Origin of the sequence: Providencia lanzhouensis (assembly GCF_050469745.1) — a bacterium.
Lineage (GTDB): Bacteria > Pseudomonadota > Gammaproteobacteria > Enterobacterales > Enterobacteriaceae > Providencia > Providencia lanzhouensis.
On the sequence record NZ_CP174123.1, the window covers coordinates 3,805,273 to 3,920,615 of the forward strand.

The window sequence follows — 115,343 nt, forward strand, 5'->3', positions numbered from 1 at the left end:
CGAGATTATTGGCGAGTGCGCCAATGCCATTGAAGCCATCGGTTTGATCCACAAAAAAAAGCCTGATGTGGTGTTTTTAGATATTCAAATGCCCCGGGTGACGGGATTAGAAATGGTGCGTATGCTCGATCCTGAAGAGCGCCCACACATTGTTTTTCTGACAGCATTTAATGAATTTGCGATCCAAGCTTTCGAAGAGCATGCTTTCGACTATCTACTTAAACCCCTTGAACCTGAAAGATTGGCAAAAACTTTAGCCCGTTTACGCCAAAATAAACAGAAACAGAATCTCGAGCTTCTCGATAACAATGAACCGCTCAAGTTTATTCCTTGTACCGGACACAGCCGAATTTATCTAATGAAATTAGACGATGTGCAATATGTTACTTCTCGCATGAGCGGCGTGTATGTAATGAGTACCCAAGGACAAGAAGGCTTTACCGAATTAACCTTGCGCATATTAGAAATGCGTACGTCGTTAGTCCGTTGCCATCGTCAATATTTAGTAAATATGACCCAGCTCAGCGAGATTCTATTTGGGGATAATGGACAAGCCGAATTGGTGCTATGCTCAGGTGAGCATATTCCCGTTAGCCGCCGCTATTTAAAACCCTTAAAAGAGGCGCTTGGGCTAATTTAACGAGTGACTCAGGAGAAAAGGTTATGGCTGATTTTTACCTGCAAATTCGCACCAATTCGATGACATTAAAAAATCTCGATAGCCATGAAGAACACAGTGCAACGGGTGAGTTTTCAGCCCAAAGAATGGTTATCGGGGATTTTTTTAAAGCCGAGTTTGTACTGTATCAGTTGGTCTGCGATATGGGTCTGAAAGTCCGTCGCCCTTTTGCGTCGAAACATCGTATTTTGGTTCAAGCCCTCGAAATTATTGAAGGGGGCGTGAATATGGTGGAAGAGCGCCTATTTACCGAAATTGTTTACGGGGCATTTAATCAGCGTGTGAAAAAAGTGGTAGTAAGCCGAGCACCGCTACCTATGCCTCAGCGAGAAGCGAAAGCCTTATTAACTGCATAAAAAAACCCGCATTTTAAAATGCGGGTTTTTTGTATTTATCTCAGCCACATTAACGTGGCTGGATAGCGCTATTATGCGTTGTGGCTGCTGCTACGACGACGTGGCGCTGCATTAGTGCCATCTTGGCGAGGTGCAGAATTACCACGGTCACGGTTGCCACCATCACGGTTTCCACCACGACGGTTGCCGCTGAAGCCTTCGCGATCACCACCGCTACGACGACCATCACGATCGCCACCACGGTCATTACGACGACCTGCACCGAAACCACCTTCGCTGCCGCCTTCACGACGTGGACCACCACGACGTTCGCCACCGCCACGACGCTCAAATGGTTGAGCATCACCGATCAGTTGCATTTGCATTGGTTTGTTCAGAACACGCGCACGGCTTAAGTGAGTTAACACTTCGCTTGGCATACCTTTTGGTAACTCGATAGTTGAGTGAGTGCCAAACAGTTTGATGTTACCAATGTAGCGGCTGCTGATGTCTGCTTCGTTCGCAATCGCACCAACGATATGACGAACTTCAACACCATCATCACGACCCACTTCGATACGGTACATTTCCATATCGCCAACATCACGACGCTCACGACGAGCACCACGATCGCCGCGCTCTGCACGGTCAAAACCGTTGCCGTTACTGTTGCGGTCGTTACGGTCACGACGGTCGCCACGACGATCATCACGGTCGTTGAATTCACGACGCGGACGACGCGGTGCATCTGGTGGCAGGATCAGAGCGCGTTCGCCTTGAGCCATTTTCAGTAATGCCGCTGCTAAGGTTTCCATATCTACATCTTCAGATGGAGACATTTTCGCTAACAGTGAACGGTACTGATCTAAGTCGCTGCTTTCTAATTGCTGTTGGATTTGTTCAGCAAATTTCGCCTGACGACGTTGGCTTAATACGTCAGCATCTGGCAATTCCACTTCAGGAATAGTCAGTTTCATTGTACGTTCAACGTTGCGCAGTAAACGACGCTCACGGTTCTCAACGAACAGTAATGCGCGACCCGCACGACCCGCACGACCGGTACGACCGATACGGTGAACGTAAGATTCTGCATCCATTGGGATGTCGTAGTTAACAACTAAGCTGATACGCTCAACATCCAGACCACGTGCTGCAACGTCAGTTGCGATCAGGATATCTAAACGACCATCTTTTAAGCGCTCTAATGTTTGCTCACGCAGTGCTTGGTTCATGTCACCATTCAGTGCCGCACTGTTATAGCCATTACGCTCCAGCGCTTCTGCAACTTCTAAGGTTGCGTTTTTGGTACGAACGAAAATAATCGCCGCATCGAAATCTTCAGCTTCTAAGAAACGCACCAGCGCTTCATTTTTACGCATGCCGTAAACAGTCCAGTAGCTTTGAGCGATATCTGGACGTGTAGTAATGCTCGACTGAATGCGGATCTCTTTAGGATCTTTCATAAAGCGACGAGTAATACGACGGATTGGTTCTGGCATTGTTGCCGAGAACAGCGCAGTTTGGTGTTCTGCTGGAATCTGGCTCATGATGTTTTCAACATCATCGATGAAGCCCATACGCAGCATTTCATCAGCTTCGTCTAATACTAAGCCTTTCAGTTTAGAAAGATCTAAAGTACCGCGCTTCAGGTGGTCTAACAAACGACCTGGAGTACCAACAACCACTTGTGGTCCTTGGCGTAATGCACGAAGTTGAACGTCATAACGTTGACCGCCATATAAGGCAACCACGTTGACGCGGTTCATGTGTTTAGAGAAATCGCTCAGTGCTTCAGCAACTTGCACCGCTAACTCACGTGTCGGTGCCAGTACTAAAATTTGTGGAGCTTTTAAATCTGGATCGATGTTATGCAGTAATGGCAAACCAAATGCAGCGGTTTTACCACTACCGGTTTGTGCCATACCTAATACATCATTACCATCCAATAACAATGGAATACATTGTTGCTGGATTGGAGATGGTTTTTCGTATCCCAGGTCGCTTAGTGCGTTCAAAATAGATGCTGATAAACCTAGATCAGCAAAAGACATATCGGTCTCAGTCGTCATGTAAAGGTGCCTCATACTTAGTGGCGGCCAGTTTACATAACGGAGCGAAAATCATTTCGGTCATTATCATTTAAAATGTGAACTGGCTCAAATTGTGTTATTAAACGAACAAATAAACCCTCACCCGGGGGGATGATGGCTTAAAAATGAATAGAGAAATGTTCGTCAGCTATTGCTGGCCCGATTCTAATAGGTCGTCTTGTTCTTGGCCTAACAGCGCCAATTCCAACAATGCGTAGCGGTGCTCAACAAAGCTGTGTGCGTTGTTAGCTACCGTCAGTTTGAATAACGCAGTTGCGCTATCCTTATCCCCCAGACTTAGGTAATGCTTACCTAAATAGAAGTTAGTTTCACTGAGATGCTCAGCGAGCGAAGTGTTATCCGTAGATGTCTCTTTCAAACGCTCCATCAATGTCGTTTCATTGATATTGCCAAGATAGAATTCTACGATATTCCAGCCCCATTGCCCTTTCTCCGCTTGGTTGTAGCGGGCAGCAAGATTGTCTTGTGCCATACGCGGGTCTATGTCTTTTTCTACGAGATAAAGCCACAGAGTACGAAAAGGATCATTTGGATCTATCTGATAATACGCCAGCAGATCATCCTGCGCTAATTTGTATCGTCCACCGTAATATAATGCGATGCCACGATTCATTCGCGCGAAATTGTAAGTTGGATCAAGCTCTAAAACAGAATCAAACGCTTCATAGGCGGCATCATAGTTGCCAGCCTGCGTAAAATATATTCCTAAAAAGTTAAAGATTTCAGGAATATCCGGACGGATTGACAACGCAGTTGAAAAATCATTACGTGCCAGCGCCCTTAAACCGAGACTATCATACAGTACTCCGCGCTCATATAAAAGCTGCGCGTACTCATCATCGGTTAAAGATCGGCTCGCAAGGATTTGTTCCATACGAGCCAAAATCACTTCTTGTTGTAATGAAGGCTGCAATGGAACTGCAAAAACCTCGTTTTTACGCCAATCTTTATTACTACATCCAATAATAATAAAAAAGATGAACGCGGATAGCACACGGACTAAGGTGCGGCTATCGATAAAACGAAAGTTAATACAGTTCTGCATACTACGCCCTTACATTACCACTAGTCAGCAAATTTAGGCTGATAGCGCCTAAGTTTATCAGGCGCTACACTTTCGGTCAGCTTATTCTGCTGATTCCTGCTGTGCTGGAGCTTCTTCGCCAGCAACAGCTTCTTTCATGCTCAGGCGAATACGGCCTTGACGGTCGATTTCTAACACCTTAACAGGAACTTCTTGACCCATTTGCAGGTAGTCAGTCACTTTCTCTACACGCTTGTCAGCGATTTGTGAAATGTGAACCAGACCTTCCTTACCGCCACCGATAGCAACGAATGCACCGAAGTCAACGATACGAGTCACTTTACCTTGGTAGATACGACCCACTTCAACTTCTGCAGTGATGTCTTCGATGCGACGAATTGCTTCTTTCGCTTTCAGGCCATCAGTTGCTGCGATTTTCACAGTACCGTCATCTTCGATCTCGATAGTTGTGCCTGTTTCTTCCGTTAATGCACGGATAACAGAACCACCTTTACCGATGACATCTTTGATCTTGTCTGGGTTGATACGGATGGTGTAAATGCGTGGAGCGAACTCAGAGATCTCTTCACGTGGGCCATTGATAGCTTGTTCCATTGTGCCAAGGATATGCAGACGCGCACCTTTAGCTTGGTTCAGAGCCACTTGCATGATTTCGCGAGTGATACCTTCGATTTTGATATCCATTTGCAGTGCGCTGATACCGTCACGGCTACCCGCTACTTTAAAGTCCATATCACCTAAGTGGTCTTCATCACCTAAGATGTCAGACAGAACAACGAAATCGTCACCTTCTTTCACCAGACCCATCGCGATACCCGCAACAGCAGCTTTAATTGGTACACCAGCATCCATCAGAGCCAGAGACGCACCACATACAGATGCCATTGAAGAAGAACCGTTAGATTCCGTGATTTCAGAAACAACACGTACTGTGTACGGGAATTCTGCTTGTGAAGGCATTACTGCCAGCACACCACGTTTCGCTAAGCGACCGTGACCAATTTCACGACGTTTAGGTGAACCAACCATACCAGTCTCACCAACAGAGTATGGAGGGAAGTTGTAGTGGAATAAGAAGCGGTCAGTGTATTCGCCCATTAATTGGTCGATAACCTGTGCATCACGCTCAGTACCTAATGTTGCAGTAACCAGCGCCTGAGTTTCACCACGGGTGAACAGTGCAGAACCGTGAGTACGTGGCAGAACACCAGTACGAACGTCCAACGCACGAACCATGTCTTTCTCACGGCCATCGATACGTGGCTCACCACGGATAACGCGGCTACGAACAACTTGTTTCTCTAAGTGAGCAAGAATGTCTGACACTTCAGAAACATCGACGTTCTCATCTTCAGCAACCAGAGTTGCAATCACTTCGTCTTTGATCAGGTCAACTTGAGCATAACGCTCTTGTTTCTCAGTGATACGGTAAGCATCGCCCATACGGCTTTCAGCCAGTGCAGCAACGCGATCGTTCAGAGCTTGGTTAACTGGCTCTGGTTGCCAATCCCATTTCTCTTTACCCGCTTCTTTGACTAATTCATTGATGTTCTGGATAACAACTTGTTGTTGATCGTGACCGAACACAACTGCACCCAGCATTTGCTCTTCGCTTAACAGTTCAGCTTCTGACTCAACCATTAATACTGCGCTGTCAGTACCTGCAACCACTAAATCCAGACGGCTTGATTTTAATTCATCAGCAGTTGGGTTCAGAACATATTGGTCATTGATAAAACCAACACGTGCAGCACCAATAGGACCATTGAATGGAACACCAGACAGTGCCAGTGCAGCAGATGCACCGATCATCGCAACGATATCTGGGTTAACTTGTGGGTTAACAGAAACAACGGTAGCAATGATTTGGATTTCGTTCAGGAAGCCTTCTGGGAACAGAGGACGTAATGGACGGTCAATCAGACGTGCAACTAAGGTTTCGCCTTCACCAGGACGGCCTTCACGACGGAAGAAGCTACCTGGAATACGACCTGCAGCGTAAGTACGCTCTTGGTAGTTTACTGTTAAAGGGAAGAAATCTTGCCCTTCTTTAACTTTTTTCTGTGCCACAGCAGTCACGAATACTGCAGTGTCATCCATGTTTACCATCACCGCCGCCGTTGCTTGGCGTGCGATCATGCCTGTTTCTAATGTTACGGTATGCTGGCCATACTGGAACTTACGAACAATAGGATTTAACAAAATATTACCCTTTTTGTAAGGCTACGAGAGATTCTCAGGTAGCATGGTTTATTTTCTGACTACAGCCTCGCGACTAATGAGAGGATTGATATTCCAATCATCAATTCTCTCATTAGCCGCGCGAATACGGATGTAGTTTTAAGTGGTTTTAATTAAAACAGTCAATTATCGATAATAGCTTAACATTTTAGTTAAGTATAATTCGAGTATTACTTCAACTTTCAATTAACTTTTAGAAGAAAAGGGGCCATTTGGCCCCTTTCCTCTGAAACTGACAAGATTAACGACGCAGACCCAGACGCTCGATCAGCGCTGTGTAACGTGCGATATCTTTACCTTTCAGGTAAGCTTGTAAACGACGACGCTGAGCAACCATACGCAGCAGACCACGACGGCTGTGGTGATCTTTTTTGTGCTCAGAGAAGTGACCTTGCAGGTGATTGATTTGAGCTGTCAGCAGAGCGATTTGAACTTCGCTTGAACCCGTGTCATTTTCACCGCGGCCGAATTCAGCAACGATCTTCGCTTTCGCTTCAGTACTTAGAGACATAATAAACTCCAAAATAATATAAATTTAAGTGATGAGAGCCAATCTCTAATTTAGCATCTCAAGATTTAGCGCCGTCATTCTACGCTGCTTAGAGCAGCAAAGCAATAAGCGCCATTATGCGGACGGTTCATTTTCAACGACCAAGCGCTTTGGTGCAATACGTCCATCTTCACTAATCAGAGCGATACCGATAAACCGCTGCTCTGAACCACAAGTGACACGGATCATGTCGCCTTCCACTAGGTCTTTTACATCACCGCGTACAGGTTGACCCTGTTTGAAATACGCGGCTGTTTCCTCAGTAATATTCACTGCAGGAAAATGAACCACTGCGGTATCCATTGGCAATAATAGCGAATCGAGTAAGGATTCAAATGAGCCTTCTCCCGCATCCACTTTTGCCCGCAAAGCAGCTAATTGTTCCAACGTGACCATGCGGTCATAAGGATAATTTGCGACTTGCACACGACGCAGATAAGTCACATGCGCACCACATCCCAACATTTCACCTAAATCATCAATGATAGTTCGAATATAGGTGCCTTTAGAACAGTGAATTTCCAGTTCTAATTCATTGTTATCACAACGAATAAACTGAAGTTCATACACTGTAATTGGGCGGGCTTCACGCTCTACCGTAATACCTTTACGTGCGTATTCATATAATGGGCGCCCTTGGTGTTTCAGCGCTGAATACATGGAAGGAACTTGCAGTGTATCTCCACGAAAATGTTCGAGGGCTTCTTCAAGTTGCTGTGCCGTAAAAGTGATATCGCGTTCACTGATGATTTCGCCGTGAGAATCAGAAGTATCCGTTCGTTGTCCAAGGCGTGCAATCACCCGATAGCGCTTATCTGAATCGAGTAAAAACTGTGAGAATTTCGTCGCTTCACCAAGGCAGACTGGCAACATGCCTGTCGCTAGTGGGTCAAGTGCCCCCGTATGCCCAGCTTTATTTGCGTTGAAAAAGCGCCGCACTTTTTGCAGCGCATCGTTTGAGGAAATATCGGTGGGCTTATCTAACAGCACAACGCCGTCAATATTGCGCCCGCTACGACGACGCCCCATTATTTTTCCTCTTTACTATCTGTACCTGCACGACGCTCTTCGTCATTACGAATCACGTTCGATACTAAGTTAGACATACGCATGCCATCAACTAATGAATTGTCATATTCAAACGTTAACTCAGGAATAATACGTAAACGCATTGCTTTTCCCAGTAATGAACGAATGAAACCTGACGCTTCATTTAATGCTTTAATGCCGTCTGCAACCATCTCTTCTTCACTTTTTTCATTCGCAAAGTTGAAGAAAGTGACGAAGACTTTACCGTATGCCAGATCCCGTGACAGCTCTACGCCAGAAACGGTTGCCATGCCAATACGGGGATCTTTGATTTCGCGCTGCAAGATAATTGCAATTTCTTTTTGCATTTCTTGAGCTACGCGCTGAGAACGACTGAATTCTTTTGCCATCGTTAATCTCCTGACAATAAAGGGGGCAATAGCCCCCTCATTAATACTATTTTGTCACCACGATACTTCGTGGGTACTCACAAAATTAACCGTCGATTGAACGTTTAACTTCGATAACTTCAAAGACTTCGATCATATCGCCGACACGGACATCGTTGTAGTTCTTAACACCGATACCACATTCCATACCGTTACGAACTTCGCTAACGTCATCTTTAAAGCGACGCAGTGATTCCAGCTCACCTTCGTAGATAACCACGTTATCACGCAGAACACGGATTGGGTTATTACGCTTGATGGTACCTTCAGTAACCATACAACCAGCAACTGCACCGAATTTCGGTGATTTGAACACATCACGGACTTCTGCAAGACCCATGATTTGCTGTTTGTATTCAGGTGCCAACATACCGCTCATCGCTTGTTTGATTTCATCAATCAGGCTATAGATGACGGAGTAGTAACGTAAATCAACGCTTTCGCTTTCAACGACGCGACGAGCAGATGCATCGGCACGGACGTTAAAGCCAAGAATGATCGCATTAGAAGCTGCAGCCAGAGTTGCATCAGTTTCAGTAATACCACCCACGCCAGAACCGATGATTTTGATTTTAACTTCATCAGTTGACAGTTTCATCAGAGAGTCAGTGATAGCTTCACAGGTACCTTGAACGTCAGTTTTCAGTACGATATTCAGTTCAGAAACTTTACCTTCTTCCATGTTAGCAAACATGTTTTCCAGTTTAGATTTCTGCTGACGAGCTAATTTCACATCACGGAATTTACCTTGACGATACAGGGCAACTTCACGTGCTTTTTTCTCATCACGAACAACTGTCGCTTCATCACCCGCTGAAGGAACGCTGGACAGACCCAGGATCTCAACTGGCATTGAAGGGCCGGCAGACAGAACTTCTTTACCTAATTCGTTGCGCATTGCACGAATACGGCCATATTCAAATCCACACAGTACGATGTCGCCTTTGTTCAATGTACCTTCTTGAACTAAGATAGTTGCCACTGGGCCACGACCTTTGTCTAGGTAAGATTCAACAACCACACCGCTTGCCATGCCTGCATATACCGCTTTCAGTTCTAAAACTTCAGCTTGCAGCAAGATAGCATCTAACAGTTCATCGATACCGGTACCTACTTTCGCAGACACACCGATAAACTGAGTGTCACCGCCCCACTCTTCAGAAATAACGCCGTACTGAGAGAGCTCATTTCTGACGCGATCTGGGTCAGCTTCTGGTTTATCCATTTTGTTGACCGCAACAACGATTGGCACACCTGCTGCTTTCGCATGCTGGATAGCTTCGATTGTTTGTGGCATAACACCATCATCCGCAGCAACAACCAGAACAACGATATCCGTCGCCTGAGCACCACGAGCACGCATTGATGTAAACGCAGCGTGACCTGGGGTGTCTAAGAAGGTGATCATACCTTTGTCAGTTTGAACGTGGTATGCACCGATGTGCTGAGTAATACCACCTGCTTCGCCAGATGCTACTTTCGTTGAACGAATGTAGTCCAGTAAAGAGGTTTTACCGTGGTCAACGTGACCCATGATGGTAACAACTGGCGCGCGAGCTTCTTTAACTGCTGAGCCAGTGTCACGGTCGTTCATTACCGATTCTTCTAACTCATTCTCACGACGCAGAATAACTTTGTGACCCATTTCTTCTGCAACTAATTGTGCAGTTTCTTGGTCAATCACTTGGTTGATGGTTGCCATTGCACCCATTTTCATCATCGTTTTGATGACTTGGGAGCCTTTAACTGCCATCTTGTTAGCTAATTCGCCAACAGTGATAGTTTCGCCGATAACAACGTCACGGTTTACCGCTGCAACTGGTTTGGTGAAGCTTTGTTGTAAAGAGCTGCCTTTACGTTGCTTACCTTTAGTGCGACCTGAGCGACCAGCGGCGCGTTCTTCTTCGCGATCCGCTTTTTCAGAAAGTTTGTTGCCTTTCTTTTGACGAGGTGCTTTAGCAGAACGGTTACGAGAACGACGACCTTCTTCTTTCTCATCACTTTCATCTTCCGCCGCACGTGCGTGGGTAGATGTTGTTGTGTGATAATCGCTGTCATCTTCAGATTTGCTATCTGAGTTCCAGTCTTCGCCTTTTTCTTCAGCCATTTTACGGGCTTCTTCAGCAACACGGCGCGCATCAGCTTCAACTTTACGTTGAGTTTCTTCTTCCGCTTTGCGTTTCAGTTCAGCAGCTTCGGCTTCAAGACGCTGTTTGTCAGCGTTACTTTCGGTTGCCGCTTTGCTTGGTTTTTGATTTTCGCTTTGTTTCACTTTTTCTCTTTCCGCTACTTCGCGCGTAGCTTTATCAGCTGCTTCACGTTTTGCTTTCTCTTCGGCTTCACGTTTTGCGTTAGCTTCCGCGTCACGTTTTGCAGCATCTTCTGCTGCACGTTTCGCTTCTGCTTCACGTTTTGCCAGTTCCTCAGCTTCGCGCTGTGCTTGCTCTTCCGCTTCACGCTGCGCCTGCTCTTCCGCTTGCGCTTCTTCAGCGTCGCGGTTCACATAAGTGCGTTTTTTGCGGACTTCAACATTTACCGATTTGCTTTTGCCACCGGTGACTGGAACACTCAGCGTACTACGAGTTTTACGCTGTAATGTTAACTTACTTGGCTGCCCCGCTGCTCCGCCTTGTTCACGGTTTAAGTGGTTCAGTAAAGTTTCTTTCTCAGTCTGGCTAACAGAGTCATTCGTACCTTTCGTGATCCCTGCTTCAGCAAATTGCTGTACCAGGCGCTCAACTGTGGTTTGAATTTCCGTTGCCAGTGATTTTACAGTTTCTGTCATGCCGTTCCTTCCTGCTACAGTGTTTACGCATCGTTTCCGAACCAGCAAATATTACGTGCTGCCATAATGAGTTCGCCTGCTTTCTCATTATTCAGACCTTCGATATCAATCAGGTCGTCGATGCCCTGCTCAGCAAGATCTTCCAGTGTACAGATACCGTGAGTAGCCAAATTATAGGCCAGAGTACGATCCATACCATCAAGATTCAACAAATCTTCTGCTGGCTGATTATCACCCAAGCTCTCTTTTTGAGCTAGTTCAATTGTGGTGAGGGCAGCTTTTGCTCTTTCACGTAGAACTTCAACGGTTTCTTCATCAAGACCGTCAATTTCCAGAAGTTCTTTAATAGGCACGTAAGCCAGTTCTTCTAATGTCGAGAAGCCTTCTTCAACAAGTGTTGTAGCAAACTCTTCATCAATATCTAGATGCTTAGTGAATGTTTCAATAGAAGCGTGTGCTTCTGCCTGATGTTTTGCATTCAGCTCTTCCGCAGTCATGACATTCAGTTCCCACTTGTCATCACCACGATGGATTTTCAGTAACTGAGCCGCTAAGCGAACGTTTTGTCCATTACGTCCAATTGCTTGCGCTAAGTTGCTGCTTTCAACGGCAACATCCATCGTACAGTTGTCTTCATCAACCACAATAGATGCCACATCAGCCGGAGCCATAGCATTAATAACGAATTGCGCTGGGTTATCATCCCATAACACAATGTCGATTCTCTCGCCGCCTAACTCACTAGAGACAGCTTGAACACGAGCACCGCGCATACCAACGCAAGCACCAACTGGGTCGATACGTTTGTCGTTAGTTTTTACTGCGATTTTTGCACGAGAACCTGGATCGCGAGCTGCTGCTTTGATCTCGATGATCTCTTCGCCAATTTCTGGTACTTCGATGCGGAATAATTCAACCAGCATCTCTGGACGAGAACGAGTCACAAAAAGCTGTGCGCCGCGCGCTTCAGGACGAACATCATACAGGACGCCGCGAATACGGTCACCTGGACGGAAGTTTTCACGTGGTAGCATATCTTCGCGCAGGATCACAGCTTCTGCGTTATTACCTAAATCTAAGGTAATGTTTTCACGGTTAACTTTTTTAACCTGAGCAGTGATGATTTCACCTTGTTGCTCACGGAATTGGTCAACCACCATCGCACGCTCAGCTTCACGTACTTTTTGTACGATAACTTGCTTCGCGGTTTGCGTGGTAATACGGTCAAATACAACAGATTCGATTTGGTCTTCAACGTATTCGCCTAACTGCAATTCAGGATCTTCGAATTGTGCAGCTTCCAGTGTAATTTCACGGGTTGGCATTGTGACTTCTTCGACAATCACCCAACGACGGAAAGTATCAAAATCACCGGATTTACGGTCGATTTCTACGCGAACATCAATCTCTTGCTCATATTTCTTTTTAGTTGCTGTCGCCAGCGCAGTTTCCAGAGCCTCGAAGATTTTTTCACGAGGGAGGGATTTTTCGTTAGAAACCGCTTCAACAACAGCCAGAATTTCTTTGTTCATCCTAGTTGCCTCATTGAACTTAATTAAAAGTGTGGTACCAAGTTAGCTTTCTGGATGTTGCCGAGGGCGAACACCTCATCCTTACCATCTACAGTAACCGTAATCATTTCACCATCAACGGCTTTGATAATGCCTTGCCATCTACGACGGTTCTGCATCGCGATACGCAGTGACAGAGCCACTTCTTCACCCATAAAACGCTCATAATGAGCAATGGTGAACAGTGGACGTTCCATACCCGGTGACGATATTTCAAGGTTATAAATCACAGAAATTGGATCTTCGACATCCAATACTGCACTTACTTGATGGCTGACATCAGCACAGTCATCAACAGTGATGCCTTCTTCACTATCAATGAAAATACGCAGTGTCGACGTGCGCCCGCGAACAAATTCTAAGCCGACAAATTCAAAGCCTAGTGCTTCCACTGGTGCAGAAACCATCTCTGTTAATTTTTGCTCTAATGTGGACAAGCCCACCCCCAGACATAAAAAAAGGGCATAAAGCCCAGTTAATTCGATTGTCAAATAACAAAAAACCCCGAAATTCGGGGCTTTTGTAACTGGACCCATAGTACATGGGTTTACCGTGCTCTTAGTATACCTTGAAAATCTAGATAAATCGATGAGAAATTACGATAACGATATCTGATATTGTTGCGACAAGATATGTATGACTAAGAGAAATGGTTGCGGGAGCTGGATTTGAACCAACGACCTTCGGGTTATGAGCCCGACGAGCTACCATGCTGCTCCATCCCGCGTTCGAAACGTGACTATTTTACACTGACTATTGTGAGTTCACAAGTCGTCTAAAATAATGGTGCCGAGGACGGGACTTGAACCCGTACGCCCGTTTTGTAGGCACTACCACCTCAAGGTAGCGTGTATACCAATTTCACCACCTCGGCACTGAGGCGAGGTTACTAATTTCACAATCAATAACCTCAAATTTTTAACTTCTTACTACTTTACTGCTAATGAAGACATAATGTCGTCATTCGGAATCCCGAACACTTAACGAGGAATATCGCTCGCTGGTGTCGCTGGTGCTGCCGGAACGTCTGTTGGTTGCTCGACTTTTGCCGGTTCGCTAATGTTTTCCCATTTACTACCTGCACCAGTTCCATATTTATTGGCAGTCATGTTGCCAAGAATTAAACTGATGATGAAAAACACAGCAGCCAAGATTCCAGTCATACGGGTCATGAAGTTACCTGAGCCCGATGAACCAAACAGTGTTGCAGAAGCGCCCGCACCGAATGATGCACCCATGTCAGCACCTTTACCTTGCTGTAACATGACCAGACCAATTAGGCCGATAGCCGCGAGCAAGAAAACAACTAAAAGAGCTATATACATTTGAGTTACCTATTCAGTTACGGCGCATAGCCTATGCTATGACCCTTATACTGCACACCTACTCAAAACATTATTACAGAATTGAGCAGGTGCGAATACTAACCAAAGCTGAGCCGACAAGCAAGTCTATTTTGATTTCATTTAACTATTTGAAGAAAAAAACAGCAAACTATCGAAATAATGCTCAACTCGGTTATTCGCCTCCCTCCAGCTAATTTTTATCCGCTAAAGGGAGAATGTACGGCATTAACCTGCCGCTTTAACTGCATCAGCAATACGGTTCGCCATTTCGGTGACAGTTTCTTCGTTTTCACCTTCAACCATGACACGAATCAGCGGTTCAGTACCTGATTTTCTCAGCAATACGCGACCTTTGCCGGCTAACTCTTTTTCCACTTGCTCATTTGCTGCAATAACAGCATCACTTTGCAGAGGATCATGTTTGCCTTTAAAGCGTACGTTGACCAGAATTTGAGGTAGGAGCTTCATACCGCTGCATAAATCGTGCAGGCTCATATGGTTACGCACCATGGCACTCAGTACTTGCAGACCCGCAACAATACCGTCGCCTGTTGTGGTTTTATCTAATAAAATCACATGACCTGAGTTTTCAGCTCCCATGCGCCAGCCTTTTTCTTGGAGTTTTTCCAGAACATAACGGTCGCCCACTTTTGCACGCTCAAATGGAATACCCAGCTGTTTCAGCGCGATTTCTAACCCCATATTGCTCATCAGTGTACCCACAACGCCACCTTTTAACTGACCTTGACGCAGTGCTTCACGAGCAATGATATACAGAATTTGGTCGCCATCGACTTTATTACCTTGATGATCGACCATGATGATACGGTCACCGTCACCATCAAATGCTAAACCTACATCCGCTTTTTCTGCCAGAACACGCTCTTGCAGCTTACGAACGTCGGTTGCACCACATTCTTCGTTGATATTGATCCCATTAGGATCACAGCCCATTGTGATGACTTGCGCGCCTAATTCGCTAAATACGTTAGGTGCGATGTGGTAGGTTGCGCCGTTCGCACAGTCTAAAACCACTTTGAGGCTGTTTAAGCTTTGCTCGTTCGGGAATGTCCCTTTACAGAATTCAATGTAGCGCCCTGCAGCATCGACGATACGGTTCGCACGACCCAGCTCCGCAGATTCAACGCAAGTGATTGGTTTTTCCATTTCCGCTTCAATGGCTTCTTCAACTTCGTCAGGCAGTTTAGTCCCGTCGATAGAGAAGAATTTGATCCCATTATCATAATAAGGGTTGTGGGAAGCTGAAATGACGATCCCAGCCTCAGCGCGGAAAGTACGAGTTAAATAAGCCACTGCTGGCGTTGGCATTGGACCCGTGAAGGAAGCAGATAACCCTGCTGCAGCTAAGCCAGCTTCTAATGAGGATTCCAGCATATAGCCAGAAATACGCGTATCTTTACCAATGATAATTTTACGTGAGCCGTGACGAGCCAGTACTTTACCCGCTGCCCAGCCTAATTTTAAAACAAAATCAGGTGTAATTGGGCTATCGCCCACTTTGCCACGGATACCATCAGTACCAAAATATTTACGGTTACTCATACGCTAATTTTTCCTTTTCTGACAGAGTCATCTGAACGACTTGCATTGCTTGTACTGTCTCTTTCACATCATGAACTCGGATAATTTGCGCTCCTTGCATTGCCGCAATAGTGGCACACGCTAAGCTACCCGCTAGACGTTCTTGAGGTGGAACATTTAATAATTGTCCAATCATAGATTTTCGTGACATCCCTGCCAAGAGTGGTAGTCCGAAATCATGAAATTGATCTAAATGCGCTAGTAACTGGTAATTATGCGACAGGTTCTTACCAAAACCAAAGCCTGGATCGAGGATTATTTGCTGTTTATCAATTCCCGCCTTCACACAGCGCTCAATCTCACGATCGAGATACTCTTTAACTTCTTTTACTACATCCACATAATCGGGGGCATCTTGCATGGTTCTTGGTTGACCTTGCATGTGCATAATGCAAACAGGCAACCCTAGTTTTGCAGCCACTGCAAGGGAGTCTTCTTCATGTAACGAGCGGATATCATTAATAATATGCATCCCAGCTTTCGCGGCCTCATCCATTACTTGGGCTTTTGAAGTGTCTACAGAGATCCAAACATCAAAACGTTTTGCAATCGCTTCCACTACTGGTACAACGCGGTCGAGCTCTTCACTGACAGAAACTTCAGCCGCACCAGGTCGAGTTGACTCGCCGCCAATATCAATAATTGTTGCCCCTTCTTGTACCATTTTGGCGACATGGTCTAGAGCATCATGATAACGATTATGAGTGCCACCATCTGAGAATGAATCAGGAGTAACATTCAAAATCCCCATCACTTGAGGAGTGGATAAGTCAAGGAGGCGACCTCGGGCTTTAATATGCATGATTATTTTTCCTTAACGTAAAAAACCCCAGTGACCTGGGGTTTTTAATTATTCAACTTATCACGATGGCTTACTGTGGCTTGCTATCGTTGTTATCGGATGAATTATTTTCATCAGATTTTTCAGTTGGCTCTTCTGGTTGAGTTTCAGCTGGCTTTGCTTCAGGTTTTGATGCGCTAGTCGCTGCACCAAATGAACCTGTCACATTATTCACTTTTTTATCCTCATCCCAGCCTGCTGGCGCACGTACTGGACGGCGGTTCATCAGGTCGTCAATCATTGGCATATCGATAGTTTCATATTTCAATAATGCATCTTTCATCGCATGCAGAATATCCATATTGTCAGTTAAGGTTTTATGTGCAACCTCATAACCACGGTCGATAATTGCTTTAATTTCTTCGTCAATGATGCGTGCAGTTTCATCTGAGTAAGTCGAGCTATGTCCTGAACGACCTAAGAATGCTGGGCCTTCTTCTTCAGAATATAACACTGGACCTAACTTGTCAGAAAAGCCCCACTGAGTCACCATTTTTCTCGCTGTGCTAGTTGCTTGCTGAATATCACCTGATGCGCCGGTTGAGATTTTGTCATAACCGTAGATCAGTTCTTCCGCAATACGACCGCCGTATGTACTTGCGATATTACCCTCTAATTTTTGACGGCTTGCACTGATTTGGTCGCCTTCAGGTAAGTAGAAAGTCACACCTAATGCACGACCGCGAGGAATAATAGTCACTTTATGAACAGGGTCATGCTCTGGCATTAAGTAACCAACAATTGCGTGTCCAGCTTCATGATAAGCAGTAGATTCTTTTTGCTCTTCAGTCATCATCAGTGAGCGATGCTCTGCACCCAGCCACACTTTATCACGCGCTCTTTCGAATTCAGCCATCGTTACAACGCGTTTATTTTCACGCGCTGCAAACAGTGCAGCTTCGTTCACTAAGTTAGCTAATTCCGCACCGGAGAAACCAGGTGTTGCACGAGCCAAGATAGTTGTATCAACCGCAGGGTCGATAGGCACACGACGCATATGAACTTTTAAGATTTGCTCACGACCACGAACATCAGGTAAACCAACCACAACTTGACGGTCAAAACGACCCGGACGCAATAATGCCGGATCCAGAACGTCAGCACGGTTAGTTGCCGCGATCACGATAATACCTTCGTTACCTTCGAAACCATCCATCTCAACCAGCATCTGGTTCAGTGTTTGCTCACGCTCATCGTGACCACCACCTAAACCGGCACCACGTTGACGACCAACAGCATCGATTTCATCGATAAAGATAATACAAGGCGCCGCTTTTTTTGCTTGTTCAAACATATCACGAACACGTGAAGCACCCACACCCACAAACATTTCCACGAAATCTGAACCGGAAATGGTAAAGAATGGTACTTTCGCTTCACCAGCAATAGCTTTAGCCAGTAATGTTTTACCTGTACCCGGCGGTCCTACCATCAGGACACCTTTAGGGATTTTACCACCGAGTTTTTGGAAACGAGCAGGTTCACGCAGGAAGTCTACGATCTCCCCCACTTCCTCTTTCGCTTCATCGCAACCCGCAACATCAGCAAATGTTGTTTTGATCTGATCTTCTGTCAGCATACGGGCTTTGCTTTTACCGAATGACATCGCCCCTTTACCGCCACCACCTTGCATTTGGCGCATAAAGAAGATCCAGACACCAATCAACAGCAGCATTGGGAACCAGGAAATGAAAATAGATGTCAGTAAGCTAGGTTCTTCTGGTGGTTCACCGACGACAGTAACATTCTTGTTTAACAAGGTGTCTAACAACTTCTCATCCTGCATAGGCAGATAAGTTGTGTAGCGGCTATTATCCGCTTTTCTGACGTTCAATTCACGACCTGTGATACGAACTTCACGTACCTGATCCTGGGCTAACTCATTGATAAACGTTGAATAATCAACTCTGCGACTATTCGAATCGCTTGGGCCAAAACTCTGGAACAAGGACATCAGAACAACTGCGATGACTAACCAGAGAATTAGGTTTTTCGCCATGTCACTCAAGGGATTAACCTCACCTTACAACTGTGTTAACAAATAACGCTCAGGGTACTATAGTTTTAGTCCTGTCGCTACAATGTATACTTCACGCGATCGTGCCCGCGAAGATTCGGGTTTACGAACTTTCACCTTCGTAAACAGGGAGCGGATATCCCTAAGGTATTCGTCAAAGCCTTCTCCCTGAAACACTTTAACGATAAAACTTCCCCCGGGAGCCAATACCGCACGGCACATATCCAATGCTAGTTCAACCAGATACATAGAGCGGGGAATATCCACTGCTGGTGTTCCGCTCATGTTTGGGGCCATGTCAGACATAACCACTTGTACTTTTTTATCGCCAACTCGCTCTAACAAAGCAGCCAGTACAGCTTCGTCACGAAAATCCCCTTGGAGGAAATCCACGCCGACGATTGGGTCCATTGGCAATAAGTCACAAGCAATAATACGACCATTGTGACCGATTTGGCCGACAACATATTGCGACCACCCACCAGGAGCAGCCCCTAAATCAACAACGGTCATACCTGGTTTAAAAATCTTATCACTTTGCTGGATTTCATCCAGTTTAAACCATGCACGCGAGCGGAGCCCTTTCTTTTGTGCTTGCTGAACATATTTATCACTAAAATGTTCTTGCAACCAACGACTGGAGCTTGCCGAACGTTTTTTATTGGCCATTGCACTTTCCAACTATACTAATAGAAATACATTTCCCGACATTCTTCAAGTTACAGGGAGTTAGCTTCATTTTTTCTACCCAAGTCACATAAATAGCGCTGTTTATCGGGAGAGTGTTAACGTGCTGCCTACTTGTCACTGGATTACTTTCGGGTAATCATTAGCTGCTTCTTTACCATCGAATAAGATTAATAGATGGTGATAGTGATCAGATGGCGGTAGAATATGCCATTTTCAATACTAACCAAGCAAAAAATCGATGAATCTTAACAAAAAACAAGTTCAACACCTAAAAAGTCTCGCTCATCACTTAAACCCAGTTGTTATGATTGGCAACAATGGTTTAACTGAGGGTGTTTTGGCTGAAATCGAAGTCTCATTAACACATCATGAGCTTATCAAAGTCAAAATCGCTGGCGAAGATCGTGAAACTAAAAATTTGATCGCTGAAGCGATTGTTCGCGAAACTGGTGCAGCAAATGTTCAAGTTATCGGTAAAATTCTCGTTCTCTACCGTCCATCGGCTGAGCGCAAAATTAGTTTACCTAAATAATAACTGCTCATTTATATAAAAATGCCATTGAAAGCATATTTTATATGACGAAAAAGGCCGCCTGCGGCCTTTCTCTCTAAATCAGTAAAATAATATAACCAATTCAGGGAAATAGGAATCAGATATACTCAACTTTAAGAATTTCGAACTCAACATCCCCGCCCGGCGTCTTAATCATTACGACATCATCAACTTCTTTACCCACTAGTCCACGCGCAATTGGTGAATTCACTGAAATTAAGTTCACTTTAATATCAGCTTCATCATCACCTACGATGCGGTAGGTTAACTCTTCATCAGTATCCAAATTCAATACAGTAACCGTCGCACCAAAGATCACTCGGCCATTATTTGCCATTTTGGTAACGTCAATCACTTGAGAGTGAGAAAGTTTAGATTCAATTTCTTGAATACGACCTTCACAAAAGCCTTGTTGCTCACGCGCCGCATGATATTCAGCGTTTTCTTTTAAATCGCCATGTTCACGAGCTTCTGCAATAGAAGCAATAATTTCAGGACGACGGACAGATTTCAGATACTCGAGCTCTTCTCTTAGCTTGTTAGCACCAAATACCGTCATTGGAATCTGTTTCATTTGATAAATACCTCTAATTCAATCCTATCTAAAAATAAGTATCTTCCTGATTTTGTAACAACAGTACACCGAACACCATGATATGTAGGGGGGTGTTCAAAAACTTAAGGTGTCAATAACTCAATCAGACCAACTTGTGCCTTATCTTATCATACTGTTCGCTATTTTAACTGAGAGTTAATAGCGGATCATCGTTTACTTTATTGGGCATTACACTTTAGTATGTGCAGTATGTCTACCCTAATGCGTGAAATATATGTCGCTATTAACATCAACCAGAAAATTAATCTTCACTTTAGGACTTGCATTCATTACTTCGCAAGCATCTGCCATCCCTATCGATGATTATAAGCAGTATCTCCCTGACGGCACTAACCTTGCTCTGGTTGCGCAGAAAGTAGGAAGTAATACCCCTCTTATTGATTATAACGCTCAACAAATGGCTCTGCCTGCCAGTACGCAGAAAGTCGTCACCGCCCTCGCTGCATTATTACAGCTAGGTCCGGACTACCGTTTCGTCACTAACTTCGAGACCAACGGAAAGCTCAATAACAATACGTTATCCGGTGATTTGGTGATTCGCTTTAGTGGTGACCCTACGTTAACACGTCAGCAAATCCGCAATATGGCCAATGCGTTAAAGCAGATTGGTATTCATAAAGTCGATGGTGATCTCATTGTCGATATTTCGGCTTTTGCGAGTCATGATAAAGCACCGGGCTGGGTATGGAATGATATGACTCAGTGCTTCAGTGCTCCACCGGCCGCTGCCATCATTGATAGAAACTGTTTCTCTGTTTCCCTTTATCCCTCAGATAAAGCAGGAGAAATGGCGTATATCAAAACAGCCAGCTTCTATCCTGTAAACATGTTTAGTGAAGTCAAAACTCTTGCTAAAGGCTCACCAGAAGCTCGCTATTGCGAGTTAGATGTGGTTCCTGGGGAATTGAATCGCTATACATTAACAGGCTGCTTAACCCAGCGTAGTGAGCCATTACCGCTCGCATTTGCAGTGCAAAATGGGGCGAGCTACTCCGGTGCTATCGTCAAAAATGAGTTGCAGGTCGCGGGCATTGAATTGTCTGGCGCGGTTAAAAAACGCACTCAGCAGACGCCACAATCCCAAGTACTCGTCAAAACTGAATCCAAACCGCTACATGACCTCTTAAAAATCATGCTGAAAAAGTCTGATAACATGATAGCGGATACAGTATTTAGAACGATTGGTCGTGATTATTACGGTGTTCCGGGTACCTGGCGATCCGGCTCTGATGCAGTAAGACAAGTCCTCAAGCAGAAAGCGGGTATTGATTTAGGAAATACCGTGATGGTGGATGGCTCTGGCTTATCTCGCCACAATTTGATCACGCCGGCGACCATGATGCAAGTTTTGCAATTTATCGCTAAAAATGACCAGCAGCTGGATTACATTTCGATGCTACCACTTGCTGGGCATGATGGAACATTGCGCTACCGTGGTGGTTTAGATGAGGCTGGAGTCAATGGCAAGGTGTCAGCGAAAACTGGTGCATTACAAGGGGTTTATAACCTTGCAGGCTTTATTACTACCGCAAGCGGCGAAAAAGTGGCATTCGTCCAGTTCATTTCCGCTTATGCCGTGCCACAAAGCCAATATAATAGCCGCCGTGTACCTTTAGTTCGCTTTGAAAGCCGCCTCTATCGCGATCTTTACCAAAAGAACTGATCTCCCTGAAGATCCTTTTAAGATCTTCATAATAAAAAAGGCACAACCTTCGCAAGTTGTGCCTTTTTATATGACTCAAAGATAATTATTTTTGGTAGATAAATTCGACGCCTTCGTCGTCATCTTCATCCCAATCATCATCCCAATCGTCATCAAGATCATCTGCACCAGATAGCTGCTCTTTGTGGTAATCATCCCACATAAATTCAACTTTCTCTGGTTGGCTGTTTTCATCTTCAACGGCCATATCACGCGGCTGAGTATTCATGAACTCCATGATATCCCAACACAGTGCTTTCACACCTTCGTGGTTTACAGCAGAAATCATATAATACTTATCTTCCCAGCCCATACCTTTAGCAATTTCAGCTGCACGTTTGGCAGACTCTTCTTCACCTAAGATATCCACTTTGTTGAAGACTAACCAGCGTGGTTTCTGAGCCAGTTTTTCACTGTATTTTTCTAACTCACCCACAATGATCTTGGCGTTTTCCACCGGATCAGATTCATCGATTGGGCAAATGTCGATAAGATGCAGCAGTACGCGGCAACGCTCTAAGTGCTTCAGGAATTGGATCCCAAGTCCTGCACCTTCCGCAGCACCTTCGATCAATCCTGGAATATCTGCAACCACAAAGCTCTGCTCGTTATCCATACGTACCACGCCGAGGCTTGGAACCAAGGTTGTAAATGGATAGTCAGCAACTTTTGGCTTCGCTGCTGATACTGAACGAATAAATGTGGATTTACCGGCATTCGGCATACCCAGCATTCCGACGTCAGCAAGTAACATCAGCTCTAATAAGATTTCGCGCATTTCACCTTTCGTTCCCATGGTACGCTGACGCGGTGCACGGTTAACAGAAGATTTAAAACGAGTATTACCAAGCCCATGGAAACCGCCTTTAGCGACCATATGGCGTTGATCGTGACGAGTCATGTCACAGAGTACTTCATTAGTGCCAAGATCGCGTACACGCGTTCCTACAGGGACTTTAACCGTGATGTCTTCACCACGCTTACCTGTACACTCACGGCTTTGACCATTTTGACCACGTTCTGCACGAAATGATTTTTCAAAACGGTAGTCAATCAGTGTGTTGAGGTTTTCGTCTGCCTGTAAATAGACATCACCACCGTCACCACCGTCACCACCGTCAGGTCCACCTTTCGGGATATATTTTTCACGGCGGAAGCTGACACAACCATTGCCACCATCTCCTGCCACGACCAAAATTTTGGCTTCATCTACAAATTTCATAATTCTTTCTCCGTCTGCTGGCCATTATAGTGCCTGATGGCGGTATTACCCAGAGATGGCATATTCTGAATATAAAAAGCCCCGCAAAAGGTTTTTGCAGGGCTTTAATTCAAAAATTAAAAGTCAGAAAACTTATTCAGCTTCGATGCTGATAAATTTACGATTGTTAGGACCTTTAACTTCAAATTTAACTTTACCGTCCGCTAATGCGAACAGAGTGTGGTCACGGCCACAACCAACGTTGTTACCTGCGTGGAACTTAGTACCACGTTGACGAACGATGATGCTACCTGCTAATACAGCTTCACCACCAAAACGTTTAACACCTAAACGTTTTGCTTCTGAGTCACGACCGTTACGAGTCGAACCACCAGCCTTTTTGTGTGCCATTAATCTGCTCTCCTAAATCTTAAGCGATGACAGTGATCTTAACATCAGTGAACCACTGACGGTGACCTTGCTGCTTACGGCTGTGTTTACGACGACGGAACTTAACGATTTTAACTTTATCGCCACGACCGTGTGCAACCACTTCCGCTTTCACTTTAACGCCTTCAACGATAGGAGCACCGATTTGGATCTCATCGCCATTAGCAACCATCAGAACGTGATCAAATTCAACAGTTTCACCTGTTGCGATGTCCAGCTTTTCTAGGCGGACAGTTTGACCTTCGCTAACTCGGTGTTGTTTACCACCACTTTGGAAAACCGCGTACATATTAACTCCGCTTTCCGCGTACTCGCTAAATATTTCAATTCCAGAGCACGCTATAAAATATTCACAATAGGGCGCGAATTCTACGCAAAAAAGCAGCAGAACACAAGCCTATAATGCAGTTAGATTACAAAAAATACGACTTTTTTATCAGCCCTATCTTTTTTCGGCTGATTTCTCAGGAATATCTTTAATTGTTACTTATTTAAACATTTTTTGCATTTCACCCGATAATCTTATTATTAATAGTGTTATGCTTACGCTATTACTGTGATATCGGTTTTCCCATTTTTGGCTTAGGGAATGCCCCAAAAACTAATAATATGAATATATTACAATGAATTTAGAATCTATCGTTGAACTGACAGCCGAGGATATGTCAGCAGTAAATGAAGCGATCCTCAGCCAATTAAACTCAGACGTAGCATTAATCAATCAATTAGGTTATTACATCGTTAGCGGAGGCGGAAAAAGGATCCGTCCAATGATCGCGATCCTCGCAGGACGATCCCTAGGCTATTCTGAACATAAGCATATTCAAGTTGCTGCATTAATCGAATTCATCCATACCGCCACTTTATTACACGATGATGTGGTCGATGAATCAGATATGCGTCGTGGAAAACAGACAGCTAATGCTGTATTTGGTAACGCGGCAAGCGTATTAGTAGGTGACTTTATTTATACTCGATCCTTTCAAATGATGACGGATCTTGATTCGATGCGTGTTTTAAAATTGATGTCTGAAGCCACCAACGTGATCGCTGAAGGTGAAGTTTTACAATTAATGAACTGCAACGATCCTGATATTACTGAAGAGAGCTACATGCAAGTGATCTACAGTAAAACTGCGCGTCTATTTGAAGCGGCTTCTCACGCGTCCGCTATTTTAGCCAATGCCACGCCAAAGCAAGAGAAAGCGCTGCAAGATTATGGTCGCTACATTGGGACCGCATTCCAGTTAGTTGACGATCTTCTAGATTATGATGCAGATAATACCCAGTTAGGTAAAAACACTGGAGATGATCTCGATGAAGGTAAACCAACACTACCACTGTTACATGCAATGCAACATGGTAATGCTGAAGAGTCAGCACTAATTAGACAAGCAATTGAGCAAGGAAATGGTCGCCATCTATTAGACACTGTCCTTGGTACAATGAAACGCTGCGGCTCATTAGAATACACTTACCAACGCGCTCAGGAAGAAGCTCAAAAAGCCATTGATGCTTTAAATGCCCTTGAAGACTCTGTGTATAAAGAAGCATTGATTGGTTTAGCGCATGTTGCTATTCAGCGCCATTCATAATCACCGTTAGAGCTCTAAACCAATATTGAAAAGGGTGAAAACAATTTCACCCTTTTTTTATGGTTATTCATCTTCTGGTTCAGGCTCTATTTTTGCCAATAGCGATGATAACCCGTGACGCAAAATATATTTCACAAATATTTTGCGCTCATCTTCCGTCAGTTGGTAATAAGCCTCAGACCAAATTTGCAGTGCATCAATACGTTGCACTTGATACGGTGCCGATGGCTCATGAAGTGACAGCTGACCTTGGATCTCACTCGGCAAGCTTTCCATATAGTATTCAACGGCCTTCCCTTGAACACCTCTTTTACGACGACTTTTCCAACCTTCCCTTCTCGCCATCAAGTTAATTCCCTGAGGTGATGATGGAAGACCTTCTAATCCTGCTAATTCTTTCGCAGTGAACCACAATTTTTTCATAATATCACTTTTACGCTTAGCTTATATTTTGCAACCTGCTTTTGTCGCTATACCAAAGTTATTTTTCTAAAAATTTATTCGATTCAATACTGTACGTAATCTATGTATGGCTATTTTGATTAATAAGATGAATTAAAGCTAAAGCACCTTTGCGCATAATAAACGATAAGATCGCCACGCGTTCATCATGGGAAAGCTGGTTATAAGTTTCTTGCCAAATATGCGCATGTTCATCACGTTTGACTTGATAGCCTCCCGAAGTTTCATACATCACCGTGAACTCTTCGAGATTAATGGGAACCGAGCTAATATGGTATTCCAATGCTTTTCCTTGAATACCTCGTCGTTTTCGACTCAACCATTTTTCTCGCCTCGCCATAGCATTAATACCTTGGGTGCTTGTCGGTAGCCCTTGGCGCCCAACGAGCTCTTTGGCTGTTAACCATTCCTTGTTCATTATCGACGCTCCTTGTCATCATGATGACGACTTCGATTAACTATAAACTTTCTTTATTTTCTTAATCGTTTCAATATCCATTTTTAATATTCAAATATAATAGTTAATAAATTATATCGATATAGATAATTTCTTTTGTATATCCGCTAGTTATACCAATAACTTTGTATTAACTATTTTATATCTATGGATTTTATAGTGCTGACTAAGAAATTCATTCTTTTCAAATAATTCAATACATTATTAAGAAATATAAATCTTCTCGATAAACAGAATAAATATAAGAAAATATAAAAAATAGAGAGTTAACTAAAATGAGTTATTTTTATTTTCAAAGTGTTAGCTGAATTCACAATAATCATCTGAACCTTTCCGTTATTTTCATAAAAACAACGACAGTTTCATAAAAATGAATTTTTAGAAAAAATCAGAAATTATTATTGGGAAATTCTGTTATTTTATTTCCAATAACAGAACGATTGCACTGAATGTATCACAATACTCTGTTAGATGTACCACTAACTCTACATGATTCTGAGTGAAAAAAGGATTAAAAAATGATGTTACGGAAATCAAACTGGCACCCAGCAGATATCATTGCAGCTTTACGCAAACGTGGAACAACCCTAGCGGCGATTTCTCGTGAAGCAGGGCTTAGCTCGTCAACGCTCGCGAATGCGCTATCGAGACCTTGGCCTAAAGGAGAATGGATCATCGCAAACTTTTTAGGTATTCATCCATCAGAAATCTGGCCTAGTCGCTATTACGATCCAATGACGGGTGATTTATTAGAAAGAAAAGTTCGAGAAAAGCCAAAGAAAATCGAGGAAACAAACGAATTAGAAAACAGGGAGCCAGAAAAAGAACATATCTAATATCAGTCGCTATTTTTGATCAGAACTGAAAGATAAAGCCCATTATTATTTTCTTTAAAAACAGCAAGATTAATTCATTGTACCTTCAAGGGGTTTCCCCTTATTTTGATCAGTGAAAACTTATCGAGTATAAAAATAAAGGGCGGAATCGCATGAAAGCAACTCCGCCCTTATTTAAGCGCGAATTCTTAATTGGCATTAGCCATTAATGAATTTTTCACCTAATTCAATATCTGCTTTCAGTACGCTTAACATATCTTTCAGTGCTTTCTCTTCAAATGCACTTAATTTACCAATTGGTAAATGTTTTTCGATTCCGTTTTTGCCTAATACAACAGGTTGAGCGAAGAAGCGAGCGTGTTCGCCTTCACCTTCAGTGTATACACACTCAACCACATTGCTTTCACCTTGTAGACCACGGATCAAAGATAAGCCCAGGCGTGCTGCCGCTTGGCCCATAGACAGTGTTGCAGATCCGCCACCCGCTTTAGCTTCAACCACTTCAGTACCTGCGTTTTGAATACGCTTAGTCAGTGCTGAGATTTCTTCATCAGTGAAGCTGACACCAGGAATTTGAGACAGTAATGGCAGGATTGTCACACCTGAGTGACCACCGATAACTGGCACTTCAACTTCGTGAGTTTTCTTACCTTTTAATTCAGCAACGAAAGTATTTGAACGGATGATATCCAGTGTCGTTACACCGAACAGACGGTTTTTATCATACACGCCAGCTTTCTTCAGAACTTCAGCAGCGATAGCAACGGTTGTGTTCACTGGGTTAGTAATAATACCGATCAGTGCTTTCGGGCAGGTGACCGCGATTTGTTGAACAAGGTTACGTACAATACCTGCGTTCACATTGAACAGGTCAGAGCGATCCATACCTGGCTTACGTGCAACACCCGCAGAAATTAATACTACGTCCGCACCTTTCAGTGCTGGGGTCGCATCTTCACCCGCAAAACCAACCACTTTAACGTCGGTAGGGATGTGGCTTAAGTCAGCTGCAACACCTGGAGTTACTGGCGCGATGTCGTAGAGGGAGAGTTCTGAACCTGCTGGGAGCTGGTTTTTGAGAAGAAGGGCGAGAGCCTGACCGATACCACCTGCTGCACCTAGGACTGCAACTTTCATTCTAAAACTCCTTAATTGTACTTTAAAATATATGAATTCATCTGACTATGCACTAAACACATTACTTATAAAAAACAATTCTTTAACAGTTAGAGAGAAGTGTTAACGCGAGATAAATCACCAACACAATAGTTCTATTCTAAACAAATTCCTTATCTGTTAATGAGATAACGGACACTTTTTTAACAAATAGTTTTTATTGCTATTGCATTTAACATTAAACCCAATTTTATTTGATGATTTATTCAGCACCGCTTAATTATTTAACAAATTTTTCACAGTAACTTATTGTTAAATCAATCCATTTTTAGGATAAATTTCGAACTAACAATTTAAGATAAACCCCTTATTATTACCAGAAAATACTTATCTAAAATTGCTCATTAAACACTCAAAAAATCAATTTTCTTGCATAAAAATGCACTTTTCAACATAATACAACTCAGTTTAATACCAAAAGATGGGTTAATTATGCGCACTATGTCGAAACAAGAAGACTTGGTAAAAGCCTTTAAGGCACTCCTTAAAGAAGAAAAATTCAGTTCACAAGCCGAAATTGTGATCGCTCTTCAAGAACAAGGCTTCGAAAACATTAATCAATCTAAAATTTCCAGAATGTTGACGAAGTTTGGTGCAGTACGTACCCGCAACGCAAAAATGGAAATGGTGTATTGCTTACCAACCGAGCCTGGTGTCCCCACTGCCACCAGCCCGCTGAAGAATTTAGTTCTGGATGTTGATTACAACCATTCTGTTGTTGTGATCCGTACTAGCCCAGGAGCAGCACAGTTAATTGCTCGCCTGTTAGATTCCTTAGGCAAAGCTGAAGGCATCTTAGGCAGCATCGCTGGCGATGATACAATTTTCTCAACGCCAACCAACGATTTCACAACGCGTGAACTGTACGAAGCCATTTTGGTGCTTTTCGAACAAGAACTTTAGTCCTTTCGAAAAATTTTAGATATCGAAAAAGAGGGAACCCAGTTCCCTCTTTGTATTTTTAATTCTATAGTGACGCGTCTTTCACTGATTCATATCGAGATAAGCCCGTGTTATTTGAGATTTTACGGAATATCGTTCACTACGGTTTCCATTTTTTAGTGCCCTTTTTATTTGGCTATTTATTTTGGCGAAAAAACTGGAAGCTTGCTGGGCTCTTAATGGTTTCCACCATGGCTATCGACCTTGATCACCTTCTCGCCGATCCTATTTTCGATCCTGATCGTTGTGGCGTAGGCTTCCACCCTATGCACACTATTTGGGCTGCTATTGCTTATGTCGTCTTATTCTTCTTTCCTTCATGGAAACTCAAAGCTATCGCCGTCGGCTGTCTGTTTCACTTATTGACAGACTCGGTGGATTGTTATCTTGGAAGTGTTAAAAAAGAGATGCAAGGCACGGTATTAAGCTGCTCCGGGCAACCAGAACGCGCAAACGTCGAGCTTCTTCAGCAGCTATAACGAAAAAGCCCTAACTGAAGTTAGGGCTTTGATTCACGATAGCGCTTATAGACTATTCGTCAGATTTGGCTTCGGCTTTATGTTTTAGTCCTGCCAGCAGTTTTTCATGAATACCACCAAAACCGCCATTACTCATCACCAGGATATGGTCACCGGGCTGAGCCGTCTCAACCACCATATTGGCGAGAGTATCAATATCTGCATGCCAACGCGCAGGCTGCACACAATGCTCTGCAATTTCAGTGACCATCCACGGAATATTGCTAGGTTGGAATAAGAAGACTTCATCTGCACGCCCTAAAGCTGGCGCGATATCATTCTTACTGATCCCCATTTTCATGGTATTTGAACGAGGTTCCAGCACAGCAATAATACGAGAAGTACCGCCTACTTTGCTACGTAATGCTTCTAACGTCGCTAAAATTGCCGTTGGATGATGAGCGAAGTCATCATAAACACTGACATTATTTTCAACACCACGTAACTCAAGACGGCGACGGGCGTTAATAAATTTATCCAACGCTAAGCAAGCTTCTTTCGCCGGTACGCCAACATGGTGTGCAGCGGCAATCGCCATCAAGCCATTTTGGATATTATGATTACCTACTTGCGACCAGTTTACTTCACCCACTTTTTGCTGCTGGTAATATACTTCGAACTGGCTACCATCATGATTGAGTTTCACGGCATGCCACTCACCGTTTTCTCCCACCAATTCTTGTTCACTCCAACACCCCATGTTCATCACTTGCTTGAGATTATTGTCGTTACTTGGCATAAAGATTTTGCCGCTACTTGGCACAATGCGAACCAGGTGATGAAATTGTTTTTGAATCGCTTCGAGATTTTCAAAAATATCCGCGTGATCGAATTCGAGGTTATTCAAAATCAGCGTTTTCGGGCTGTAATGCACGAATTTAGATCGCTTATCAAAGAATGCGCAATCATATTCATCCGCTTCAATAACAAAGAAAGGGCTTTTACCAATCTGGGACGAAACATCAAAGTTACCCGGAACACCGCCAATCAAAAAGCCTGGTTCATAACCACAATCTTGTAGGATCCACGCCAGCATACCCGCGGTTGTTGTTTTACCGTGAGTCCCTGCAACGGCTAATACCCAGCGCTCAGGAAGGACATGGTCATGGAGCCATTGTGGTCCAGAAGTATAAGGTAAACCACGTTCTAATACGGCTTCAACACAGGGATTTCCACGGGTCATCGCATTCCCAATCACCACCATATCAGGGGCTGGCTCTAACTGCGCAGGGTCGAATCCTTGAATTAGTTCAATGCCTTGTTTTTCAAGCAATGTACTCATCGGTGGGTAGACGTTTGCGTCAGACCCAGTCACTTTGTGCCCTAACGAACGAGCCAAAATGGCTAAGCTGCCCATAAAGGTTCCGCATATGCCTAAAATATGTATGTGCATTCTTTTCCATCCAATAGCATGAGGTTTGTCACTATTCTACTCATCAATCACAGGTTTATAAATGTATTAGCCTATTAATCTTTTCTTTATTTAGATAAACTCTCCGCCCGAGGGTACAATAAAGACCCGCAAATTTCTGTCAATTTTATTCAGGACCTTCGTCATGAAAACATTAGGCGAATTCATCGTCGAAAAGCAACAAGATTTTCCTCATGCAACAGGTGAGCTGACTGCATTACTGTCAGCAATCAAACTGGGCGCTAAAATTATCCATCGTGATATTAACAAAGCTGGACTCGTTGACATTCTCGGCACAAGCGGTGTTTCGAATGTTCAAGGTGAAGTTCAGATGAAGCTTGACCTGTATGCAAACGAAAAACTGAAAGCGGCTTTGAAAGCGCGCGGAGAAGTCGCTGGTATCGCCTCAGAAGAAGAAGATGAAATCGTCATTTTCGAAGGTGATCGTGCAGAAAACGCGAAATATGTCGTTTTAATGGACCCTCTAGATGGTTCTTCGAATATCGATGTAAACGTTTCCGTTGGAACAATCTTCTCTATCTATCACCGTATTACCCCAATTGGTCAACCGGTTACAGAAGCTGACTTCTTACAACCAGGTAACCGCCAAGTTGCTGCTGGCTATGTGGTTTACGGTTCATCAACTATGCTGGTGTACACCACCGGTTTCGGCGTTCATGCCTTCACCTACGACCCATCATTAGGTGTATTCTGTCTGTCTCATGAAAAAGTCATGTTCCCAGCAGAAGGTAAAATGTATTCCATTAACGAAGGTAACTACATCAAGTTCCCTATGGGCGTTAAGAAATATATTAAATACTGTCAGGAAGAAGACAAAGCGACAAACCGCCCATATACCACGCGTTATATCGGCTCTTTAGTGGCGGACTTCCACCGTAACTTACTCAAAGGCGGTATTTATATTTACCCAAGCACCGCTAGCCACCCAACTGGTAAACTGCGCCTTCTGTACGAATGCAACCCAATTTCATTCTTAGCAGAACAAGCGGGTGGTAAAGCAAGTGATGGTACTAACCGCGTGTTAGACATCATCCCAACCAAGCTGCATCAACGTGTTCCGTTCTTTGTGGGAACGAAAGCCATGGTTGAGAAAGCGGAATCCTTCATGCGTGAGTACCCTGACGCAGAATAATCAAACATTTCGTTTGACCTGAAGGCGAGACTCTCTCGCCTTTTTTGACTGAATTTCTCTCCAACTAGTGAGTTTTACCTCTCTTTGCGGCTATAATGTCCCCCACGTTATTTTAAGCACTCATAAGGATACATTTTAATGGGCCTGAACAATGTACCGGCAGGTAAAGAACTGCCTGAAGATATCTACGTAATCATCGAAATCCCAGCTAACGCTGATCCAATCAAATATGAAGTTGATAAAGAATCTGGCGCACTGTTTGTAGACCGTTTCATGTCTACTGCGATGTTCTATCCGTGCAACTACGGTTACATCAACAACACCCTGTCTTTAGATGGTGACCCAGTTGACGTTTTAGTACCAACTCCATATCCATTACAACCAGGTTCAGTCATCCGTTGCCGTCCAGTTGGCGTACTGAAAATGACTGACGAATCTGGTGAAGATGCGAAATTAGTTGCAGTACCGCACACTAAACTGAGCAAAGAATACGATCACATCAAAGATGTGAACGACATTCCTGAACTGCTGCGTGCGCAAATCACTCACTTCTTTGAGCATTACAAAGATTTAGAAAAAGGTAAGTGGGTTAAAGTTGACGGTTGGGAGAATGCAGAAGCAGCTAAAGCTGAAATCATCGCTTCTTTCGAACGCGCTGCAAAGAAATAATTAATCCCTTCTGTGGATAGAAAAGCACTGGTTTTGACCAGTGCTTTTTTTTACCTATACCGTCCCTTCACAATATTAATATTTTTTCACAATTTTATAATATTCAGAGATATATATCGGCAGTTATATAACCCAAAATAAAAACCAGAATTAAATTACTGAGTATTTAACAATCACCGAACCAATCAACTACTTTTAACTAAAAATGCAAAATAATATCAATTAAAAGCAAATATTTTTCAGATTATAAATCTGTGATTAACTTATCAGTATAGGAATATATTTTCTTAGTAATAAATAACTAAAATAGCTTTTAACTTATTCATTATCATGATGTTAAGCTAATAAACTAGCTGAATTAGTCAATTTGATATTATTTAAATCAATATAGATTCAGGTGTAGAGTATTTACATAAATCATTAATTGTATAAATGTAAATGGGAGTCTAGCGTGAATCAATCAGAGCTTCTTGCTCGCCAAAGTGCGAACCTACTCACACCCGAATTCGAACAGCAGTACCACAATATTGTGGCGAACTTTTTTAGCCGCGATCCGAATAAATGGCCTATTTTTAGTGACCCCAAAATCCAAGCTATCACCCAATTTCGTAAAACCACACTCGCAGACAGTCAGCTAATCAATCAATATCCAAATGGCACTCAGTGGTTCAATCAACTGACCCAGCAGTCCCATGTTCAGCAGCAAATTAATTTACCGGGAAATCAACAAGATACCCTGCTAGCTTTTGCGTCCACATTATGTAAAAACTGGGAAAACCCGTTGTCCGTCGAAAACGTGATTGCGATGCCTTCAGACCCCGCATTATACGGCTCTATGCTTGGTCTTTTAGGCAACCCCAACATGGTTTATTGCGAATATTCCGGCGTCGCCGATTCCATGGAAAAAACGGTGATTAAGCAAGTCGCTAACTTAATTGGTTATGATGAAAATAAAGCGTCTGGATTGTTCACTCAAGGCGGAACCATGTGTAATTTATATGGTTACCTATTTGGCATTCGCAAAACATTAAAAGATTCTCGCCAACTGGGTATGTCTGTGGATCAAGACTACCGGATTATCAACTCCCAAGGCGGCCACTACTCCAATATGACTAACCTTTCATTACTGGGTGTGGATATTCAAAACAAAACCATTCGTATTAAAGTCGCCTCGGACAACACCATCGACTTGCATGACTTAGAGCAACAGATCCGCGCCTGTTATACCGTTCACTGCAAGATCCCCGTGATCTTATTAACCGCAGGTACCACAGATACCTTTGGTGTCGATGAAATAAAACAGGTTTACGAATTGCGAAACCGCCTGTGTGAAGAGTTCGAAGTAACAGAAAAACCGCATATCCACGTGGATGCAGCGGTCGGCTGGCCAATAATTTTCTTTATTAATTACGATTTTAATACCAACCCGCTCGCTATCAATGAAGCCACACTGTTTGGGTTACGCCACACCGTCGAAAAATTCAAACAACTTAAATATGCAGATTCCATCACTATCGACTTTCACAAATGGGGCTATGTTCCTTACACCTCGAGCTTAGTGATGGTACGTGATGGCAATGATTTCAAAGCCCTTGAAAACTCACCTGAAAACTTCACGTACTTTGAGCATGATTTAGAAGGGCAAACTCACTTGCAATCCACCATTGAGTGTAGCCGAAGTGGGGTTGGGATCTTTGGTGCCTATGCAGGACTGCATTATCTTGGCATTGAAGGGTACCAAACCATTATTGCTCACTGCCTGCAAAATGCTAACTACATGCGCAACCAGTTAATTGAAATGGAAAATGCCGCAGTCATGGTGCCTCAAAACCAGGGGCCTAGTGTTGGCTTTCGCCTTTATTCCCCTAAATTGAATGCGGATCCACAGGATATTTTTAACTATGAATTAAGTTGCGCTAGCGATAAAGCCGCTTATGAAACCATGATTAGAAATAGCAAATGGCACCGCAACCTGTTCTTAGCTCGCGGTAAAGCCGGGCTATTCACCAATTGGGTGGATTCCATCGCCTGTTCGACTTATGCGGAACATAACCGCTTTGTTTATATACCGGGTGAAAAAGCGGTCTTTATGAACCCAACGACAGAACGCCATCATATTGATGAGTTTGTAAAAATGCTCAAAGCCATGAGCCACGCTTAACATCCATAAAAAACGCCGACCACTGAATCTTCAGTGCTCGACGTTTTTCTTGATGACTCATTACAGATGAACTACTGATTACTCTTCTTCATGGCGCTTTAGCCAATCACCACTTTTGATTTGAGGTAGGCCTTCAACTGAGTGTTTATAGAGATAAATCCACGCATTACCGTAAGGTGTTGGAATTAACTCACGCTCATAATCTTGTGAATTTTTCTTCAGTTCGTCTAACTCAGTCAGAATAGACGGATTGATGCGATAAACTTCGCATTCAATCGAGCCATTCCCTCTGACAACCGCTGGATAATATCCAAGGTCATACAGTTCATAGCCTTCTAGCTTATGCTCACCTAGCAGCTGAGCATAAGTCATCCAGTGATGATTCCCTTGCTTGCGCCTTAAACTGCCATAAACAATGATACGCATATATTAAAACTCGAATTGATAAAGCAGGTCCAAAGCCTGATTAACGCCAGAGACTGCTTCTAAAAACAGTTTCGGCATGACCCTATAGCGTAAAGTGAGCGTCGCTAAAGAATCAAATATGCCAACTCCATACTTAACTTGCAAGTCGTTCGTAATTTTCCCACTCACAACCACTTTCGAACTGTCACCCACACCTTGGGTATCGACGGCTAAATCTGATACACCAAATGTTTCACCAATTTTACCCACCAGCTGACCGCTTTGTGCAACGCCCAATCCAATCAGCATTGAAGTCATTTGTGATCCATTCGCATCCCCGCTATCGAGCCCTTCCCCTCTTAACAGATAGGAAAGCGCCTCTTGCTGGGTTTTTGCGGGCTCAGAGAATATCTCAACTTTTGGTTTATCGGCAAGTCCTGTGACCTTCACACCGGCAATCACATCATCGGCCGTGTTTTCAGGATTACGAATTGCTTCTAAATTTAAGAACGGTTGATCAGCAGGTCCCGAGAATTGAATCAGCCCTTTACGCACTATCAAGTCTTGCCCATAAGCGCGGAAACGTCCTGATGGAATATCTACCTGGCCATTTAAGCTTAATCCTTGTTTATCCTGAGCAACTTTTAATAACCCAGTTAACCGAGCTTTTAATCCGAATGCATCCAGACGTACATCGTTGCCAATATTAATATTCAAATTGGTTTGGATTGGGATCGATTGCTGTTTCGGATTGATCGGTTTTAGCTGGTCATCCAGCATCACCACATCCGAAGACGCACTCACCGCAGATTCAGGTAATTCTTGCACCGTAATACGCGCCCATGGAATAGTGACGCTACCATTTAAGGTCAGCAATTTCGGTGACGCTTCCAGAATCAAATCTGGCTGCACATCAATTTTGATCATTGGCGGCAGAGAAACTCGTAAGTTATTCCCTCTCGCCAGTACTTTAGCTCGCCATGCATCAATGTTGCGCCAATCCGCATCACCATCAATATTTAGGTAACCCTCTGGCGTTTTGATCTGCCCAGTCATGACTGAACTGGTGCCATTAAAGTTAATCGCTAATTGGCTATTTTGAATATCAAACGGGATCAACCCAGACTTCACTTCTAATCCAGATAATGTGACATTACCGTTCATTAGCGGGTTATGCGCCGAACCACCGACACGTAGATTTGCATTCAGGTTTCCATTCGCAATATCTTTTTCGCCAAGTAACGGTTTAATTAAACCTAATGTAATGGCGTTAATTTCAATGTTGCCGGAGAGTAAGCGCTTTCTTTCGAGGTCAGAAATTTGCACATTACCTTTAAATTGGCCGTTGTCTGCAATCTTCAACAACCAATTCAGATCCGCCCGACCATTCTTCATACCCGCATTTAATGTCAGCGTATCAAACGCGATAGGTAAACGTGCACCATCAACAAACTGAACGACTTTGACCCCATCACCGTTCAAGTCAACTTTCACTTGCGGCAGGCTACCATCCGCTTTCCAGATGGCATTTGCACGCCCGGTGAATACCCCATTTACGCGAGTATCACTTGGCATAAACGGTTTGATCATCGCAAGGTCAAAACGTTCTAATACAATATCAGCGCTACCACTTTTACCCGCTTTAACCGGCTTCGGTACACACACGCGAGCATTCGGGTTGACCCAGCAATGGCTACCAATGACCACTTCTTGCGTGGTGTTATTGTAGTTCAAGGACATGGCTTGATTCAGGCGCCATTCCCCAACCTCAGTATCAAATAAGGTATTGCTTAAGTTACCTTTCCACACTTGTGTTTGGCGATCAAAGCCCCCAGCTAGCGCGAGCTGTCCAGAAACGGGTTTCCCTGTCACATTCAGTTTTAACGTATGCTGTTTTTCAGTCCCTTTAGCATCTAGCGTTAGGTTACTAATGGCTAAATCCGCTTGGCGCAATCCACGCACCACCACAGATAAATCACCTTTGATTTGGTCACCCGTTGCCACATTACCTTTAATGGTGGTGGTCTCAACAGTTAAATCTTGCCATCTCACGCCACGCGCCGTTAAATCAGCCAGTGCTTGTGGGGCTTGTAAATCACCACGAAGTTTTAAATCCCCGATGATCACACCGCCTAGTCCAGGCACTAATCCATTCAACGCTGGAGCATTAATTTTGGCATCAAGGTTCCATTTATCCGCTAAAGAGCCCTTCACATTCACACTGTTTTTGCCCAGCAAGAGATTAAAATCTGGGATATTCCATTGCCCTGCGGCATTTCCTTTAGCTTGCCCACGCGCCTTTAAGATGTGTTGTTTAACATTACCATCTAAGGTGATTTCAGGGATCTCTAACTGCCAGCTTCCACCATATAGGCTGCCTCGCGTGGCAATTTTCCCTTCAACTTTCGCTGGCCATTCTGGATATTGCTTCGCTGTATTAATACCTGATAACGTCAGCACCATATTCCAGCTAATAGCTTTACTCCAATCCGCCACCCCTGATAGGTCTGCATTACCTTGCAGCGCAGATAAGCGTAAACGGGTTAAATCAATTTTTTCCTCGTTCCCTTTCGCATCTAATAATAACTTAGATGGCGGTAGGTCTTGTCCCGTGATGGCTGAACGTAATGAAAGGTCATAGCTAGAAGGGCGACCATTTAATCGTAAGCGAGTGTCATCAAGCTTATATTGGCTTTCTCCCACCAGCGGCCAAGTTAATTTTTTGCTTTCTAAAGTCAACTCAATCGGAAAATCTGCCTGCGCTAAATCGGTCTGAGCTTCTAGTGTCGCCGTAATTGGACCATTCAGATTCAATGCCAGCATCAGCTCATCCATCAGCCCACCTTTAAGCGTTAAATCGACTTTCTGTCCATTTAAATCTTCAAGGCGGCTTTCACCAATAACGGATAGCGCGACTGGCCATTTTTCTTGCAAAGAAATCGATCCAGAAACCGCAACATTACCTTGCGGTGCATCGACTTTTAGCTGCTTTAATAAAACATTCTGCCCTTCATTTTCTAACTTCAAATTCAGGCTATTAATCGTAATGTCCGTGTCGCCTTTTAATTGGAAATTAGAGGCATTGATCCCCTCAACATTCAGGTCAACCGGTAGGATAATTTCAGGTAGCTCCGCTAATAGCGGCTTAGAAAATAACGTTTTAAGCTGATCACCAAGGGACGGCGGCTCACCTTCAGGCACGACGGGTTCAACTGGTTTTGGCGCCTCAGCCGGCTCACTAGGCGGTAAGCTTATAGCAAGGTTAATAATATCGGTTGGCGTGATTTCGATAGCTCTTTTTTGCCATGTGATCCCTGTGGCGAATTTGTCGAGATCAATCACAGTGCCATCGACATTAACATGAGTATCAACCAACGCTAATTGAGCCAAACGAATGGTTAGCGGTGCATTAAGTTCTGTTAGCGGCTCAGAAGGCGGAGTTTCTTCAGACGGCGGGAATTGGCTAGTATCCACATTCACCATCACGCTTTCTGTTGATAAATCATCAATGCAGACTTCACGGCTGGTCAGGCACTTTAAACGTAATGCAAGGTGGATTTTCTTCGCATCCACATCCACACCTGGCATTTGGTACTTCACGCCAGAGAGCGTTAAATCGTTAATATCACCATCAATGGAGCCAATAGTCAGTTCAGGTACAAAACGTGTGGCGGAGTTCAACGCAAAATGCAGACCCGATTTGGTACCCAAAACCCAATACAGCGCACCAACGACCAGAACTAACAATAATAAAATGGTGATTGCAATCCACTTTAGCCATTTCATCCATTTCATAGTTCTGTCCCCAATCCGATGTAAAACTGAATTTTGTTATTATCTGGGTCACCAATAGGCTTGGCTAAATCAAATTTAATCGGTCCAACTGGAGAAACCCAACGGATCCCCACACCGGCGCCAGTTTTAAAATCACTATTTTTGAAATCGTCTACCGCTTCGCCACTATCAATAAAGGTGGCCCCCCACCAGTTACCCGTGAAATTATATTGATATTCGACGGATCCAACTGCCAGCTTAGATGCCCCGGTGAGCTTGCCGCTACTATCTTCTGGGGAGATTTTTTGATAACCATAACCACGGACACTACCGTCACCCCCTGCGAAGAAACGTAAGTCTGGCGGGACTTTGTCAAAGTTATTGGTTTCAATCCAACCAAGGTTTCCACGTACGACAAATCGATGTCCTTCCCATGGAGTACGGATCCACACATTCTTGGCTTGTAATACCAGGAAGTCGATATCCGAACCCCATATTTTATTGGAGTAATCGATAGAATAGCGCTGACTATCACCCCAGGTTGGCATCACTCCACCTTTTTGACGAATTCGGCTGACGTTTGCCCCCGGATAAAGCAACATCGTGGTGTTGGTCACATCCGCTTGGGTAAAGTTACTCAACATCCAGCGCATATTCACGCCATACTGCCAACCACTCGAATAATCCCAATTACGAGACACGTTCAGTGTGGTGGTATTCGATTGAGTATCGTTCAAATCCGTGCGTTTAAACCCACCTTGAATCGCATAATATTGCTCTAGAGGGTTTGCTTTGAGTGGAATTTTATAGCTGGCATCAATCAGCTGTTCCGGCTGAGAGAGACTAATGCTGGAGGTTAAACTTTGTCCCCGTGAGTTAATCCACGGCTTGTTCCATATCGCTTTTACGCGAGGCCCCACATCGGTCGCGTAACCACCACCCAACTCAAGGAAATTTTGCGCTCTTGGGATCATGACCCCTTCCATGGGTAATAGATCCGTATGCTCCTCACGAGCTTTTTGAATATTCGGCGTGACTAGCGCAGAGTTGAACCATCCTGTTGATGCTAAACGTTGGTTATATTCTGCAAGCTGTTCTGACGTGTAATATTCCCCTTCTTTAAAAGGAGAAAGGTTTTCGAGGTAATCCTTGCGAATTTGCGAGCCTTCAAAGGTTAATTTACCAAAACGGTAGCGTTCACCACTGTTAAAATCAAAATCCCAATAAGCAGCATGATGATCAACAGAAATGCCTAGCTGGCTTTTTTCCATCATGGCATCGAAATACCCTTTACGGATAGCTAGGCTGCTAAATTTACCTTTGAAGTCTTCATAGTCACCATCATTTTGGATGATGCCATATTTTGGCGTGCTTTTTTTCAGCATCTTGGCGTAATCAGGGTCTGTTTTCGCTCCCCCTTCTAACACCACATTGACACCTTGTAGAAGAATAGGCTCCCCCGGAGAAACCTTGGCCGTCAAAATTGAACGTGCTGGCGGGGTTTTCTCTTCATAGCTAAATTCTACTGTAGGTTCATAATATCCCAGTGGTTTTAACCCTTCACGAATCGCTTTTTCTACTCGAGCACGAAAACGTCCATTTGCAACGACTTCATCTTGTGAAATATTAGAAAGCTGAATACGGACATTCTGGTTGAGTTGCCCTTCAAGCCCTTCAATATTAAGGCGTAGATTCGCAGCAAATACCGCTGGTACCGCCGTTGTTAGGCATACTACACAAAGGGTAAGATATTTCGACACGCCTGCTCCTAGGGTGATAGACAATTTGGCTTATTATTCAACAACGACTTATTTTGAGTAAAATAGACCACTGACACAAGTTTTTATCCCAATTTTTACTTTATTTCTATACAGATTGTATTTAGGAATCGTTATGACTTTTAATCAATTTCAGTCCGATAATGAATTTCAAGCACTTCCGGGGCGTCACTCGTCAATGGCGTTGTCACCTTACCATGCAGTGACCCATCATTCGATTGAGATTATTCCTAAGAATATGGAAATTGCTTATTTTGCAATGGGTTGCTTCTGGGGTGTGGAACGATTATTTTGGCAACAAACGGGAATTTATACGACATCCGCAGGTTACAGCGGTGGTCTCACACCGAATCCAACCTATGAAGAAGTGTGTACCGGATTAACCGGACATACTGAAATCGTTCGCGTGGTTTTTGACCCTGAAATCATTTCATTTTCTCAGCTGCTAACGCTATTTTGGGAAAATCACGACCCAGCCCAAGGCATGCGCCAAGGTAATGATATTGGTACCCAATATCGCTCCGCTATTTATACTGTGTCAGATGAACAGTACCAACTGGCGATACAAACCCGCGAAGCTTACCAACAGGCGATGGCTGAAAAGCAGGATAACCGCCCGATTACCACCGAGATTCGACCACTCGAAACCTTCTATTTTGCTGAGGATTATCACCAGCAATATCTGTATAAAAATCCCAACGGCTATTGTGGGCTTGGTGGCATTGGGGTCTGTCTTCCATCTTGAATGACATTATAATGACGAATATATAGCCAGATAAAATAGGCTAGTGCTATACTTAGCGCGATACCCACCGCGCTAAGGCGCTAATTAATATTGAAATGGAATACCCTTACATTGCCTTTAGGATTTCAAGAAGTGACAATTCACTACCTAGAGGGTTGGATAATTTATGCTAAACAGTTTACTTATCGTTCTTTTATTATGTGCAATCAGCGCATTTTTTTCGCTGTCCGAAATTTCATTGGCAGCTTCTCGCCGTATTAAATTGAAGTTAATGGCCGACGAAGGCAACATTAACGCCGCTCGCGTTCTCAAACTACAAGAAATGCCGGGCATGTTTTTCACCGTCGTACAAATTGGCTTAAACGCCGTCGCGATTTTGGCTGGTATTGTGGGTGAATCTGCATTCGCTCCTGCATTGCAAGAGCTATTCATTAAATTCTTATCCCCTACATGGGCACAGCAAACCGCTTCTATCCTGTCATTTACCATCGTAACCAGCTTATTTATTCTGGTGGCTGACTTAACACCAAAACGTATTGGAATGGTAAAACCTGAAGCTATCGCTATACGCATTGTTAACCCAATGCGTTTCTGCTTAGTGGTGTTAAGCCCGCTCGTATGGTTCTTTAACGGCTTAGCGAACTTATTTTTCAAACTGTTCAAATTACCCACTGCACGTAATGAAGACATTACTTCTGATGATATCTTTGCTGTTGTTGAAGCGGGCGCTGTCGCTGGGGTGTTGCGTAAACAAGAGCACGAACTTATTGAAAACGTGTTTGAACTTGAGTCCCGTACTGTTCCATCGGCGATGACACCACGAGAAAACATCATTTTCTTTGATAAAGACGAATCTGAAGAGAGCATCAAACACAAAATCTCCACTCAGCCACATTCGAAATTTTTAGTTTGTGCAGGAGATATCGACCATGTGATTGGTTATGTGGATTCCAAAGAGCTACTTAACCGCGTATTGAATGGTCAAAGCCTGAGCTTACGTGACGGTGTACATATCCAGAACACATTAATGCTTCCGGATACCTTATCTCTGTCTGATACCTTAGAAGCCTTTAAAAATAGTGGCGTCGACTTTGCCGTTATCCTGAACGAATATGCCTTAGTGATGGGGGTTATTACCATCAATGACGTGATGATCACCTTAATGGGTGACTTGATTGGTCCGGGGCAAGAAGAGCAAATTATTACCCGTGATGAGAATTCATGGTTGGTTGATGGGGGAACGCCAATTGAGGATGTTCAACGTATCCTTGATATCGACGAATTCCCAGATTTCAGCAACTACGAAACCATCGCAGGCTTTATGATGTATCGCTTGAGAAAGATGCCGAAACGCACTGATTATGTGAAATATGCGGGCTACAAATTTGAAGTGGTCGATATTGATAACTACAAGATTGATCAACTGCTGGTCACACGTATCACGAATACACCGTCTGCGGTTGTGGTTCAGCCGGGTACTGCGGGTAGTGAAGATACGCCACATACTCAAAATAACCACTGATAGCCAAATATGAACACGCCACTGTCAGTGGCGTTGTTATTCTTAAGGCGCTTGAAGGTTGTTAGCCTAACACTTAGCTGGCTAATAGCCTGTTTAGCCCAGCTCAGCTCGCAGTAATACCACTTGCTTGTTCACTTCATTCATTACATTGTAATGCGTTTTATCGGTCACTTTTGGCGGTAAAATCTTCCCATTATTGAATTCGAAAGCTCCAAAATCCTTAATGTAGAGCCTACCTCTGAATAGTGTTTTCACGTATAGAGCAATTTTCGATGGGTTATAATGCTTAAAAATTTTCATTAGAACTGATCTCCATGTTGTTCTGACGATACCTCACTGCATATCGTTCAATAATCATAGACTAGAAAATTTTGTTTTGGTTCGAAAATTGCAATTTTATTCAAAATGCTGACACAACATGACATTGCCAATATACTGTTAAATCACACTTAAACCTCATCTTTATGCTGAATTTTACGATTTTGTTAATTTTCATCTTGCCACTCATCCGATGAGCTATGCTATAACTAGCAGCACCAGAAATCCTCACCCTACACACAACAATGACAATGATTTCTAAAGGTACCTTTATGATAAAAAAACTGCTTTTATTAACCTGCTTACTGGGTTTATCTTCAACGGGATTTGCCATTAATATTCAATTAAATCAACCTGTCCCCGCCGTTACCGTCACAGATAAAGGCGAATTACAGTTAGATAATGCGGGAAAATTCAATTACCAACCGTGGAAGAGCCAGCAACTTTCCGGTAAAGTTCGCACCATTCAACACATTGCTGGACGCTCTTCAGCCAAAGAGCTTAATGCTCCGCTTATCGAAGCGATTAAACAAGCCAAATTCCCTCACGATAAATACCAAACCACCAGCATTATCAATACGGATGATTCAATTTTTGGTACCGGTGTATTTGTAAAAAACAGCGTGGAAGACAGCAAGAAAGAGTTTCCTTACTCCCAATTTATTGTTGATAGTGATGGTGTCGTGAAAAATGCATGGAGCCTTGCGCCAGAGAGTTCCGCCATTATCATTCTCAACAAGCAAGGTAATGTCTTATTTTATAAAGATGGCGCACTAACGCCTCAAGAAATCAATAAAGCCATTAGCGTGATTGTCACCGAATTAGAAAAGCCGTAATTAGCAGAACCAGAGTTAGCAAAACCAACATTCAACAGATAAAAAAAGAGCCATTCCGGCTCTCGTTATCATAAACATCATGTTTTCCTGAGCGTCGACTGATATTGACGCTCAGGAATTTGTTTTACTATCATGAGTTCCTGCTGAACATAACCGCAAAAGCACATCACAATAAGATTAAAATTCAGCGGATTATTCTGCAACAATCTCATTCAATATTGTGCATAAAATAGACTAAATTATGCATTCCAGCGAACAGTAACACAAAAGCCCCCTTCCGTGACATTATTAAACGTCACATGGAGATGGTGTAACTGAGCCACGCGTTTAACAATTGATAACCCTAAGCCACTGCCCGTTTTTTCTTGTCCCGGTGGTCGATAGAAACGCTCCCCTAAGCGCGCTAATACTTCAGGAGAAACGCCAGCACCATCATCTTTCACTTCCAGATAATGGCGATACAAATTGACCTCAACCTTACCTGCAGCCTTACCATAGCGGATAGCATTGTGAAGAAGATTTCTTAAGAGTACGGACAATAAAAGTTTTTGCCCTTTAAAAGGCGGCGGCGTTTCAACAATCGATATTTTCAACGTCACCTGATTTTGCCTAGCTTCCAGTTCACTCTCTCTTACAGCTTGCTCAATTAATTCCTGCCAACTCACTTCACTCACATCATCTAACTGATTAGAAGACTCTAAGCGGGATAACGTTAATAGCTGATCCACCAGCCGAGTTGCACGGTCAATTCCCTCTGAAAGATTAGCCACTGCATGTTGGCGAATCGCCTCGTCACTTCCAGCAATTTGCACCACTTCGGTTTGGACTTTCAGTGCGGCAAGTGGACTACGCAGTTCATGGGCAGCATCAGAGGTAAATTGCCGTTCACGAACAAACATGTGGTTTATTTTGTCGAATAATCCGTTCAGGGAATCTAGGATTGGCTTTGCTTCACTAGGAATTGTCGGCACCATCACTGGGCTCAGCTCATCCGGTTTTCTCTGCCGTAGCTGTTTAGCCACATCCCGCAGGGGTTTTAATGCTCGAGTGAGCAACCATAAAAATACGATTAACATTATCGGCAGCGCCACCAGCCACGGTATGAGCTGGGAAAACATAATGCTGTTAGCCATACTTTGACGGTATTCCCACTCTTGCCCTACCGCAATAATATATTGATTATCAATAGATTTAAGCCAAACAAAGCGCCACTCATCATCACTACCTTTCAGTGTTCCCTCGCTGAATCCTTCACGCGTAAATTGAAACTCGATTTTACGTCCGTTGTCCCCATCATTGAGCACCATTTCGCCACTCGGAGTAAAAATCGCAAACGCCAATGCGTCATCGTCTTGGCTTCCACGATTTTTCCGCAATAACTTTTTGGTTTTACTCAATGATGCTTGAGGCAAGTCGATATCCGTCGGTAACACGGATAAGCGCTTTGCAAATACCATTTGTTGAGTATCAAACAATTCATTAATGGTTTTATAGGTTTGATACCACGCCAATGAGCTAGCAATTCCCCACGTCATTACCGCGAGGAGCAATAACATCAAAGTCAATTTGAGCCTTAAGCTGAATGTTTTCATGCTTCATCACCCAGTCGATAACCAACACCATGAACAGTTTGAATAAACTTGCTGCCTAATTTACGGCGTAAGTGGTGAATATGAACTTCAACCGAGTTACTAGAGACTTCTTCATCCCAGTTATACAACTTTTCTTCTATCGCACTACGGGACAGCACTTTTTTCGGGTTGTGCAAAAATAATGATAATAGCGCCAGCTCCTTACCCTTCAACTGCACAGGATTTCCTTGATAAGTGACCGTCATCGCTAAAGGATCCATCTCCACGTCACCATGAACCAAAGTGGGTGATAGCTGCCCACTGCGCCGACGGATCAACGCTTGCAAACGTGCTGCAACCTCCGCTAGCGCAAACGGCTTACACAGATAATCATCAGCCCCTTGCTGTAATCCATTCACCCGTTGCTCAAGGGCATCCCGCGCTGTCAGAATCAAAACAGGCTCGTCTCGCCCTTGCTTACGCCAAAACTTCAAAATATCCATACCATCAATATGCGGAAGTGATAAATCCAGCACGACAGCATCATAAGGGGCATCAAACAAAGCCTGTTGACCTTGTTTACCATCCATAAACCAATCAAGGGTAAACCCCAATTGTGTTAACCCTACTTTTAGACCATCGCCAATTAATCGATCATCTTCTATTAATAAAATACGCATACTCAACCTCCACATCGAATATTGTTATATTTATCTTATTAAATTCATGATGACCAGTGGTGATTGTCCAAATTAAAAATATATTTAATTAATTTGAGTTCTTAAGATCCTGTTAAGATTTACTTGGTTAAATACATCCCATAGACCAAATTTCTGGTTACTTGTGGAGAAACAAAAATGAAAAAATTACCTTTAATCACCTTAATCGCTGCCCTTGCTACCGCTCCTGTTTTTGCTGCTACCGGTGGTTTTTCAGGTCCAGGTGAAGTCGCCAACACCACTAACACTGAAACCATGAAAACCCAAGAAGGCGGTTTTAACGGACCGAATGCAAGTGAAACAACGGTTGCAAAAGCCCTTGAATTATCTGACAACAGCTGGGTTATTTTGCGCGGTAATCTCGTTAAACAACTGGACAAAAAACATTACGAATTCACCGATGGCACAGGCACAATCACCGTTGAAATTAGCCAAAAACGCTTCAATGGAGTGAACGTCACGCCGAAAGATAAAATCGAAATTCGCGGTGAAGTTGATAAAGACTGGAACTCTAAAGAGATCGACGTTAAACAACTGCAAATCATCAAATAATCCATCTCGATAAAAAGCCAGTAATACAACCTTACTGGCTTTTTATTATTTACTGTCTATTTTCCCTTTCTATTTATAGTGCTAGATTAAATTTATCTTATCTCTGCGCGACTTATTTATGAAACAGCCTCAAGTTAGGAATATCAGCGAAAAATTACTGTCAGATAATTGGTACATTCTCAAAAAATATACCTATGAATTACAGCGACACGACGGTTCTTGGCAAAAACAAGAGCGTGAAGTGTATGACCGTGGCGATGGCGCTGTCATTTTGCTGTATAACACATCCAAAAATAGCATTATCTTGATCCGTCAATTCCGTATGCCAATGTACGTTTCTGGATATAAACAGTTGCTGATTGAAGCCGCTGCCGGACTACTTGAAGGTTCTTCCCCTGAAGCAAGAATTATTGCTGAAGCCGAAGAAGAGACTGGCTATAAAATTGATAATATCGAAAAGGTGTTTGAAGCCTTTATGAGCCCAGGCTCCGTCACAGAAAAGCTGCATTTTTACATTGCCCAATACAGTGATAAAGACCGCCAAAGTGATGGTGGCGGACTCGCTGATGAAGGTGAAGATATTGAGGTTATGGAATGGTCATTCCCTGATGCACTTGCCGCTATCAAAAATGGTGAAATCATGGATGGCAAAACCATTATGCTTATTCAACATCTCGCCTTAAGCGGAATTCTAAATCCAAAAAATAGTTAATTTTTAAAGGGTGAAAATAGCATTTTTACCCTTCTACTCTTAAACCATTTTATATAGTCATCATTAATCGATTTCTTTGCTATTTATTTTTCTATTCTCTTTCTTATTTTCATACTTTATTCTCTTATTTTTTATAAATTACAATTTATTACACTTTCCATTGCCGAGCATCTAAACTCGATAATAAAAAGAATAAAATAGAGTTTATTCCATCAAAAAAGAATTATCTTTTATCGCTTTGATTTAAATTAAAAAAACATCAAATAAACCCATCCAAAAACAATCATCGATAAAATTAAAAAGTCTATTTTTTCAATAAAATACTTTCACTTAAAAATATTAACTTTGACCTTGCCATTAAAAAACTTTAGATTTAAAGACATCCTATTTTCTGAACTTCACTATTTTTCGTTAAGGTAAAAATCGAAACACTGAATATTATCTTAGTTATTAAGCAATATTATTCTTAAGTTAAGGAGCTAAATAAGATGATCCGTTGTATTCGTATGTGGACAGGTGAAGACGGTAACTCTCTGTTTGAAGAAGGCACCATTGAACTGAATGGTGTTGCTCGTGGAGATGACCAAAGCCCTGTCATTGCCGTCAGTGAGCTCACCTTCCGCGAAACCGTTTCAGGTGGCTCGTGGGATTGGCATAAAGACCCCGTTCCTCGCTATGTAATCACCCTCACTGGTACCTTAGAGTTCGAAACCAAAGATGGCTCCACATTTATTATCAAACCAGGTGACATTCTGCTTGCTCAAGACAACACCGGAACAGGACACAAATGGCGTCTGATTGGTGATGAGCCTTGGAGACGCGCTTATGTGGTGTATCAAGACGGTACAGACTTGTGTTTCACTCCGAATAAAAAATAGGGATTTCCATGACTAAACCCATTGCAGAAAATGTTGATATCGCACTAGTCGGTGCGGGGATCATGAGCGCCACGCTCGGCACTTTTCTTAAAGAGCTGGAGCCAAATCTCACTATCGCGGTATTCGAAAGATTAAATGATTGTGCCCAAGAGAGTTCCCATCCATGGAATAACGCGGGAACAGGTCACGCAGCAAACTGTGAAATGAACTATACCCCGCCAAACCCTGATGGCACGGTAGATATCAGCAAAGCCCTTGAAGTAAACACTGAATTTGACCTATCTCGCCAGCTATGGTCCTACTTAGTCACCAAAGGCAAAATCAAAAATCCACGGGACTTTATCCACCCTTGTCCACACATGAGCTTTGTCTCTGGTGCAGACAACATCAAGTTTTTACAACAACGTTTCCGTCAAATGTCTGCCCATCACTGTTACCATAATATGGAATACAGCGATGACCTAAAACAGATTGATGAGTGGGCGCCATTAGTGGTTGAAGGCCGTGATCCTAATGAAAAAATTGCGGTTACCCGTGTCGTTACTGGGGCTGACGTAGATTACGGTGCCTTAACCCACTTATTGATGGCGCAACTGAGCGAACAAAAAGGGTTTTCTCTTCACTATAAACATGAAGTGATTGATGTGACACAGACGCCTGATGGGCGCTGGAATGTGGAAGTGAAGAACCTTCTGACCCACGAAAAAACCATCACATCCGCAAAATTTGTGTTTGTGGGAGCCGGTGGTCGCGCCATTGAATTACTGCAAAAATCCGGTATTCCGGAAGGTAAAGGCTATGGCGGATTCCCTGTGAGTGGAATTTGGTTGCGCTGTGACGATGAAAAAGTCGCTGCTCGCCACCACGCCAAAGTTTACGGAAAAGCCGATAAGGGCTCACCACCGATGTCTGTACCGCATTTAGATACCCGTATCATCGGCGGAAAACGCTCTTTACTGTTTGGACCCTATGCTGGTTTCTCGAGTAAGTTCCTAAAACATGGATCTTATTTGGATCTGTTTGATTCCATCAGACTGAACAATATTGAACCGATGCTTGCCATCGCGAAAGATGATTGGTCATTGGCTGAATATCTCGTGGGACAAGTGCTGCAAACGTCTGCCCATCAATTCTCTATGCTGCAAAAATTCTATCCTGATGCGCAGCGTGAAGATTGGAAAGAAGTGGTCGCGGGTCAACGCGTTCAGATCATTAAACCTGATCCGGTGAAAAAAGGCGTATTAGAGTTCGGTACTGAGCTGATTACGAGTGCAGATAAATCGTTCACCGTATTAATGGGTGCATCACCGGGCGCATCGACTGCTGCGTTTATCGCACTCAATGTACTGAAAACCTGCTTTGCAGATCAACTCTCTGCGGATGGTTGGGAAGCACGCCTGAAGACTATCATTCCAACTTATGGAATTGATTTAAAACAGGATGCAAAAGCATGTTTAGATATTCGTACTGCAACGGCTAAAGTGCTGCAATTAGATAACTAAACATTAAATCATATTGTTCAAGTCGGGGAAGTTGATCATTAGCTACCCGACTTTTTATTATCTTGCTATTTTCGCTATCTTAACGACATTCAAAACCGGGGTTCAAAAAAGACTCTCTCGGGGAATAATCCAGTGTATTTCCCTGCCAATCCACCACGCTTGCCCCTGCACCTAATGCCACTGCATGCCCTGCGGCTGTATCCCAGATATTAGTCGGTCCAAAACGAGGATATAACTGCGCGCAGCCTTCCGCCACTAAACAAAATTTTAGCGATGAACCTATCTCAGCTGTGCGATGTTCCGGAAGGTTAGCGAGATACGCCATCAATTGGGGGTCTTGATGAGAACGGCTGATCACCACCACAGGCGGCGTCGCAGCTTTGACGTGAATGCGCTGAACTTGTCCATGCTCTTCTTTCCACGCTTGAGAGCCTTCGGCGTAATACATCAAACCTTTTGCGGGTGCGAAAACCACCCCCATGACTGGAATGCCATTTTCAATTAACGCAATATTCACGGTGAAGTCACCATTGCGATTAATGAATTCTTTAGTTCCATCCAATGGGTCAATAAGCCAGTAACGTTGCCAATCACGACGTACAGACCATTCTGGTGGATCTTCTTCTGAAAGTTGAGGGATATCAGGTGATAAACCTGAAAGCCCCTTCTTGATGATTTGATGGGCAGCAATATCCGCAGCCGTGACAGGGGAATCATCTTGTTTATGTTCAACCCGCAATGGCGCATGCCCATTGTAGATTTTCATGATGGCATCACCCGCCTCTCGGGCAAGCGTACAAAGTTGTTGGCGCATTTTATTTCCCCTAATGACACTAAGCCTTTAAGAGTAACAAGAGCAGAATATTTACGCTAATAAAAAAGCCTCATTAGCTATACCAAAATGGCAAGCGAATGAGGCTATTATTCTTTTCTGTAAGTCAGTCAGAAAATTATAAAATTTCCAGTAACTCAACTTCGAAAACGAGGGTGCTGAATGGCGGAATGGATGCGCCAGCACCACGCTCACCGTAAGCTAATTCATGAGGAATGTATAATTCCCATTTTGAACCCACTGGCATTAATGTCAGTGCTTCAATCCAACCAGGGATCACGCCGCTTACTGGGAATTCTGCTGGCTGACCGCGCTGTACGGAACTGTCGAACACAGTACCGTCAATTAAACGACCGGTGTAATGAACGCGAACACGGTCAGAACGAGCTGGGATTGCACCTTCACCTTGGTTGATCACAGAGAATTGCAAACCAGACTCAGTAGTCGATACGCCGTCTTTCTTCTGGTTTTCATCTAAGAATTTTTGACCTTCTGCAGCCAGTTCTTTTTGACGCTCTTGGCGAACTGCATCTGCACGCTCGTGCATTTCACGCAGTGCTTTATGCAGAGCTTCAACTGGAACTGATGGCATGTTGCCTTCTAAAGAATCAGTCAGACCCGCTAAAATTGCGTCTGGAACTAAACCTTCTAGTCCTGATTCTAATAATTGCTGTCCAATTTGTAGACCAATGCCATAGCTCGCTTGAGCTTCTACTGAATCAAAGTTTTGGTTTGCCATGAAAATACCCATTTCATTTTTGAGAAAAACCAAGGATAGCAGCCCCTTTCCTATGGGTAAACCTAAACCCGATAACGGAAGAATAAAACTGTCTAAATTATTCAGTGTTCTCCTAAATTAGTCTTCAACTTGTTAATTTACGCGTAAATAGTGCTAGTATGCGTTAAAACGTCTGTGATTAATTATTCCTCAAATATAGGAGGGGTCATGTTGAGACTATCCACTTTTCATCGCTATGGAATTGCTATTCTAGCGCTGATCGTTATTGCTGCCTTATTTTGGCCTACTGGCGATAAATCTAATTCCACCCCAAATAATACAAGCAATGTGCCAAACCAACCTATTGTGATCCCACCGACTTCGCTGCCTAATCCAATCCCTGATACGGTGTTATCGCAACCAGAGCAACCGACAACCAACATCCCAGATACATCACCGCCATTGCCAAGTGAGCCTGAAATTATTCAAGAGCCGCAAACGTCTCTGCCGACACAGCAGCCAAGCACCAGCGTGCCATCACAGCCATCCACGCCACCAACCACTCGCCCGTCAGCTAATGAATGGCAGAATTATCGCGTTCAGAAAGGAAAAACATTGGCGCAGCTATTTCGTGATAATAACTTGCAGGCAAATGATGCCTTTATCATGGCAAAAGCTGAAGGTTCAGAAAAACCCCTTAGCAACTTGCAGCAAGGGCAGAAAATCCGATTGAAAGCCAATGGGAAAGGTGAAGTTCAACAGCTGGAAATTACAGCGACTAACGGTCAAACCTATAGCTTTACGCGCTTAAGCGATGGTAGCTATTACCGAACACCTTAATTTATATTTTAACGTCGGGGATTTCATACAATACCCCGACCTTTCTTTTATTTTCAGAATAAAAATTCAATTGAGACGTTATTTGATGACGTTTCTCACCATAAACTACGTATAATCACTGTTCTTTATTACACTTAATAGTTAAACAGGGAAAAGAACAGGACAATCTATGCAGAAAAACAACAATACCTGCACAAAGAAGCTCATTAAAATTATTGCCGCCGTAGTTTTACTCCTACTACTCAGTCTTATTGGCTATATTTCATGGATTAAATACCATGCAGATGGGCTGTGGAATATCATTAGCCAGCAGTGCATTGCTATCAATGATCCTGACCAGCGTAATCCATCTTGCATGAAAGTGGATTTAGACAATCGCTATGTACTCTTCAAAGATAAAAAAGGCCCGGTTCATAATTTGGTACTGCCAACCGATAAAGTCAGTGGTATCGAATCCCCTTTATTACTCGAAGATAATAGTCCGGATTACTTTACGCTTGCCTGGAATGAACGTGAGAGTGTTAGCCCCGCGGGTCAACCCGTTATTAGCGATGATAAACTCGCTTTAGCGATTAATTCACAATATGGGCGTTCCCAAGATCAACTTCATATCCATATTGCTTGCCTAAAACCGCAGGTTATTGAGCTAGTTAACCAACATGCAGATGCGATTAAATCTGAGTGGCATGTTTTTCCAGTGGAATTGGAAGGGCATGAATATTGGGCGAAAAAGTTAGATAGCCAACAAAGCCCTTTCAAGCAGCTAAATGAATATGTTCAAGCACATAATGACAGCATGGGGAACTATGGACTGGCGGTGACTGAGCTAAAAGATGGTTCGATGGTATTATTAGCGAATCGGATGGATGTTTGGCAGTTTAATTTAGGTAGTACGGGAGAATTGCTGGATTACCAATGTTCAGTTAATCAGTAAATTTTACCTGCGTTAGAAATAAAAAAACACCGGATTTCCGGTGTTTTTTTATTGTGCCACCGCGTTAACAGTGGCAACTATCATCATTATTGATTACTCAGCAACGATGATAACGTTCAGCTCTGCGAAAACATCGCTGTGTAACTGGAAGTGAACTTCGTGGTCACCAGTAGTACGCAGAACGCCGTTTGGCAGGCGAACTTCGCTTTTCGCAACTTTAACGCCAGCCGCAGTGATTGCGTCAGCGATGTCACGAGTACCGATTGAACCGAACAGTTTACCTTCGTCACCAGCTTTAGAAGCCAGAGTAACAGAACCCAGCGCAGTAACAGCTGCTGCACGAGCCTGTGCTGCTGCCAGAACGTCAGCTAATTTAGCTTCCAGTTCAGCGCGGCGAGCTTCGAAGAATTCAACGTTTTTCTTAGTTGCAGGAACAGCTTTGCCCTGTGGTACTAAGAAGTTACGAGCGTAGCCCGATTTAACGTTAACTTGGTCACCCAGGCTACCTAGGTTAGCTACTTTATCAAGCAGAATAACTTGCATTACCTTATCCTCTATTAGTCGTTAATGGACTGTACCAATTACTGATGACGATCAGTGTATGGTAACAGAGACAGGTAGCGAGCGCGCTTGATAGCACGAGCGAGCTGGCGTTGATATTTTGCACGAGTACCGGTGATACGGCTTGGTACAATTTTACCACTTTCAGTGATATAGTTTTTCAGCGTTGCGATATCTTTATAGTCGATCTCTTGAACGCCTTCCGCTGTGAAACGGCAGAACTTGCGACGACGGAAATAACGTGCCATATGGCTAGTCTCCAGAATCTATCAAATCAATCTGCTCGGCATGTAAGACTAATTTACTGATTCCATTACGTCCCTGATGGGTGCTAATGAAACCTGTAACAGTAATCAGACTGCCGACCGTTATACTGTGAGTATGGGTTTGTAAGGCTTGTCCGCTGGCAATGACGGGCATTCTGCACCATGCTTGCCGTGACATTCCAGCTTCCTGTTGTCCAGAACGATGTTCTAAAACAAACTGGCAATGTGGAATGCCGGACGGACTCACTTTTCGAATCAATGCTTTACAGACTGTGCCTGTCAACACTAGACGATTAGTGATCACCTGAGCAATTACTCTTCAGAATCCCCAGTTTCTTCTGCTTCTTCGTCTTGATAATCATCAGACATGTCACGGCCGCGACGTTCGTCTTTGGCTTTGACCATTGGAGAAGCTTCTGTTACTGCGTGTTTTAAGCGCATAACCATGCTGCGGATAACGGCATCGTTGAAGCGGAAGTTAGTTTCCAGCTCATCAATCGCTTCCTGTGGAGCTTCTACGTTCAGCAGAACATAGTGAGCTTTGTGCAGTTTGTTGATTGGGTAAGCCAGTTGACGACGGCCCCAGTCTTCCAGACGGTGAATCTGACCTTGTGCGTTAGTGATAACAGCACTGTAACGCTCGATCATGCCCGGAACCTGTTCGCTTTGGTCAGGATGGACCATAAAAACGATTTCGTAATGACGCATTAGTAGTTGCTCCTTACGGATTATTAGCCTCCTGTCTGGGTTAACCGCGGCCCGCGGAGGCAAGGAACTTGTTGAGTGCGGCTAAAAAATTGACGCGTAACTATACCCATCCCAGATAAAAAACTCAAGAGATGGGGACAAATTAAGCAAAAATTATTTTATGATTTATTTGGCAATGCGTTGACGTACTGCTTCAAACAGGCACACGCCCGTTGCCACAGAGACGTTCAGCGATGAAACTGAGCCCGCCATTGGGATGCTAATCAGCTCGTCGCAATGTTCGCGAGTCAAACGACGCATACCTTCACCTTCCGCGCCCATCACTAATGCGATAGCGCCAGTCAGTTTACTTTGATACAAGTTATGGTCAGCTTCGCCAGCGGTGCCGACAATCCACACATTGTACTCTTGCAGTAAACGTAAGGTTCTTGCCAAGTTAGTCACACGGATCAGCGGAACATTTTCCGCTGCACCACATGCCACTTTCTTCGCGGTTGCGTTCAATTGTGCGGATTTGTCTTTAGGAACAATCACTGCATGAACACCGGCTGCGTCTGCACTACGTAAACACGCACCTAAGTTATGTGGGTCAGTCACACCGTCGAGGATCAGTAAAAATGGCGATTCGGTGCTTTCCAGTAAATCTGGAAGATCCCCTTCTTGATACTGTTTACCGGCTAACACATTGGCGATAATCCCTTGGTGTACTGCACCTTCAGTTTGTGCGTCCATCCATTGGCGATTTGCCACTTGCACCACAATCCCCAACGCTTCGATTTCATGAACGATAGGCATCAGGCGGCGGTCTTCACGACCTTTTAAAATATAGACTTCTTTAATACGTTGCGGAGAACGCTCAAGCAGGGCTTTCACTGCGTGAATGCCATAAATAATTTCGCTCATAAATATCTTTTAGGTTGAGAACATTAAATAGGTGGAAAATCAAAAGGTGGCGATTGCCCGCCACCTTGTATCATGAAACGCGCTTATCCCTCTTGTTTTTGGGATTTTTTCGCCACGCGTTTTGCTTTTAACTTGGCACTGATTTTTTTGGTTTTATCGGACGGCTTTTTGCTTTTCGCTTTACCGTTTCCTTTACCTTCAGGTTTAGCGTCTTTGCTGTCTTTCTTGCCTTTTTTCTCTGAACGACGAAATGCAGAATCAGGTTCGAAGTTTTTTTCTTTGCTCACATCGCCTTTTCGACGGGCTGAACGTGTCGCATTTTTAACTTCTTTCTTCATCTTATCCCGCGTGGTTTTGCCCGGGTTTTTCGCTTTTCGTGTCGTTGAAATTAAAGCAAAATCAATGGTGCGCTCATCCATATGTACCGCTTCTACACGGATTTCCACTTCATCGCCAAGGCGATAAGTTGTACCGGAAGATTCACCAATTAAGCGCTGTCCAACCGCATCATAACGATAATAGTCGTTATCGAGGGTTGAGATATGCACTAAGCCATCAATGAATAGGTCATTTAAGCGAACAAAGAAACCGAAACCTGTCACGCTAGTGATAAGTCCAGTAAATACTTGTCCCACTTGGTCTTGCATGAAGTCACATTTTAACCAATCTGCGACGTCACGGGTAGCTTCATCGGCACGGCGCTCAGTCAGTGAGCAGTGCTCGCCCAATTGCAGCATGCTGTCCATATCGGAGTGCCATCCGCCCGTTTCCGTCCAGCGCTTATCCCCATGACCATGCTCTTTTGCCAGTAAGTATTTAATACCACGGTGCAAAGTTAAGTCAGGATAACGACGAATTGGCGAGGTAAAGTGCGCATACGATTTTAGACCTAAACCAAAGTGACCGCGGTTTTCTGGATCATAAATCGCTTGCTTCATTGAACGCAAAATCATAGTCTGCAATAGCTCATGGTCTGGGCGCTCAGCCACTTCGTTCATTACTTGGGCGTAATCTCTTGGCTCTGGCTTCATGCCACCCGGCAGTGTTAAACCTAACTCGCTGAATACTGAGCGTAAGTTCATAACGCTCTCTTCTTTCGGACGGTCATGCACACGGTATAGTGCAGGCTCTTCGTTTTTCTCAACAAATCGCGCCGCCGCAATATTAGCTAAAATCATGCACTCTTCAATTAATTTGTGTGCATCATTACGCTCTACAGGCTCAATACGCTCAATGCGACGTTCCGCATTGAAGATAAATTTGGCTTCTTCAGACTCAAACGAGATAGCGCCACGCTCAATACGTGCTGCATCTAACGCTTTGTATAATTGGTGTAAATGCTCGATATGAGGCACTAACGCTTTGTAATGCTCGCGTAGCTCTTCATCCCCTTGCAGCATTTTCCACACTTTGGTGTAGGTTAAACGCGCGTGGGAGCTCATCACCGCTTCATAGAATTTATATGAAGAAAGTTTTCCAGATGCCGAAACCGTCATTTCACATACCATACACAGACGATCTACGCCTGGGTTTAGTGAACATAATCCGTTAGACAGTACTTCCGGTAGCATTGGCACAACTTGGGATGGGAAGTAGACCGAGTTACCACGGCTATGGGCTTCCGTATCCAGTGCCGTTTGTGGGCGGACATAATAGCTCACATCCGCAATCGCCACCCATAAACGCCAACCGCCACCTTTTTTCGGTGCACAGTAAACGGCGTCATCGAAGTCACGAGCGTCTTCGCCATCGATGGTAACGAGTGGAAGATCGCGTAGATCCACACGCCCTTTCTTCGCAGCTTCAGGGACTGTTTCACTGTAATCAGCCACTTGCTTTGTCACTTGTGGCGGCCAAGAGTGCGGAATTTCATGAGTACGTAATGCGATTTCTACCGCCATACCCGTACCCATAGTCTCACCGAGTACTTCAATAATATTCCCAACAGCTTGAGAGCGGCGTTGTGGGCGAGTTTCTAATTCTACCACCACCACGTTACCCATACGGGCGCCACACTGTTTGTCTTTCGGAATTAAAATATCGAAACTTAAACGGCTATCATCAGGAACAACAAACCCCATTCCCGCTTCAATAAAATAGCGTCCAACAATTTGGTTATTGCGCGGCTCTAATACACGTACAACACGCACTTCAGTACGCCCTTTACGGTCTTGACCATAAGGTTGAGCCAAAATCACATCACCATGTAAAGCGCGCTTCATCTCATCTTGAGATAAGTAGTAATCTTCTTTTTTACCTTCGACACGCAAGAAACCATAACCATCACGGTGACCAATAACTTTACCTTTTAATAGGTCAATACGCTCTGGTAATGCATAACATTTGCGGCGAGTGAAAACTAACTGCCCATCACGTTCCATCGCACGTAAGCGACGACGCAATGCTTCCAATTCATCTTCCGTAGAGAGGTTGAGTAGCTGTGCAATTTCTTCACGGTTTGCAGGTGCTGTGCGCTTAGATAAGAGATCTAAAATAAACTCTCTACTCGGAATTGGGGATTCGTATTTTTCTGCTTCTCTTTCCTGAAAAGGATCGTTTGACATTGTTACCTCCATTGTCATCAGAGTGATAAATTACTGAGACATTAATCGAGCAGTAATTGATACAGCGGACCATTATCTTTGACCATGTCCGCTAGCGTATATTGGTCTAGTTCTTGTAAAAATTGTTGTATCGCCTTTTGCAATACACCTTTTAGGCGGCAAGCGGGCGTAATATGGCAAAATTCGCCACTACAATTGACTAGAGTGAGTGGTTCTAATGCGCGGACAACATCACCGATCCGAATGGATTCCGCCGGTTGACCCAGTGCGATCCCGCCATTTTTACCACGGGTGGCTTTTACATAGCCAAGGTGGCTTAGCTGATTAATAATTTTAACCATGTGATTACGAGAAACACCATACACTTCAGTGACTTGTGTAATACTCGTCATTTGCCCTTTTTCTAGGGCGGCTAAATAAATTAGGGCGCGTAACCCATAATCAGTAAAACTTGTCAGCTGCACAATCACCTCAAAAATTTTTGGTACTACAGTATGTAGTGAAATACTTATCTGCCATTTTCGTTATATTTGTTTTTTTGGCTACCATCTAACGGTCAATTTGAACGATTTTCTACAGTATATCGCCTTAGTTTTAGTCTAGCCCATCCTTGCCCGTAAAGATGCTTGCAATGGCACATAATGTTCAACTTGATGGATATTATCTGAAAATTTTAGCGTTTTATCAAAAAGGAATTCATCGGAAGGAAAATGGGAGAGATAAAAAAACAGCGCTCAGTGAGCGCTGTTCTGTCTATTACTCAACGTCAAACGGATCACGCAGGATCATCGTTTCTGAACGGTCTGGACCAGTTGAAATAATATCAACAGGAATGCCCGTCAGTTCTTCAATGCGTTGGATGTAAGCTAAAGCGGCCTTTGGTAATGACTCTCTTTTTCTAACACCGAAAGTCGTTTCGCTCCAGCCTGGCATGCTTTCGTAAACTGGCTCTAAGCCTTCCCACTCATCAGCGGCTAAAGGTGTTGTTTCTAACACTTTGCCATCTGGACGACGGTAGCCAACACAGATTTTCACTTCTTCTAAACCGTCTAAAACGTCCAGTTTAGTTAAGCAGAAACCTGACAGAGAGTTAATTTGCACAGCACGGTTGATAGCCACGATGTCTAACCAACCAGTACGACGTTTACGACCTGTGGTTGCACCGAACTCTTGACCTTTCTCACGCAGGAATTCACCCGTTTCATCAAACAGCTCAGTTGGGAATGGACCCGCACCAACACGTGTTGAGTAAGCTTTGATGATCCCCAGAACGTAGTTCACATAACGTGGACCTAAGCCCGAGCCTGTTGCAACACCACCCGCTGTTGTGTTTGAAGAAGTTACATACGGATAAGTACCGTGGTCAATATCCAGCAGCGTACCTTGTGCACCTTCAAACATCACTAATTCATTCTTCTGATGCGCTTTGTAGAGCAAATCAGAAACATCAATTACCATGCTAGTCAGAAGGTCAGCAACTGACATGACGTAATCTAACGTTTTTTGGTAATCAACCGCAGGCTCTTTGTAGTAGTGAACCAGTTGGAAGTTATGGTATTCGATGATTTCTTTTAATTTTTCAGCGAAAGTTGCTTTATCGAATAAGTCACCAACACGCAGACCGCGACGTGCAACTTTATCTTCGTATGCAGGACCGATGCCACGACCAGTTGTACCGATAGCTTTTGCTCCACGCGCTTTTTCACGCGCATTGTCTAATGCGATGTGATAAGGCAGGATCAGTGGGCATGCTTCAGAGATACGTAAACGCTCACGAACAGGAACACCGCGATCTTCCAGTTCTTTCATCTCTTTCATTAAAGCATCAGGCGCAAGAACAACACCATTAGCAATGATGCTGATGACATTTTCACGAAGAATACCGGATGGAATTAAGTGGAGAACGGTTTTTTCACCGTTTACAACAAGAGTATGGCCAGCATTATGGCCGCCCTGATAGCGAACTACATATTTAGCTCGTTCTGTCAGCAAGTCAACGATCTTGCCCTTCCCTTCGTCACCCCATTGGGTGCCCAGTACGACAACGTTCTTACCCATTTCGAAATACACTCGGTTGCTTAAAAATGAATTCTACCATCAAAAATGAACTGTTCCAGTGATATTTTGGCATTACAAAAATTTTTTTCTAGAAAGCAAGTAAAATGGTAGTTTTATTTCTGTCGTAGACTCAAAGTGAATTTTCCCAACCTGAGCAGCTCAAATTTTCCCTGAAAAATCCATCACTTAAAACGACAGGCGAAAAAAAGCCCACCGAAGCGGGCTTTTCTTTATTAGATTAACAGTAATTTAAGCTCGTTGCACGTAACTTAATCTGTTTATCATTTAATCCGTTGAACGCAGCTTAGTTGGCGCCTTCATAAAACGGAAGAAATCAGTGTCTGGGCTAAGCACCATCACATCATCACCGTTCTTGAAGCTCTGCTCATAAGCACGCAGGCTACGAATAAAGGCATAAAACTCTGGGTCTTGGTTGAATGCATCAGCAAACAGTTTCGTTGCCATTGCATCACCTTCACCTCGCAGGGTCAGCGCTGTACGCTCTGATTCTGCCAGTGTTTCTGTTACTGTCTTATCCGCTACCGCACGAATTTTAGTTGCTTCTTCTTGACCTTGTGAACGATGCTGACGCGCTACCGCTTCACGCTCTGCACGCATACGTGCATAGATGGCTTCAGAAACTTCATTTGGTAATTCAATACGTTTGATACGCACGTCAACCACTTCGATACCTAACGCCGCCATACTGTTTGCGTTAACAACCAGTGGCTTCAAGTTAGTTTCTTTTTCAACGCGAGCCGCCGCATCTGCAATTGCAGCATCAGCGTCTTTGGTTGCTTCGTCAGTTGCTGTACCTTTGTTCAGTGCATCGCGAACATCAACGGTTAAACGACCACGAGAGTCAGTGATGATGTCTTTAACGCTTAAACGACCAAACTCAGAACGTAAACGGTCACTGAACTTACGTTTTAACAGGGTTTCTGCTTGGAATGGGTTACCGCCGCCAGTCGCTACATAGTAACGGCTGAAATCAGTAACACGCCATTTCAGGTATGAATCCACCATTAAGTCTTTGTTTTCGCTAGTCAGGTAACGGTCAGCTTGAATTTCTAACGTTTGAATACGTGCATCTAGCATTTTTACAGTTTCAATAAATGGAACTTTGAAATGCAGACCTGGTTCATAAACGATGGGTTTATTCTCAGAATCACGTAAAACCTTACCAAAGCGTAATACAATACCGCGCTCAGTTTGAGGAACAATAAAGATTGATGCGTAGGCAACGGCTAAAACAGCGATCACTACAAAAATAAATGACTTACGCATGATTATTGTCTCCCAACTCTAACTGCATCACCACGCACAGAATTGTTTGGCTGCGCAGGTGCTGAACTCGTAGAAGATGAATTGTTCGTTGAGTTCGTCATTCTTGCTGACTGATTCACTTTTGGCGCCGCAGGCGTATTGCCCGTCGCACCACGCATGATTTGATCCAACGGCAGGACTAACATGCTGTTGCTCTTATCATTAGCAATTACTTTACGTGTATTTGCTAATACGCGTTCCATCGTTTCGATGTATAAACGCTCGCGGGTAATTTCTGGTGCAGCACGATATTCAGGTAGCATTTTCGCAAAGCTTGCGACCTCACCCTCTGCTTTGAAGACGACGCTCGCCTTGTAAGCTTCAGCTTCTTCGATCATACGTTGCGCGTTACCTTTCGCGAGAGGCAGAACTTCATTTCGGTAAGCGTGCGCTTCACGAATTGTTTTTTGTTCTTCTTCCCTTGCGGAGATTACATCATCAAACGCCGCTTTAACATCTTCTGGCGGACGAGCCGCTTGGAAGTTGACGTCCAGCAGGGTAATACCCATTTTGTATGGTGCAATCGTAGCTTCTAGCTCTTTCTGCGTAACATCACGGATAAAGGCTCGATTCGTAGTCAATACTTGCTCCATAGCAGATTGACCAATAACGCCACGCACCGCACTATCCAGCGCTTGACGCAGGCTATTATCAGGATTAGTTACGCTGAACAGGTATTGAGCAGGATCAGTAACACGATACTGGACGTTCATTTCAACGCGGATAACGTTTTCATCTGATGTCAGCATCATACCGTTAGTCGCTTGCTCGCGAACAGTTTCAACGTTCACAGGAATGACTTGATCGATAAACGTTGGTTTCCAGTTCAGACCAGGTCCGACAACACCACTATATTCACCAAAACGTAATACTACGCCACGGTCACTTTCTTTAATGGTATAGAAGCCTGAGCCAGCCCATACTACGACAACCGCAGCAAGTGCTAACATACCTAGACGACCGCTCAGCTGTGATGGCTGTTTGTTGTTACCTTCACCGCCGCCGCCTTTATTACCGCCGCCGCCAAGCTTGCTGCCTATTTTACGAAAGAGATCGTCGAGATCATAAGCCCCAGGTTTCCGACCACCTTTGTTCCCGCCAGAGTTGCTGCCTTTATTGCCGCTTCCCCACGGATCGCGGTCTTGTCCGTCATTACCGGGCTGATTCCACGCCATGTTTTAGCTCCATTCTTTATGATTGATTTTTAGGGCTAAGAGCGATATTTCTCATCATTCATTTCACCCATGGGCGTCTTGAATCAAGTCGAGGATATTGGGCTCTTAATATCAATTCCATTGCCTAACTGTGTTGCGGTTAATTCAGTCAACTAACTGTTTTAACATCATTTTTAAACAACATAGTTAGGTAATTGTTGCTCCTGCTTACATAAACGTCGCCAATCCACCATTGGCATACGCACCTCAAGTCCAATAGTGCCGTCTTCTTCTTGCCATTCACGTTCGATGGATTGAAGTTGATAAAAACGACTCCGTAAGCGACCTTCATTCGGCGGTAAACGCAATTCAAAATGTGCGATCTCACCTGAAAGGCATTCCGTTAATGCTTGAAGCAACAAAGGGATACCTTCACCTGTTTGCGCTGAAACCCAGACACGAACCGGCTTGTTATCCTCATCTCTGTCAATACGCGGGACAAAATCGCCGAGCATATCAACTTTGTTCATCACTAAAAGTGTTGGGATTTCATTTGCTTCGATTTCTTCCAGCACACTGTCAACCGCTTGGATATTTTCATCCAGTCGGACATCAACTGCATCAATCACATGGAGTAGTAAAGTGGCTTCACGTGTTTCTTGCAGAGTTGCTTTAAATGCAGCAACTAGATCATGTGGAAGGTGGCGAATAAAACCCACGGTGTCCGCTAAAACGACAGTTCCTACATCATCAACATCGATACGACGTAAAGTAGGATCTAACGTAGCAAACAGTTGGTCTGCTGCGTAAACATCTGCCGACGTCATCCGATTAAATAAACTGGATTTTCCGGCGTTGGTATAGCCCACCAAGGAAACAGTTGGAATATCTGCTTTGCTTCTTGATTGGCGACCTTGCTCACGCTGTTTTTCGACTCGTCCGAGACGAGATAAAATCTGTTTGATTTTATCTCTGAGTAATCGGCGGTCAGTTTCAAGCTGAGTTTCGCCGGGACCACGTAAACCAATCCCGCCTTTTTGTCGCTCAAGGTGCGTCCATCCTCTCACTAAGCGAGTGGATAAATGCCGTAATTGAGCTAATTCAACTTGAAGTTTACCTTCATGCGTACGCGCACGTTGTGCAAATATATCTAAAATTACCCCTGTACGATCAACGACCTTACATTGGCAAACCCGTTCGAGATTACGTTCTTGAGCAGGGCTAAGCGTGTGGTTAAATAGCACCACATCCGCACAACTAGCTTCGACGGCTTCAGCGATTTCTTCAGCTTTCCCTTCCCCAACGAAAAATTTTGGGTGGGGAGCCTTACGGCTGCCAGTTACTATTTGTACAGGTTTAACGCCAGCAGACGTCACTAAAGACTCAAATTCTGCTAAATTATCAATGTCTTTTTCTTGATCAAAAAAGACATGAACCAGTACAGCTAGTTCACCGCCTTCATACCTATCAAACAAGGTGTAACCTCTTAGGCTAAACAATAATTGCAAAGGAAAAACACAGGTATAGTCTCCCTACCCATGCTTTCCTTGTTTTTAGCGTACAGTCTTACTCAGCTGATTCGCCATCTTGCCCAGCAGAAGCACCACCGTGGTAGTTGCCATTGCCAGCGCCAGCAGTACCAGTACCGCTATGATGAGAAACAGGGCGTGCTGGAACCACAGTAGAGATAGCGTGTTTATAAACCATCTGGCTAACTGTGTTTTTCAGCAAAATAACAAATTGGTCAAAAGATTCGATTTGACCCTGCAATTTAATACCATTAACTAAATAAATAGAGACCGGAACCCTTTCACGACGTAATGCGTTCAGGAACGGATCTTGCAAAGATTGCCCCTTAGCCATTCTATGTTTTCCTTATTTTGTTGTTTTTTAAATGAGAATCTTACGATTCCTAAAAATTACTACTCAAAAATTACGCTTAACGCTTTAATTGTACACAAAGAATAGCCCTATGCACTAATAACCTGTATAACGGTGTCAAGCGCTTGCTGAGGTTGTTCACTATCTAACCGATGAACATTGTCCCAGCTTCTCAACCAAGTGATCTGCCGTTTAGCCAATTGGCGCGTCGCGCAAATCCCTCGATAAACCATTTCATCATAATCTATTTCACCATCGAGATAAGACCACATTTGCCGATAACCTACACAACGAATGGAAGGTAAATCAACATGAAGATCACCTCGTTGGTATAGCGCTTTAACTTCGTCTTCAAACCCTGCTTCTAGCATTAAACGAAAACGACGTTCGATACGCTCATGTAAAATTTTACGATCTTGTGGCTCAATAGCAAACTGAAACACATTATAAGGCAATTCTGTGCCTGCTGTTTGAGTCATTTCAGTCAAAGTTTGTCCCGAAATGAGATATACCTCTAAAGCTCGGGATAATCTTTGTGGATCATTAGGATGAATACGTGCCGCAGAGACGGGATCGACCTCAGCCAAACGACGATGAACCTCACCCCAACCTTGTTCTTGCGCTATCTTCTCAATTGCCTCACGAACTTCTGGAGAGGCTGATGGCAGCGGTGATAACCCTTCTAATAAGGCTTTAAAATAAAGCATAGTGCCGCCGACCAGTAATGGAATCTTACCTTGAGACGAAATTTCATCCATTACATTTAATGCGTCACGACGAAAATCAGCCGCAGAATAAGGCTGAGATGGATCGAGGATATCTATCAAATGATGCGGGGCTTGGCTAAGCTCTTCTTGAGTAGGCTTCGCGGTACCAATATCCATTCCTCGATAAATCAATGCCGAATCGACACTAATAATCTCCACAGGCAAATGCTTGCGTAATTCGATGGCCAATGCCGTTTTGCCCGAAGCCGTTGGCCCCATTAAGAAGATGGCATTTGGTTTTTGTTGAGTTACTAAATCACTCATTTGTCAGTGTAGCTACCACGGGTTGTAAATTAATTAATTGTAATAATGTTGGCGGTGGATTTGTAACCCACTGCGGACAGATCCGCTCAACATCAGCCAGTAATTGAACTGCTTGCGCCAAACTCCAACTTTCTTCGTTTTTTGCCTGAGAAATCGCATTTGCTAGCCATTTCGCGATATTTTCATTCGAGACACTCTCTTTTGCTGACAAAAATACGATTAAATCAGAAAAAAGCTGCGATAAATTTTGCGTTCTTAACGGTAACGATACCGTATGAATTGTTACTTTTCCATGAAATATCGAGGCATCGATACCAAATAGTGTCAATTGTTCCTTATAACGTTGCAAAACCTCTATTTCGTCACTTTTTAGTGACAATTTTAAGGGAATTAGCAACGGTTGAGGTTTTAATCCACCATTTTCTGGCGTTAATTGAGCCAGCTTGAGTAAGTAATTCGCTTCATTCAAGGATAACAGGATTATCCCTAATGAAGACTCAATTAATGCAAAGTTTTTTGCGTAAATTGTCAATACTTTACCGAATTGGTAGTTATCCGCACTTTTCGCTACAGATTGGCTGTCTACAACATTGACACTCAACGGCTTTCTTTCAGGGAATAATGGTTTTTTATCTTCAGGCGCAACGGGAATCGACATCAAACGTTGATATAGCTCTCCCGTTTTGCGTTCATAACTTGGCTCTGGGCGGCTGTAGTTTGGTTGTGAACGGTTATAGCTTGGTACTGGGCTGGATTTGTCTGCATTGCCTGAAGCAAAAGAGCGACTTTTGCCCATTACTGATTCACTTCGTGGTTCATCATAAGAAAGTGAAGGCTCTTTAGCATGAATCCGTTGAGATCCTTGCGGTTTATCTATTTCTGGTGAAGCAGGAGATGCAAAGTAGTTATCTCCTGCAGATGCACGGTTTTCAACTTCATTGGATACTGGCTCTATTCCAGGAAGTTCATTTTCCGTCAGCGCATTAAGCAATACAGTACGTACCGCTTGATAAATGAAATCATGCACTAATCTGGCTTGATGAAAACGCACCTCATGTTTAGCGGGATGAACGTTCACATCCACTTGCTTTGGATCGATGGTCAAATACAGCACATAAGCAGGTTGTTGATTCTCATCCAAATAACCTTCATAAGCTTGACGGATCGCATGGTTGATCAGCTTATCGCGCATCATACGACCATTCACATAGCAATACTGAATATCACTGACTCCGCTAGACGTCGTTGATGGTGTAACCACCCAGCCTTTGATTCCTAAATCACTGTGCTCCCATGAAAGCGCTAACGCGCCTTGCATAAAGCCCGTTCCACAGATTGTGCCTAAACGGCGCTCTTGCTGGTTGGCATCTTGCGCTGCACGATACTGCTTAACTAACTTGCCATTGTGCGACAAATTAATCGCTACATCAGGGCGGGAAAGTGCAATTCGACGCACGATTTCATCAATATGCCCAAACTCGGTTTTTTCTGTGCGCATAAATTTGCGACGCGCTGGCGTATTGTAAAAAAGATCCAGCACTTCGACTGTAGTGCCATTTGGATGGGCTGCGGGTTTTACGGTCACCTGCATGTCACGACCTTCTGCATACGATTGCCATGCCTCAGTTTGCTCTGCAGGTTTGGAGGTTAATGTCAGGCGGGAAACAGAGCTAATACTGGCAAGGGCTTCCCCACGGAACCCCATGCTCATGATAGCTTCAAGGTCATCTAATGTCGCAATTTTACTGGTGGCATGGCGCGCTAAAGCGAGGATCAACTCATCTTTGTTGATCCCACAGCCATTATCTCGAATACGGATCAGCTTTTCCCCTCCTCGCTCAATCTCGATATCGATACGAGTTGCCCCTGAATCAAGACTATTTTCGACTAACTCTTTAACCACGGAGGCGGGTCTCTCGACCACTTCACCCGCCGCTATTTGGTTCGCTAATTGAGGAGAAAGGATCTGGATTGCCATAACCTAATTCACTTATTTTGGCGCTGCTTGCAGCGGATTCGCTAAAAAGTACTGACGTAACCCTTGGTGAATACCATCAGCCACTTTTTCTTGATAATCATTGGACTTCAATAGCTGCTCTTCGGATGTATTACTGATAAACCCAGTTTCCACTAAAATGGATGGAATATCGGGAGAACGTAGTACGCCAAGGCTCGCATGTTCTGGCGTTTTCTTATGAATATTACCAATTTTTCTGAGCTGCTGAATGACATGAACGGCAACATCGTAACCCACACGTTGTGAGTGCCCAAACTGTAAATCCAATACCGCTTGGCTTAAATACGGATCTGCACCACTAAGTGCGTCACCCGCCCCACCAAGAAGTTCAGATTGTTTTTCACGTTGCTCCAACCAACTACCTAATTCACTGTTTGCTCGGCGATTAGATAGTACCCAAACGGATGCCCCACGAGCGCTACTGTTTGGTGCTGAATCAGCATGAATAGAAACCAGCATGTTGGCGCCTTTCTTACGAGCAACGTCTGAACGACCGCTGACGGAAATAAAATAGTCTCCGTCCCTTGTCATTACAGGCTTAAACATCGGATCTGCATCCAGTTTTTGATACAATTTACGCGCCACACTTAGTGTCACGTCTTTTTCTTTATAACCGTTTTTACCAATCGCACCTGGGTCTTTTCCACCATGACCCGCATCAATCGCAATCACCACCTGCTTAGTGCCTTTTGGCAAGGTTTTGGTTGGTGTTGCAGGGGTTGATGGCGTGGTCGATGACGCCGCCGCTGGCGCATTCATTTTTAATGGTTTTTCTTGCACGGGCTGAACGGGCTGCGAATTACGTGTAGATGGCGTTGCCGTCGGCTGAGCAGGCATCACAGTATTATTATATGAATTTGATGTCTGTCCTTTACCTGTTGATACAGTAAAGACAACTTGGTATTGACCTGATATCTGCTGAACAACCGCTTTAGTTTTTGCCGCTTGAGAAAGCTCAAGGACGATACGTTTGTGCTGGCTATCAGGTGCTTGGCTAGCGCGAACTTGCTTCACCAAGTCCCCTTTCGGTAGCTTAAGTGGTAAGCCAATAATTTCACCACGTTGCTGAACATCAATCACTAAGCGTTCTGGTGAGTGCAACGGGAAGTAGGAATAATCAGGCTTTCCATCAACAAATGTTAATGTCACTTGCGCCTGTGAAGGGCTATTACTAACTTGAATATTAGAGAGAGATGCAGCTTTGGCGGTTGATGTCACCAGAGCCAGAGCAAACATCATCAATAATAAGAAAAGAGAAAAAATACCCTTGGTAGTTATTCTGTTCATCGATGCATTCATCATGAGCTATATGTTCCTTAGAATACCGTTAACGCTTCCAATAACGACTCTCCGGTTGTCGAAAAAGCGACAACCCGAGCCTGACGCCCTTCATCTTGATAGGTTAAATGGATCTCCAGATCCGCTTCAGGTAAGAAGCCTTTACCCTGCTGTGGCCATTCCACTAAACAAACTGAGTTGTCTGAAAAATAGTCGCGGATCCCCATAAACTCAAGTTCTTCAGGATCGGCTAAGCGATACAGATCAAAGTGAAAAACGTGTCTATCCGCTAATTCATAAGGCTCAACGAGTGTATAGGTTGGGCTTTTTACATGGCCTTGATGGCCCAATGCTTGTAAAAATCCACGACTAAATGTGGTTTTTCCTGCACCTAAATCGCCATACAGGTTAATAACTGCGCCTTGTTTACAGGCCATAGCGATCGTGCGCCCAAGCGCGACTGTTTGCTCTTCATTAGCAAGTTGTACTGTGCGTTCTTTCATAGTTAGCGAAGCCAATTATAATGATAAAATTCATTCAATATTGATATTAACGCCTATTTTAACTCAAGCAGATCTATTTGTGTTATTTAACATTGTTGGAACATCGAGATCGGACATTTCCGAGCAAGATCGTGCCAACGCGATCCGTAGATTTTGAGAAATCCAATGATCGTGTTAGAGTGCCTGCGAATCCACTTTTACCTAGATATTTCCCATGTCCACACGCCTCGATCTCGACCTTCTTGCCCAAAATATTAAACAATGGGGCATCGATGCTGGCTTTCAACAAGTCGGTATTTGCGATACGGATCTTACCCTTGAAGAACCCAAGCTCCAAGCATGGTTGGATAAACAATATCATGGAGAAATGGAGTGGATGAAGCGCCACGGCATGATGCGGGCGAGACCCCATGAATTACACCCCGGCACACTGCGCGTCATTAGTGTTCGAATGAACTACCTTCCTGCTAAGGCCGCTTTTGCTAGCACGCTAAACAATCCAGAACTAGGCTATGTCAGCCGCTACGCTCTTGGCCGCGATTATCATAAGCTATTAAAAAAACGCTTAAAAGTGCTTAGTGATCGGATCCTCGAGTATTGCAGTCAATTTGAATGCTCCGATGATTTGAATTTTCGCCCTTTTGTTGACTCTGCACCTATTCTAGAACGCCCGCTTGCTGTCAAAGCGGGTTTAGGCTGGACGGGTAAGCACTCACTGGTGCTTAACCAACATTCAGGCTCATGGTTTTTCCTTGGCGAATTGCTTGTCAATCTTCCTCTACCCGTTGATCAACCCGTTGAAGAGCAGTGCGGGCGCTGCGTTGCTTGTATGACAACTTGCCCAACGGGTGCAATTGTCGAGCCTTATACTGTTGATGCAAGGCGCTGTATTTCCTATCTAACCATTGAACTCGATAGTGCGATCCCCGAAGAGTTTCGCCCTCTAATGGGTAATCGGATTTATGGCTGTGATGACTGCCAACTTATCTGCCCGTGGAATCGCTTTTCTCAGTTGACGGATGAAGAGGATTTTAGCCCTAGAGCCGCATTGCATACGCCGGAGCTATTGGATCTTTTTTCATGGGACGAAGAGAAATTTCTCCGTATTACGGAAGGATCGGCGATTCGCCGTATCGGCTATATAAAATGGCTACGTAATATCAGCGTTGCTTTGGGTAATGCGCCCTATCAAGATAATATTATTCTCGCATTACAGAGTCGTCTTGGGATCAACCCTATGTTAGACGAGCACTTCCAATGGTCGATTGGACAACAACTCAAGCGTCGAGAAGAAAACCAAGTCACAATTCAAACTTCGCAACAAAAACGTCTTGTTCGGGCAATTACTAAAGGTTTACCCCGAGACGCCTAAAAAAAGTCCAGCCTTATATCCTAATCTATCAATTGTCAAACTGATGTGAATAAAATAAAAAAGTGCTTACCCGACAATAGGTAAAGGATTTGCAAGTTGTGCTAAGCACATTTTGAAGAAATAGTTTTTCACTTTAATTTCAATGAATTAAAAATAAAATTAATAATATTCATTTTGTGATAATCAAAAATTAACCAATAACTAACCTGTGGATAACTCTGTGCAGCAAAGTATTTCTGCCTAGGATAAAACGAACCTAGCCCTACTCAGGTTGTGGATAACTTTCTCATGGAGAGAAGTAATAAAAAAACGCTGAATTTTAGTTAACTAACTAAAGTAAAGTTATCAAAAAGCCAGGTTAATAAGATATTTTAACTGAACCGGTGAAAATAGGATTTTTTACCTTTTACTCGAACGTTCGCCATTTTAGCTGAAGTTCTTATAGGATGCCCTATTGCTAAGGGGTGGCTATTCTATGGCTCCCCGTCTATTAATGCAAGCAAAAAACTCACTTGGATCCTAAAAAGATCATAAATAATAAAAGGATCGTGGGCAAGGAAGGTAAAAGCTGCTTTTGTGTAAATAATGAACGCTAAAAGGCGAATAAGTATTAACGCGTAAGTACAAAACTAGCGTTTAATAGAATGTTTATTAGGGGGTAATACAGAAAGAAAAACAAAAAAAAATTGAGAGGTAAAAATTTGGAGCGGGAAACGAGACTCGAACTCGCGACCCCGACCTTGGCAAGGTCGTGCTCTACCAACTGAGCTATTCCCGCATTTGGTGGGTACTGCTTTTGCTAAAAACTATTATAACTAAAGCACTAAGAAAGTTTGGAGCGGGAAACGAGACTCGAACTCGCGACCCCGACCTTGGCAAGGTCGTGCTCTACCAACTGAGCTATTCCCGCATTCCGAAAATAGTGCTCTAGCTAAAACATCAAGAAAATTTGGAGCGGGAAACGAGACTCGAACTCGCGACCCCGACCTTGGCAAGGTCGTGCTCTACCAACTGAGCTATTCCCGCATAACCAATTCTTGGTGCCTTAATCGTGCCAATAAAATCACAAAAACTTCATCGGTACGGGGAGCGCATTATACGAGAAATTAAGATACTAGCAAGCGTTTGAACTCAAATTTTTTATTTTTTTGTTCGTTTGATGATAAAACAATCATAGTGATGATTTTGTCGTCGCCGTTTGTTAAATAAGCATTTCAAGGTGTTAAGTTTGTTAACCTTAGCGCCTTTTTATGATGAATTGACCCAATCCTCTAATCTTAAACCATCAACCCTTTCAAACTCGCGAGTATTATTTGTAACGACGATAAGCCCTTTGCTTCTAGCGTGAGCCGCTATGTGTAGATCATTTTCCCCGATTTTTTTACCTTGTTTTTCGAGATTTGCTCGAATATCACCGTAATGACAAGCGGCCGCTTCATCATAAGGCAACACGCAAAGCCGAGAAACGAAATCATTAACAACAGCTAAATTTCGTTCTGGATTCATGCTTTTTTCTGCACCAAAAACCAGCTCTGCTAACGTAATTGTTGAAATTGCCAATTGGTCAGCATGCTGGTTAAACTTTGGTAATAATGCTGCAGGTCGTCGTTTGATGGTGAAAATAACAATATTAGTATCAAGCAAGTATTTAATCATCGAAAGATTCTCTTGGGGTAGGAACTTGCTCTGCTCTCGAAACTAAAAAATCATCCGTGGCCGAAGTTTCCGTTAAAAAGAAGCTATCCCACGTATTTTGCAGTGGTGTAATAATACGCTCTTTACCTTTCATTCTAACGGTGACTTCTTTCACATCATCAGGAAACCGTAACTCTGCGGGTAAACGAACATTTTGAGTCCGATTACTCATAAAAACCTTACTGTGTAGGATCATGATGATTCCTCCTAAATAGTGCCATATAGCTTGAGTATATAGCACCATTAGGATTGCTGCAATATTGAGCACTTTAGAGCAAGTTATTTAATAAACGTTTCTCGGTAATATACCAGCTCAGCGATTGATTCGCGGATATCATCCAGCGCTTGGTGGGTGTTTTTCTTTGAGAATCCGGCGAGGATCTCAGGCTTCCAACGGCGAGCTAACTCTTTTAATGTACTCACATCAAGATAGCGGTAGTGAAAATAGCTTTCTAACTCTGGCATATAATTAAATAAGAAACGGCGGTCTTGCCCTACGCTATTCCCACAAATAGGCGATGCGCCTTTTGGAACCCATTTTTCTAAAAATTCGATGGTCGCCAGCTCTGCTTCACGCTCACCAATAGAACTTTTACGAATACGCTCGACTAAGCCGCTATTAGTATGGGTGTTTACATTCCACTCATCCATCAATGCCAACTGCTCTTCGGTTTGGTGTACCGCGATAACAGGGCCTTCGGCTAAGATATTCAGGTTACTGTCAGTCACAATAGTAGCGATTTCAATAATACGATCACGAATAGGATCGAGCCCGGTCATTTCTAAATCGATCCAAATTAAATTATTCTCATTCTTTTGCATGATATGCCCTAACTGAATACGGTGGAGTTAAGGTATGATAACACCCTTCGTTCTATCCGTTATAGGTATGTTGTTTTTCAATAATATCCCTATCGGTTATAATATAGACGCCAAATTATTTAAGTGAGAGAGGTCAGGTGGCTAAGCAGAAACTTTCGAAAGGCCAACAGCGCCGCGTGCAAGAAAATCATCAAAAAAGACTCAAAAAGCAAAAAACTATTGAGATTGATGATAGCCAATTAGGTGAGGCTCAAGAGGGCTTAGTGATTAGCCGCTTTGGTCAACATGCGGATATTGAAGCCTCAGACGGCACTATACAGCGTTGTAACCTGCGTCGAACCATCTCATCTTTAGTGACCGGGGACAAAGTTGTCTGGCGTCCTGCGCTAAACACACAGAGTGATATCAAAGTGAACGGTATTGTCGAAGCCGTTCATGAGCGCCACTCCGTCTTAACTCGTCCTGATTATTATGATGGGTTAAAACCTATCGCCGCCAATATCGACCAAATCGTCGTGGTTTCTGCGATTTTACCTGAATTATCGCTTAATATTATCGACCGCTACTTGGTCGCCTGCGAAACCACAGGGATCCAGCCGATTATTGTCTTAAACAAAGTTGACTTGCTAGATGAAGAAAATCGCGAGTGGGTCAGTGATTTAATGACAATTTATAGCGATATTGGCTACCAAGTGCTTGAAGTTTCCAGCCATACCGGTGAAGGCATGGAAGCACTCACTAACACGCTATCCGGTAAAGTGTCGGTCTTTGTTGGTCAATCTGGTGTCGGTAAATCCAGTTTATTGAATACGCTGTTACCTCAAAATGAGGCCGCGATCTTAGTCAATGATGTCTCTGATACCTCGGGCTTAGGGCAACACACCACGACTGCATCCAGGCTGTACCACTTCCCACAGGGTGGTGATGTCATCGATTCACCGGGCGTGCGTGAATTTGGTCTCTGGCATCTGACAAAGGAACAAGTGACCAAAGGATTTGTCGAATTTAAAGATTACCTTGGTGGCTGTAAATTCCGCGATTGTAAACACTTAGATGACCCCGGCTGTTTACTGCGAGACGCAATGGAAGACGGCAAAATTGCCGAATCACGCTTTGAAAACTATCACCGTATTTTAGAAAGTATGGAACAAGTTAAACTGCGTGGTAACTTTACCGCTAAAGAGAAATAATCCCCGAAATCAGTCTAAAATAAGTTAGTGAGCGCTCACATCTTATCTGCTTTGTGAAATAATTCGAAAGCAGATTAGTTTCAGTTACAATAGCGCCCTTTCACTAACTTACCTTTAAAATTCAGAGGTTAACGTGCTAGATAAAATCAAAATCCGCCTGCAATTTATGCTTCCTAAACAAGGACTTACTCAACTTGCAGGATGGTTTGCTAGTCGAAACGTCGGGTTTGTAACCCAATGGGCAATAAAGCTGTTCGCTAAAGCCTATAAAGTGAATATGAATGAAGCTCAAAAAAGTGAATTGACTGCATATTCAACCTTTAATGACTTCTTCATCCGTACGCTGAAAGATGGCGCGCGCCCAATTGTTGAAGCTGAACATCAACTTGCACAACCTGCGGACGGTGCCGTTAGCCAATTAGGGCCTATTGATAATGACCTAATCTTTCAGGCAAAAGGTCATAACTATACGGTTGAAGCCCTGCTTGCTGGTCAATATCAGTTAGCGGATAAATTCCGTGGTGGTGATTTTATCACAACCTATTTATCCCCAAGCGACTACCACCGCGTGCATATGCCATGTGATGGCTTATTAACAGAGATGATTTACGTCCCTGGCGATCTGTTCTCCGTTAACCCATTAACCGCAGCAAATGTGCCGAACCTATTCGCGCGTAATGAACGTTTGATCTGCGTGTTTGATACCCCATTTGGCACAATGGTGCAGATTTTAGTTGGTGCAACTATTGTAGGCAGCATTGATACGGTTTGGAGCGGTTGTGTTAACCCACAACGTGAAGGCGTGATTAAACGTTGGACGTATCCAGCACAAGGTGAAGAAGGCGCTATCTTCCTACAAAAAGGGGAAGAAATGGGTCTATTTAAACTGGGTTCTACTGTTATTAACCTGTTTGAGCCTAACAAAATTCGCTTTAATGCTTCATTGATCCCAGGCTATGCAACCCGCATGGGTGAGCTGTTGGCTGAATCAACGGATGAACAGCAACGCACTGAAACTGTTAGCTAATCATTTAAACTATAATTAAGTTATTCTATCGCTGAAGGAGCTCCTCACTGTGCGTTTGATTATCAGTTTTTTACTTAGCCTGTTAATCGTTTTTTCATCCCAAGCGGCGCCAGCCTCCGCGCAAGATGAAGCACAGATTACACAGGAGCTCAAACAGCTTGATCCAAGCAAAAACCCCAAAGATGCTGAGATTGCTCAAGCGTTGCAAGGGGCATTAAGCTGGATTAATGAAGCTCGAGATGCGGACAATAAGGCAAAGTCTTACCAAGATGCTATTGATAATTTTCCTAGAATTATCAAAACAATCCGTCAAAACTTGCTCAATGAAACCGATACGCCGCCCGCTATCCCCACGAGCATTAGCTTAAGTGAACTCGAGCAGCGTATTACCCAACTCAGCAGCCAGCTACTTGATCAAGGGCGCTTGATGCAGCAAGAGCAAGACAAAGGACGCGAAATCAGCGAATCCCTGAATCTCTTGCCACAGCAGTTATCTGAAGCACGACGCCAGTTAACGGATGCCTCAACGCGATTCCAATCGCTCAATACGCCAACGACACCGTTAGCTGAAGCCCAATATACCTTAGCTCAAGCCGAAGTAAGCGCTCGCAAATCGATTGTGAACGAGCTAGAAATGGCGCAATTATCAGCCAATAACCGCCAAGAAATTTCTCGAATGGCGCTAGAGCTTGAGAAAAAGCGTTATCAGCGCCTAGAGCTTGAACTTCAGCAACTCCGTGATTTTCAAAATACCCAACGCCAGCAAAAAGCAATATTGGCGTTAGAGCATACAGAAATGTTGGCGGAACAGGGTGAATTGACCCCGTTCTTAAAAGAACAGCTCGATATCAACCGCAAAATGTCCCAAGAGTTGACCGAGCAAGCGCAGCGCATGAGCGCGATCACCACCAACCAAGCCGAAATCTCCACCAGCATTCGAAATGCTCGACAAGCACTGTCCACTATCCGTGAACAAGCCCAGTGGATCAGCAGTTCAAGTTCCTTAGGGGAAGCGCTTCGAACACAACTTTCTCGCCTTCCAGATATCCCTAAAAGCCAGCAACTTGACCGTGAAATGGCGGATTTACGTGTTCAACGGCTAAATTATGAAGATATGCTTGAGCGCTTATCCAAGCTCGATGTGTCGGTGCAAGAAAGTGCTAATGATTTAAGTCCTGCCCAGTCGCAGGTTTATCAATCACTGATGAAGACCCGCAAAGAGCTATTAACCTCTCTCATTTCGGGCTTTGATGGCGAAATGTTAGAGCTGACCAAGCTCAATGTTGCAACGGGACAATTAACTGATGCACTAAAAGAGGTGAAAGACGCCTCAAACCGTTATCTATTCTGGGTCGCTGACGTCCCGCCGATTAGCATTAATTATCCGGTACTTGTGGTTACTGACATGACCCAGCTACTTTCACTGGATACTCTCTCCCAGCTAACGGGCGCACTACAAGTGATGGTCACTAGCCAAGACTCGTTCTTATACCTGCTAGGTTCCATTATCTTAGTGATTTTCAGTGTCAGCACGCGCCGCCATTATCAAGCATTCTTAGACCGCTCGAGTCTACGCATTGGTAAAGTCACACAAGACCGTTTCTATTTAACCGTTCGTACTATTTTCTGGTCGATTATTGTCGCACTTCCTCTTCCAATGATGTGGTCTGCCATTGGTTATGGCTTACAAAGTGCATGGCAATACCCGATGGCAGCGGCCATTGGCTACGGCGTTAGCGCAACCACCCCGCTGCTCTGGCTGTTTATGATCAGTGAAACATTCTCACGCCCAACCGGGCTGTTCATTTCCCACTTTGGTTGGGATAAAGACGCGGTTAAGCGCGCAATGCGCCATTATCGATTAGCCATTTTTGTGATTGTGCCGTTAGTGATGGCAATCATCACCTTTGAACATTACAGCGAAAGAGAGTTCTCCGCGACCTTAGGCCGCCTCTGCTTCTTAGTGCTGTGCGTCGCATTAAGCCTAATTACCAACAACTTACGCCGTTCTAAAATTCCATTGTATTTGGACAGGCACGGCTCCGGTGAAAACTTAGTTAATACCGCATTATGGTGGCTCATTTTCATTGCGCCGGTGATTGCTGCATTTTTCTCCGTATTAGGTTATTTCTCAACGTCTCAAGCACTACTAGCGCGGCTCGAAACCTCTGTTGCGATTTGGTTTGTGATTCTAATTGTTTATCACACAATCCAGCGCTGGATGTCGATGCAGCGCCGCAAACTCGCCTTCGAGCGAGCAAAACAGCGCCGTGCGGAGATCTTAGCCCAGCGAGCTAAAGGGGAAGAAGACTCTCAATTACCCAATGCTAGTGGTGAAGGGAATATTGATATCGAAGAGCAGGTTCTTGACCTTGATACTATCAGTTCCCAATCAGTTGGATTGGTACGCTCCATTCTGACTATGATAGCGCTGGTCTCGTTAATCTGGCTGTGGTCCGAATTACATACCGCATTTTCATTCCTTGAAAATATTCGCCTGTGGGATGTAACCTCATCCATCAATGGAGTCGAAACCGTTCAAGCCATCACAATGGGGTCGATTTTCATCGCTATTTTGGTGATTATCGTTACTGCACAGCTCGTCAGAAACTTGCCTGCTCTATTAGAACTGGCGGTTCTTCAGCATCTCGATTTAACACCGGGTACCGGTTATGCCATCAGTACCTTGACCAAGTACAGCATCACCATCATCGGAACTATTGTCGGTTTCTCAATGCTAGGGATCGACTGGTCAAAACTGCAGTGGCTTATTGCTGCAATGGGGGTCGGGCTCGGGTTTGGTTTACAAGAAATTTTCGCCAATATTATCTCTGGCTTGATGATCCTGTTTGAAAAACCGATCCGTATCGGCGATACGGTCACTATCCGTAACTTAACCGGTAGTATCACTAAGATTAATACCCGCGCCACTACCTTAACGGACTGGGATAGAAAAGAGATTATTGTGCCGAACAAGGCATTTATTACTGAACAGTTTATTAACTGGTCTCTGACCGACACCATTACCCGTATCGTGATGACCATCCCTGCTCCTGCGGATGCCGATAGCGAAAAAGTGACAGAGATTATCCTGCGCGCCGCAAAACGCTCGTCCATGATCTTGGATAACCCGAATCCTGAAGTTTATCTCGTGGACCTACAGCAAGGGATCCAAATTTTCGAGCTGCGGGTGTATGCAGGTGAAATGGGGCACCGTTTACCGGCTCGCCACGAAATCCATCAGCATATTTTAGAAGCCTTTGCAGAACAAGGAATTACATTGCCATTCCCACCGTTCCAAGCCCGTGTGGATGTGCGCAGTAATTCGATTCAAAGCGCCACAAATAACCTTTCTGGTCGAAACCCACCTCGTGGTACTGGTGAGCTATAAGTTGATTGAGGGAGCACTTGCTCCCTTATTTTCTATGGTAAAAAAGGCAGAGTAATGACCCAAGCAGTAGAAATCCAAGACGAATCCATCAAATTAAAAATTGCACAGTATGAGCGTGTAGGCTCCATTCTATTTTTTCTGATTCCATTGGTGATTTTGCTGATTGTCGGAAAGGGTTTTGCCTTTAATACGCTCTATCTGTGGCAAGGATTCAGCCTGCTGTATTTAGTGGTTTACCGTTTGAAAGTGCGCCAATTATCGACAAAGGTGCAACAACTCAGTGTACGCCGAGGATGGGGATATAATCGATTTTACCGCTTTTGCTGGGGATATTTGATTCTGTCTGTGATCGGATTAACGGGATACCTGCTGATATCCCGTTAAATTAATATTGGACTATTAGCTTTCTTCGCTATTACCGTAGGTTTTAATGTAGTTGTCAGCCAGTTTTTGCGCTTGTTTCAGCTCTTCTGCGTTCAACTGCTCTGCGATTTTTTTCTGTAAACGTTGGCTCTCTTTATTGCCACTATAAACCGCCGTAGAAAGCCATGCATACGCTTGCTGTAGGTTCTTTTTCACCCCTTTCCCTTCAGAGTACATCACCCCTAAACGGTCTTGGGAATTTGCATCACGCTGTTTTGCGGCTTTTCTGAACCAAAACACGGCTTTTTCATTATCTAATGCGACGCCACTACCAATCGAATACATTTGCCCAATTTTGAACTGTGCAATCACATTACCGCCTTGCGCTGCCTTTCTAAACCAGTATGCAGCTTTTTCCAGATCCTGTTTAACCCCTAAGCCCTGTGCATACATGGTGGCCATGTTGGTTTCTGCGCGAGTATCACCATTTTTAGCGGCTTCTTCGTACCACAGCATCGCTTTATCATAATCTCGGCGAACACCAAAACCATTTACATACATAGTACCAAGGCGGAATTGGGCATCTGAATTACCTTGATCACCAGCTTTGATAAACCATTCCGCTGCCACTTTGGAGTCTTGGGAAACGCCCTGACCTTTAAAATAACGCTCACCTAACAGGAATTGAGATGCGGGATCACCTTTTTCAGCTAACTGCGTAATTTGCTCTATCGTCGTCTGTTCACTGGCGGTCGTTGGTTTCGCCGGTGTAGCCAGTAATAATGAACTATAACAAACAGATCCTAACAACAGCGCTAACGCAATTCTTTTCATCCTAAGTAACCCTCAACAGTGCAGTATGGCAACTGGCGACACAGTAATACCCGTTATTATCGGCTGATCTGGCAGATTATACAGCCTAAACTCGCTTTTCATTTGAAGTAGTTTAAATTTACTCGTCAGAAGACAAAATAGGATAAACGCCTTAATTTAGACAAATAGCACTTTTCGTTATCATTCATGACAAAAGGCAAATAAAAAGCCAGATAGTTTTTTATTCTATCTGGCTTTCTGCTAATACACATAGCAAAAGTGATTATTTGTTGTCTAAATATTTACTTCGCAAATAACGAGCAACTGCATCATCTTGGTTAGAACCAATCACTTCCATCTGAGGTAAAGCATCTTTCAGCAGCTGATGAGCATTCTGCATAATGCAGCCCTTGCCCGCTAACTTCAGCATCTCTTTATCATTCATGCCATCACCAAACGCGATGCAATCATGGGTTCCATAACCATGCAATGCCGTGACTTGTTTCAATGCTTCCCCTTTAGAAACAGAGCCTGCCATCACTTCAAGGCAGCTGTGTAAGGAGAAAGTAACATGCACTTTATCTTGCCAGCGACGTTGAATACGCTGTTGCAGATCGACCAGTAAATCATGATCTTCACTGGTGTAATACACTTTACAGACTTCCGAGGTTGGAAAATCGCGGTGGTCAAACAGTTGGTAATTAAATACAGACTCTTTGAAAAACTCTTTCTGCTCAGGGCTTTCACGGTTAATAAACCAATCATCACCATGGTAGTAATTGGTAAGAATTTCAGGGTGATCAAACTCCATTAAGCACAGTTCTTTCGCTATCTGCGAGTCAACGTTGTTCGCAAAAATGAGGTCACCATTGGTATTATGAATACGCGCCCCATTCGAGGTGATCATATAAGCATCAATACCCAGACCATCACGGATCTGTGCAACATCAATATGATGGCGTCCCGTCGCGAACACAAACCGGACTTCTTCGGTCGCTACAAGCTGCTTAAGTGTATCTTTGGTATACAGAGTTAAATCATGATTGGGAGATAAAAGTGTTCCGTCCAAATCGGAAGCAACAACCGGATATTTCATACAAGATCCCTAATTATGGCTAATGCTGCTCAAAAAAATCACAAATTGCATTGAGTGCCATGGCTCTCAACGCATCTATTTCAAACAGGATTTCGTGGTGAGCCCCTTCGATAATGAGGGGTAATTTTTCTTCTCGTCCTGTTTGCGCTTTTTGCCGACTTTGACAAAAAGCTTGTAGCTCTCGATTACTGACTACCTTCTCTTCGCTCGCTTCAAGGAGCATCAGAGGGGTTTCAATCTCTCCCGCTTTCGCAACCAGCTCTTTGCCAATCGCAAAACTTTCTCGTAACCAGTGGTAAGTTGGACCACCGAGACGTAATTCAGGATAATCCGCATAGTAGCGTAAGTAACGTCGATAACGCTCTTGGCTATGGGTTAACACATTGATTAAATAAGGTAATGGCTGCCATTTTCCCGTTGAAACCGCATAATCATTTCGCACACTGCGGCGCGGTTCTGCACGCTCAACAATAAAGCTCGCGAGCCAGTGGGGCATTGGTAAATTCACACCAATCATGGGAGCACACAATGCGGCAGCGTCAAATGTCACGCTATCTCGGAGTAAATACCCAGCGAGGATCGCGCCGCCCATCGAATGAGCCAACGCATAGCATTTAGGATAGTGACGATCTCTCACTTCTAAATCAATGAATTTTTCAAAATCATCAATGTAATCTGTGAATTTTTCGACATGCCCTTTTTGGGGATCCGCCAGCATACGGCCTGATCGCCCTTGCCCACGATGATCAATAATAAAAACATCGAATCCTAGATGATAAAAATCGTAGGCGACTTCAGGGTACTTAACGTAACTCTCACTGCGCCCCGGTGAGATAACCACGGCTTTATGGTGCTTTGCATGAATAAAACGTACATAGCGAATAGGAACATCATCAACACCTAAAAACTCAGCTTCTTCACGTAGTTGCCAAAAATCTAAAAGCGGACCGTTGGTAAAGGCCGAAAACTCAGTTTCTCGATTTAACCAACTGGCTTTTAGACTATCTGGCGTCATGGGGTTTCCTCATTCATAACCTTCTAGATGGTCTTGGATGAGTGTCATAAACGCCTCACCAAAACGCTCTAATTTTTTCTCACCAACCCCATTAATCAGTAATAATTCAACGGGTTTGGTCGGGCAATGCTCTGCCATTTCAATCAACGTTGCATCGTTGAAAACCACAAAAGGCGGAATGTTTTCTTCATCCGCAATGGATTTACGTAATTTACGCAATTTGGCAAACAGCTTCTTATCATAATTGCCATGGTAAATTTTGTTTTGTTGATTCCGGCTTTTGGTGACTAAAACGCGTGGAACGGCTAACTGTAATGGCATTTCACCACGCAGTATGGGTCTGGCCGCTTCCGTCAATTGTAATGCGGAAAAATGCGCGATATTTTGCGTGATCATGCCTAAATGAATTAATTGACGTAAGACGCTCACCCAATGTTCATTCGTTTGCTCTTTACCAATGCCATAAACTGGCAGTTTATCGTGCCCTAAATCGCGGATCCGTTGATTGTTAGCGCCTCGTAACACCTCAACAATATAGCCAATACCAAACCGCTGCCCAACGCGATAAATACAGGAGAGTGCTTTTTGCGCATCCATCAGCCCATCATAACGCTTTGGCGGGTCAAGGCAGATATCACAGTTACCGCAAGGTTTTTGGCGGTTTTCACCAAAATAGTTTAGTAAAACTAGGCGACGACAAGTTTGCGCTTCCGCAAAGGCAGCAATCGCATTCAGTTTATGACGTTCAATATCCTGCTGCATTCCCGCTGGTTTTTCTTCTAAGCATCGGCGGAGCCACGCCATATCAGCAGGATCGTAGAAGAGAATGGCCTCGGCTTCGACGCCATCACGCCCCGCTCGTCCTGTTTCTTGGTAATACGCTTCAATGTTGCGAGGAATATCAAAGTGTGCCACAAAGCGGACATTGGACTTGTTAATCCCCATTCCAAATGCCACGGTCGCAACCACAATTTGCAGATTATCTTTCTGGAATGCATCTTGCACCCAGTCACGTTGAGCGCTCTCCAAACCTGCGTGGTAGGCAGCCACACTCAAGCCACGTTTTTGCAATCTTTCCGCGGTTTCTTCAACTTTACTACGGCTATTACAGTAAACAATTCCCGATTTACCTTTCTGAGCCTTAATAAAAAACCATAATTGATCTAACGGCTTATACTTCTCGACTAAAGTATAGCGGATGTTCGGGCGATCAAAGCTGCTCACATGAACTAATGGGTCATTAAGCTCGAGTAAGCGAATAATATCAGCACGCGTGGTTTCATCTGCCGTGGCAGTCAGCGCCATCACTGGTACATTCGGTAAAGAATGGCGTAATTGACCTAACGAACGATATTCAGGGCGGAAATCGTGGCCCCATTGGGAAATACAGTGCGCTTCATCTACCGCCAGTAAGGCAATATCCCAGCCACCAATTTGCTGAATAAAGTAGTCGGTCAATAAGCGCTCTGGCGCCACATACAAAAGTTTGATTTTCCCTTGAGCGCATAATTCCATAATTTGGCGCTGCTCTAGCGGGGTTTGTGAGGAATTTAAACAAGCCGCTTCAACACCGTGTAACTTGAGTTGATCAACTTGATCCTTCATTAAGGAAATTAAAGGTGATACCACCAGCGTAATGCCTTGTTTGACCAGCGCAGGCACTTGGTAGCAGAGCGACTTTCCGCCCCCTGTTGGCATCAATACTAAGCAGTCACGACCATCGAGGATACCGCCAATGACAGCATCTTGTCCCGGACGAAAGGATTGGTAGCCGAACGTGCTGTTGAGCACATTTTCAGCTAGTGAAAGTTGATTGATAACGCAAGCGGTAGACACGAATTCCCTCTAGAGGTTGAAACAAATAGCTGCCCAAAAAGAGCAGCTATTGGCAAGATATTACCCTGAAATGACTGGGATGTCTGCCCAGATCACATGATATCGTTAAGCATCACACCGATACCAAAACGTGTTTGGCGATAGTCGTAGTCTATCATCGACTCACCATAACCGCTAAACAGTTGGGTATACAAACGCACGTGCTTCGTCATTGGATAGCTCCAGCCCAACTCCGCGTTACCATACCCTGAGTTCCAGTTATAGTGACCCGCAGCTGAAATAACGCTATCCCCAAGTGCATACCCCACTTTTACGCGGTAATAGCCGAGATATTTATTAATGTCTGGGTTGTCATCACTGCTTTCACTTTCAGGAATGCGGTACCATGGTTTTAATTCAACTTGCCAGTCACCCTTTTGCGCCATTGCTCGGGCATAAATACGGTTCCAACTACGGGATGTTGGATCAGAGCGACCATTTGATTCATGGTTAAAGCCCGTTTCGAATTCGCGTAACGTCCAGCCTGCAAATTGGTTATCAAGCGCCCAACCGACAAAAATCTGTGGTTCATAGTTGGTTTCACGAAATGGTGAAGACTCTTTCTTATTACTTAGTTGCCACCAAGAACGCTGAGTATAAGACGCCGCAAGAACCGAGTTTTCCCCCGCAATTCCACGCCAAATAGGAAACGCCAAGCTTAATTGGAATTTCACTTCATCTTTCAGTGCATCATTACCCCAATCATAACTCGCGATGGCTTTCTTATTTATCGAAGACGTATAGGTATAAATGATGTAATTGGGTTCATAAGGATACAGAACGAATGGGTTATCATAATTTTGCAGTAACCCCGAAATAATACTTCCGCGAACGGGCGTATGATTTTCAGTATCCTGCTGTGCCGGTTCGTTGGTATTGTCAGATGCAAAAAGTGAAACAGACCAGAAACAGAGCACAGAACTCAACAACATTTGTAAAGCGCGCATTTGCCATTCCTATTTCAACTGCGGTGAAAAAATTTGTCTCATTTTACACCGAAAAATGATTCACCGTTGAAAGATTATTCATTTGTTTTCTAGATATTAGCACATACATAATGTTAACTTATCATTAACATCACAGACAAGGATCCTAAAATGAATGACCGCATCTATACCTTCGAAGAAGCTAGCAAATTTATGAGCGATGCATTTATCTATAGAATGCCTTTTAATCAATTACTTGGGATTGAACTACTACAAATGACGGATGACTTAGTCCAGCTATCTGTGAAAAATCGACCTGAGCTTATTGGTAATTTCACCCAAAACATTCTCCATGGCGGTGTTATTGCATCCTTATTAGATGTGGCAGGAGGCATGGTGTGCATCAACCGGATCCTTCAACGCATTGAGCCTCTCGTTCACCAAGATATTGCCGACAAGATGTCCAAAATGGGTACGATTGATTTACGCGTTGATTATTTGCGTCCTGGGCGTGGAGAGGTTTTTATCGCGAGCGCCAGCTTACTACGCGATGGTAATAAAATCGCCGTCACCCGCAGTGAATTACATAATGAGAAAAATCAGCATATTGCTACAGCCACTGCGACTTATTTGATTGGGTAAAAAAATCTGAGCGGATGAAACAGCCTAGTAAATAATTAATAACCTCATTAACTAATAGCTTGTAAAAAAACCTGAGCAATGTCACATTAACGGCATCACACATCGAGCCTCTCACATTCTTGGCTTCGATCTCTCAGTTTGACTTTATATCAATTTCAGAGCTATTCATGAGCCAACAAAATACTACCAAAGGCGTACTATGTGCCTTAGGCGCTTATTTTATTTGGGGTGTCGCTCCCATTTATTTTAAATCAATCAAAGAAGTGCCTGCAGAAGAAATTTTGACTCACCGTATTATTTGGTCATTCTTCTTTATGCTGCTATTACTGACCATCACGCGCCATTGGAATTATTTCCGCCAAGTCTTAAAACAGCCTAAAAAGATCTTAATTTTAGGTGTAACAGCTGTGACAATTGCGTCTAACTGGCTGATTTATATCTGGGCGGTAAATAATGGGCATATGCTACAAGCCAGCTTAGGGTATTTTATCAACCCTCTGGTTAACGTATTGTTTGGCATGATATTTTTACATGAACGCTTCCGCCGAATGCAATGGGTTGCGGTCGGATTAGCACTTACCGGCGTATTAATTCAACTCTGGCAGTTTGGCTCCGTGCCAATCATTGGATTAAGCCTTGCCGTGACGTTTGCCACCTACGGTTTATTACGTAAAAAATTGGGTGTTGATGCGCAAACGGGTATGACATTTGAAACCTTATGGTTGCTACCTGTCGGCGTTATCTTTCTACTATTCTTTGCAGATAGCCCAACAAGCGACATGACAATGAACAGCTGGCATTTAAATATTCTCCTGATCGCTGCAGGGATTATTACCACAGTGCCATTGTTACTGTTTACTGAAGCCGCTAACCATTTAAGACTATCAACGTTAGGGTTCTTCCAGTATTTAGGTCCAAGCATTATGTTCTTGCTTGCCGTATTTGTGTATGGTGAGGTGATGACCCAAGAATTGTTAATTACATTTGGTTTTATCTGGGTTGCATTAATTTTATTTACTTTAGATGCTTTATATACACAGCAGAAACTCAGAAGAAAATAGAATTTAATTTTTCGTATTATGGGCATTCGTGCCCATAATATCTGTCTTAAATTAGTATTAACCCGCTTATTATATTACCCACTTAATGCACGTTTCATTTAATGGAACTGGAAAGTTTAAATTATTTAATATAATCAGCTTATTTTCATTAAAAATAATTTACCTTTTGGGTGTTTTTCTCTTGTTTGGATTAATTCTAAAATAAAAGATTTTCTTTTTATATTTCAATATATTATAAAAATTTTTATTCCTTGATTTTATCGGGAATTTGATTCATATTTAACTTACGTTAAATTTAACCTTATTTATACACCTTTCAAATATCAACCCATTGAAATAAAACAGTATATTTATTTGTTGAAATAAATGATTGCTTAATAGGAACTTGATAATTATATTGTACGCCGCTTGTATTCACCCCAGCGGATGGTAATGGTCCGATTCATTACTGACGTTTCATTAAAGTGCGCACGATGACAGTGATTTATATTCTGTCCTGGTGCGAGGTTTTCTGAAATTGAATACAAGGCGTCTATCCACATACCTAATTAAATGATTTGTGTATGTAAAAAAACAAAACATGTAGTGCTATAGCTCAAGTTATATGGCTGCATTTTAGGTTCACTCGGCCTGTGTATTCAGACAGAGTTAACGTTGTTAAGGGCTTTTGGGAAGGGCTTCAAAATGCAACAGAATACCGTTCAAATGAAACGTGTACTGACCACCCCTGCGTTAGTATTTTTCGGGCTGGCCTATATGGTGCCACTCGGAATTTTTACCACCTATGGACAAGTGACTGTATTAAGTGAAGGGCATCTGCCTATCGCTTATTTAATTACGCTCGCTGCTGTCTTCTTTACCGCCATGAGCTATTGCCGTATGACCAGCGCACTCCCGCTTTCTGGGTCTGCTTATTCGTATGTGCAAAAAACCTTTGGTGGCACTCTTGGATTTCTTGTTGGTTGGGCACAACTGCTGGATTATCTATTTCTGCCGATTATTAACTACATTGCGATTGGGATCTTTGTCCACGAAGCGTTCCCGAATATCCCAATGCCAGTGATAATCTGCTCAACCATCGCTGTTGTCAGCATCATGAACATTTTGGGTATCAAATTGGTATCTTGGATGAATATGCTGATTATTCTGATGCAATTTGTCTTCATCACCATCTTCTTATACATCTGCTTGCAAAACGCGATGGTACTGGATGTTGAAGCATTGATGGCACCGCTCACTGTGATGTCATCACAAGTGTCGGGGCTGTTTGCGGGTGCTGCGGTACTGTGCTTAGCCTTCTTGGGCTTTGATGCTATTTCAACCATGGCCGAAGAGACAAAAGACGCACGCCGTGCTCTACCTAAAGCGATTTTATATACCGTATTTATTGCGGGAGCCTTGTTTATTGCCATCTCTTACGGCGCACATTTAATGTATCCGGTATGGCAAGATTTTCTCCCTAATACGGATGTCGCCAGTATCGCGGTGATGCAGCAAGTGGGCGATAAAATGAAGTGGATCGGCGCCTCCTTGATGGCATCGAGCTTTATTACCGCTTATGTTATTGGTGTCTTTGCGTCTGCAATGACTTCGCAAGCCAGTATCGTGCGTATTTTCTATGCAATGGGTCGTGAAGGTGTGTTACCTCGCTCAATCTTCGCGTATTTGCACCCGCGCCTGAATACACCGGTCTATTCCATTATCTTTGTGGCAGTAGCTTCGTTGATGTCGCTGGTGTTATCACTCAGCATGGTTGCGTCGATGATTAGCTTTGGTGCGCTGATAGCCTTTACCTTTGTGAACTTGTCAGTCATCAAACATTTCTACATCGACCGCAAAGCCTCCTTGGATAATACCAAGTTGCTCACTTGCCTGGTCATGCCATCCATTGGGGTTGTTTTAACCTTGTGGTTATGGACAAGTTTAGATGCAGAAGCCTTCACAGTCGGCTTATGCTGGCTAGCGGCAGGGGCAGGCTACCTCACGCTTCTGACTCATGGTTTTACTCGTCGTCCACCTGCTATCTCTGATGCCGAGACTGAGATGATTATCAATTAATCCTCCGGTACCTTTCGTTGATTATGGGGAAGCTTATCTTCCCCATTGTTTTTTTGGTTCTGGCTCCGTAGGAGCCCCTGATACAGACGGTTTACGATGAATAATAAAATTGCTGATGTTATTTATTTCAACGGTTATATCTATACCGCAGACAGTCAAGATAGTGTTGTCGACGCTATCGCCTTGAAAGAAGGTTATATTCTTGCAACAGGGACTTCGGATGAATTACATCAATATGTTGGTCCAGAAACTGAGAGCATCGACCTTGAAGGCAAGATGATGATGCCAGGGATCATTGATGGACATATGCACCCATTTTGGGGCGGCATTCAGCTGTTCGGCTGCCATCTTAATTACGAATCCCTGACTATCGACCAAATTTTACAGCGCGTGCAAGATCACCTAGATAAAGATCCTCGCACCGGCGAAAATGACTGGCTAAAAGTCACGGCATGGTTACGCCAAGGCATGTTACCAGCAGGTATTGATATGTACCGTGAAGACATGGACAAGCTCAATACTAAGCGCCCAGTGGTATTGTTCTCTAATGACTGCCATACCCTCTTAGCCAATAGTCGCGCCCTCGAATTATTCGGGATCACCAAAGAGACTCCTGAGCCACCTGATGGCAAAATCGGTAAATACGAGAATGGCGAACTTAACGGAATTTTAGAAGATGCGCCTGCCATGCGTGCTGCGGATAGCATCCCGTCTATTCGTGATGAGCAAGCGGTTGAAGTGGCTGAGTTAGTCCAAAAAGTATTGAATCAGCAAGGCGTTACCATGGTGATGGATGCCCGTGTTTCTGAGCAGCAATTAAGCGCGTTCCACCAACTTCAACAACGTGGTGAACTCACTTTGCGCTTCCAAGCTGCGCGCGAAATCACACCTGATGATACCCCGAATGTGGCTGCCGTTGCGGCTGCTGTCGATAAAGCCGTGGCGTTCGCCAAAAAATGGCACCAAGCAGAGTGGACACCGACACCAGGTATCGGTCTGCGTAATATCAAAATGTTTGTGGATGGCGTGCTGCAATACCCAACCATGACCGCCTCATTATTACAGCCATACCGCGTGAACAAAGGAACTGATTCCGCCCCGAATTGGGTAGAAACCGATAACTACGGCGACCTCTATTTCACGGCTGAAATTCTGGATGAGCTACTCGAAAAAATCGCCGCAGCGGGTTACGATCCTCACTTACATACCGTCGGTGAAGGTGCCGTATCTATCGTGCTGGATGCCATTGAAAAAATGCGAGCAGCTCACCCAGAGAAAGATATCCGCCCAGGCCTTGCCCATAATGAGCTGGTTGATGCCAAAGATTATGCCCGTTTTGCACGCCTGAAAACCATTGCATGCTTATCATTCCAATGGGCTGCGCCAACACCAGAGCTGGCTGCATTCGAGAAAAACATGCTGGGTGAAACCCGCTTCCAGCAGCTAGAGCCGATCGCTAAGTTTATTGATGCAGGTGCGGTGGTTGCCTTTGGTAGTGACTGGCCAATCGATGATTTTGACGAATGGTATGACTTAAAAGTAGCCGCGACCCGCCGTGGTCGTGATATTAATGGTCAGCCAGCCCCAAGGCTGGATAACGACCGTGATATGACCGTGATCGAAGTTTTGCGTTCGGCAACGATTGATTCTGCTTATGCTCAACATCGTGAAGATGTTTTAGGATCACTTGAGGCAGGTAAATTCGCGGATATGATTGTGCTGGATCGCAATGTATTTACCATCCCAGCAGATGATATTGAAAATGTGAAAGTACTGCGCACTATTGTAGGCGGAAAAACAGTTCATATCGCGTCTTAAGTATTTAATTATCATTAATCTGATGAAGGCATAAAAATATGCCTTCATCTCAATCAATTAAGCCAGTAAGTTAAAACCAATAACTTTTTAGTCTAAAATAATAATTTAATGCTAAAAGCCTGTTATATAAACAGGAACACCAAATAGGGCTTCATGATAGAAGCTAGTGATCTCTGCACTTTTAACATGATCTGAAATGCTGACTTCCTTATTCATGCGAGCAACACCCTCAGCAATACAACTTATTGATGTGTCGAAATTATGTTGGTCGTCCAACTTTACATACTCGGACTCCCATTTGTCGTAGAGTGCTTGATTGGTTAGCGGAAGTATATTGTAATTTCTATACTTATAAATTAATTTATCGGCCTCAATTAATTTAGCTTTTATTTCATTAATCTCGTTACATTTTTCATCATATTCATTAATAAGTTCATCTCCCTCACCGGCATATTTATAATAATCCGTATAAGTATCTAAACAATTTACATTCTTATCAGGAGGCTCAGAAATTAAATAATTCCTTAATTTATTATGATTGAATTTCAATGAATCATATCTATCTTTCAATTCATTTCTTTCTTTTATTATCGAATCCAGATCTTCATACTTCTTCTTACGTGCTTTCATTTATAATTTTATCCATATTGAAAGCATGACGTTCTTTATAAGAAGTCATGCTTTTATTAAAAAGCAAAAACCAGATAACAAAACATCTATTTAGCCGTTAACCAATAATGGAGTTTTGTCAATCAATTAAACCAGTAAGTTAAAACCAATAACCTCCTGATCTAAAATAATCATTTAATGCTAAAAGCCTGTTGTATAAACAGGGACACCGAATATGACTTGATAATAAGAGTTTATGGTATCTGCACTTTTAACATGATCTGAAACGCTGACTTCCATCTTCATGCTAGCACTGTTTTCAACTATACGATTTGCTGTTGTGTCAATATTGTATTGATGAGATGAGATTTTACCAAAATTCAATTTGCTATCCGAAATAAATTTGCCTTCATCGTGCTCTATAATTGGTTGCTTAGCTTTCCTTATCAACCTATCATTATGCTCAGCTTCACGAATTAATTCACTGCTCTCCTTTATTTTAGCTTCTTTTTCTTTTATCCTGGCATTATTTTCATAATACTCATCAAAAACCTTACTTTGCTCAATTCTAAATTCATAATATTCTAAATCACTAGAAAAACCATCCCTATTCTTATTAAGAAACTCAGAATCCAAGCGTTCTTCTAATTTATAGTCATTATATCTCAGTACATTAACCTCATGTTCCAGTTCATATTTTTCCTTCCTTAGCAATTCAAGGAATTTATTGTTACTTTCAAGTTCATTCATTTATAACTTCATCCATGCTGAAAGAATTATTCCTTTCATAAGAAATAATTCTTTTATTAAAAAACCATCTGATTAGAGAGTACAAACTAGATAAAATATCCATTTAGCTATTATCATTAAGATTAATAATATAGATCAATTAAATTAACAACAATCATTCACAGTTTGAAAATAAATCATTATTAATACATCAATAGCTATTGAGAAATATAAAAAATTAAGCATTGCAACCCTACTTAATCGATACTATTGATTAATTTTCAAATTATCAATAGACAATGTGAATTTAAACTTATTTTAGGAGCTAATTCAAAACCTGAAAAGAAATCAACGAAAATATTCATATAAAAAATTAAAGCCATAAAGTTAAAGAATGAAACATTTATTTATAAAGGAATTAATTTTAGGATAAAGATTAATTTTACACTTTTTTTCTTTCTCCTCTTGCAAAAGAAAAAAGTTCCCGTTAATATCCGCCGCGTTTTCATTCATTCAATCAATTCACTGCAAGGAGGTTCATCATGACAACAACTAATCAAACTCTTTGCGGGCAACCACAGAAATAGTCTTAAACGTTAAAAATAACCTTAGGCGTTATAAATCGTTTTAAACGTTAGTTCAGCTATCTTCTCAAAACTTGCCTGCTAATCACCTTATTTTTCACATTAAAAATGAGTTAATAGCTTATGGGCAATACCCTTCATTCTGTCGGTGAACACGTTAGTTATATCGCGACAGAATCTACATGGATTGAAAGTAAAGCAATCCAGCAATTACAAACAACCGCTAATTTACCCGACATGGTTTCTGTGGTCGGCATGCCTGACTTACACCCAGGACGTGGCTACCCAATTGGTGCAGCATATTTCTCAGCTAAACGCTTCTATCCGGCGTTGGTTGGCAATGATATTGGCTGTGGCATGAGCCTGTTTCAAACTGATATTAAGCGCGCCAAAGTTAACTTGGATAAGCTGGAAAAACAGCTGTCTGAAATGACGGATCATGCGCCATTAGAGTGGCTAAATGAACACGTTCCTGAGTCGATGAAATCCCATGATTTTATGACTTCGCTCAGTTCTATTGGTGGCGGTAACCATTTCGCGGAGTTTCAATCCGTCGATAAAATCATAAACCAAGAATTGTTTGAGCAAAGCGGTCTTGATAAACAAAAATTGTTATTACTCGTGCACAGTGGATCGCGTGGTTTAGGGCAATCTATTCTACGCCAGCATGTTGAGCAACATAGCCATAATGGGCTGGATGAACAATCCGATGATGCCAAGACTTACCTCAAAGCACACCAAGACGCGCTACAGTTTGCACAGATCAACCGCCAATTGATTGGGCTGCGCATGATGCAGCAAGTTAAAGCTTTGGGGGAGCAGCGTTTCGACCTCAATCATAATCTTGTTGAGCCAAGCCGTATTGATGGCATTGACGGTTGGCTACATCGCAAAGGTGCGACCCCATCCGATAGAGGTTTCGTGGTGATCCCTGGCTCTCGCGGTGACTACAGCTATTTAGTGGCGCCAGTTGCCAGTGATTTGAGCTTAAATTCCCTCGCTCATGGCGCTGGACGCAAGTGGATGAGAACGGAATGCAAAGGTCGTTTATCACATAAATATACGCCATTACAGCTATCCCGAACCACTTTAGGCAGCCGAGTTATTTGTGCAAACAAACAATTGATTTATGAAGAAGCACCGCAGTCCTATAAATCCATTGATACCGTTATCGAAAGCATGGTTGAGGTCGGCATTATTCAGGTTATTGCCCGCTTAGCGCCCGTGATCACCTATAAAACGAGCGGAGATTGTTAATGACATTATTACAGTTTTCCTCAGCTCAAGGACCCGATGAGTGCTGTATCGCCGTGGAAAAAGCGTTTTCTTGTTTTTTAAAAGAAGCCGCTTTGTTAGATGTTCAAGTTGATGTGTTGGAGTCTTTTCCATCCAAGCAGGGACTAAAGTCAGTGTTAGTCTCCTTAGAGGGGAAACAGAGCGAACAGCTGGTCAACGCGTGGAGTGGAACCGTTCAATGGCAATGCCAAAGCCCTCTGCGACCACGCCATAAACGCAAAAACTGGTTTATTAGCATAATCACATTTGCGCCTATTCAGCCCCTAGAGGAGAGTGAAATCGAATATGAATTCACAAAATCTCAAGGTGCCGGAGGTCAGCATGTGAATAAAACCTGTTCCGCGGTACGAGCCAAGCATGTCGCAACGGGGATCAGTGTGAAAGTCCAATCGGAGCGCAGCCAGCATGCAAATAAGAAACTGGCGAAAGAGCTAATCCATTGGAAGCTCAGTGAGTTTCAATCTCAGCAACTGAATTCCTTAGATAAGCAGCGCCATCTTTCTCATTATCAAATTGAGCGGGGCAATGCGTCATTAATGTTTGCTGGAAAAGAGTTTAAACGAGTTAATTAAGTTATGGGGAGCCACCGTAAGTCGGTGGCTTCCCAATTTACTTCCTAGTAGCAATATTGAGTACCAAGATAAATTTCACAGCCACCATAAATGGTGCTTGGCTCAAATGCATTCAACAGATTGTTATTAACTGGGCTACCGTCTTTTGAACTTAATATAGCCATTTGCTCAATCATCACCGATTCAATTTCATCGCCACCAAAACAGATCGAAATTTGCGGCTCATTCATTCTTGTTAATGTCTCATTTGCAACCTCACTGAGTTGAAGATATTGACCATTTAAATTATAAAATTTCTTGTCCATTCCTAAGTTATTATTATAAAGCGACAATACTGCGTGCTGAATAAGTGGGGTTGACGATAAATCCATCTTAGGAAAAGCAGCCGGTTTCTGAGGAAGTGAATCTATAATGGATTGCAATTTATTAATAAAATTCACGGCATCATCTAAATTATCACCGTATTCTAAACTATCCATATAGTTATCAATTTTTATTATTGCAGCCTCATAGCTAGAATATCTTTTTTGGTTAATGCGAATATCTCTTTGCGCTTGTGAAATATATCTATTTGTAGGTTTTCTATCTCTCGTCAAAATTTCACCATATCTATCAGTCAGCCTTTCCAATTCACTCAGATACTTTTTATGGTTTTCTTCGTATTTTTTAAAAGATTGTTTGTATTCTTCGAAGTCTAATTTAAATTTGGCAAATTCATTTTTTAACTTAATCATATAATTCATCCTTTATTTATATTTAAATTAACAAATATTTATTATCTTTATGCCGCTCAAGATAATAAATTTAAAATAAAGGGAATAATTAAAAAAAACAAACTCATAGTTTATATACAACTTTTAGTTTTATTATTAAGGTGATTAGTTTACAGCCCGCCCCTTTGCAGAGGCGGCATAGACGAGAAAGGGTTACAGTATTTTTTCGGTCAGGAACCAACCGGCAATACTTTCACGCTTTTTTTGGGTAGGTAGAACTTCATGGGGAAAATCTTCAGACATAAAAAATACCATTCGGCCCGCTAGCGGCTCCAAGGTAAATAGCTCGTTATCTTGCATGTCATACATCACAATTTCACCACCATCACCCTGCTGCCATGATTCATTCATATATAGCACAGTGGTGATTTTACGGCGTCCTTGCCCACGGAAGTTATCCACATGCTTTTTATAGAATCCACCATTAGGATAACGACAGAAATGGGTTTCAAAATCCCGCAATCCAAGAAATAACTGACAGTTAAGTTCCTGACGCAAGTTTTCCATTTTATCTAGATAATGTACGACTGGCGCCCCCATTTCAGGTTCAAGCCACACCGTTTGGTCGCCACGGATGTTTTTGTTGTCTTGTAATGTATTTTGATAGCCAATACGCGCGTCTTGTAGCGTATCGGGGATACAACTTTTAATAGCCTGAATTTCTGACAGATTCAGAAAATCGTTCCACACATACCAACCTTGTGTGGAAAGTGAATCAATAAGTTGATTGATAGACATGATGAATCTAAGAGTGGTTATTAGGTGAGATTTTATACTTGATTATCGGAAAAAATTAAAATAAAAAACGTAAATCTTAATGATTCAATCGATGAATCAAAGAAAAAACTAAAAATATCCTTATTTTTCAAATAAAACTCTATTTCCATTCCCCCAAAATTACCGCGCTATAACAAAAATGGTGCTTAACTGCCATTAAGCACCAAATAATCTCGATGGCTAAGCTTACATTCCTATATTGTCAATACCCTTTACTATGTGGTTCACTGGGGTTTGTGGCATACCTTGCTGATATTCACCCATAACGCTCATTTCATTACTTGAAAACGCTGACATTTGATCTCTTATACGGCTTTCACGAGAAGATAAAATATATACTTTCCCGTCATGCATAGAATAATTTTCATTTCCAAGTGCATTGTTGTAATCGTACATCCTAGCAAAAGAAAGGCTTCTTACCTCCTGAATAGCATAATTAGTTTGTCGTATATGGTTGTCAATCCTAATAGTTAACGCCTTTTCATCATTAAATGACTGTTTCTTTATATTAAATCCAATTTCAGAGGGTAAATATTTATTTTTAAATTTAATAGAATTACTCTCTAGCATTTCAATCTGAATCTTATTATTCTCTTTTTCTAATCTTTTAAATCGCTGATTAAATTCTTCTTTACTATTAAACTCCAATACTAAATTTTCAGAAATATATTTTTTATCATCATTATGATATTCTTTCATTTGAACTAAGAACATTTCATAACGATGAATAGTCACCATTAATTCATTATATTGAGATAAACGTTCCGCTCCACCTTCCCTCTCGACTATCTCATAAAAATCAGATGCATCTTTTTTTAATCTATCTATTTGCCTTTCTACATAACCAATTTTCCTCTCTATTTCCTTATACTTTTTATCATTAATATCAAAATCAACATAAACAGTTTTATAAACCATACAATCATCCTTAATTTAACAAATCAAATAACTCAGAGATTATGATGATAAATAGAACTGAAACTAATTAATAATTTATTATTTATATAGATAAAGAGAATAGAAGCTTAAATCTAATAATATTTCCATTCTCTATAATTGACTATAAATTCTCTAACCGCGCGTAAGACGCCACTAGCCATTTAATCCCTTGCCCTTGAAAAGCAATTTGCAAGCGGCAATGTTCACCACTACCTTCGAGATTAATAATGGTGCCTTCGCCGAATTTAGGGTGCATCACTCTCTGCCCTAACGCATAGCCAGAATCATTTTGGCTAATCGGAGTGCCAAGACGTTGATGGCTGACTGGCCGTGAAACCGTGGCTCTTAATCGAACTTCTTCCACACACTCCGTCGGTAGCTCACCAATAAAGCGGGATGGGCGATGGTAAACTTCCTTGCCATATAGGCGGCGACTCTCGGCATAAGTGATTGTCAATTTCACCATAGCACGGGTGATACCCACATAGGCAAGACGGCGCTCCTCTTCTAAGCGCCCACTTTCATCCATCGACATTTGGCTTGGGAACATGCCTTCTTCCACGCCAACCATAAACACGACAGGGAATTCCAGCCCTTTCGCTGAGTGTAGCGTCATCAATTGCACCGCATCTTGGCTGGCATCCGCTTGACCGTCCCCAGACTCCAATGCCGCATGAGATAAAAATGCCTGCAATGGCATCAAATCTTGGTCTTCATCTTGATAGCTAAAATCGCGGGTTGCGTTAACTAACTCTTCCAAGTTTTCAATTCGCGCTTGGGCTTTTTCACCTTTTTCCTGCTCATACATCGCACGCAAACCAGAGTCATTAATCACGCGGTCAGCTTGCACATGCAGTGGCATCTCTTGGGTTTCTTTCGCTAATGCGTCGATTAACTCTAAGAAACGCTCGATGGAGCTTGCCGCTCTTCCTCCCAGGACTTGCTCGCGAAGTAAGTACTCACAACTTTCCCATAATGTCAGTTGCTGATCCCGAGCAGTTTGGCGAACGGTATCCAGCGTTCGCTCACCAATGCCTCGTGTTGGAGTGTTGACCACACGCTCAAAAGAGGCATCGTCGTTACGGTTAGCAATTAATCGAAGGTAGGATAATGCGTCTTTGATCTCTTGGCGTTCAAAGAAGCGCTGACCGCCATAAATACGGTATGCCATCGCCCCTTGAATTAACGCTTCTTCCATCACACGGGATTGTGCGTTACTACGGTAAAGAATGGCACAATCTTGTAGCGCTCCCCCGTTTTCATGCCACTGTTTAATGCGCCCAACCACATAGCGAGCTTCATCAAGCTCATTAAAGGCGCAATAAAGGGAAATCGGCTCACCATCACCGCCCTCCGTCCATAAATTCTTACCGAGACGGTCGCTGTTATTGGCGATAAGCGTATTTGCCGCTTTCAAAATATTATTGGTCGAACGGTAGTTTTGCTCGAGTCGGATAGTTTCTGCACCGGGAAAATCATTCAAGAAACGCTGAATATTTTCAACTTGAGCGCCACGCCAGCCATAGATTGACTGGTCATCATCGCCGACAATCATCACTTTGCCAGTCTCACCCGCTAACACACGGATCCACGCATATTGAATGCTGTTGGTATCTTGGAACTCATCCACCAAAATATTGGTAAAGCGCTCGCGATAATGCTGTAAAACATGGGGCTTATTCAGCCATAACTCATGTGCACGTAGCAGTAATTCGGCAAAATCCACCAGCCCTGCACGGTCACAAGCTTCTTGATAGGCTTGATACACTTTCAGCCATGTCGCTTCGACTGGATTACCATAGCTTTCAACATGCTGGGGACGCAGCCCTTCATCTTTTTTACCGTTGATGTACCACATTCCCTGACGAGGCGGCCACTGCTTCTCATCAAGATTCATGGCTTTAAGCAGACGACGAATCAAACGGTACTGGTCATCACTGTCTAGAATTTGGAAATCTTGCGGCAGATTCGCATCCAAGTAATGCTGGCGAAGTAAACGGTGTGCGAGACCGTGGAAAGTACCGATCCACATGCCGCCTTCACTAGTCCCCACCAACTGATTGATACGATGACGCATTTCTGCGGCAGCTTTGTTGGTAAACGTCACGGCCATAATCGAAAATGGGGAGGCATTCTCCACCGACATAAGCCATGCAATGCGATGAACCAACACACGGGTTTTACCGCTACCTGCACCTGCAAGTACCAGTAAATTAGTGCGCGGGGCTGCAACCGCTTCGCGCTGTTTGTCATTAAGACCTTCGAGCAGATATGAGACGTCCATAGTTACCATCAAAGCAAGACAGTGGCTACCACCACTGTGAGGTTACTGACAAAGAGGGAGAAAAGCGTGGTTTTTCCCTCTTTGTGTTATCAGGCGAAAATCAATAAATTGATTTTCCTCGTTTATTTTCATAAACCTAAACAACCATTTCAAACCTGATTGGTTTGGAAATGGTTTAACAGTGGCTACCACCACTGTGTTTTTATACAGAGAAAGGATTATACCAATGACAGGAGAGAATCCAACCGACAAATTTCCACATGAGGCAATATACGCCCCTCTTTCTCATCCATTAACGTCATATGATCCACGTTGAACCAGCAGGCTTGCATACCGCTATTAATCGCCCCTTCTACGTCGGTCAGCAGATTATCTCCAACATGTAAAATAGCGCCTGGCTCGATATTCAAACGCGTAGAGGCAAGGTGATACATATCGCAGCATGGCTTAGAGCGCCCATCCGGCCCCGCTTTTAATACAAACTGAAAATATTGCCCTAGCCCACACGCTTGCGGCTCGGCGTTACCATTCGTAATCGCCACCAGCGGTAATTTTTCGGCTAATTTTGCTAGCGTTTCATGAGTGGATTGCGGGACATGAATTTGATTACGCCAGTAGGTGAAGTGCGCCATAATATCGTCCGCACCTTTGAGGGCATCCTCTTTATTATAACCATAGTGGCACAGCATCATTTTCGACGATAGCCAGCGCCAGCGGGTAATATCATGGCGAATATCTGGCTCTTGTTCTTCCACAAGATAGCGAAAAGCATAAATGTCATCGTTCGTAAAATGATGAAAACGCGGGTCATATTCACGAATAAACCGTAAAACTTCTTCCTCCGTTTTATCAATCACGGGATGGTTGTCGTACAACGTATCATCCAAATCAAATGTCATCGCTTTGATGGGTGATAACGGACGGTAAAAATGCATTAAGATTTCTCCCTCTTCGCTCGCGGATGTGCCACATCATAAACATTAGCGAGATGTTGGAAATCAAGATGGGTATAGATTTGGGTGGTAGAGAGATTAGCATGACCTAATAACTCTTGTACCCCACGTAAATTACCACTTGATTCGAGAATATGAGTTGCAAAAGAGTGACGTAATTTATGGGGATTTATATGGCTATTTACCGCTTGTTTAATACCCCACTGCTCAAACCGCTTTTGCACATTGCGATTCGAGATACGCTTACCACTTTTCGTGGAAATAAATACCGCACCATCGACAGGCTCGTACAATTCACGCATTTCAAGCCAGCGTTTTAGCCAACTCACTGCCGTTTTCCCTAGAGGAATTTTGCGTTCCTTGCTGCCTTTCCCCATCACCCAAACCTCACCTAAATTGAGGTCAAGGTGCTTCACATCCAAACCAACCAGCTCAGAGAGACGCAATCCCGCGCCATACATCACTTCCAGCATGGTTCTGTCTCGCACCACGAGCGGGTCGCCACTGTCCATATTCAACAGTTGAGAAACTTCGTCCACATCCATATTTTTCGGTAGACGTTTTTTCGCTTTAGGGGCATGAATAGTTTTAACTGGGTTTGCCGGTAGCTCGCCTTGCTGCACCATCCAATCACAAAAACTACGTAGTGCGGAAAGCCTTAATGCCATGCTCGCTGCTTGCAAGCCTGTTCGACGGCTCTTCGCGGCAATATTGCGCCCTATCGTCATATCCAACTGCTGCCATTGGCTCACTTTCAGTTCACCTAAAATTTGGCAAACTGCACCTAATTGGCGACGATAATTCGTTATCGTGACTGGACTCAATCGGCGTTCAACACGGAGGTAACGCAAAAAGGCTTCCACTTGAATCATCAGCCCTTCGGGCTGAATGTCTACAGACGCTCTATCCATTGACATAATAACCTCGGTAGAATTTGAGCCACTTTTTCCAGCATTACTGTACCCATACCCTGTTGATAGTGCTCACGGTCACGACTGGTAAATATCACCATGCCGGATTCCCCATGATGCCCAAACAACGAAATCGCTACTGAACCTACATTTTGAGCATCAGGAAGTAAAAGCTGCAACTCAGGGCCATTTAGCCGCCCAAGATAATTGAGGTTATCCCCAAAACGCTGAATACGTACGGGTTCAAAAACGCGGCGTGGGAGCACCAATTCGTAGGCATCCAATGGCGCAGATAATCGCCAGCTATCACTAAATAGGCGTACAGAAGCCCCTGATAACCCGAGTTTTTTAGCCCAGCGATTCAACACAAACAGCATCTCCCGCAAACTATTTGCGGAAGACATTTCAATGACGAGATAAAGAAGCTCATCGAACAGTAGTCCATTTTCGTGGGCTTGTTCCACCATAAAGCGGATATCCTGCTCGAGATTTTTGATTTTTTGACGTTGACGGCTCATCACCAATTCAGGAAGCGAGATAGCCTCCTGAACGGCATGAGGAACCTTGATATGTTCAGCAAGAGACGCATTGCGAATAAAGAAATAAGGGTTCTGTTTTAAATATTGCACCACATCTTGCTCATCAATTAACTGAGCAATCTCCGGCACTTGTTCAGGCTTATCCATTATTCCCCTCTTTCCACTCAATCAAGATTAAATTTGGATCACTCCATCATAAACATGGGTCGCAGGACCTGTCATATACAGCGGTGATCCGGGACCTTCCCAACTAATATCGAGGGAACCGCCCGGCAAATCGACACGAACACGGCTAGCTAATAATCCCTGTCCTATACCCACGGCAACTGCGGCGCATGCACCGCTACCGCATGCTTGGGTTTCCCCCGCACCACGTTCATAAACACGTAGGCGAATATAGTCTGCGCTGACAATCTCCATAAAACCGATGTTGGCACGTTCAGGGAAGCGTTCGTGGCTTTCCAATGCAGGACCCAACACTTCTACCTCTGCAGTTTGGACACTGTCCACTTGCACCACACAGTGTGGATTTCCCATCGAGACAACACCCGCAAACACTGTACGTTCTTGTGCTCGAATAATATAGGTTTTTTCCGCTTTCACGGCACGAAAAGGGACGTTTTGCGGCTCAAAATCAGGCTCGCCCATATTCACACAAACATCATCATTTTCATTAATTGTGAGAGTCATTCGCCCAGACTGAGTGCTCACTTTAATTTTTTGTTTGTTTGTCAGACCTTTTAAACGGACAAAACGTGCAAAACAGCGCGCTCCGTTGCCACATTGTGCAACTTCACTGCCATCTGCGTTAAAAATACGGTAATGGAAATCGAGATCAGGATCATAAGGGGCTTCGACCAGTAAAAGCTGATCAAAACCGACGCCAGTATGCCTATCCGCTAAACGACAAATCAGTTCAGGTGAAAAATAGACATTCTGTGTGACGCCATCCACCACCATAAAATCATTGCCTAAGCCATGCATTTTTGAGAACTGCAATTCACGTTCCATAACAGAGGCTTACTGTTTGGTCGCAGCAGGCTCTTGGTTCGAGCTGCTTGGAGCTTTAGGTTGCACGTCAGATTTAGCAGGCGCCGCTGCATTGTCTTCAGGCGGAAAATACAACGGCCCTTTTAAGCCACAGCCAGAAAGGGTGAATAAAACGAGAAGTGCACTAAGTCCAAATAAACTTTTTTTCATTATGATGTTTCGCCTGTAAGACTAAATTTTGCAATCTGATATTTCACACAGTAACAGGTGTCGCTTTTCAAATCACGCCTGTTTATCAAACATATTAATATTATATACGTTAAATAATTCAAATGGCATCTCACAAGTAAGATGTGCGCCGTTTGACCCCTGAACACATTCAACCCTATAATTTCGCCTAAATAAAAGTATAAACAGGAAATACATCATGAACGATAGCGAATTTCATCAGTTAGCAGAGCAATTGCTCAGCTCGATTGAAGAGCATTTAGATAATTACGATGGCGATGCGGATATTGATAGTGAAATTAATGGCGGCGTCATGACCTTAAGCTTTGAAGATGGCAGCAAAATCATCATCAACAAACAAGAAGCCTTCCACCAAATCTGGTTAGCAACCAAACAAGGTGGCTATCATTATGATTATAAAGATGGAAAATGGATTTGCGACCGTTCAGGTCAAGAGTTTTTGTCCATGCTGGGCAATGCAATTACCTTCCAAAGCCACTTCCCATTCTCGTTCTAAATACGCACACAAAAAATCATAGGCGGAGTCTATAATTTACTCTGCCTATTTTTTATCTTAATAAAATCAATAATATTGAGCGTGCTGTTTAGAGTGCTCTAGCTGCTCAGATTGGCTTAACTGAGGTGCTGAGGGATATTCATCATCCTCTTCTTCTTCAGTAAATGACCAAGAGGCGTCAGAGAAGACAATAACTTGCTTTTTGCCTTCTTCTTCCACAATTTGATAAAACTGTGGCAAATTGAAATTGATAAAGTTTGCACCGTAGGTAAAGCGGTCATGGGAGGAAGAGTAGAATTTGCTAACATCGCGCACTAGCTCTTCTTTGGAACCCTCACAATGAGAGTATATTTCCACGCGATTAGCTTCATCCAATACGTAGATATTAAACCCTGTATTATCTGGCGTATTTTCAAAGAAAAACTGCACAATTCCTTCGCTGGCATAGCCATCCACAACTGCAGGAAGATGATTATCCCCTTTCGCTTGTAATTTTACCGGCCAACCATGCAACTTGTTATGGGAGATTGCACCGTAAAACTCAACAGCATTTTCGAGTTTTTGTACAGAGACGTTTAAACGCTCAAAGAACAGACCCCATGTTTGCCCTGCAATGCGTAATGCCTTAAAGCGACCAGGTTCATGACGATTGCTGGATAAGCGCAATTCAATGCATTCGGACACTAGCTGCTGTACACGAGTACGAATAAGCCCACGTAAATGTTCGCTATAACAGAATACTTCAACTGCTTCAGGCGGAGCCGCGTCTTGGTGCATTTTACCGAGGATGGTTTTTAGCGCTTCTAACATGCACTGCTCGCCGCTGAAATGCAGGGTACGAACTTCATTCCATGAATTGCGATACAGAAGATCGATGCTGCTTATCAAACATTGCTGAGATTCACCAAAACTGAAAATATCCAGTTTTCTGAAATCCACATGTACCACCTGCTCAGAATAGACCTGTGTCGGATCTTTTTCTAAGTTAACGATGATGGCTAAGTGGCGGATTTCACACGGGCTATACAGTGCTTTAGGGGTTGGAGCTGGCAATCTTATTGGGAAATGGCTCGATACATCATGCATTAATTCCAATAACTTACGCTCATCGCATTGGGATTTGCCATGATGCATATGAACTTGCGTATTTTCAGTCAGTAACCCATTAAAATAGGCCCACGCCACCAGCTTATTCAGATAGCGGTTATATTCTAAAGGTTGATGACCGATAATCGTGTCGATTTGCGGCGCTTGGTTATACAGATACCAGCCGCTACGATTGGCACGCCCTTCAGGCACATAAATAAATGTCAGGTGCTCTTCGCTAAGATCCGGTGAAATTTGTGGATTTACTAATGTCACTTTACCAGGTAGCGCTTCAAACGCGGCATATAACTTACGGGTTAATACCCCAATATCTTGCGGGCTAGCACTAACACTTAAATTATTACGACGGGCAAATCGAATTAAGTTACGGTAACTTTGCATCATCGTATCGAGCAGCTCATTATGCGCTTCACGCACACGCTCAATTTTCCACTGGCTACGCGTATCTAACACAGCCAGACGCTCGGCGCTCCATCCCCACGACTCCACTAACTGGGACAGTACATCACGACGCCAACCGGAACATTGGTCATCTTCATCTTCAGAAAGCTTTTCACAGACTTTTAGATAGAAGCAGCGACGAATTAAATCCAAACGCGTGGAATCATTAATTTCAGTCAGATAACGAGTTACGCGCTCCAACATGAGGCAATATGAATCCAATCCATAACAGACGATTTCACCGGCATGTAAATGGCGTTTAAACTCCAATGCTAACAATTTACCGTGCGGATAATCCCAAGAGTAGGACTCCAGTAAAATACTTTTCAACACCGCTTTATACGGAGAATCGACACTTTTATATAGCTGCCACAAACTGGCACCAAAGTATTCCGCGGCTGACAATTCACCGAGGCCGCCTAAATCCAGCCATTCGTTTGGTGTTAGTACCCCTTGAGCGTACAGCCCCATGACATATTCGTCATAGTGTTGCTCCTCTTCAACAGGCACCATTGTCCATAACAGACGTTTCCCAGCCATACGCACCGCTGTACGATAAAATTCATCCAGCAATAAAATATGTTGTGTGGAGCCACAATCTTCACCACCAAGATGCCCGCTTGCATTATGGCGAAAACGATTTTCATCGATTAAAAAGACAGTGACATCAATGCCCAGCGAGGCTGCCCACTGTTCAATTAACGTACATTTTTTCTGTAAAGATCGTTTTTCTTCGTTATCTAACCAAGAAGGATGACAAACCCACACATCAATATCAGAGCAGTGACTTTGCCCCACAGAAGAGGTACTACCCATCGAGTAAATGCCTGTAATTGGCAATTCACCATTAGCTTGGTTGTTTGTGGATAAGAAGCGTTCGAAAGGTTGTAACCATTTGAGTTGTTCTGCATCTGGCGAGAAGAAACAGACGCCATGAGGGACGTTGCCTTCAATATAACCCGGCATCATTGGATGATGATAATGAAACAAGACCGGCAACAAGCTGTAAACCTTCGAAAAGGTTTCACTCATAGAAGCCGTCGCGCGTTCCAACCGTAATTGGTTTATCGCATCAAGTCTTTGCTTTAAAGTTTCAATATAGAGGTACAAAGGTTACGCCTGACTGAAAGAATGTAATGACAAACCTGGGGAATTTTCCCAGCACCCAACAGATAGAGAAAAACTTAAATTACTTTTCAAAGGGATTGTCGGAAACGTGATCAATTTAACACCTTGGAGTAAAAGGGTAAAGTAGATCACATAATTTTTCCCGTCTATTTTTAGTACAAATTATTTTTCAACATATTGTATAAAAAGACTTTTTATTTTTGCATTGCAGAAATATCCCTTGTTTTTCAATGGAATAATATCACCATCATGGGTTGTATAACAAAAAAGCGGCCTTACTCTAAATTCAGCCCAGTGCTGGCAGGCTCTGCGCTTACACGCTTCAACAAAATTCCTTCAAAATATCACCCACTGCAATTCTAAAAAAGCACGAATAGCTAAAGAAATTTGTTATCTAGATCCTCTTTTAAGTCATTTTTTTCCAAGAGACTCACAAAAAAGATGTAAAAAAGCGAACTTCACTTGATACATCTCATCCGTTCATTCTTCTTATATCGCTCATTCTGCGACCAACTGGAAAAATTACCGCTAACATGTTAAAACTAACGCCAATTGTATGGTTAATCTGCGGCGATATTCGCCTGAGAAAACAGTGAAATGACATCAACAAATATCGTGCGTATCGCAACGCGTAAAAGCCCTCTAGCGCTATGGCAAGCTTATTTCGTAAAAGCAGAATTAGAGCAACGACATCCCGGCTTACAAGTAGAGTTAGTCCCAATGGTTACCAAAGGGGACATTATTTTAGATACCCCATTAGCGAAAGTCGGTGGAAAAGGTTTATTCGTCAAAGAATTAGAGCTGGCGTTACTTGAAGGTCGCGCAGATATTGCCGTTCACTCAATGAAGGACGTACCTGTAGAGTTCCCTGAAGGGTTAGGCTTGGTCACCATTTGTGAGCGAGAAGACCCACGAGATGCGTTCGTTTCTAACCATTATGCCAATATTGATGCACTCCCAGCGGGCAGCATCGTCGGTACATCCAGCTTACGCCGTCAGTGCCAGTTACGAGAATTACGTCCAGATTTAGTTATCCGTGACCTACGCGGCAACGTCGGCACCCGCCTGTCTAAGCTCGACAACGGCGAATACGATGCCATTATCCTTGCGGTGGCAGGTCTAAAACGTTTAAAACTTGATGAGCGTATCAAAGCTGCACTAGAACCAGAGCAATCTTTACCTGCCGTTGGACAAGGCGCCGTAGGTATTGAGTGCCGCTTAGATGATCAACGCACCCGTGACTTACTCGCAGCATTGAATCACGATGAAACCTCCGTGTGTGTCCTTGCTGAACGCGCCATGAATATGCGCCTTGAAGGTGGTTGCCAAGTGCCTATTGGGAGCTATGCTATTTGGCAAGGGAATAAAATCTGGTTACGTGCGCTCGTCGGTGCCCCAGATGGCAGCCAAGTCATTCGTGGAGAACGCTTAATCGCGCCTACCGACGCAATCCAAGCTGGTATTTCTCTCGCAGAAGAGTTACTTGATAATGGCGCCCGTGAAATTCTCGCGGAAGTCTATAAAGGCAATGCACCAGCATGAGGGTCCTTGTTACTCGCCCAGAGCCATCAGGCTCCGCGTTGATAACAGCCATTAATGCTACTGGGGGGCAGGCTTACCCGGCTCCCTTAATTACGATTGAAGCGGGTTCACAGCTCAATACTTTGTCTTCTCGCTTAGATGGATTATCGGAAAACGACCTTGTCTTTCTTTTATCCAAAAATGCCGTCTGGTATGCAAATTTAGCATTGGAACAAGCAGGACGAGACTGGTCAGATAAGTTATCCTACTATGGTATAGGACAATCTACAGGTCACTATTTTCAGCAACTAACTGGGCAAACTATCCGTTGGGCTGAAGCAGGAGAAACCAGCGAGGTGTTACTCACCCACCCTAACCTGCAAAATTTAGTGGGGAAACGTGCCTTACTCCTTCGAGGTAATGGCGGTCGTGAACTCCTTGCCTCAACATTACGCGCTCGAGGTGCAGATGTTGATTACTGCGAATGCTACGCAAGGCGACCTGTACACTATGATAAAACTGAGTTTAACCAAACTTGGTTTAACACGGATATCACCGATATTGTGGTTACAAGCGGTGAAATGTTGACCCTACTTAACGATTTGATTGCTGAAGATATGCAACAATGGTGGTATTCCCGCCGGCTACTGGTTGTCAGCGAACGAATCGCAGAAAAAGCCCGCCAAAGTGGGTGGCGTCGGGTCTGTGTGGCAACTAGCGCAGATAATCACGCTTTACTTGAAGCATTAATTTCAACCGATATGGGATGCTAATTTATGACGGAACAAGACAAAATTACCGACACTGTTAATGATGAAGCTGTGACAGAGAAAAAAGAGACTCGTCAGCCGACGCCTTCATCCAAACAGAAACGCCCTGGTCTTGCAGTCAGTGCGATCGCTATCGCCATTATCGTCGTCATGGGCGGCGGGATGTACTACTTTACTCAGCAAAGTAATGCGCAATTGGTTCATGATAATAACCAACTGAAACAGCAAGTCAGTGAATTAGTTGAACAACAAAATGCCGATAGACAACGTGTGGATGCGCTCATCGCAACCAACACAGAGCTGAAAAACCATGCGCGTGATTATGAAGATCAACTCAATCGTCGCATGCAAGAATTACAAGCTCACGTCACCGCACTTTCCAGCTCGGACGTAAAAAACTGGTTGATTGCCCAAGCTGATTTTATGGTGAAAATGGCGGGTCGCAAATTATGGAATGACCATGATCCAGTTACCGCTGCCGTTCTGCTCAAAAGCGCAGACACCAGTTTAGCGGAAATGAATGACCCAAGTTTGCTGGATATTCGTAAAGCTATCGCCAATGATATGAACAAGCTAGCTGCCATCAACCAAATTGACTATGACGGCATTATTTTACGTTTGAATCAGCTCAGTAATGATGTCGATAACTTACGCCTCGCCGATTTAAATAATGGCGACGCACCGGAAGATACTGGCACCAATGTCAGCGACGATATTGCAGACTGGAAAGATAACCTCGCGCGCAGCTGGAAAAGTTTCACGAGCGATTTTATCACCGTACGCGCTCGTGATGGCTCCGAAGCTCCATTGCTAGCACCAAACCAAGATATTTATCTACGTGAAAATATTCGCTCCCAATTGCTCATTGCGGCTCAAGCTGTACCACGTTATCAAGAAGAGACATATAAACAGTCCCTTGAGCAAGCTTCCACGTGGGTACGCGCTTACTTTGATGTGGACGCACCAGCCACTAAAGCCTTTTTGACGGAACTCGATGATTTAATTAATCAACCGATTGATGCCGATATGCCTGAAACTTTAGAAAGCCAAGCCAAGCTGGAAAAAGTGATGCAAACGCGAGTGCGCAATTTATTATCTCAAAATCCAGAGCCGACTGGCGTTTCCGAGGATGCCGCGCTTGAGGCAGTAAAAGAAGCCGATAAAGCTGCTGAAGAGGTGACGGCTCCATCAGATACACAAACCGACAAACCGGACGTTGCCGCCGAAGCTCCTGTAACGGACGCGGCAAACGCCCCTGAGCATAAGGGGTGATCATGATTAAAGTCTTTGTTCTCTTTATCGTCCTGATTGCGGGCATTATCTTGGGTCCTCTATTAGCAGGTCACCAAGGCTATGTATTTATTCGTACCGATAGCTACGATATTACGACCAGCGTCACCAGCCTTGTGCTGTGTTTTATCCTACTGCAATTTGTTCTGTTATTCCTTGGATGGTGCTACCGCCGCTTTATGAGCACCACCTCACGGACAAAAGGCTGGCTCAGCGGTCATAAATACCATAAAGCGCACACTCAAACGCAAAAAGCCTTACTCAAATTAGCCGAAGGTGATTTGGAGCAAGTCGAGAAACTAATGAGTAAGCATGCTGATTTTTCTCAGCAGCCAGTCATTAACTACTTGATGGCAGCTGAAGCCGCCCAGCAACGTGGGGATAGTTATCGCACCCATCAATATTTAGATAGGGCTGCTGAAGCCGCAGGTAAAGATCAACTTCCCGTGGATATTAGCCGTGTTCGCATCCAATTGGCGGAAGGCGAAATTCATGCTGCCCGTAATGGCATCGACAAGCTGCTCGACCAAGCACCACGCCACCCAGAAATTTTACGTTTAGCTGAACAAGCTTACTTAGGTACCGGCGCATACCAAGCACTCATTGAGCTGCTGCCGATTATGGCAAAAGTCCAGTTACATAATGAAGATGAGCTTGAAGCGTTAAAACTCAAAGCGTACAAAGGGCTCATGAACCAATGTATGGCTGAAGGTGGTAGCGATGGCTTGAAAAATTGGTGGAAAGCTCAGCCGCGTAAAGTTCGCCATGAAGTGCCATTACAAGCTTTCTTAGCCGAACATTTAATTGAATGTGGTGATACGCGTAGCGCAGAAAAGATGATTATTGATGGATTGAAGCAGCAATATGACGAACGTCTATTGTTGTTGATCCCGAAATTACAGAGCGAACAACCTGAAGTGCTTGAAAAAACTCTGTTAAGCCTCGTCAAACAGTCTGGTGCGACACCATTACTCAATAGCACATTGGGGATCCTTGCGCTTCAACATGCCCAATGGGAAAAAGCAGAAACCTACTTTAAAGCCGCATTAGCGCAGCGTTTTGATGCTTATGATGCAGCTTGGTTAGCCGATGCTTATGACAAGCTACACAAACCGAATGAAGCGGCGAAAATTCGCCAAGAGGCGCTCACTCACTCCCTCAAACAAGAGCGAGCAAAAGCGTAAATTTTTAACTCATTCGTTAAGCTTTGATCTAAAACGCCTCCTAGTCCGAGGCGTTTTTTATATCTACGATTTGGATCTTTACTATTTATCTCAAAAAGATAGTCTTTGAGAGCGTCACTTTTAGCGAATCGAGGCAAACCGCATATTGCTATGTTATAAAAGGGTCACATAGTGTATAAATAATCGTATACATTTTCGTTTTGAATGAATTCAGGATAAAGATATGAATGTAGTGAAAACTCTCTGGCGTTGGATTGTAGCGAGCCAAAATCGTTTACAGATCTTTTTTGACCTGCTACTTCTGATTTTATCCCCGTTTATTTTTATTTCGATCATTGGCTTCAATACCGCCGATCTGAATAAAGATATCTTTATTATTACCTTTATTATTATTGCCTATACCTATGTGACTCGCTGGATCAGCAAGTGGTTAAGCAAAGAGAAAAAAGCGTAAGCGAGAAGATAACGTTTCTTTCCTAATGCTCATCAGGTTAGGAAAGAACATGACAACCCAAGATTGATACAAAAAAAAACACCTGCCGAAGCAGGTGTAAATAACAATCAGGTCTACAGACGGATGGTGCCTCACTCAACGTTTCGCCCGTTCGCTGATGGTAAGAGGATTAGCTCTTGATCATCTAAATTGGACAATAGGCACCGATAATCGGCTTTGCGTCATCCCTGGGTTTATGAAGCTAGGCTGTCATAATAAGTGGGATGAGCATCTACATAATAGATAATGCAGAATGCATGCCAACTTTTATATCGCTGCACGTTTTTCTATTCTTAACCTCGTAACTCCCCTGCTTCTAAACGATATTTTTATTTCTTACTTATTGTGATTTTTTAACACCTCACTCTTACCAAATCCCATTCTGTTCGATTCAGCTATTTTGTCTCAATTTAGAGACAGCTTAGAATGCCTATTAATTTCTCCATATAAATCAATCAGTAAAATGTCTCTTTTTGACGACATGGAAATAGGGGTTTGTATCGGATCTGAGACAAATATTTTTATTCATAAAAAACATAACGTTATAAGCACATTCAGATAAGAACCATTCTTGTTAAAAGCGATGCCTGAGATATTAAGAATAAAGATAATAAAAAAACAGATTCATGGATAAAGATAAGAAGATAAGAAGATAAGAATACGGAAAGGAAAATAATCAGGTTAGAAATGGTTACGGTTTTAAAATGCAAAAACCCCGCTCGATTGAGCGGGGTTCTTTAAATTGGTCGGCGAGAGAGGATTCGAACCTCCGACCCACTGGTCCCAAACCAGTTGCGCTACCAAGCTGCGCTACTCGCCGAAATTTAACTGCTTAAGGCAGTAACTCGATATCATTTTTTTCGTGGTGCGAAAGGGGGGACTTGAACCCCCACGTCCATAGGACACTAACACCTGAAGCTAGCGCGTCTACCAATTCCGCCACCCTCGCAATGTCACAAAAAAAATGGGGTGGCTAATGGGACTCGAACCCACGACAACTGGAATCACAATCCAGGGCTCTACCAACTGAGCTATAGCCACCATAACTTCACTTATTTCAAAGTGTTGTCATACTACTACATACAACTTTATTTTGCCACCGTAGCTTGTCACCTTTTGATGGTGCGCCCGACAGGATTCGAACCTGAGACCTCTGCCTCCGGAGGGCAGCGCTCTATCCAGCTGAGCTACGGGCGCTTAACGCCGTTGCGGGAGAGGATAGTACGGATTTATCCCCCTGCTGTCTAGTCCTTTTTTCAATAAAATTATCGATTGCTTGCCTTTTATCCATTTCGTCGAGAAAGAGAGCATTTTTTCCCTCTTTCTCGTCTATTAGATGAAATTTTACCCACAAAATATTTTTACGATGGGCTTTTATCATGGCGACTAAAGCTGCGGATCACAAAATAAAGCCCGGAAACCGTCAATAAAAAGATAGCCCCTACAATCAGTGACAAACGCGTTTCTGGGTTAATCGCCATCCCCACCAGCACACAGGCTAAAAACAGCAGCGTGGCGTAGTTCACCCATGGAAACAGAATCGATTTAAACGTATGCCCTGCCATCTGCTGCTGGTTCTGCTTACGAAAACGTAGCTGGCTGGTCAAGATCACTAGCCAAGGCACCATTCCTGGCAAGACGCTTGCACTATATACATACACAAATACCTGTTCAGGGTTTGGAATGATATAGTTCAAGCTCGACCCTGCAACCAAGCATAAGATAGTAAAACCGACACAACGCGCCGGAACGCCGTTTTTCGTCAGTTTTAATAGTCCACTCGGTAACTGCTTATTTTGCGCCAGCGCGTATAACATACGCCCGCCGCTGTACATGCCGCTATTGCAGCCAGACAATGCTGCAGTGAGCACCACAAAGTTAATTACCGCCGCTGCCGAGACAATCCCCACTTTAGCGAATGTCATCACAAACGGGCTGCCTTGTTGCCCGACTTCTGTCCACGGGAACAGCGTCACCACAATAAAAATGGCGCCGACATAGAAAATAAGAATGCGCCACAGAATATTATTGATGGCTTTTTTCAGTGTCACTTGTGGGTTTTTGGCTTCTCCTGCGGTGATCCCGACGAGCTCAACTCCTTGATAAGATGCCACCACGATACACAACGCAAATAAGAAACCTTTCCAGCCGCCAGCGAAGAATCCGCCATGCTCGGTCAAGTTAGCCAATCCAATCGGCTCGAAATTATTGCCAAGACCAAAGAAAATTAGCCCCAAGCCAATCAAAATCATCACCACAATCGTGGTCACTTTGATCATCGCAAACCAGAATTCTAGCTCGCCGTATAGCCTTACTGCGGCGAGGTTTGCCAGTGCCACCAACGCAACGGCAACCATCGCAAATATCCACTGGGGCACATCAGGGAACCAATACTTTGCATATTCCCCTATTGCAGTTATCTCTGAAATTCCAACCGCGACCCACATAAACCAATAACCCCACGCGGTTAAACATCCCCAAAAAGGACTTAAATATTTATAACCAAATGAAGCAAATGAACCAGTGACTGGCTCCAGAAAGAGCATTTCGCCCATAGAACGCATGATGAAGAAGACAAATAACCCTGCGATAATATACGCCAACAATACGGATGGTCCCGCCCACTTCAACGTACTCGCTGAGCCCATAAATAGCCCAACCCCAATTGTCCCGCCCAAAGCAATCAGCTCAATATGACGGGCTTCTAGCCCTCGCTGAAGACCTTGCTGTGGCTTATCCATAATTTCCCCTGTCGATAATAACCATTCGATATTCGCAGCTCTAATAGCCATAACTTTTTAGTCATCGCGGCTGGTTGTCGAAAATAAAATAAAAAATACAATCCCCCAAGATACCGTGAGATCCCTTAGGTTGCATCTATTTTTGAACAATTGTAGGTATATTTGAAGATAGAATGGGGGCGCCAGAAATAAATAGACCCGCATAATGCGGGTCTATTCAGTCGGAAAAGCGCTTAAAGCTTACCACCGTAGTAGTAGCCTAAAAACTTCAGCAATTTAAACTGTCGTTTAATTCGTGTTGGTTGGGAAAGTAAGCGATACAGCCATTCTAGCCCTAAGTTTTGCCAGACTTTAGGCGCACGCTTAACATGCCCGGTGAACACATCATAAGTTCCACCGACGCCCATATACAAAGCATCAGGATGCACAACACGGCAATCACGCATAAAGATTTCTTGCTTAGGAGAGCCCATCGCCACGGTCACAATCTTGGCACCGCTCGCGTGAATACGCTCAAACAGCGCACTGCGATCTTCTGCCGTAAAGTAGCCATCTTGGGAATCCACAATGTTGACATTCCATTGTGCGCGTAGCTTCACTTTAGTCTGCTCAAGAATTTCTGGCTTGCCGCCCACTAAAAATACTGGGGTGCCTTCTTTTCCTGCGCGCTCCATTAAGCCTTCCCATAAATCGGCACCTGCCACACGAGAAACCTCGGCTTTTG

General features: G+C 43.5%; 105 protein-coding genes and 9 tRNA genes (2 of these 114 only partly in view). 37 read left to right on the forward strand and 77 right to left on the reverse strand.

The features are described 5' to 3' along the window. A protein-coding gene (gene btsR, locus ACIH2S_RS17760; protein WP_108478825.1) for a two-component system response regulator BtsR crosses the window boundary here: on the forward strand, positions 1-640 show its 3' portion. It extends 77 nt beyond the left edge of the window; 640 of the gene's 717 nt are visible here — the last part of the coding sequence; the start codon falls outside the window, past its left edge; its stop codon occupies positions 638-640. 23 nt (positions 641-663) lie between these two features. Then, a complete protein-coding gene (locus ACIH2S_RS17765; RefSeq protein WP_108478824.1) occupies positions 664-1,035 on the forward strand; it encodes a YjaA family stress response protein in 372 nt (123 codons plus the stop codon). Positions 1,036-1,106: 71 nt separating this feature from the next. Here ACIH2S_RS17765 and ACIH2S_RS17770 read toward each other — a convergent pair whose 3' ends face one another. The 16 genes from ACIH2S_RS17770 to rlmE form a co-directional block, all read right to left on the reverse strand. Further along, positions 1,107-3,083, reverse strand: coding sequence for a DEAD/DEAH family ATP-dependent RNA helicase (locus tag ACIH2S_RS17770; protein ID WP_036949064.1), 1,977 nt, complete (start codon positions 3,081-3,083; stop codon positions 1,107-1,109). A gap of 169 nt (positions 3,084-3,252) precedes the next feature. Next, on the reverse strand, positions 3,253-4,170 hold the full coding sequence (nlpI, locus tag ACIH2S_RS17775; RefSeq protein ID WP_154599704.1) for a lipoprotein NlpI: 918 nt from the start codon (positions 4,168-4,170) through the stop codon (positions 3,253-3,255). Between the two features lie 81 nt (positions 4,171-4,251). Then, positions 4,252-6,372, reverse strand: a complete 2,121-nt coding sequence (gene pnp / locus ACIH2S_RS17780) for a polyribonucleotide nucleotidyltransferase (RefSeq protein ID WP_036949061.1) — start codon at positions 6,370-6,372, stop codon at positions 4,252-4,254. A 280-nt stretch (positions 6,373-6,652) separates the two neighbouring features. Then, entirely contained in the window at positions 6,653-6,922 is a 270-nt protein-coding gene (gene rpsO, locus ACIH2S_RS17785; RefSeq protein ID WP_006814502.1) for a 30S ribosomal protein S15, read from the reverse strand. A 114-nt stretch (positions 6,923-7,036) separates the two neighbouring features. After that, positions 7,037-7,990 carry a tRNA pseudouridine(55) synthase TruB gene (gene truB / locus ACIH2S_RS17790; protein WP_108478823.1) on the reverse strand — a complete coding sequence of 318 codons (954 nt, stop codon included), beginning with the start codon at positions 7,988-7,990 and terminating at the stop codon, positions 7,037-7,039. Continuing rightward, positions 7,990-8,400 carry a 30S ribosome-binding factor RbfA gene (rbfA, locus tag ACIH2S_RS17795; protein WP_036949056.1) on the reverse strand — a complete coding sequence of 137 codons (411 nt, stop codon included), beginning with the start codon at positions 8,398-8,400 and terminating at the stop codon, positions 7,990-7,992. Before rbfA ends, truB begins: the two co-directional genes overlap by 1 nt. An 85-nt stretch (positions 8,401-8,485) precedes the next feature. After that, on the reverse strand, positions 8,486-11,224 hold the full coding sequence (gene infB / locus ACIH2S_RS17800) for a translation initiation factor IF-2 (protein ID WP_036949054.1): 2,739 nt from the start codon (positions 11,222-11,224) through the stop codon (positions 8,486-8,488). A 23-nt stretch (positions 11,225-11,247) separates the two neighbouring features. Beyond that, the gene (gene nusA / locus ACIH2S_RS17805) at positions 11,248-12,756 is read right to left on the reverse strand and encodes a transcription termination factor NusA (RefSeq protein ID WP_036949051.1); all 1,509 of its coding nucleotides are present in this window, start codon (positions 12,754-12,756) and stop codon (positions 11,248-11,250) included. A 23-nt stretch (positions 12,757-12,779) separates the two neighbouring features. After that, complete coding sequence (rimP, locus tag ACIH2S_RS17810) at positions 12,780-13,232, reverse strand: ribosome maturation factor RimP (protein WP_006662411.1); 453 nt, start codon at positions 13,230-13,232, stop codon at positions 12,780-12,782. A gap of 213 nt (positions 13,233-13,445) precedes the next feature. Next, a tRNA-Met gene (locus tag ACIH2S_RS17815) sits at positions 13,446-13,522 on the reverse strand. 57 nt (positions 13,523-13,579) lie between these two features. After that, positions 13,580-13,669 (reverse strand) — tRNA-Leu (locus tag ACIH2S_RS17820). A gap of 106 nt (positions 13,670-13,775) precedes the next feature. Next, positions 13,776-14,120, reverse strand: coding sequence for a preprotein translocase subunit SecG (gene secG / locus ACIH2S_RS17825; protein WP_430247822.1), 345 nt, complete (start codon positions 14,118-14,120; stop codon positions 13,776-13,778). A gap of 246 nt (positions 14,121-14,366) precedes the next feature. Next, positions 14,367-15,704, reverse strand: coding sequence for a phosphoglucosamine mutase (glmM, locus tag ACIH2S_RS17830; protein WP_036949046.1), 1,338 nt, complete (start codon positions 15,702-15,704; stop codon positions 14,367-14,369). Beyond that, entirely contained in the window at positions 15,697-16,545 is an 849-nt protein-coding gene (folP, locus tag ACIH2S_RS17835) for a dihydropteroate synthase (protein ID WP_036949044.1), read from the reverse strand. Before folP ends, glmM begins: the two co-directional genes overlap by 8 nt. A gap of 70 nt (positions 16,546-16,615) precedes the next feature. Then, complete coding sequence (gene ftsH / locus ACIH2S_RS17840) at positions 16,616-18,583, reverse strand: ATP-dependent zinc metalloprotease FtsH (RefSeq protein ID WP_036949042.1); 1,968 nt, start codon at positions 18,581-18,583, stop codon at positions 16,616-16,618. Positions 18,584-18,640: 57 nt separating this feature from the next. Further along, entirely contained in the window at positions 18,641-19,270 is a 630-nt protein-coding gene (rlmE, locus tag ACIH2S_RS17845; protein ID WP_036949039.1) for a 23S rRNA (uridine(2552)-2'-O)-methyltransferase RlmE, read from the reverse strand. 259 nt (positions 19,271-19,529) lie between these two features. Here rlmE and yhbY point away from each other — a divergent pair, with 259 nt between their 5' ends. After that, positions 19,530-19,823: a ribosome assembly RNA-binding protein YhbY gene (gene yhbY / locus ACIH2S_RS17850; RefSeq protein ID WP_036949037.1), complete on the forward strand. Its 294-nt coding sequence runs from the start codon at positions 19,530-19,532 to the stop codon at positions 19,821-19,823. Between the two features lie 118 nt (positions 19,824-19,941). Here yhbY and greA read toward each other — a convergent pair whose 3' ends face one another. Then, on the reverse strand, positions 19,942-20,418 hold the full coding sequence (gene greA, locus ACIH2S_RS17855; RefSeq protein ID WP_036949035.1) for a transcription elongation factor GreA: 477 nt from the start codon (positions 20,416-20,418) through the stop codon (positions 19,942-19,944). Between the two features lie 256 nt (positions 20,419-20,674). On the opposite strand from greA, the gene dacB reads away from it, so the two are divergent. Beyond that, entirely contained in the window at positions 20,675-22,123 is a 1,449-nt protein-coding gene (gene dacB, locus ACIH2S_RS17860) for a serine-type D-Ala-D-Ala carboxypeptidase (RefSeq protein ID WP_108478821.1), read from the forward strand. Between the two features lie 85 nt (positions 22,124-22,208). On the opposite strand, the gene cgtA is transcribed toward dacB, so the two are convergent. The 3 genes from cgtA to rplU all read right to left on the reverse strand — a co-directional run bounded on the left by cgtA (position 22,209) and on the right by rplU (position 24,102). After that, positions 22,209-23,384, reverse strand: coding sequence for an Obg family GTPase CgtA (cgtA, locus tag ACIH2S_RS17865; protein ID WP_272535564.1), 1,176 nt, complete (start codon positions 23,382-23,384; stop codon positions 22,209-22,211). A 132-nt stretch (positions 23,385-23,516) separates the two neighbouring features. After that, a complete protein-coding gene (gene rpmA / locus ACIH2S_RS17870) occupies positions 23,517-23,774 on the reverse strand; it encodes a 50S ribosomal protein L27 (RefSeq protein ID WP_004905922.1) in 258 nt (85 codons plus the stop codon). Positions 23,775-23,793: 19 nt separating this feature from the next. After that, positions 23,794-24,102, reverse strand: a complete 309-nt coding sequence (rplU, locus tag ACIH2S_RS17875) for a 50S ribosomal protein L21 (protein WP_006658010.1) — start codon at positions 24,100-24,102, stop codon at positions 23,794-23,796. 334 nt (positions 24,103-24,436) lie between these two features. Here rplU and ispB point away from each other — a divergent pair, with 334 nt between their 5' ends. Continuing rightward, positions 24,437-25,408 carry an octaprenyl diphosphate synthase gene (gene ispB / locus ACIH2S_RS17880; RefSeq protein WP_108478820.1) on the forward strand — a complete coding sequence of 324 codons (972 nt, stop codon included), beginning with the start codon at positions 24,437-24,439 and terminating at the stop codon, positions 25,406-25,408. Positions 25,409-25,471: 63 nt separating this feature from the next. Here ispB and ACIH2S_RS17885 read toward each other — a convergent pair whose 3' ends face one another. Both ACIH2S_RS17885 and ACIH2S_RS17890 read right to left on the reverse strand, forming a co-directional pair. Beyond that, positions 25,472-25,831, reverse strand: a complete 360-nt coding sequence (locus tag ACIH2S_RS17885) for a DNA-binding protein (RefSeq protein ID WP_036949025.1) — start codon at positions 25,829-25,831, stop codon at positions 25,472-25,474. 100 nt (positions 25,832-25,931) lie between these two features. Further along, entirely contained in the window at positions 25,932-26,288 is a 357-nt protein-coding gene (locus tag ACIH2S_RS17890) for a DNA-binding protein (protein ID WP_036949022.1), read from the reverse strand. Positions 26,289-26,845: 557 nt separating this feature from the next. On the opposite strand from ACIH2S_RS17890, the gene ACIH2S_RS17895 reads away from it, so the two are divergent. Beyond that, on the forward strand, positions 26,846-27,163 hold the full coding sequence (locus tag ACIH2S_RS17895) for a helix-turn-helix domain-containing protein (RefSeq protein ID WP_036949019.1): 318 nt from the start codon (positions 26,846-26,848) through the stop codon (positions 27,161-27,163). A gap of 198 nt (positions 27,164-27,361) precedes the next feature. On the opposite strand, the gene mdh is transcribed toward ACIH2S_RS17895, so the two are convergent. After that, complete coding sequence (gene mdh, locus ACIH2S_RS17900; RefSeq protein WP_036949016.1) at positions 27,362-28,300, reverse strand: malate dehydrogenase; 939 nt, start codon at positions 28,298-28,300, stop codon at positions 27,362-27,364. Positions 28,301-28,771: 471 nt separating this feature from the next. Between mdh and argR the strand changes: the two genes are divergently transcribed. Further along, entirely contained in the window at positions 28,772-29,242 is a 471-nt protein-coding gene (gene argR, locus ACIH2S_RS17905; protein WP_036949013.1) for a transcriptional regulator ArgR, read from the forward strand. Between the two features lie 107 nt (positions 29,243-29,349). Then, positions 29,350-29,760, forward strand: coding sequence for a DUF6122 family protein (locus ACIH2S_RS17910; RefSeq protein WP_036949011.1), 411 nt, complete (start codon positions 29,350-29,352; stop codon positions 29,758-29,760). A 52-nt stretch (positions 29,761-29,812) separates the two neighbouring features. On the opposite strand, the gene mpl is transcribed toward ACIH2S_RS17910, so the two are convergent. Further along, complete coding sequence (gene mpl, locus ACIH2S_RS17915) at positions 29,813-31,192, reverse strand: UDP-N-acetylmuramate:L-alanyl-gamma-D-glutamyl-meso-diaminopimelate ligase (RefSeq protein ID WP_036949009.1); 1,380 nt, start codon at positions 31,190-31,192, stop codon at positions 29,813-29,815. Between the two features lie 163 nt (positions 31,193-31,355). Between mpl and fbp the strand changes: the two genes are divergently transcribed. The 3 genes from fbp (at position 31,356) to ACIH2S_RS17930 (ending at position 35,193) form a co-directional block, all read left to right on the forward strand. After that, positions 31,356-32,363, forward strand: coding sequence for a class 1 fructose-bisphosphatase (gene fbp, locus ACIH2S_RS17920; protein WP_036949007.1), 1,008 nt, complete (start codon positions 31,356-31,358; stop codon positions 32,361-32,363). Between the two features lie 138 nt (positions 32,364-32,501). Beyond that, positions 32,502-33,032: an inorganic diphosphatase gene (gene ppa / locus ACIH2S_RS17925; protein WP_006658000.1), complete on the forward strand. Its 531-nt coding sequence runs from the start codon at positions 32,502-32,504 to the stop codon at positions 33,030-33,032. 451 nt (positions 33,033-33,483) lie between these two features. After that, entirely contained in the window at positions 33,484-35,193 is a 1,710-nt protein-coding gene (locus ACIH2S_RS17930; protein ID WP_272535558.1) for a pyridoxal phosphate-dependent decarboxylase family protein, read from the forward strand. A 78-nt stretch (positions 35,194-35,271) separates the two neighbouring features. Here the strand turns inward: ACIH2S_RS17930 and ACIH2S_RS17935 are convergent, their stop codons facing one another. The 3 genes from ACIH2S_RS17935 to tamA are packed head-to-tail and all read right to left on the reverse strand — an operon-like array spanning position 35,272 to position 41,132. Continuing rightward, complete coding sequence (locus ACIH2S_RS17935) at positions 35,272-35,619, reverse strand: gamma-glutamylcyclotransferase family protein (protein ID WP_036949002.1); 348 nt, start codon at positions 35,617-35,619, stop codon at positions 35,272-35,274. Between the two features lie 3 nt (positions 35,620-35,622). Continuing rightward, positions 35,623-39,393, reverse strand: coding sequence for an autotransporter assembly complex protein TamB (gene tamB / locus ACIH2S_RS17940; protein WP_108478818.1), 3,771 nt, complete (start codon positions 39,391-39,393; stop codon positions 35,623-35,625). Next, entirely contained in the window at positions 39,390-41,132 is a 1,743-nt protein-coding gene (gene tamA, locus ACIH2S_RS17945) for an autotransporter assembly complex protein TamA (RefSeq protein WP_036948997.1), read from the reverse strand. The genes tamB and tamA overlap by 4 nt, the downstream gene beginning before the upstream one ends. 133 nt (positions 41,133-41,265) lie before the next feature. Here tamA and msrA point away from each other — a divergent pair, with 133 nt between their 5' ends. Both msrA and ACIH2S_RS17955 read left to right on the forward strand, forming a co-directional pair. After that, positions 41,266-41,895 (forward strand): peptide-methionine (S)-S-oxide reductase MsrA, encoded by a 630-nt coding sequence (gene msrA, locus ACIH2S_RS17950; RefSeq protein WP_349488063.1) that lies wholly within the window; start codon positions 41,266-41,268, stop codon positions 41,893-41,895. Between the two features lie 166 nt (positions 41,896-42,061). Next, entirely contained in the window at positions 42,062-43,417 is a 1,356-nt protein-coding gene (locus ACIH2S_RS17955) for a hemolysin family protein (RefSeq protein ID WP_349488062.1), read from the forward strand. Between the two features lie 93 nt (positions 43,418-43,510). Here the strand turns inward: ACIH2S_RS17955 and ACIH2S_RS17960 are convergent, their stop codons facing one another. Beyond that, positions 43,511-43,717: a DUF1107 domain-containing protein gene (locus tag ACIH2S_RS17960; protein ID WP_036948988.1), complete on the reverse strand. Its 207-nt coding sequence runs from the start codon at positions 43,715-43,717 to the stop codon at positions 43,511-43,513. A 290-nt stretch (positions 43,718-44,007) separates the two neighbouring features. On the opposite strand from ACIH2S_RS17960, the gene ACIH2S_RS17965 reads away from it, so the two are divergent. Continuing rightward, complete coding sequence (locus tag ACIH2S_RS17965) at positions 44,008-44,571, forward strand: YtfJ family protein (protein WP_108478815.1); 564 nt, start codon at positions 44,008-44,010, stop codon at positions 44,569-44,571. A gap of 239 nt (positions 44,572-44,810) precedes the next feature. Here ACIH2S_RS17965 and qseC read toward each other — a convergent pair whose 3' ends face one another. Next, on the reverse strand, positions 44,811-46,163 hold the full coding sequence (gene qseC / locus ACIH2S_RS17970) for a quorum sensing histidine kinase QseC (protein WP_430247823.1): 1,353 nt from the start codon (positions 46,161-46,163) through the stop codon (positions 44,811-44,813). Continuing rightward, positions 46,160-46,822 (reverse strand): quorum sensing response regulator transcription factor QseB, encoded by a 663-nt coding sequence (gene qseB / locus ACIH2S_RS17975; protein ID WP_036948983.1) that lies wholly within the window; start codon positions 46,820-46,822, stop codon positions 46,160-46,162. Before qseB ends, qseC begins: the two co-directional genes overlap by 4 nt. 177 nt (positions 46,823-46,999) lie before the next feature. On the opposite strand from qseB, the gene ACIH2S_RS17980 reads away from it, so the two are divergent. From ACIH2S_RS17980 to mqo, 4 genes are all read left to right on the forward strand, one after another. Further along, entirely contained in the window at positions 47,000-47,413 is a 414-nt protein-coding gene (locus ACIH2S_RS17980) for a YgiW/YdeI family stress tolerance OB fold protein (RefSeq protein WP_108478813.1), read from the forward strand. 118 nt (positions 47,414-47,531) lie between these two features. Further along, the gene (locus ACIH2S_RS17985) at positions 47,532-48,125 is read left to right on the forward strand and encodes an NUDIX domain-containing protein (RefSeq protein ID WP_036948977.1); all 594 of its coding nucleotides are present in this window, start codon (positions 47,532-47,534) and stop codon (positions 48,123-48,125) included. Positions 48,126-48,613: 488 nt separating this feature from the next. Beyond that, positions 48,614-49,003, forward strand: a complete 390-nt coding sequence (locus ACIH2S_RS17990) for a cupin domain-containing protein (protein WP_036948974.1) — start codon at positions 48,614-48,616, stop codon at positions 49,001-49,003. Positions 49,004-49,011: 8 nt separating this feature from the next. Further along, positions 49,012-50,505 (forward strand): malate dehydrogenase (quinone), encoded by a 1,494-nt coding sequence (gene mqo, locus ACIH2S_RS17995; RefSeq protein WP_036948971.1) that lies wholly within the window; start codon positions 49,012-49,014, stop codon positions 50,503-50,505. A 79-nt stretch (positions 50,506-50,584) separates the two neighbouring features. On the opposite strand, the gene cysQ is transcribed toward mqo, so the two are convergent. After that, positions 50,585-51,319, reverse strand: coding sequence for a 3'(2'),5'-bisphosphate nucleotidase CysQ (cysQ, locus tag ACIH2S_RS18000; RefSeq protein WP_108478812.1), 735 nt, complete (start codon positions 51,317-51,319; stop codon positions 50,585-50,587). Positions 51,320-51,455: 136 nt separating this feature from the next. Continuing rightward, a complete protein-coding gene (locus ACIH2S_RS18005; RefSeq protein WP_036949262.1) occupies positions 51,456-52,076 on the reverse strand; it encodes a peptidylprolyl isomerase in 621 nt (206 codons plus the stop codon). A 207-nt stretch (positions 52,077-52,283) separates the two neighbouring features. On the opposite strand from ACIH2S_RS18005, the gene ACIH2S_RS18010 reads away from it, so the two are divergent. Together ACIH2S_RS18010 and ACIH2S_RS18015 are read left to right on the forward strand one after the other, a co-directional pair. Beyond that, on the forward strand, positions 52,284-52,895 hold the full coding sequence (locus ACIH2S_RS18010) for a LysM-like peptidoglycan-binding domain-containing protein (protein WP_108478811.1): 612 nt from the start codon (positions 52,284-52,286) through the stop codon (positions 52,893-52,895). A 169-nt stretch (positions 52,896-53,064) separates the two neighbouring features. Beyond that, positions 53,065-53,829: a CDP-diacylglycerol diphosphatase gene (locus ACIH2S_RS18015; protein WP_108478810.1), complete on the forward strand. Its 765-nt coding sequence runs from the start codon at positions 53,065-53,067 to the stop codon at positions 53,827-53,829. Positions 53,830-53,922: 93 nt separating this feature from the next. Here ACIH2S_RS18015 and rplI read toward each other — a convergent pair whose 3' ends face one another. The 16 genes from rplI to tsaE all read right to left on the reverse strand — a co-directional run bounded on the left by rplI (position 53,923) and on the right by tsaE (position 70,079). Continuing rightward, positions 53,923-54,372 carry a 50S ribosomal protein L9 gene (gene rplI, locus ACIH2S_RS18020; RefSeq protein WP_036948960.1) on the reverse strand — a complete coding sequence of 150 codons (450 nt, stop codon included), beginning with the start codon at positions 54,370-54,372 and terminating at the stop codon, positions 53,923-53,925. Positions 54,373-54,410: 38 nt separating this feature from the next. Then, positions 54,411-54,638: a 30S ribosomal protein S18 gene (gene rpsR / locus ACIH2S_RS18025; RefSeq protein ID WP_000135199.1), complete on the reverse strand. Its 228-nt coding sequence runs from the start codon at positions 54,636-54,638 to the stop codon at positions 54,411-54,413. A gap of 4 nt (positions 54,639-54,642) precedes the next feature. Next, on the reverse strand, positions 54,643-54,960 hold the full coding sequence (gene priB, locus ACIH2S_RS18030; RefSeq protein WP_036948958.1) for a primosomal replication protein N: 318 nt from the start codon (positions 54,958-54,960) through the stop codon (positions 54,643-54,645). Between the two features lie 8 nt (positions 54,961-54,968). After that, positions 54,969-55,364, reverse strand: a complete 396-nt coding sequence (gene rpsF, locus ACIH2S_RS18035; protein ID WP_006657979.1) for a 30S ribosomal protein S6 — start codon at positions 55,362-55,364, stop codon at positions 54,969-54,971. Positions 55,365-55,529: 165 nt separating this feature from the next. Continuing rightward, positions 55,530-56,267 carry a 23S rRNA (guanosine(2251)-2'-O)-methyltransferase RlmB gene (gene rlmB / locus ACIH2S_RS18040; RefSeq protein WP_036948954.1) on the reverse strand — a complete coding sequence of 246 codons (738 nt, stop codon included), beginning with the start codon at positions 56,265-56,267 and terminating at the stop codon, positions 55,530-55,532. Positions 56,268-56,350: 83 nt separating this feature from the next. Further along, positions 56,351-58,831 carry a ribonuclease R gene (rnr, locus tag ACIH2S_RS18045; RefSeq protein WP_108478809.1) on the reverse strand — a complete coding sequence of 827 codons (2,481 nt, stop codon included), beginning with the start codon at positions 58,829-58,831 and terminating at the stop codon, positions 56,351-56,353. Between the two features lie 41 nt (positions 58,832-58,872). Next, positions 58,873-59,295 (reverse strand): nitric oxide-sensing transcriptional repressor NsrR, encoded by a 423-nt coding sequence (gene nsrR, locus ACIH2S_RS18050; RefSeq protein ID WP_430247825.1) that lies wholly within the window; start codon positions 59,293-59,295, stop codon positions 58,873-58,875. Positions 59,296-59,587: 292 nt separating this feature from the next. Then, complete coding sequence (locus ACIH2S_RS18055) at positions 59,588-60,889, reverse strand: adenylosuccinate synthase (protein WP_108478808.1); 1,302 nt, start codon at positions 60,887-60,889, stop codon at positions 59,588-59,590. A gap of 285 nt (positions 60,890-61,174) precedes the next feature. Further along, positions 61,175-62,176 carry a protease modulator HflC gene (hflC, locus tag ACIH2S_RS18060; RefSeq protein WP_036948944.1) on the reverse strand — a complete coding sequence of 334 codons (1,002 nt, stop codon included), beginning with the start codon at positions 62,174-62,176 and terminating at the stop codon, positions 61,175-61,177. Between the two features lie 2 nt (positions 62,177-62,178). Then, positions 62,179-63,390 (reverse strand): FtsH protease activity modulator HflK, encoded by a 1,212-nt coding sequence (hflK, locus tag ACIH2S_RS18065; RefSeq protein ID WP_036948941.1) that lies wholly within the window; start codon positions 63,388-63,390, stop codon positions 62,179-62,181. Between the two features lie 173 nt (positions 63,391-63,563). Then, positions 63,564-64,844 carry a ribosome rescue GTPase HflX gene (gene hflX / locus ACIH2S_RS18070; RefSeq protein WP_430247826.1) on the reverse strand — a complete coding sequence of 427 codons (1,281 nt, stop codon included), beginning with the start codon at positions 64,842-64,844 and terminating at the stop codon, positions 63,564-63,566. Positions 64,845-64,935: 91 nt separating this feature from the next. Next, positions 64,936-65,232, reverse strand: a complete 297-nt coding sequence (gene hfq, locus ACIH2S_RS18075; RefSeq protein ID WP_006662385.1) for an RNA chaperone Hfq — start codon at positions 65,230-65,232, stop codon at positions 64,936-64,938. A gap of 107 nt (positions 65,233-65,339) precedes the next feature. Continuing rightward, positions 65,340-66,281 (reverse strand): tRNA (adenosine(37)-N6)-dimethylallyltransferase MiaA, encoded by a 942-nt coding sequence (gene miaA / locus ACIH2S_RS18080; protein ID WP_036948935.1) that lies wholly within the window; start codon positions 66,279-66,281, stop codon positions 65,340-65,342. Beyond that, positions 66,274-68,259, reverse strand: a complete 1,986-nt coding sequence (gene mutL / locus ACIH2S_RS18085; RefSeq protein ID WP_430247827.1) for a DNA mismatch repair endonuclease MutL — start codon at positions 68,257-68,259, stop codon at positions 66,274-66,276. The genes miaA and mutL overlap by 8 nt, the downstream gene beginning before the upstream one ends. A 12-nt stretch (positions 68,260-68,271) precedes the next feature. Continuing rightward, on the reverse strand, positions 68,272-69,600 hold the full coding sequence (gene amiB, locus ACIH2S_RS18090; RefSeq protein ID WP_108478805.1) for an N-acetylmuramoyl-L-alanine amidase AmiB: 1,329 nt from the start codon (positions 69,598-69,600) through the stop codon (positions 68,272-68,274). Positions 69,601-69,614: 14 nt separating this feature from the next. Beyond that, the gene (tsaE, locus tag ACIH2S_RS18095) at positions 69,615-70,079 is read right to left on the reverse strand and encodes a tRNA (adenosine(37)-N6)-threonylcarbamoyltransferase complex ATPase subunit type 1 TsaE (RefSeq protein ID WP_036948926.1); all 465 of its coding nucleotides are present in this window, start codon (positions 70,077-70,079) and stop codon (positions 69,615-69,617) included. A gap of 214 nt (positions 70,080-70,293) precedes the next feature. On the opposite strand from tsaE, the gene queG reads away from it, so the two are divergent. Next, complete coding sequence (gene queG, locus ACIH2S_RS18100; protein ID WP_108478804.1) at positions 70,294-71,451, forward strand: tRNA epoxyqueuosine(34) reductase QueG; 1,158 nt, start codon at positions 70,294-70,296, stop codon at positions 71,449-71,451. A 702-nt stretch (positions 71,452-72,153) separates the two neighbouring features. Here queG and ACIH2S_RS18105 read toward each other — a convergent pair. The 6 genes from ACIH2S_RS18105 to orn all read right to left on the reverse strand — a co-directional run bounded on the left by ACIH2S_RS18105 (position 72,154) and on the right by orn (position 73,968). Further along, positions 72,154-72,229: transfer RNA gene (locus ACIH2S_RS18105), tRNA-Gly, on the reverse strand. 56 nt (positions 72,230-72,285) lie between these two features. Continuing rightward, positions 72,286-72,361: transfer RNA gene (locus ACIH2S_RS18110), tRNA-Gly, on the reverse strand. A 40-nt stretch (positions 72,362-72,401) separates the two neighbouring features. Continuing rightward, positions 72,402-72,477 (reverse strand) — tRNA-Gly (locus ACIH2S_RS18115). A 222-nt stretch (positions 72,478-72,699) separates the two neighbouring features. Beyond that, positions 72,700-73,107 carry a type II toxin-antitoxin system tRNA(fMet)-specific endonuclease VapC gene (gene vapC, locus ACIH2S_RS18120; protein WP_036948921.1) on the reverse strand — a complete coding sequence of 136 codons (408 nt, stop codon included), beginning with the start codon at positions 73,105-73,107 and terminating at the stop codon, positions 72,700-72,702. Further along, positions 73,100-73,342 (reverse strand): type II toxin-antitoxin system VapB family antitoxin, encoded by a 243-nt coding sequence (vapB, locus tag ACIH2S_RS18125; protein ID WP_036948919.1) that lies wholly within the window; start codon positions 73,340-73,342, stop codon positions 73,100-73,102. The genes vapC and vapB overlap by 8 nt, the downstream gene beginning before the upstream one ends. An 83-nt stretch (positions 73,343-73,425) precedes the next feature. After that, positions 73,426-73,968 carry an oligoribonuclease gene (orn, locus tag ACIH2S_RS18130; RefSeq protein ID WP_036948917.1) on the reverse strand — a complete coding sequence of 181 codons (543 nt, stop codon included), beginning with the start codon at positions 73,966-73,968 and terminating at the stop codon, positions 73,426-73,428. A 137-nt stretch (positions 73,969-74,105) separates the two neighbouring features. Here orn and rsgA point away from each other — a divergent pair, with 137 nt between their 5' ends. From rsgA to ACIH2S_RS18150, 4 genes are all read left to right on the forward strand, one after another. After that, positions 74,106-75,158, forward strand: coding sequence for a small ribosomal subunit biogenesis GTPase RsgA (rsgA, locus tag ACIH2S_RS18135; RefSeq protein ID WP_036948915.1), 1,053 nt, complete (start codon positions 74,106-74,108; stop codon positions 75,156-75,158). A 133-nt stretch (positions 75,159-75,291) separates the two neighbouring features. Next, positions 75,292-76,185 (forward strand): archaetidylserine decarboxylase, encoded by an 894-nt coding sequence (gene asd / locus ACIH2S_RS18140; RefSeq protein ID WP_036948913.1) that lies wholly within the window; start codon positions 75,292-75,294, stop codon positions 76,183-76,185. A 49-nt stretch (positions 76,186-76,234) separates the two neighbouring features. Next, positions 76,235-79,576: a miniconductance mechanosensitive channel MscM gene (gene mscM, locus ACIH2S_RS18145; protein ID WP_108478803.1), complete on the forward strand. Its 3,342-nt coding sequence runs from the start codon at positions 76,235-76,237 to the stop codon at positions 79,574-79,576. 54 nt (positions 79,577-79,630) lie between these two features. Next, positions 79,631-79,960, forward strand: coding sequence for a hypothetical protein (locus ACIH2S_RS18150; RefSeq protein ID WP_036948907.1), 330 nt, complete (start codon positions 79,631-79,633; stop codon positions 79,958-79,960). 15 nt (positions 79,961-79,975) lie between these two features. Here ACIH2S_RS18150 and ACIH2S_RS18155 read toward each other — a convergent pair whose 3' ends face one another. The 5 genes from ACIH2S_RS18155 to pldA all read right to left on the reverse strand — a co-directional run bounded on the left by ACIH2S_RS18155 (position 79,976) and on the right by pldA (position 85,685). Further along, entirely contained in the window at positions 79,976-80,773 is a 798-nt protein-coding gene (locus tag ACIH2S_RS18155; RefSeq protein WP_036948904.1) for a tetratricopeptide repeat protein, read from the reverse strand. A gap of 262 nt (positions 80,774-81,035) precedes the next feature. Next, on the reverse strand, positions 81,036-81,848 hold the full coding sequence (gene yigL, locus ACIH2S_RS18160) for a sugar/pyridoxal phosphate phosphatase YigL (protein WP_108478802.1): 813 nt from the start codon (positions 81,846-81,848) through the stop codon (positions 81,036-81,038). A 19-nt stretch (positions 81,849-81,867) separates the two neighbouring features. After that, positions 81,868-82,863, reverse strand: a complete 996-nt coding sequence (gene pldB, locus ACIH2S_RS18165; RefSeq protein WP_036948896.1) for a lysophospholipase L2 — start codon at positions 82,861-82,863, stop codon at positions 81,868-81,870. A gap of 9 nt (positions 82,864-82,872) precedes the next feature. Beyond that, positions 82,873-84,699, reverse strand: coding sequence for an ATP-dependent DNA helicase RecQ (gene recQ / locus ACIH2S_RS18170; RefSeq protein WP_036948892.1), 1,827 nt, complete (start codon positions 84,697-84,699; stop codon positions 82,873-82,875). 92 nt (positions 84,700-84,791) lie between these two features. Continuing rightward, positions 84,792-85,685: a phospholipase A gene (gene pldA / locus ACIH2S_RS18175; RefSeq protein WP_108478801.1), complete on the reverse strand. Its 894-nt coding sequence runs from the start codon at positions 85,683-85,685 to the stop codon at positions 84,792-84,794. Positions 85,686-85,835: 150 nt separating this feature from the next. On the opposite strand from pldA, the gene ACIH2S_RS18180 reads away from it, so the two are divergent. The 4 genes from ACIH2S_RS18180 to ACIH2S_RS18195 all read left to right on the forward strand — a co-directional run bounded on the left by ACIH2S_RS18180 (position 85,836) and on the right by ACIH2S_RS18195 (position 91,243). Next, positions 85,836-86,306, forward strand: coding sequence for a thioesterase family protein (locus ACIH2S_RS18180; protein ID WP_108478800.1), 471 nt, complete (start codon positions 85,836-85,838; stop codon positions 86,304-86,306). A gap of 167 nt (positions 86,307-86,473) precedes the next feature. Beyond that, entirely contained in the window at positions 86,474-87,367 is an 894-nt protein-coding gene (gene rarD / locus ACIH2S_RS18185) for an EamA family transporter RarD (RefSeq protein ID WP_036948885.1), read from the forward strand. Between the two features lie 684 nt (positions 87,368-88,051). Further along, positions 88,052-89,425 carry an APC family permease gene (locus ACIH2S_RS18190; protein ID WP_108478799.1) on the forward strand — a complete coding sequence of 458 codons (1,374 nt, stop codon included), beginning with the start codon at positions 88,052-88,054 and terminating at the stop codon, positions 89,423-89,425. 96 nt (positions 89,426-89,521) lie between these two features. Further along, positions 89,522-91,243, forward strand: coding sequence for an amidohydrolase (locus tag ACIH2S_RS18195; RefSeq protein ID WP_349488213.1), 1,722 nt, complete (start codon positions 89,522-89,524; stop codon positions 91,241-91,243). A 111-nt stretch (positions 91,244-91,354) separates the two neighbouring features. Here the strand turns inward: ACIH2S_RS18195 and ACIH2S_RS18200 are convergent, their stop codons facing one another. Further along, a complete protein-coding gene (locus ACIH2S_RS18200) occupies positions 91,355-91,873 on the reverse strand; it encodes a hypothetical protein (RefSeq protein ID WP_108478797.1) in 519 nt (172 codons plus the stop codon). A gap of 180 nt (positions 91,874-92,053) precedes the next feature. After that, the gene (locus ACIH2S_RS18205; protein WP_036948874.1) at positions 92,054-92,602 is read right to left on the reverse strand and encodes a hypothetical protein; all 549 of its coding nucleotides are present in this window, start codon (positions 92,600-92,602) and stop codon (positions 92,054-92,056) included. Positions 92,603-93,288: 686 nt separating this feature from the next. On the opposite strand from ACIH2S_RS18205, the gene ACIH2S_RS18210 reads away from it, so the two are divergent. Together ACIH2S_RS18210 and prfH are read left to right on the forward strand one after the other, a co-directional pair. After that, the gene (locus ACIH2S_RS18210; protein ID WP_430247830.1) at positions 93,289-94,422 is read left to right on the forward strand and encodes an RNA ligase RtcB family protein; all 1,134 of its coding nucleotides are present in this window, start codon (positions 93,289-93,291) and stop codon (positions 94,420-94,422) included. Then, a complete protein-coding gene (prfH, locus tag ACIH2S_RS18215) occupies positions 94,422-95,033 on the forward strand; it encodes a peptide chain release factor H (RefSeq protein WP_108478794.1) in 612 nt (203 codons plus the stop codon). Before ACIH2S_RS18210 ends, prfH begins: the two co-directional genes overlap by 1 nt. Before the next feature lie 44 nt (positions 95,034-95,077). Here prfH and ACIH2S_RS18220 read toward each other — a convergent pair whose 3' ends face one another. The 9 genes from ACIH2S_RS18220 to lptM form a co-directional block, all read right to left on the reverse strand. After that, positions 95,078-95,767 carry a hypothetical protein gene (locus ACIH2S_RS18220; RefSeq protein ID WP_272535518.1) on the reverse strand — a complete coding sequence of 230 codons (690 nt, stop codon included), beginning with the start codon at positions 95,765-95,767 and terminating at the stop codon, positions 95,078-95,080. 192 nt (positions 95,768-95,959) lie between these two features. Continuing rightward, positions 95,960-96,544 (reverse strand): 2OG-Fe(II) oxygenase, encoded by a 585-nt coding sequence (locus ACIH2S_RS18225; RefSeq protein ID WP_108478792.1) that lies wholly within the window; start codon positions 96,542-96,544, stop codon positions 95,960-95,962. A 225-nt stretch (positions 96,545-96,769) separates the two neighbouring features. Further along, positions 96,770-97,501, reverse strand: coding sequence for a hypothetical protein (locus tag ACIH2S_RS18230; RefSeq protein ID WP_349488214.1), 732 nt, complete (start codon positions 97,499-97,501; stop codon positions 96,770-96,772). A gap of 142 nt (positions 97,502-97,643) precedes the next feature. Further along, positions 97,644-99,806: a DNA helicase II gene (gene uvrD, locus ACIH2S_RS18235; protein WP_108478790.1), complete on the reverse strand. Its 2,163-nt coding sequence runs from the start codon at positions 99,804-99,806 to the stop codon at positions 97,644-97,646. A 218-nt stretch (positions 99,807-100,024) separates the two neighbouring features. After that, positions 100,025-100,741, reverse strand: coding sequence for a 5-amino-6-(5-phospho-D-ribitylamino)uracil phosphatase YigB (yigB, locus tag ACIH2S_RS18240; protein WP_036948857.1), 717 nt, complete (start codon positions 100,739-100,741; stop codon positions 100,025-100,027). Further along, a complete protein-coding gene (xerC, locus tag ACIH2S_RS18245; RefSeq protein WP_036948854.1) occupies positions 100,741-101,670 on the reverse strand; it encodes a tyrosine recombinase XerC in 930 nt (309 codons plus the stop codon). The genes yigB and xerC overlap by 1 nt, the downstream gene beginning before the upstream one ends. Further along, the gene (locus ACIH2S_RS18250) at positions 101,652-102,356 is read right to left on the reverse strand and encodes a DUF484 family protein (RefSeq protein ID WP_430247831.1); all 705 of its coding nucleotides are present in this window, start codon (positions 102,354-102,356) and stop codon (positions 101,652-101,654) included. The genes xerC and ACIH2S_RS18250 overlap by 19 nt, the downstream gene beginning before the upstream one ends. 27 nt (positions 102,357-102,383) lie before the next feature. Further along, on the reverse strand, positions 102,384-103,208 hold the full coding sequence (dapF, locus tag ACIH2S_RS18255) for a diaminopimelate epimerase (RefSeq protein ID WP_430248592.1): 825 nt from the start codon (positions 103,206-103,208) through the stop codon (positions 102,384-102,386). 21 nt (positions 103,209-103,229) lie between these two features. Next, a complete protein-coding gene (lptM, locus tag ACIH2S_RS18260; protein ID WP_036948849.1) occupies positions 103,230-103,409 on the reverse strand; it encodes an LPS translocon maturation chaperone LptM in 180 nt (59 codons plus the stop codon). 217 nt (positions 103,410-103,626) lie between these two features. On the opposite strand from lptM, the gene cyaY reads away from it, so the two are divergent. After that, positions 103,627-103,944, forward strand: coding sequence for an iron donor protein CyaY (cyaY, locus tag ACIH2S_RS18265; RefSeq protein ID WP_006658190.1), 318 nt, complete (start codon positions 103,627-103,629; stop codon positions 103,942-103,944). Positions 103,945-104,010: 66 nt separating this feature from the next. Here the strand turns inward: cyaY and ACIH2S_RS18270 are convergent, their stop codons facing one another. Further along, positions 104,011-106,602 carry a class I adenylate cyclase gene (locus ACIH2S_RS18270; protein WP_036948846.1) on the reverse strand — a complete coding sequence of 864 codons (2,592 nt, stop codon included), beginning with the start codon at positions 106,600-106,602 and terminating at the stop codon, positions 104,011-104,013. A gap of 615 nt (positions 106,603-107,217) precedes the next feature. On the opposite strand from ACIH2S_RS18270, the gene hemC reads away from it, so the two are divergent. From hemC to ACIH2S_RS18295, 5 genes are all read left to right on the forward strand, one after another. After that, positions 107,218-108,162, forward strand: a complete 945-nt coding sequence (gene hemC / locus ACIH2S_RS18275; RefSeq protein ID WP_108478788.1) for a hydroxymethylbilane synthase — start codon at positions 107,218-107,220, stop codon at positions 108,160-108,162. After that, a complete protein-coding gene (locus ACIH2S_RS18280; protein WP_036948843.1) occupies positions 108,159-108,914 on the forward strand; it encodes a uroporphyrinogen-III synthase in 756 nt (251 codons plus the stop codon). The genes hemC and ACIH2S_RS18280 overlap by 4 nt, the downstream gene beginning before the upstream one ends. Positions 108,915-108,917: 3 nt before the next feature. Further along, on the forward strand, positions 108,918-110,183 hold the full coding sequence (gene hemX, locus ACIH2S_RS18285; protein WP_108478787.1) for a uroporphyrinogen-III C-methyltransferase: 1,266 nt from the start codon (positions 108,918-108,920) through the stop codon (positions 110,181-110,183). A gap of 2 nt (positions 110,184-110,185) precedes the next feature. Continuing rightward, a complete protein-coding gene (gene hemY, locus ACIH2S_RS18290; protein ID WP_108478786.1) occupies positions 110,186-111,385 on the forward strand; it encodes a protoheme IX biogenesis protein HemY in 1,200 nt (399 codons plus the stop codon). A 223-nt stretch (positions 111,386-111,608) separates the two neighbouring features. Further along, the gene (locus ACIH2S_RS18295; protein WP_006658197.1) at positions 111,609-111,839 is read left to right on the forward strand and encodes a DUF4014 domain-containing protein; all 231 of its coding nucleotides are present in this window, start codon (positions 111,609-111,611) and stop codon (positions 111,837-111,839) included. A gap of 782 nt (positions 111,840-112,621) precedes the next feature. Here ACIH2S_RS18295 and ACIH2S_RS18300 read toward each other — a convergent pair. The 6 genes from ACIH2S_RS18300 to wecG all read right to left on the reverse strand — a co-directional run. Beyond that, a tRNA-Pro gene (locus tag ACIH2S_RS18300) sits at positions 112,622-112,698 on the reverse strand. 43 nt (positions 112,699-112,741) lie between these two features. Further along, positions 112,742-112,827 (reverse strand) — tRNA-Leu (locus tag ACIH2S_RS18305). Between the two features lie 16 nt (positions 112,828-112,843). Next, positions 112,844-112,919 (reverse strand) — tRNA-His (locus ACIH2S_RS18310). Positions 112,920-112,998: 79 nt separating this feature from the next. Further along, positions 112,999-113,075: transfer RNA gene (locus ACIH2S_RS18315), tRNA-Arg, on the reverse strand. A gap of 164 nt (positions 113,076-113,239) precedes the next feature. Then, a complete protein-coding gene (thrP, locus tag ACIH2S_RS18320; protein WP_108478785.1) occupies positions 113,240-114,619 on the reverse strand; it encodes a bifunctional threonine/serine APC transporter ThrP in 1,380 nt (459 codons plus the stop codon). A gap of 233 nt (positions 114,620-114,852) precedes the next feature. Then, positions 114,853-115,343, reverse strand: partial view of a lipopolysaccharide N-acetylmannosaminouronosyltransferase gene (wecG, locus tag ACIH2S_RS18325; RefSeq protein WP_430247833.1) — the 3' portion only. It continues 247 nt past the right edge of the window; the window shows 491 of its 738 coding nt (coding positions 248-738); the start codon falls outside the window, past its right edge — the gene reads right to left on this strand; its stop codon occupies positions 114,853-114,855.

Bases quoted from the DNA above. Each gene is read 5' to 3' on its own strand.
- ACIH2S_RS17990 (WP_036948974.1), top strand. From the start codon at position 48,614: ATGATCCGTTGTATTCGTATGTGGACAGGTGAAGACGGTAACTCTCTG.
- mdh (WP_036949016.1), bottom strand. From the start codon at position 28,300: ATGAAAGTTGCAGTCCTAGGTGCAGCAGGTGGTATCGGTCAGGCTCTC.
- ACIH2S_RS18230 (WP_349488214.1), bottom strand. From the start codon at position 97,501: ATGGTTTATAAAACTGTTTATGTTGATTTTGATATTAATGATAAAAAG.
- cysQ (WP_108478812.1), bottom strand. From the start codon at position 51,319: ATGCGCCAACAACTTTGTACGCTTGCCCGAGAGGCGGGTGATGCCATC.
- ACIH2S_RS18190 (WP_108478799.1), top strand. From the start codon at position 88,052: ATGCAACAGAATACCGTTCAAATGAAACGTGTACTGACCACCCCTGCG.
- secG (WP_430247822.1), bottom strand. From the start codon at position 14,120: ATGTATATAGCTCTTTTAGTTGTTTTCTTGCTCGCGGCTATCGGCCTA.
- mpl (WP_036949009.1), bottom strand. From the start codon at position 31,192: ATGCACATACATATTTTAGGCATATGCGGAACCTTTATGGGCAGCTTA.
- cyaY (WP_006658190.1), top strand. From the start codon at position 103,627: ATGAACGATAGCGAATTTCATCAGTTAGCAGAGCAATTGCTCAGCTCG.
- yigL (WP_108478802.1), bottom strand. From the start codon at position 81,848: ATGAAATATCCGGTTGTTGCTTCCGATTTGGACGGAACACTTTTATCT.
- ACIH2S_RS17960 (WP_036948988.1), bottom strand. From the start codon at position 43,717: ATGAAAATTTTTAAGCATTATAACCCATCGAAAATTGCTCTATACGTG.
- ACIH2S_RS18295 (WP_006658197.1), top strand. From the start codon at position 111,609: ATGAATGTAGTGAAAACTCTCTGGCGTTGGATTGTAGCGAGCCAAAAT.
- nlpI (WP_154599704.1), bottom strand. From the start codon at position 4,170: ATGCAGAACTGTATTAACTTTCGTTTTATCGATAGCCGCACCTTAGTC.
- pldB (WP_036948896.1), bottom strand. From the start codon at position 82,863: ATGACGCCAGATAGTCTAAAAGCCAGTTGGTTAAATCGAGAAACTGAG.
- yigB (WP_036948857.1), bottom strand. From the start codon at position 100,741: ATGCATTTTTACCGTCCGTTATCACCCATCAAAGCGATGACATTTGAT.
- hflC (WP_036948944.1), bottom strand. From the start codon at position 62,176: ATGCGTAAGTCATTTATTTTTGTAGTGATCGCTGTTTTAGCCGTTGCC.
- qseB (WP_036948983.1), bottom strand. From the start codon at position 46,822: ATGCGTATTTTATTAATAGAAGATGATCGATTAATTGGCGATGGTCTA.
- yhbY (WP_036949037.1), top strand. From the start codon at position 19,530: ATGAATCTTAACAAAAAACAAGTTCAACACCTAAAAAGTCTCGCTCAT.
- tsaE (WP_036948926.1), bottom strand. From the start codon at position 70,079: ATGAAAGAACGCACAGTACAACTTGCTAATGAAGAGCAAACAGTCGCG.
- hemY (WP_108478786.1), top strand. From the start codon at position 110,186: ATGATTAAAGTCTTTGTTCTCTTTATCGTCCTGATTGCGGGCATTATC.
- ACIH2S_RS18155 (WP_036948904.1), bottom strand. From the start codon at position 80,773: ATGAAAAGAATTGCGTTAGCGCTGTTGTTAGGATCTGTTTGTTATAGT.
- ACIH2S_RS17980 (WP_108478813.1), top strand. From the start codon at position 47,000: ATGAAAAAATTACCTTTAATCACCTTAATCGCTGCCCTTGCTACCGCT.
- vapC (WP_036948921.1), bottom strand. From the start codon at position 73,107: ATGATTAAATACTTGCTTGATACTAATATTGTTATTTTCACCATCAAA.
- ACIH2S_RS18220 (WP_272535518.1), bottom strand. From the start codon at position 95,767: ATGATTAAGTTAAAAAATGAATTTGCCAAATTTAAATTAGACTTCGAA.
- xerC (WP_036948854.1), bottom strand. From the start codon at position 101,670: ATGGATAGAGCGTCTGTAGACATTCAGCCCGAAGGGCTGATGATTCAA.
- hemC (WP_108478788.1), top strand. From the start codon at position 107,218: ATGACATCAACAAATATCGTGCGTATCGCAACGCGTAAAAGCCCTCTA.
- pldA (WP_108478801.1), bottom strand. From the start codon at position 85,685: ATGCGCGCTTTACAAATGTTGTTGAGTTCTGTGCTCTGTTTCTGGTCT.
- argR (WP_036949013.1), top strand. From the start codon at position 28,772: ATGCGCACTATGTCGAAACAAGAAGACTTGGTAAAAGCCTTTAAGGCA.
- vapB (WP_036948919.1), bottom strand. From the start codon at position 73,342: ATGATCCTACACAGTAAGGTTTTTATGAGTAATCGGACTCAAAATGTT.
- miaA (WP_036948935.1), bottom strand. From the start codon at position 66,281: ATGAGTGATTTAGTAACTCAACAAAAACCAAATGCCATCTTCTTAATG.
- orn (WP_036948917.1), bottom strand. From the start codon at position 73,968: ATGCAAAAGAATGAGAATAATTTAATTTGGATCGATTTAGAAATGACC.
- ACIH2S_RS18010 (WP_108478811.1), top strand. From the start codon at position 52,284: ATGTTGAGACTATCCACTTTTCATCGCTATGGAATTGCTATTCTAGCG.
- ACIH2S_RS18225 (WP_108478792.1), bottom strand. From the start codon at position 96,544: ATGTCTATCAATCAACTTATTGATTCACTTTCCACACAAGGTTGGTAT.
- ACIH2S_RS17895 (WP_036949019.1), top strand. From the start codon at position 26,846: ATGATGTTACGGAAATCAAACTGGCACCCAGCAGATATCATTGCAGCT.
- ACIH2S_RS18195 (WP_349488213.1), top strand. From the start codon at position 89,522: ATGAATAATAAAATTGCTGATGTTATTTATTTCAACGGTTATATCTAT.
- truB (WP_108478823.1), bottom strand. From the start codon at position 7,990: ATGGGGCGTCGTCGTAGCGGGCGCAATATTGACGGCGTTGTGCTGTTA.
- tamB (WP_108478818.1), bottom strand. From the start codon at position 39,393: ATGAAATGGATGAAATGGCTAAAGTGGATTGCAATCACCATTTTATTA.
- queG (WP_108478804.1), top strand. From the start codon at position 70,294: ATGTCCACACGCCTCGATCTCGACCTTCTTGCCCAAAATATTAAACAA.
- ACIH2S_RS18210 (WP_430247830.1), top strand. From the start codon at position 93,289: ATGGGCAATACCCTTCATTCTGTCGGTGAACACGTTAGTTATATCGCG.
- rplU (WP_006658010.1), bottom strand. From the start codon at position 24,102: ATGTACGCGGTTTTCCAAAGTGGTGGTAAACAACACCGAGTTAGCGAA.
- ACIH2S_RS17935 (WP_036949002.1), bottom strand. From the start codon at position 35,619: ATGCGTATCATTGTTTATGGCAGTTTAAGGCGCAAGCAAGGGAATCAT.
- ACIH2S_RS18005 (WP_036949262.1), bottom strand. From the start codon at position 52,076: ATGGCAAACCAAAACTTTGATTCAGTAGAAGCTCAAGCGAGCTATGGC.
- ispB (WP_108478820.1), top strand. From the start codon at position 24,437: ATGAATTTAGAATCTATCGTTGAACTGACAGCCGAGGATATGTCAGCA.
- mqo (WP_036948971.1), top strand. From the start codon at position 49,012: ATGACTAAACCCATTGCAGAAAATGTTGATATCGCACTAGTCGGTGCG.
- rplI (WP_036948960.1), bottom strand. From the start codon at position 54,372: ATGCAAGTTATTCTGCTTGATAAAGTAGCTAACCTAGGTAGCCTGGGT.
- ACIH2S_RS17955 (WP_349488062.1), top strand. From the start codon at position 42,062: ATGCTAAACAGTTTACTTATCGTTCTTTTATTATGTGCAATCAGCGCA.
- rlmE (WP_036949039.1), bottom strand. From the start codon at position 19,270: ATGGCCAATAAAAAACGTTCGGCAAGCTCCAGTCGTTGGTTGCAAGAA.
- msrA (WP_349488063.1), top strand. From the start codon at position 41,266: ATGACTTTTAATCAATTTCAGTCCGATAATGAATTTCAAGCACTTCCG.
- rlmB (WP_036948954.1), bottom strand. From the start codon at position 56,267: ATGAGCGAAATTATTTATGGCATTCACGCAGTGAAAGCCCTGCTTGAG.
- ACIH2S_RS17770 (WP_036949064.1), bottom strand. From the start codon at position 3,083: ATGACGACTGAGACCGATATGTCTTTTGCTGATCTAGGTTTATCAGCA.
- lptM (WP_036948849.1), bottom strand. From the start codon at position 103,409: ATGAAAAAAAGTTTATTTGGACTTAGTGCACTTCTCGTTTTATTCACC.
- ACIH2S_RS18280 (WP_036948843.1), top strand. From the start codon at position 108,159: ATGAGGGTCCTTGTTACTCGCCCAGAGCCATCAGGCTCCGCGTTGATA.
- folP (WP_036949044.1), bottom strand. From the start codon at position 16,545: ATGCATATTAAAGCCCGAGGTCGCCTCCTTGACTTATCCACTCCTCAA.
- rpmA (WP_004905922.1), bottom strand. From the start codon at position 23,774: ATGGCACACAAAAAGGCTGGTGGTTCGACTCGTAACGGTCGTGACTCA.
- ACIH2S_RS18250 (WP_430247831.1), bottom strand. From the start codon at position 102,356: ATGGATAAGCCTGAACAAGTGCCGGAGATTGCTCAGTTAATTGATGAG.
- rarD (WP_036948885.1), top strand. From the start codon at position 86,474: ATGAGCCAACAAAATACTACCAAAGGCGTACTATGTGCCTTAGGCGCT.
- nusA (WP_036949051.1), bottom strand. From the start codon at position 12,756: ATGAACAAAGAAATTCTGGCTGTTGTTGAAGCGGTTTCTAACGAAAAA.
- rbfA (WP_036949056.1), bottom strand. From the start codon at position 8,400: ATGGCAAAAGAATTCAGTCGTTCTCAGCGCGTAGCTCAAGAAATGCAA.
- ACIH2S_RS18205 (WP_036948874.1), bottom strand. From the start codon at position 92,602: ATGAATGAACTTGAAAGTAACAATAAATTCCTTGAATTGCTAAGGAAG.
- ACIH2S_RS17890 (WP_036949022.1), bottom strand. From the start codon at position 26,288: ATGAACAAGGAATGGTTAACAGCCAAAGAGCTCGTTGGGCGCCAAGGG.
- mutL (WP_430247827.1), bottom strand. From the start codon at position 68,259: ATGGCAATCCAGATCCTTTCTCCTCAATTAGCGAACCAAATAGCGGCG.
- rpsR (WP_000135199.1), bottom strand. From the start codon at position 54,638: ATGGCACGTTATTTCCGTCGTCGCAAGTTCTGCCGTTTCACAGCGGAA.
- prfH (WP_108478794.1), top strand. From the start codon at position 94,422: ATGACATTATTACAGTTTTCCTCAGCTCAAGGACCCGATGAGTGCTGT.
- ppa (WP_006658000.1), top strand. From the start codon at position 32,502: ATGGGCCTGAACAATGTACCGGCAGGTAAAGAACTGCCTGAAGATATC.
- ACIH2S_RS17965 (WP_108478815.1), top strand. From the start codon at position 44,008: ATGATAAAAAAACTGCTTTTATTAACCTGCTTACTGGGTTTATCTTCA.
- rnr (WP_108478809.1), bottom strand. From the start codon at position 58,831: ATGTCAAACGATCCTTTTCAGGAAAGAGAAGCAGAAAAATACGAATCC.
- infB (WP_036949054.1), bottom strand. From the start codon at position 11,224: ATGACAGAAACTGTAAAATCACTGGCAACGGAAATTCAAACCACAGTT.
- qseC (WP_430247823.1), bottom strand. From the start codon at position 46,163: ATGAAAACATTCAGCTTAAGGCTCAAATTGACTTTGATGTTATTGCTC.
- dacB (WP_108478821.1), top strand. From the start codon at position 20,675: ATGTCGCTATTAACATCAACCAGAAAATTAATCTTCACTTTAGGACTT.
- rpsO (WP_006814502.1), bottom strand. From the start codon at position 6,922: ATGTCTCTAAGTACTGAAGCGAAAGCGAAGATCGTTGCTGAATTCGGC.
- fbp (WP_036949007.1), top strand. From the start codon at position 31,356: ATGAAAACATTAGGCGAATTCATCGTCGAAAAGCAACAAGATTTTCCT.
- ftsH (WP_036949042.1), bottom strand. From the start codon at position 18,583: ATGGCGAAAAACCTAATTCTCTGGTTAGTCATCGCAGTTGTTCTGATG.
- ACIH2S_RS18015 (WP_108478810.1), top strand. From the start codon at position 53,065: ATGCAGAAAAACAACAATACCTGCACAAAGAAGCTCATTAAAATTATT.
- cgtA (WP_272535564.1), bottom strand. From the start codon at position 23,384: ATGAAATTTGTAGATGAAGCCAAAATTTTGGTCGTGGCAGGAGATGGT.
- rpsF (WP_006657979.1), bottom strand. From the start codon at position 55,364: ATGCGTCATTACGAAATCGTTTTTATGGTCCATCCTGACCAAAGCGAA.
- hemX (WP_108478787.1), top strand. From the start codon at position 108,918: ATGACGGAACAAGACAAAATTACCGACACTGTTAATGATGAAGCTGTG.
- hfq (WP_006662385.1), bottom strand. From the start codon at position 65,232: ATGGCTAAGGGGCAATCTTTGCAAGATCCGTTCCTGAACGCATTACGT.
- glmM (WP_036949046.1), bottom strand. From the start codon at position 15,704: ATGAGTAACCGTAAATATTTTGGTACTGATGGTATCCGTGGCAAAGTG.
- ACIH2S_RS18055 (WP_108478808.1), bottom strand. From the start codon at position 60,889: ATGGGTAAGAACGTTGTCGTACTGGGCACCCAATGGGGTGACGAAGGG.
- ACIH2S_RS18180 (WP_108478800.1), top strand. From the start codon at position 85,836: ATGAATGACCGCATCTATACCTTCGAAGAAGCTAGCAAATTTATGAGC.
- hflK (WP_036948941.1), bottom strand. From the start codon at position 63,390: ATGGCGTGGAATCAGCCCGGTAATGACGGACAAGACCGCGATCCGTGG.
- amiB (WP_108478805.1), bottom strand. From the start codon at position 69,600: ATGATGAATGCATCGATGAACAGAATAACTACCAAGGGTATTTTTTCT.
- ACIH2S_RS18200 (WP_108478797.1), bottom strand. From the start codon at position 91,873: ATGAAAGCACGTAAGAAGAAGTATGAAGATCTGGATTCGATAATAAAA.
- greA (WP_036949035.1), bottom strand. From the start codon at position 20,418: ATGAAACAGATTCCAATGACGGTATTTGGTGCTAACAAGCTAAGAGAA.
- ACIH2S_RS17885 (WP_036949025.1), bottom strand. From the start codon at position 25,831: ATGAAAAAATTGTGGTTCACTGCGAAAGAATTAGCAGGATTAGAAGGT.
- thrP (WP_108478785.1), bottom strand. From the start codon at position 114,619: ATGGATAAGCCACAGCAAGGTCTTCAGCGAGGGCTAGAAGCCCGTCAT.
- ACIH2S_RS17985 (WP_036948977.1), top strand. From the start codon at position 47,532: ATGAAACAGCCTCAAGTTAGGAATATCAGCGAAAAATTACTGTCAGAT.
- uvrD (WP_108478790.1), bottom strand. From the start codon at position 99,806: ATGGACGTCTCATATCTGCTCGAAGGTCTTAATGACAAACAGCGCGAA.
- ACIH2S_RS17765 (WP_108478824.1), top strand. From the start codon at position 664: ATGGCTGATTTTTACCTGCAAATTCGCACCAATTCGATGACATTAAAA.
- ACIH2S_RS18150 (WP_036948907.1), top strand. From the start codon at position 79,631: ATGACCCAAGCAGTAGAAATCCAAGACGAATCCATCAAATTAAAAATT.